The organism is Streptomyces sp. NBC_01006, assembly GCF_045162725.1.
Classification (GTDB): domain Bacteria; phylum Actinomycetota; class Actinomycetes; order Streptomycetales; family Streptomycetaceae; genus Streptomyces.
Map to the genome: position 1 here is coordinate 400,148 of NZ_CP108701.1, position 115,343 is coordinate 515,490.

Genomic DNA, 115,343 nt, shown 5'->3' on the forward strand with positions numbered 1-115,343 from the left:
GACGCCCCTCGGCGTCGGAGAGCGCGTCATCCTCGCCAGCTTCGGCTTCCGCGCACGCGATCAGGCTCCGCGTACCGTCAACCAACTTCCACCGGTCCCCCGCTGAGGACCTCAACACTCCCGCCGGCCGCATCGGCGAACTGGCCGCGCTCGCGAAAATGCTCCAAGCCGTGGCACACGGCTCCTACCCGAAGCTCGCACCACTCCTCCTGGACCGCGCCGAAGAGCTGACCGGTATCCGCCCGCCGTTCACAGCCCCGTCGGAGGTCACTGCCTGACGCCCGCACCACCTCGCCCTCAAAGCGCTGGTTTAAACAGAACGGTCGACCAACCAGCGAGTTCACCGAGGCTCGGGACCAACTCAACGACTGGTGCTCTTGGTTCGCGCGTGAAGGGAACCAAGCACTATTTCGCGAGAAGTTCCTTTTCCTCGGGGATCGCTACCTCGACCGACCGCTGGAGCCACAGTACGTGTTGATCTACGGGCGCGAGTCAGAGTTCAAGGTGGGCGGAGGTCATGGGAACCCAAACGCCTTGAGATACAAACGGGATCAACAGCGAGGCGGCAACGAAACGTTCATGACGTTCGACGCCCTGCGCCCCCGCTACGACCATTCCAGGTCGATGACCTTGACCATGACGTCGCAGGGGCCTGAACTTTTTGCCTTCTCACCTGTCTACGGGACGAGCGCTTTCGTCGGCGCGGGGGCCTTGCTACTAGGAGACCCTGACGGCGCTCTGGCACGGTCCGCCATGATGAGCGAAGCGCGGCGCACATACCTTTCAAAGCGCTGGCGCTACTGGCAGGATCACACGAGAAAATCGACCGATCCAAACGAGCGCTATGTACGCAGCATAGGTGTCGAATAAAGGAACGCAGAATCGCCGCCCTCTTTAAACAAAGAGACGTTCTACACTGAAAGTCGCCTACCATCCCTCACGGACGGTAGGCGACTTTCGTTTCCCAAAAGGTGTCAATCACCCTCAGACAAGGACGCCAGCCGGATATTTATCCATCGATCGCGCTTCACGATTCCAAACCCACACGTCACTCTCGCGCCACATCTCCGGAAGTTCCGTCACGGGGATAGCAGCGGGATCGTTGGGGTACGCCTGTTCACCGGTGTACCCGTTTCGGTATCCCGTCGCGATGGGCCCAAGACCAGCATCAACGAACCGCTTGTACACGTCATCCGTTACATAGGCGACGGCTCCACCGTCGTGGCTGAGTACACCAACCCGGGTGACAACTACGCCCCAGGGGCCGAACCCTCGATCGGCGATTAGATGGGCAAGATGATCTTGCGGGCTCTCAGAGAAACAGACGCACGTCTGCTGCGCGCCAAACGAGGGATACCCATAGAGCCGGCCTGAGCCGAGGATGGAGTCCAGCCGCTCCTGGGCCGTCATCTGACGGAACTTCTCAGGCACCTTAGGCGTGAAGCTTGCGTTCTCACCGCGGCTGGTGAAGTGGACCAGCGTGTCGCTCTGCGCCGGGCCAGCGCCCTGAAGCACAAACCGCTTGTCATCCTTCTTGGCTCCGCCCACTCCACGCTCCCCCGCTGATGCTTGCTCGTTGAGCCTTCATACCGGGTCGGCGCGTAAATCACGAGGTCTTTCTGCTGCCTGACCGCTTTGTCGCAGGCTGCTTGATTGGTCCACGCCTGGTCCACACACCATGATCCAAAGCGGTACACGGGCGGGCTAGGGTGAGACAGGACCACATGACGAAGGGGTGCCCCTGGTCGGGACACCCCTTCTGATCAGCGCGTTGTCTGACCTGGTGCGGTGGGTGTGGGATTTGAACCCACGGTGACATCGCTGCCACGACGGTTTTCAAGACCGTTCTCCCAGGCCGCTCAACCTCGCACCCTCATGTGAGGACCGTGGTCCACACACGTCCGCTGGCCCCGCTTCCCTCGTTCGCCACCCGCTGGAACCACTCGGGCGTCACGACCCCATGCAGGACGGCGGGGCCTCGGTGAACGCCCTCCGCCGGCGGCGGCAGCCGTGGGGTCAGGCCAGGGGGTTTTCGCCGGTGTTTTTGCGGATCAGGACCTCGATGCCGTCCAGCACTCGTTCCAGGCCGAAGGTGAAGTCGTCGTCCGTCTCCTGGAAGGTGCCGGCCTCGATCAGTTCGCGGACCGCGGGGAAGGTCTCCGCGTCGACGAACTTGTCCATGGCCCGGCCGTAGTTGGCCATGAGCTCCTCCTCGCTCTGGTCCTGGCTGGTCAGCGGCATGGACACCTGAGCGTTGTTGCGTACGTAGCCGACCATCAGCAGCATCACCGAGAGCTTCTCGTTCGGCGAGAGCCCGGTGCGGCCGAGGGTGCGCAGCCCGCATTCGAGCCAGCTCATCTGGCCCGGCTCCAGCGGCGGCCCGCTGACCGGGACCTGCAGCATCCACGGGTGGCGCCGGAAGATCTCCAGGAACGCGCGGGCCCACAGCTCCAGGCCGCCGCGCCAGTCCTTGTCGCTGCCTTCGAGCAGCGGCGGCTTGCCGTACGCCATGTCGACCATGAGCGAGTGGAGTTCGTCCTTGCTCGACACGTGCCGGTACAGGGACATCGTCGCGAAGTCGAGCCGCTCGGCCACCCGAGCCATCGACAGGGAACCCAGCCCGAACTGGTCCGCGTACTCGATCGCCGCCGTGACGATGCGTGCCGCGCTCAGGCCAGCGCGTGCTCCGCGCTGTTCCCGGCTGCGCAGCTCCCACAGCACGTCGATGCTGCCCGGCAGGCCGCTGCCCTCGTTACTGGTCATGGAGCGTCCCGCCTTCATTCGTCCTCTTCGAGAGATCCGGAGATGCAATGCGTATCACGCACGCATCCCTGACATGGTATGCGTCACCAGGCCGTTTTCCCGCACCCCCGCCGGAATGCGGGAAAGGCTCCCGCCGGTTCGGCGGGAGCCCTTCCCGGCCCGGGGCCGGTCAGCCCAGGTGCGCGGAGATCTCCCCCAGGACGGCGCCCGCCTGGGAGTTGAGGTAGAAGTGGCCGCCGGGGTACGTGCGCAGCGCGTACGGGCCGGTGGTGTGCCCCTCCCAGGCGCGTGCCTCCTCGGGCGTCACGTGCGGGTCGCTGTCGCCGGTCAGGACGAAGAGCGGGCAGGTCAGCGGCGTCCCGGGCTGGTACCGGTAGGTCTCGGCGGCCCGGTAGTCGGCGCGGATCGCCGGCAGGATCATGCGGACGATCTCCGGGTCGCCGAGTACCGCGGTGTCGGTGCCGGCGAGCCGGGTGATGTCCGCGAGCAGGCCCTCGTCGTCGCGCAGGTGTACGCGCTCGTCGCGCACGGTGGACGGGGCGCGGCGGCCGGAGGCGAACAGTCCGTGCAGCACGGTGCCCTCGGCCTCCAGGCGCCGGGCGACCTCGAAGGCGAGGGTCGCGCCCATGCTGTGCCCGAAGAAGGTGACGGGCCGGTCGCACCACGGGCGCACCTGCTCGGCGAGGGCGTCCGCGAGCTCCCCGATCGAGTCGAGGCAGGGCTCGTGGCGGCGGTCCTGGCGGCCCGGGTACTGGATCGCCAGCACGTCCGCACCCGGCGTCAGCGCCCGGGAGACCGGGAAGAAGAAGGACGCCGAGCCGCCCGCGTGGGGGAAGCAGATCAGCCGGTGCGCGGCGTCCTGGCCGCCGGGGTGGAAGCGGCGCACCCAGGCGCCGGTCTCCACGGGGGCGGAGGTGGTCTGTGTGGTCATGCGGTGTACTCCTTCGTCCGTGACCCGACCGCCGCCTGGCCGCGGATCAGCTCCGCGGTGACGGGGTCGAGCTCGCGGGGGCCTGCGTCGAACTTGCACCGGACATGGAAGAGGTCGTTCATCAGGTCGGCCGAGCCGATCTTCCGCGAGGGCCCGCGCTCCGCGATCCCGGCGATCGGGAGCTTGCCGGTGTCGGCCCAGCACAGCCGGCCGCCGGAGTCGATGTAGCTGCGCGCGCGGCCCGCGTTGTCGGGGTGCACGCAGTACGGGACGTCGAGGTAGCCGTGGCGGAACGCCTTGAGCAGGGCCCGCCCCAGGTCGTCGTCGAGGTTCAGGACGGCGTCGACCAGGGCCCGCGCCTCCTGGTAGGTCGGGGAGTCGGTGAAGGTGTCGTCGGGTCCGCGGCCGGTGCGCAGCGCGGTGTTGCTGGCGTATTCGAGGGCCTGGACGTTCTCCGCGATGGTCGGGATGCGGCGGGCCTCGGCGGCCGTCTTGACGATGAGCCGTTCCGCGCCGGTGGTGACGGCGAGTCGGGCGGCGCTGGCGAGGAGCCCGTACGCGCCGTGATCCGTCTCCGGATAGACGCCCATGTAGGCGTAGATGACGACGTGCCAGTTGTCGACGGGCAGCAGCTCGGCGCTGAGCCGGCGCAGCGCGGTGACGGCCTCCCGGTCCTGGACGGGGTCGGTCTGCTGGGCGTAGCTCATGGAGATGGAGCGCAGGCCGCGCTGGGCGAAGAACATCGCTTCGAGGAAGCTGATGGCGACGAGCTGGCTGGGCGGGCAGAGCTGGCCCATCATGCAGCCGCCGAAGGTCTCCAGGTGGGGTTCGATGCCGACGTCCTGCATGCGCACATACAGGTCGCAGCAGTCCTCCCAGTTGCGGATGGCGTCGGCGAGCGGGGTGCGCCCGTAGGGCAGGCAGTACGAGACCGGCCCGCCCTCGGTGGCGTTGAGGTTCAGCCGCATCATCGCCCGGAAGATGTCGATGGGTGTGGCGGAGCCGTGCCGGACCTGGACGGGGAATCCCGTGTCGCGTACGCCGTCCAGCACGGCGGCGGTGGTTTCGGGCGGGTGGCTGACGACCGGGTACCCGTTGAGGTCGATGCCGTCGCGCAGGGCGGTCTCGACGGCCTCCAGGTTGCCGACGCGGGTGTAGCTGTCGAGGGTGAGGGTGCCTACGGTGGCGGCGCCGGCGGCCTTGGTGGCGACGAGCCCGGTGCGCATCCGGCCGGGGTCCCCGAATCCCATGCGGGGCTGGACGACCAGGCGGCCGTTGCCGCCCTCCCTGCGGACGAACTCCCCGAAGTCGACGGGGGCCGGGCCGGCGGGCCGCCCTTCGCGGACGGCGGTGAGTTCGCTCATGCGGAGACCCGGGCGTGGTCCGCGGCATCCACGGCCCGCCGGGGCTCCGACGGCAGGGTGGCGAGGAAGGCGTGGAACGCGGCGATCGGGTCCTGGCCGTCCTCGAACACGGCGTCGAAGCCGGCGGCCATCAGCTCGTGGGTGCGGCTGGCGCCCTCGCCTCCGTCGGTGCCGAGCTTGCCGCCGATGACGATGGGCGTCGCGGCCAGCGGGGCGGCGTCCCGGAGCCGGCCGATGACCCGCATCCCGTCCTGGTAGCCGTGGCCGTTGACGCTGCTGATCACGATCATCTCGGGATTGCGGTCGCGGCATTCGGAGACGAGCAGCTCGTCGGGGACGCACGGGCCGAGGTTGACCACGTCGTACCCGCACTCCTCGATGAGCAGCTGGAGGAAAACGAGGTTCCAGGTGTGGGAGTCGGAGGCCAGGGTGGTGACGATCACGGTTCCCTTCGACCGCTCGACGAACGACTCCGTGCCTCTGGCGGACAGGTCATGCATCATCGCCCTCCACACTCCGGTAGGTGCGTACGTGTTCGATGCGGGAGACGGAGACGACCTTGCCGCCGGAGACGGCGACCTCGGTCGGGGCCGGGCGCCCGAGGAACATCAGGAGGCTCGACGTGGGCCCGTACGCACCGGCGTTGGGGATGCGTACGAGGTCGCCCTCGTCCAGCGGGGGCAGGTCGATGCCGCGGCCCAGGACGTCGCCGGGGGTGCACAGCGGGCCGACCAGGCTCGCCTTCTCGGTCTCCTCGCCCGCCTCGACCTGCACGGACACCGGCAGCAGCCGGCCGAGGCCGGACATCCCGCCGAAGGTGTTGATGCCGGCGTCGAGGATGACGAACTTCTTGCCCCGGCTGATCTTGACGTTGCTGACGCGGGCCACCAGGGTGCCGCTGTCGCCGGAGAGGTAGCGGCCGGACTCGACGGCGAGCCGCGGCGCGCCTTCGCGCCACTGCGGGAAGTGCAGGTCGAGCGAGGCCTCCAGCTCGGTGCGGAGCTTGGGGTAGCGGGCCCGCTCGCCGTGCTGCGCGTACGGGACGGAGAAGCCGCCGCCGATGTCGAGCAGGCGCAGCGGGACGCCCAGGTCGTCCTGGATCGCGGCGGCCACGCGGATGGTGTGGGTGAGTTCGCCGATGAGGGATTCCTCGTCGGCGGCGTTGCTCTGGGAGAAGAGGTGGAGTCCGGCGATCCGGGTACCGGGCACCGAGCGCAACTGTTCGGCGAGGTCCGCGACGGTCTCGCTGTCGATGCCGAACTGGGTGGGGGCGCCGGTCATCCGGATGCTGGTGGTGGCGCTGGCGGAGGCGCTGTTGATGCGCAGCAGGCAGTCGGCGACGGTGTCGTGTTCGAGGGCGGCGCCGCCGATGTGCTCCAGGTCGCTCAGGGACTCGGCGGAGAAGGTGCACACGCCGGCCGCGATGGCCTCGTACAGCTCCTCGGGGGTCTTGCCGGGCCCGGTGTAGAGGATGTCGGAGCCCGGGTAGCCGGCTTCGAGGGCGGCGGCGAGCTCACCGGTGGAGCTGATCTCGGCCTTGCAGGCGGGGCCCTCGCCGTCGCGCAGGGCCCGTACGAGGTCGACGTGCGGGTTGGCCTTGAAGGCGTAGAACACCTCGAAGCTCTCGGGCAGCCAGCCGAACAGGTCCCGGCGGGCGGCGCGGGCGCGGTCGAGGTCGTAGACGTACAGGGGTGTGCCGTACTGGCGGGCGAGCTCGGTCGGCTCCATGGACGGGAAACTCACTTTCCACTTCCTTCGAGCAGCAGGGCCAGCTCTTTGCGGGCGTTCTTGCCGTGCTGGGTGAGCGGGAACTCGCTCAGCACGCGGACGATCGCCGGGACCTTGGCGGGCTCCAGGCGCTGGGCCACGCCCCTCCGCACCTCGGCGGGGGTCAGGTCGCCCTCGACGAAGAGGGCGAGGTCGTGCTTTTCGCCGGGCGCCAGGGCCGCGGCGGCGCGCACTCCGGGGATGTCCATGGCGGCGCCCTCGATTTCGAGGGTGCTCATGCGCAGGCCCTTGCGCTTGAACATGTCGTCGCGGCGGCCCTCGAAGTAGAGGTAGCCGTCGGCGTCGAGGTGGCCGTAGTCCCCGGTGTGCAGGCTGCGCTGCCCGCTGGCGGGGTCGGTGCGGAAGGTGTCGGCGGTGATCTCGGGGCTGTTCCAGTAGCCGGGCATGACGTGCGGGCCGACGGCGACGATCTCGCCGACCTCGCCGGCGGGCAGCTCGTTGCCGTCCGCGTCGACGATCAGCACGCGGGTGCCGGGCAGCGGGAGGCCGACGGCGCCGGGGCGCATCCGGTCCTCCTCGGGCGGCATGACGGTGATGCGCTTGGCTTCGGTCTGGCCGTACTGGCGCACCACGCGGGCTCCGGGGAAGTGCTCGCGCAGTGCGTCGATGGTGGCGGGCGGCAGGGCGGCGCCGGTGTTGGTGAACATCCGGACCGGGGCCTGCGGCTCGGTGTCCCGCTTCGCCAGGCTGACGATCATGGTGGCGAAGGAGGGGACGATCGGGACCACGGTCGCGCCGGTCTCGCGCATGCGGCGCACCAGCGTGAGGTCGGAGTCCTGGTCGGCGAGGACGATCTCGCAGCGGGCGATGCAGGTCATGACGACCTTGTAGAGGCCGTAGTCCCAGGACATCGGGAATCGGCAGAAGACGATGTCGTCCGACCGGTACCCCAGTGCCTCGACCAGGCCCCGGGAGGCGAACGCCACCTGGGCGTGCGGGCAGACGACGCCCTTGGGGGCGGCGGTGCTGCCGGAGGTGTAGATGAGGGTCGCCACGTCGTCGGGGCGTACCTCGGAGGTGGTGCGGGCGCCTTGCGTGCGCAGTTCCTCGACCTCGGCCCACACGTCGGCGAGCCGGTGCACCGCGCCGACGGCCTCCTGGAGGCCCGCGCCGGTCGCGGCGTCGCCGATGGCCAGCTTGGGCCCGGCGTTCTCACTGACCTGGCGCAGGTGGTACGGCTTCATGGTGGGGTTGAGCGGTACGAACACCGCTCCGGCCCGGGAGGCTCCGTAGAACATGGCGGCCAGCTCGCGGCTGGTCGGCAGCTGGAGCACGACCGGGTCGCCGACGCCGATGCCGCGGCTGCCCAGCCAGGCCGCGAAGGCCTGGCTGTACTCGTCGAGCTCGCGGTAGGTCCAGGCACCCGCGGCGTCGCGGATGGCGGGGGCGTCCGGCGCCGCCGCGGCGGCGGCGTCCAGCAGCCCGTGGACGGTTTCCTTCTGGGACGGTCCGTGTCCGGGAGCAATTCCGGCTGTTCCGGCTGTTCCGGATTCTTCGCGTATCGAATACGAGAGGCTGGCCAACGCCCCACTCCTGCCTTGAGTTGTGGCTCGGGTCGTCCCCCCGTGAACCGGCTGGAAAATACCCGAGGGAGACAGGACATCCTTCTTTTCAGATGTCGCTTGAATTCAGACTGAGTTCGCTTGGAACGACCGGGCAATGTGGTCGGTAACGACCTTCCGGACGTCGTCGGCGTGTTCGTTCAGGAAGAAGTGGCCCCCGGTGAAGACGGTGAGGCTGAACGGCCCGGCGGTGTGTTCGCGCCAGGCCGCCGCCTCGTCCGTGCTCACGTGCGGGTCCTCGGTCCCGGTCAGTACGGCGATCGGCGTACCGAGCGGCGGGCCGGGGCGCCAGCGGTAGCTCTCGGCGGCCTTGTAGTCGCTGCGGATGGTGGGAAGGATCATGCGGACGAGCTCCGGATCGTCCAGGACGGCCGCGTCGGTGCCCTGCAGGCGCAGGATGCCGGCGACGAGTTCCTCGGCGGTCTCGGCCTGACTCGACCCCCCGCGGGCCCGGGACGGGGCCCGCATGCCGGAGACGACGAGGCCGGCCGGCGGCCGGCCCCGCTCCTCCAGACGGCGGGCGGTCTCGAAGGCGACCATGGCCCCCATGCTGTGCCCGAACAGGGTCACGGGCCGGTCCGACCAGGCCAGGACCTCCTCGGCGGCGTGTGCGGCGAGCGTCTCGATGTCCTCGATGCAGGGCTCGCTGCGGCGGTCCTGGCGCCCGGGGTACTGCACCGCGAGCACGTCCACCTCGGGGGCGAGCGCCCGGGCCATCGGGAACCAGAACGTGGCGGCGCCGCCCGCGTGCGGGAAGCAGACGAGGCGGTGTGGGGCGTCCGGCGAGGGCTCGAACCGCCGGATCCATGCACTGGTGCCCTGCAGCGTTTCCGTCATGACTCCTCGACTTCCCTTCCCGGCGACCGGGCGGTATCCCGAGACCGGGCGGTATCCCGAGGCCTCACCCCATCGAAACGGCGGGCGGGCACCGGCCGCCATTGCCGCCGCCCCCTGTGACCACCCTTCACCACCCCTAATTTCGCCGGGCCCCCGCCATTCCGACCAGGGGCGCGGCGGCTTAGGGGTTTTCAGCAGGGATGAAGAACAGCAGCCTGAATGGGGTGAACTCCGGTTGGGGGTCCCCCCGGACGGAGTGTGGGGAGGAATGCGCAGGTGTTTTCCGTCGTGCGGTGACGCAGCTGTGCGTGCGCCCTCCCACTGCCACCCGCTGAGCCCGAGCCCCGACCACGACCCACGCGATCGATCCAGGCCGTGACCGCACACCAGGTGCGGGGCGGATGAGAGAGGGACCCATGACGGAACTCACCACTGCGCCTTCGGAGACGACGGTCCGCGCGTTTCCGCTGCCGCGCACCGGCTGTCCGATGCAGCCGGCTCCGGATTACGCCGTGCTGCGCGAGACGGAGCCCGTCTCCCGCGTGAAGCTGACGTTCAACGGCCGCGAGGCCTGGCTGCTGACCCGGTACGAGGACATGCAGCAGATGCTGCGCGACCCGCGTTTCGAGTCGGACATCGCCGACCCCGGCTACCCGCTCCAGTTCGGCTTCCCCCTGGAGCTGCTGGAGCAGGGCATCGTGCAGCGCACCCTCTTCCACATGGACCCGCCGGTCCACACGCAGCACCGCATGATGCTGATGCCGGAGATGACCGCCAAGAAGGTCGAGGCCATGCGGCCCCGCACCCAGGAGATCGTCGACGAGCTCATCGACGCGATGCTCGCCCAGGGCGGCCCGGTGGACATCATCTCCGCGCTGACGATGCCGCTGCCGTCCGTCGCGATGACGGAACTGCTGGACGTGCCGCGCGACCAGACGGACCTCTTCTACCGCTGGATCACCTCGCTGGTGACCCAGGGCACCCCGGAGGAGCACGCCGCCGCCAACACCGAGGTCGAGATCCTGCTGCACCGGCTGATCGCCGAGCGCACGGAGAAGCCCGCGGACGACCTGATCAGCAGCCTGATCCTGCGCAACCAGGAGCGCGGCGGCGACCTCGGCCCCACCGACATCAGCGCCCTCGTCCGCACGATGATCGCGGGCGGCCACGAGAGCACCATGAACGGCATGACGATGGCCGTCCTGGTGCTGCTCAGCCACCCCGAGCAGGCGGCGGTCCTGCGCGAGAACCCGCAGCTCGCCGGCCAGGCGGTCGACGAGCTGATGCGCTTCTCCAGCGTCGCCGACCACGGCACCGTCCGCGTCGCGAAGGAGGACGCGGAGATCGGCGGCCGGCTGATCCGCAAGGGCGAGGGCGTCATCTGCTCGCTGACCGCGGCCAACCACGACCCGAGCGTGTTCGCGGACCCGAACACCCTCGACTTCCACCGCAAGGAGGCCGCGCAGAACATCGCGTTCGGCTACGGCCACCACCGCTGCGCGGGCCAGGTCCTGGTCCGCATGCAGATGGAGGTCGTCTTCACCACGCTGCTGCGCCGCATCCCGGGGCTCCGTCTGGCCAAGCCGGTCGAAGAGCTCCCCTTCAAGGAAAAGGCCCTCATCGACGGCCTGCACGAGCTGCCGGTCACCTGGTAACGGAGAGGACGAAGATGCTGCAGGTCATTATCGACAAGGACGTCTGCGTCGCCTGTGGGGCCTGTGTGCTCTCGGGTCCGGACGTCTTCGACCAGAACGAGGACGGCCAGGCCGTCCTCGTCGTCGACGAGCCCGGCGAGTCGCTGCGCGACCAGATCCTGGATTCCATCGAGGCCTGCCCGGTGCAGGCCCTGACCCTCGTCGAGCACGCGGTGGCCACGGCCGAGTGACCCCGCCCGTCCGCCCGGAGACACCCGTCGTCTCCGGGCGGACGGCGACTTGTCGTCGCTCCGCCCCGCCGGAGCCCCAGGTCCGTCCTTACGAACGTCTTTACGTCACGTCTTTACGTCCTTCCGTCCGCTGCGGACAACGAGTGTGTGGAGTGCTAGATGACTGAGCCCGGAAACTTTGTCTCCGGCACCGACGGTGTGCCGACCGGTCACACCGCGGCGGACGCGGCGACGGAGTCCGCGCTCGTGCGTGACCTCGAGGCGCTTCCGACGACCGAACAGACCCACGTCCTGCTCGACCTCGTACGCGATCACGCGCTCGCCGTGCTGCGGGCGAAGTACGCCGACGCCCCGGAGGCGCTCGCGGGGGCCGGCCTGCCCGTGTCGGTCGACCCCGACCGCTCCTTCAAGGACCTTGGCCTGGACTCCGTCGCGCTGCTGGAGCTCCAGGTGCGGCTGAACGCGGCCACCGGCCTGGCGCTGCCGCCGACCGTCGCCTTCGACCACCCCTCGCCGGCCGAACTCGCCGCGCACCTGCGCACCGAGGTCCTGGGCCTGGCCGACCGCCCCGAGGCGCCGGTGCGCGCCGTGGCCGTGTCGGACGAACCCATCGCCATCGTCGGCATCGGCTGCCGCTACCCCGGCGGGGTCGCCTCCCCGGAGGACCTGTGGCGGCTGGTCAGCAACGGCGAGCACGTACGGGACGAGTTCCCCGCCGACCGCGGCTGGGACCTGGAGGCGCTGTTCTCCGACGACCCGTCGACGCCCGGCACCACGTACGTGCGCCACGGCGGGTTCCTGCCCGACGCGGCCGAGTTCGACGCGGACTTCTTCGGGATCAGCCCGCGCGAGGCCCTCGCGATGGACCCGCAGCAGCGGCTGGTGCTGGAGAGCGTGTGGGAGGCCGTCGAGCGGGCCGGCATCGACCCCGCGACGCTGCGCGGCACCGAGGCGGGCGTGTTCATCGCCGCCGAGCCGCAGGAGTACGCGATGCGGCTGCACGAGGCCCCGGACGGCCTCGACGGCTACCTGCTGAGCGGCAACGCCCCCAGCGTCATCTCCGGCCGCGTCTCGTACGTCCTCGGGCTCGCCGGTCCGGCCCTCACCGTCGACACCGCCTGCTCCGGCTCCCTCGTCGGCATGCACCTGGCGGTCCAGTCGCTCCAGCGCGGCGAGTGCACGCTCGCGCTGGCCGGCGGTGTGGCCGTCATGGGCAGCCCCGGCACCTTCACCGCCTTCAGCCGCCAGCGCGGCCTCTCGCCCGACGGTACGGTCAAGGCCTTCGCGGCCGCCGCCGACGGCACCGCCTTCGCCGAGGGCGTCGGCGTGTTCGTCCTGGAGCGGCTGTCCGACGCGCAGAAGAACGGCCACCCGGTCGTCGGCGTCATCCGCGGCTCCGCCCTCAACCAGGACGGCGCCTCCAACGGCCTGACCGCGCCCAGCGGCCGCGCCCAGCAGCAGGTCATCCGCCAGGCCCTCGCCAACGCCGGCCTGACCGGCGGGCAGGTAGACGCGGTCGAGGCGCACGGTACGGGCACCACCCTCGGCGACCCGATCGAGGCGCAGGCCCTGATCGCCACGTACGGCAAGGGCCGCCCCGAGGACCGGCCGGTGTGGCTCGGCTCCGCCAAGTCGAACATCGGGCACACCCAGGCGGCGGCCGGTTCGGCCGGCGTCATCAAGATGCTGATGGCGATGCGGCACGACGAGCTGCCCCGCACCCTGCACGTGGACGAGCCCACCCCCAACGTCGACTGGTCGGCGGGCGAGGTCCGCCTGCTGACCGAGTCCCGCGCCTGGCCCAAGGGCGAGGAGCCCCGCCGCGCCGGCGTCTCCTCGTTCGGCGTCAGCGGCACCAACGCGCACGTCATCATCGAGGAGCCGCCCGCAGCCGAGGCCCCCGCCCCCGCCCCCGAGGTCGCGCCGAAGGCCGGCCCCGTGCTGCTGCCGGTCTCCGCCGCGAGCGGGACCGCGCTGCGCGCCCAGGCGGCCCGCCTGCTGGCCCACGCCGAGCAGGAGGACGCCCCGGCCGCGGCCGACCTCGGCTACTCCCTCGCCACGACCCGCGCCCGCCTCGCCCACCGCGCCGTGGTGGCCGCCGACGACCGGGACGCCGTACTGGCGGGCCTGCGGGCCCTGGCCGAGGGCCAGGAGTCCCCGTACGTCTTCCCGGGCACCGCCGACGCCGGCCGCCTCGCCTTCCTCTTCACCGGTCAGGGCAGCCAGCGTGCCGCCATGGGCCGCGCCCTGTACGACACCCAGCCGGTGTTCGCCGCCGCCCTGGACGAGGCGATCGGCCACCTCGACCTCCAGCTGGACCGGCCGCTGCACGAGATCCTGTTCGCCGCCGAGGACAGCGCCGACAGCGCCCTGCTCGACGAGACGGTGTACGCGCAGGCGACCCTCTTCGCCGTCGAGGTGGCCCTGTTCCGGCTGCTGGAGTCCTGGGGCGTGCGCCCCGACTACGTAGCGGGCCACTCGATCGGCGAGCTGGCCGCAGCGCACGTCGCGGGCGTGCTGTCCCTGGACGACGCGGCGACTCTGGTGGCCGCGCGCGGCCGCCTGATGCAAGAACTGCCCAAGGGCGGCGCCATGGTGGCGGTGACGGCCTCCGAGGAGACCGTCGCCCCGCTGCTCGCGGCCCTCGCCGACCGGGTGGCGATCGCCGCCGTCAACGGCCCGGCGTCCGTGGTCATATCGGGCGAGGCCGAGGCCGTCGCCGAGGTCGCCGCCCGGCTGGAGGCCGACGGGCACCGCACCAAGCGGCTGCGGGTGAGCCACGCCTTCCACTCGCCGCTCATGGAGCCGATGCTGGCCGAGTTCCGCCGCATCGCCGAGATCCTGGACTACTGCGCCCCGCGCATCCCCCTGGTCTCGACGCTGACCGGGCGCGCCGCGACCGCCGCCGAGCTGTGCTCGCCGGAGTACTGGGTCCGGCACGTCCGCGAGGCAGTCCGCTTCGCCGACGGGGTACGGGCGCTCGCCGAACTCGGCGCCACCACGTATCTGGAGATCGGCCCCGACCCGGTCCTGTCGGGCCTGGGCCGCGACTGCCTCGAAGGCCTCGAAGGCCCTGGCGGCGCCCCGGTGTTCGTCTCCGCGCTGCGCCGCGGCCACGACGACCTGCGCCAGCTGTCGGCCGCACTGGCCACCGCACACGCCCGCGGTGCGCGGGTGGACTGGGAGGCGTACTACGCGGGCAGCGGCGCGCGCCGCGTCGAGCTGCCGACGTACGCCTTCCAGCGCGAGCGCTTCTGGCTGGCCGCGCCGCTCTCGCGCGGCGACGCCGCCGGGCTCGGCCAGGTGGCCGCCGACCACCCGCTGCTGGGCGCGGTCGTCTCCCTCGCCGACACCGGCGCCTCGGTGCTGACCGGGCGGGTCTCGCCGCGCTCGCAGGCGTGGCTGGCCGACCACGTCATCGCCGGCAGCACGCTGCTCCCGGGCACCGCCTTCGTCGAACTCGCGCTGCGCGCGGGCGAGGAGACGGGCTGCGAGCGGGTCGACGAGCTGATCATGGAGGCTCCGCTGCTGCTGCCCGCCACGGGCGCGGTGGCCCTGCAGATCGTGGTCGACGCCGCCGCCGAGGACGGCCGCCGCCCGATCGCCTTCTACTCCCGCGACGAGGACGCCCCCGCCGACGCGCCGTGGACCCGCAACGCCTCGGGTGTGCTGACCGCCGCCCCGGCCGCCGCCGCCGAGCCCTTCGACGCCTCCGTGTGGCCGCCGCGCGGCGCCCGCGCCGTCGACACCACGCGCCTGTACGAGGACATGGCCGCCCAGGGGTACGGCTACGGCCCCGCGTTCCACGGCCTGAAGGCCGTCTGGCAGGGCGCCGAGGGCGTGGCCTACGCCGAGGTCGCACTGCCGGCCCACGTCGTGGACCAGGCCTCCGCGTTCGGGCTGCACCCGGCGCTGCTCGACGCCGTCCTGCAGGCCACCGACTTCGCCTCCCCCGAGCCCGTCGCCGACGGCCCGCGGCTGCCGTTCGCCTGGTCGGGGGTCTCCCTGTCCGCGGCCGGCGCCGCCGCGCTGCGGGTACGGATCACCGCGACCGGCGCCGACTCCGTCGCGCTCGACCTGGCGGGAGCCGACGGCCTGCCCGTCGCCTCCGTCGAGTCGTTCACGGTCCGCCCCGTCACCGCCGAGCAGCTGCGCCCCCAGGCCCACGACGCGCTCTTCCACCTGCGCTGGACCTCCCGGCCGCTGCCCGCGGACACGCAGGACGCGCCGGCCGCCGTCGCCCACCACGCCCTCCAGGGCGCCGCGGGCGAGGTCCCCGCGCAGGTGCGCGCCGTCGCCGGGGACGTCCTGACCGCGCTCCAGCAGTGGTTGGACGACGAGGAGTCGGCCGCCGGCCGCCTCGTCGTCCTCACCCGCGGGGCGGTCGCCGTCACCCCGGGCGAGGACATCGACCTGGCCCAGGCGCCCGTGTGGGGCCTGGTGCGCTCCGCGCAGGCCGAGAACCCGGGCCGCTTCGTCCTGCTCGACTCCGACGGCTCCCTGGAGCCGGCCGAACTGCTGCGGATCGCCGGGGCCCTCGACGAGCCGGAGGCGGCCGTCCGGGGCGGCGAGCTGTACGTCTCCCGGCTGGCCACACTGCCCGCGGCCGAGCCGCAGCCCGCGCCGTGGGGCCCGCAGGGCACCGTACTGATCACCGGCGGCACCGGCGGGGTCGGCGCCGCCGTCGCCCGCCACCTGGTCACCGAGCACGGCGTACGCCACCTGCTGCTGACCGGCCGCCGGGGCGCGGACGCCCCCGGCGTACGCGAGACCGCCGACGAGCTGACCGGGCTCGGCGCCGAGGTGACCGTCGCCGCCTGCGACGCGTCCGACCGGGACGCGGTGGCCGCGCTGCTCGCCGCGATCCCCGCCGGCCGGCCGCTCACCGCCGTCGTCCACGCGGCCGGTGTGATCGACGACGGTCTCATCGGCTCGCTCGACGCCGGGCGCCTGGACACCGTCCTGCGGCCCAAGGCCGACGGCGCCTGGAACCTGCACGAGCTGACGCAGGATCTGGACCTGTCCGCCTTCGTCCTGTTCTCGTCCACCGCGACCCTGCTCGACGGGGCCGGCCAGGGCAACTACGCGGCCGCGAACGGCTTCCTGGACGCGCTGGCCGCCACCCGCCGCGCCGCCGGACTCCCCGCGACCTCCCTCGCCTGGGGCCTGTGGACCGGCGTCGGCGGCATGGGCGGGCAGCTCGACGAGGCCGCCCTGCGCCGCATCGAGCGCCTCGGCCTCCAGGTGCTGTCCCCCGCCGAAAACCTCGCGCTGCTCGACGGCGCGCTCACCGCCACCGGCGGCGAAGGCGCCGTCGTACCCGTCCGGTTCAACCTGCGCGCCCTCCAGGCGCGGGCCGCCGAGGTCCCGTCCGTCCTGCGCGGGCTGGTCCGCCCCGCCCGCCGCAGCGCGGGCACCGGCGCCGTCCCCGTCGAGCAGTCCCTGGCCCGCCGGCTGTCGGGCCTGTCCCGCGCCGAGCGCGGCGAGGCCCTGCTGGACCTGGTCCGTACGCAGGTCGCGGCCGTCCTCGGCCACGAGAGCGGCGACCGGATCAACCCGACGCGCGCCTTCAACGAGATGGGCTTCGACTCGCTCGCCGCCGTCGAACTGCGCAACCGGCTCAGCTCCGCCATCAGTCTGCCGCTGGCGGCCACGCTGATCTTCGACTACCCGTCGCCGAGCGCGCTCGCCGACCACCTGGCGGACAAGCTGGGCGACCCGGGCAAGGAGGCCCGCCGTACGGCGCCCGTCACCGCGCTCGCGGCGGCCGACGACGACCCGATCGTGGTCGTCGGCATGGCCTGCCGCTACCCGGGCGGCGTCTCGACGCCGGACGACCTGTGGCAGCTGGTCCAGGGCGGGGTCGACGCCGTCGGTGCGTTCCCGACCGACCGCGGCTGGGACTCCGACATCCACGACCCGGAGCCGGGCAAACCCGGCAAGAGCCTCAGCGACAAGGGCGGATTCCTCTACGACGCGGCCGAGTTCGACGCCGAGTTCTTCGGGATCAGCCCTCGCGAGGCGCAGGCCATGGACCCGCAGCAGCGGCTGCTCCTCGAAGTCTCCTGGGAGACGTTCGAGCGGGCCGGCATCGACCCGCACGCCCTGCGCGGCAGCGACACCGGCGTGTTCGCCGGCGTGATGTACCACGACTGGGGCCTGCGCCTGGGCCCGCTGCCCGAGCAGCTCGCCGGCTACCACGGCAACGGCAGCCTGGCGAGCGTGGTCTCGGGCCGGGTCGCGTACGCGCTCGGCCTCGAAGGCCCCGCGGTCACCGTGGACACGGCGTGCTCCTCGTCGCTGGTGGCCATGCACTGGGCGGCGCAGGCGCTGCGGCGCGGCGACTGCGGGCTGGCGCTCGCGGGCGGTGTGACCGTCATGTCCACGCCGGACACCTTCATCGACATGAGCCGGCAGGGCGGTCTGGCCGCCGACGGCCGGTGCAAGTCCTTCGGCAGCGGCGCCGACGGCACGGGCTGGGGCGAGGGCGTCGGCCTGGTGCTCCTGGAGCGCCTCTCCGACGCCGAGCGCAACGGCCACCGGATCCTCGGCGTCCTGCGCGGCTCCGCCGTGAACTCGGACGGCGCGTCCAACGGCCTGACCGCCCCCAACGGCCCTTCGCAGCAGCGCGTCATCCGCCGCGCCCTCCAGGACGGCGGCCTGACCGCCGCCGACGTCGACGTCGTCGAGGGCCACGGCACCGGCACCACGCTGGGCGACCCCATCGAGGCGCAGGCCCTGCTGGACACGTACGGCCAGGAGCGCCCGGAGGACGGCCGGCCGCTGCTGCTCGGCTCGATCAAGTCCAACATCGGGCACACGCAGGCCGCCGCCGGTGTCGCGGGCGTCATCAAGATGCTCCAGGCGATGGAGCACGGCGTCCTGCCGAGGACCCTGTTCGCCGACGAGCCCTCCCCCCAGGTCGCCTGGGACGCGGGCGCGGTGGAGCTGCTGACCGACGCGGTCGAGTGGCCGGCGGGCGAGCGCCCGCGCCGCGCGGGCATCTCCTCCTTCGGCATCAGCGGTACGAACGCCCACCTCATCCTTGAGGAGCCGCCGGTGGCGGCTCCGGCCGAGGCCGCCACGGAGTCCACCGAGTCCTTCGGCGGTCCGGTGCCGTGGGTGGTGTCGGGCCGTACGGCGCAGGCGCTGCGCGCGCAGGCGGCGCGGCTGGTCGCGCATCTGGAGACCCTGGACGACGACGCGGACCTCGCGGTCACCGGCCGCGCGCTGGCCACCCGGCGCGCCCGGCTGAACGAGCGGGCCGTCGTCCTCGGCGAGAACCGCGCAGAGCTGCTGGCCGGCCTGACGGCCCTGGCCGAGGGCGGTACGTCCGCCGGTGTGGTGCAGGGCGTCGTACGGGAGGGCAAGTCGGCCTTCCTGTTCACCGGCCAGGGCGCGCAGCGCCTGGGCATGGGCCGTGAACTGCACGCGGCGTTCCCGGTGTTCGCGCGGGCTCTGGATGCTGTGGTCGGGGCGCTGGACGAGCACTTGGACACCCCGCTGTACGAGGTGATGTGGGGCGAGGACGAGGCGCTGTTGAACAGCACCGCGTTCACGCAGCCCGCGCTGTTCGCGATCGAGACGGCTCTCTTCCGGCTGGTGGAGTCCTGGGGTGTGCGGCCCGACTTCCTGGCGGGGCACTCCATCGGCGAGATCTCGGCCGCGCACGCGGCCGGGGTGCTGTCGCTTGAGGACGCCGCCCGCCTGGTCACCGCGCGCGGCCGCCTGATGCAGGCACTGCCCTCCGGCGGAGCCATGGCCGCGATCGAAGCCACGGAGGAGGAGATCCTCCCGTACGTCTCCGACGTGGTCGGCATCGCGGCCATCAACAGCCCCCGCTCCATCGTGGTGTCGGGTGCCGAGGACGCCGTAGAGGCGATCCAGGCGCACTTCACCGAGCAGGGCCGCAAGACCACCCGGCTCCGCGTCTCGCACGCCTTCCACTCCCCGCTCATGGACCCGGCCCTCGCCGAGTTCCGGGCCGTCGCCGAGAGCATGACGTACGAGCCCGCCCGGATCCCGGTCGTCGCCGGGGTCCACGGCGAGCTCAACGAGAACTGGGGCACCCCCGACTACTGGACCCGCCACCTCCGCGAAGCCGTCCGCTTCTCCGACACCGTCCAGCGCCTGCACGCCAAGGGCGTCAGCCGGTTCCTCGAACTCGGCCCCGACGCCGTCCTGACGGCCCTCACCCGTACGACCCTGGACGCGGACGCCGACGCCGACTCCCCCGTCGTCGAGCCGGTGCTGCGCAAGAACCGCCCCGAGGCGCACTCCCTCCTCACCGCCCTCGCGCAGCTCCACACCACCGGGGCGCCCATCGACTGGACGGCCTTCTACCGGACCGCCGAGGACCGCTGGTCCGAGCTGCCGACGTACGCCTTCCAGCACCAGCGGTACTGGCTGGAGGGGGCGGCCGCCGGCGGCGGCGCCGGGCTCGGCTCCGCCGGCCTCGAACCGGTCGGGCACCCGCTGCTCAGCGCCGCGCTCCCCGCGGCCGACTCCGGCGAGGTCGTCCTGACCGGACGCCTGTCGGTGGACACCCAGCCGTGGCTGGCCGACCACGACGTCCTCGGCTCGATCCTGCTGCCGGGCACCGGCTTCGTCGAGCTGGCCGTCCGGGCCGGCGACCAGGTCGGCTGCGACCGGATCGAGGAGCTGCTCCTCGAAGCACCGCTGATCGTGCCCGCCCGCGGGGGCGTTGCCCTCCAGGTGCGGGTCGGCGCCCCGGACTCCTCGGGCGCCCGGTCGATCGGCATCCACTCCCGCGGCTCCGCCCCGGACGCCCCGTGGACCCGCCACGCCTACGGCACGGTGGTTCCGGGGGCCCCGGCTCCCTCGTTCGACCTGTCCCAGTGGCCGCCGGCCGGTGCGACCCCGCTCGACGTCAACGGCGCGTACGACCGGCTGCTGGAGCGCGGGTACGCGTACGGCCCGGTGTTCCAGGGCCTGAAGGCCGCCTGGGTCCAGGGCGACGACGTGTTCGCCGAGGTGGCGCTGCCCGAGACGGCGCACGGCGACGCGGCCCTCTTCGGGCTCCACCCGGCGCTCCTCGACGCCGCGATGCACGCGGACCTGCTCGGTGGCGACGGCGCTGCCGAAGGTGCGACGCTGCTGCCGTTCTCCTGGAACGGGGTCACCCTGCACGCGGCCGGTACGTCCGTGCTGCGGGTGCACATCCGCCGGGTGCGCGGGGACGAGGTCTCGGCGATCATGGTCGCCGACGAGACGGGTGCGCCCGTGGCGACCGTGGAGTCGCTGGTGTCGCGCCCGGTTTCCGAGGCCCAGCTGGCCGCCGCCTCCGGTGGTGCGTCCGCCGCCCTGCACCGCGTCGAGTGGCTGCGTACGGCGCCGGGCGGGGCCGAAGCGGCAGAGGCCGCCGTGTACTTCTCCCCCGTACCGGCCGGCGCGGACGCCGCGGCCCGGGTGCGTGCGGTGGTGCCTGAGGTGCTCGCGAAGGTCCAGGAATGGCTGGCCGATCCGGAGTCCGCGGCCACCCGCCTCGCCGTGGTCACCCGCGGCGGTGTCTCCGTACTGGCCGGCGAGGACGCCGATCCGGCGCAGGCCGCCGTCTGGGGTCTGGTCCGGGCGGCCGAGGCCGAGAACCCCGGCCGGTTCGTGCTGGTCGACGTGGCCGCCGGAACCCGCGATCCGGGCGCCGACGTGGCCACCGCGGTGGCCTCCGGCGAGTCCGAGACGGCGGTGCGCTCCGGCGAGGTGCGCCTGCCGCGCCTGGCCCGGATCCCCTCCCCCGCCCCCGTCTCCCCGTGGGGTACGACCGGCACCGTGCTGATCACCGGCGGTACCAGCGGCCTCGGCGCGCTGGTGGCCCGCCACCTGGTCACCGAGCACGGGGTGCGCCACCTGCTCCTGACCAGCCGCCGCGGCCTCGAAGCGCCGAACGCCTCGGCGATCGTCGCCGAGCTCGCGGAGCTGGGAGCCCACGCCTCGGTGGCGGCCTGCGACGTGACGGACCGGCAGTCGCTCGCCGGCGTGCTGGCCGGGATCGACGCGGCCCACCCGCTGAGCGGGGTGGTGCACGCCGCCGCCGTCGCGGGCGGCGGGCTCGTCGGCTCGCTGACCGCCGAGGGCTTCGAGTCCGTACTGCGGCCCAAGACCGACGGCGCGTGGAACCTGCACGAGCTGACCCGGGACGCCGACCTGAAGGCGTTCGTCCTCTTCTCCTCCGCCGGCGGCTCGGTCCTGGCCGCCGGCCAGGCCGACTACGCCGCGGCCAACTCCTTCCTGGACGCGCTCGCCGCCCACCGCCGGGCCGCGGGGCTGCCGGCCACGGCGCCCGCGTTCGGCATGTGGGAGATCAGCACCGGTCTCGGCGGCGACCTCACCGACGCCGACCTGGAGCGCATGAAGCGGCTGGGCCTGCCGGCGCTGACCGTCGCGGAGGGCCTCGCCCTCTTCGACGCCGCCGTCGCCGGGTTCGACGCCGTGGTCCTGCCGCTCAAGACCGACGCGGCGGCGCTCGCCGCCCGCGGCGAGGACCTGCCCGCGCTGCTGCGCGGCAAGGTGCGCGGCCCGGTCCGCCGGACCGTGCAGGCGCAGAGCCCGGAAACCTCCGAGCTGGAGCGCCGCCTCGCCGGGGCCTCCGCCCAGGAGCGCGACCGGATCGTCCTCGAACTCGTCCGTACGCAGGTGGCGGCGGTGCTCGGCCACCCGTCCCCGGACGCGATCGGCCCGGAGACGGCCTTCCGCGAGCAGGGCTTCGACTCGCTGGCCGCCGTCGAGCTGCGCAATCTGCTCCAGGCCGCCACCGGTCTGCGGCTGCCGGCCACGCTGGTCTTCGACTACCCCAACTCCCGGGCGGTCGCGGGCTTCGTGGTGGACAAGCTGTCGGCCACCACCACCAAGGCGGCCCCGGCCGCCGCCGCCGCGCCGCGCGCCACCACCCCCACCGACTCGGACCCGATCGCGATCGTCTCGATCAGCTGCCGCTTCCCCGGCGGCGTACGGTCCGCCGAGGACCTGTGGGACCTGGTCGCCGAAGGCCGGGACGCCGTCGGGGCGTTCCCGACCGACCGCGGCTGGGACGCAGACGCCATCTACGACCCCGAGCCCGGCACGCCCGGCAAGACGTACGCCAAGGACGGCGGATTCCTCTACGACGCCGCCGAGTTCGACGCGGAGTTCTTCGGCATCATGCCGCGCGAGGCCCTCGCGATGGACCCGCAGCAGCGCCTGCTGCTGGAAGCCGCGTGGGAGACCTTCGAGCGGGCCGGCATCGACCCGCAGACCCTGCGCGGCAGCCGGACCGGCGTGTATGCGGGCATCATGTACCACGAGTACGGCAGCCGTCTGACGGACGTCCCCGAAGACCTCGCGGGCTACCTCGGCAACGGCAGCGCGGGCTCCATCGCCTCGGGCCGCGTCGCGTACACCCTCGGCCTGGAGGGCCCGGCCGTCACCGTCGACACCGCGTGCTCCTCCTCGCTGGTCAGCCTGCACATGGCCTGCCAGGCGCTGCGCTCCGGCGAGATCACGATGGCGCTGGCCGGCGGTGTGACCGTCATGCCGACGCCTGACCTGTTCGTCGACTTCAGCCAGCAGCGCGGACTCGCCGCCGACGGCCGCTCCAAGGCCTTCGCCGGGGCCGCCGACGGCACCGGCTGGGCGGAGGGCATCGGCCTGCTCCTCGTCGAGCGCCTCTCCGACGCGGAGCGGCTCGGCCACCCGGTGCTCGCCGTGATCCGGGGCAGCGCCATCAACCAGGACGGCGCCTCCAACGGCCTCACCGCCCCCAACGGGCCGTCCCAGCAGCGGGTCATCCAGCAGGCGCTGGCCGCGGCCGGTCTCACCACGGCCGATGTGGACGCCGTCGAGGGCCACGGTACGGGCACCCGCCTCGGCGACCCGATCGAGGCGCAGGCGCTGCTCGCCACGTACGGGCAGGGCCGCGACGAGGACAAGCCGCTGTGGCTCGGCTCGATCAAGTCGAACATCGGCCACGCGCAGGCGGCGGCCGGTGTCAGCGGTGTGATCAAGATGGTGGAGGCGCTGCGCCACGGCGTGCTGCCGAAGACGCTGCACGTGGACGAGCCCTCGCCGCAGGTCGACTGGACCGAGGGCAACGTCAGGCTGCTGACCGAGCCGGTCGAGTGGCCGGCGGGCGGGCGCCCGCGCCGTGCGGGTGTCTCCTCCTTCGGCCTGAGCGGTACGAACGCCCACGTCATCCTCGAAGAGGCCCCGCAGGGTGCGGCGGATCAGGAGCAGGAGCCGGAGCCGGTGGCGGTCACACCCGCGGCCGGTGCACCGGCCACCCTGGCCGTGTCGGCGAAGAGCGCGAAGGCCCTGCCCCGGCAGGCCGAGGCGCTGCGCGCCCACCTGGAGGCCCACCCGGAGCAGTCCCTGGCCGACATCGGCTACTCGCTGGTGGCGTCCCGGGCGGCGCTGGACCACCGTGCGGTGGTCCTCGCCGAGGACCGCGAGGGCGCGCTGCGGGAGCTGGCGAAGCTGGCCGAGGGCGTGGAGTCCGCGGACACCGTCACCGGCAGCCGCGCGGACGGCGCGACCGCGTTCCTGTTCACGGGCCAGGGTGCGCAGCGCCTGGGCATGGGCCGTGAACTGCACGCCGCGTTCCCGGTGTTCGCACAGGCTCTGGACGCCGTGGTCGCGGCCGTGGACGAGCACCTCGACACCCCGCTGTACGAGGTGGTGTGGGGCTCGGACGAGACGCTGCTCAACAGCACCGCCTACACCCAGCCGGCCCTCTTCGCCATCGAGACCGCCCTGTTCCGGCTGGTCGAATCCTGGGGCGTGCGGCCGGACTTCCTGGCCGGGCACTCCATCGGCGAGATCACGGCCGCGCACGCGGCCGGGGTCCTCTCCCTGGAGGACGCGGCCCGCCTGGTCACCGCGCGCGGCCGCCTGATGCAGGCGCTGCCCGCCGGCGGAGCCATGGCCGCGATCGAAGCCACGGAGCCCGAGGTCCTCCCGTACCTGGGCGACGAGGTCGGCATCGCGGCGATCAACAGCCCGCGCTCGATCGTGGTCTCCGGTACGGAGGAGGCCGTCGAGGCGATCCGGGCCGCCTTCACCGAGCAGGGCCGCAAGAGCACCCGGCTCCGGGTCTCGCACGCCTTCCACTCCCCGCTGATGGACCCGGCGCTCGCCGAGTTCCACCTCGTGGCCGAGTCCGTGACCCGGCACGAGCCGCAGATCCCGGTCGTGGCCGGGGTCCACGGCGCGATCAGCGAGGACTGGGGCACCCCGGACTACTGGAGCCGCCACCTGCGCGAGGCGGTCCGCTTCTCCGACACCGTCCAGCACCTCGCCGCCAAGGGCGTCCAGACCTTCCTGGAGCTCGGCCCCGACGCGATCCTCACCGCCCTCGCCCAGAACACCCTCGACGGCGCGGACGCCGTCATCGAGCCGACCGTACGCAAGAACCGGCCCGAGGCGCGCACCCTGCTGACCGCCCTCGCCCGGCTCCACGCCACCGGTACGGCCGTCGACTGGACGGCCGTGCACGCCGGGTCCGGCGCGCGGCCGGTCGAGCTGCCGACGTACGCCTTCGAGCGCCGTCCGTACTGGCTCGACGCCCCCGCTTCGGCCCCGGCCGGCGATGTCACGAGCCTGGGCCAGCAGCCGGCTCAGCACCCGCTGCTGAGCGCGGTGGTGGTCTCTCCGGAGGCCGGAGGCGTGGTGCTGACCGGCCGCCTGTCGGTGAAGACCCACGCCTGGCTGGCCGACCACGACGTCCTCGGGACCGTGCTCCTGCCCGGCACCGGATACGTCGAACTCGCCATCCGCGCCGGTGAGGAGGTCGGCTGCGACGTCATCGACGAGCTCACCATCGAGGCGCTGATGCCGATGCGCGAGGACGGCGGCGGCCTGGCCGTCCAGGTCACCGTCGACGCGGCCGACGCCAGCGGCCGACGCTCGCTCGCGGTGTACTCGCGTCCCGACGACGGCCCGGCGGACACGCCGTGGACGCGGCACGCGAGCGGTGTCCTGGCTCCCGGGGCCCAGCACCCGCCGGCCCCCGAGTCGTTCGGGGTCGGGACCGGGGTCTGGCCGCCCGAGGGCGCCGAGGAGGTCGACATCTCCGGGGTGTACGACTACCTCACCGGCCAGGGCTACGGATACGGGCCCATGTTCCGCTGCCTGCGCGGGATCTGGACGCGCGGCAAGGAGACCTTCGTCGAGGTGTCGCTGCCCGAGGACAACCTGGCGGTGGGCCACGAGTACCGCATCCACCCGTCGATCCTCGACGGCTCGCTGAGCGCGACGGACTTCATGGACGGGCGCAGCCCGCAGGACGTCGGAGGCACCCAGCTCCCGTTCGCCTGGTCCGGAGTGACCCTGCACGCGGCCGGTTCCTCGCAGCTGCGGGGCCGGATCACGGCAGTGGAATCGCACAAGTCGCAGGGTTCGGACGCCGTCCGGATCGAACTGTCCGACCTGCGCGGCACACCGGTCGCGACCATCGACTCCCTGGTGGTCCGCCCGGTCACGGCGGCCCGGGTCAACGCCGCCGCGGCCGCCGGCCAGGGCGAGCGCTCGTCGATGTTCCACCTGGTGTGGAACCAGCTGCCGCTGGGCGCCAGCGCCTCGGCGGTCGCCGACCGCTGGGCGGTCCTCGGCGGCTCCGACCACGCCTTCGGCGAGGGCCTGGCCGCGTACCCCGATCTCGGGGCGCTCGCCGCGGCGCTCGACGGCGGCGCGGAGCTGCCCGAGGTGGTCCTGCTGCCCGTACCGGCCGGCGAGGGCGAGGTCCCGGACGCGGTCCGGTCCGTGACCGGCGCCGTCCTCGACGTCCTGCAGGCCTGGCTGGAGGAGCCCCACTTCGGCCGCTCCCGCCTCGCCGTGGTCACCCGCGGCGCGGTCCGGGCGAAGGACACCGACACCGTCGACCTGGCGCAGGCGCCCGTATGGGGCCTGCTGCGCTCGGCGGAGGAGGAGAACCCGGGACGCTTCCTGCTGGTGGACACCGACGGCTCGGCCGCCGCCCACCAGGTGCTGCCCGCGATCGTGGCGACCGGGGAACCGGAAGCGGCCGTACGCGGCAGCGAGGTCAAGGTCCCGCGCCTGGCCCGGATCGCCTCCAGCCAGGTCGCCTCCGATCTGCCCTGGTCGGCGGAGGGCACCGTACTGATCACCGGCGGTACGAGCGGCCTCGGCGCCATCACCGCCCGCCACCTGGTGGCGGAGCACGGCGTACGCCACCTGCTGCTGACCAGCCGCCGCGGCCCGGACGCACCGGGCGCCGAGGAACTGAGCGCCGAGCTGAGCGGGCTCGGGGCAACGGTCTCGGTCGTCGCCTGCGACGTGTCGGACCGCGGCGCCGTGGACGCGCTGCTGGCCGGCGTGGACGCCGAGCAGCCGCTGACCGCGGTCGTGCACGCGGCGGCGCTGATGGACAACGCGCTGACCGCGCAGCTGACGGCGCGGCAGGTCGACGCCGTACTGCGGCCGAAGGCGGACGCCGCCTGGCACCTGCACGAGGCGACGCTCGGCCTGGACCTGACGGCCTTCGTCCTCTTCTCCTCCTGCGCCGGACTCGTCGTCGGCGCCGGGCAGGGCAACTACGCGGCGGCCAACCGCTTCCTGGACGGACTCTCCGCCCACCGCCGCTCGCTCGGACTGCCCGCCACCTCGCTGGCGTTCGGCCTGTGGGAGACGAAGACCGGACTGGGCGGCGGGGTCACCGACTCCGACCTCGGCCGGATGAGGTCGCTGGGCCTGCCGGCGCTGCCGACCGCGGAGGGGCTGCAGCTCTTCGACGAGGCGATGACCCTCGACGAGGTGATGATCGCCCCGATCCGCGTCGACAACGCGGGCCGCGGCGCGAACCCCGGCGCGGCCCCGGTGCTCCTGCGGGACGTGCTGAAGGCCGAGCCGGCGCCGCAGCAGCGCCAGGACGTACGGGCCCCGGCCGTGGCGGCCGCGGCCGCCGCATCGGCCGGCTCGCTGTCCCTGGAGGAGCGGCTGGCCCGGATGCGGCCCGCCGACCGGGAGCCGGCGGTCCTGGACCTGATCCGGGCCCAGGTGGCGGCCGTCAGCCACAGCGACCCCGACACCATCGACGTCAACAAGGGCTTCACGGACCTGGGGCTCGACTCGCTGGCCGCGATCGACCTGCGCAACCGGCTCCAGACCGCGACCGGGATGCGCCTGCCGGCGACCATGATGTTCGACTACCCGAGCCCCGTCGTGATGGCCGAGTTCCTCCTGGAGGAGATCCTCCCGGCCATCGAGGACGTCGCGGAGCCCGAGCCTGCGGCGGCCGCCGCCCAGGACGACCACTCCATCCGAGAGGCGCTCGCCTCGATCCCCGTCACCGCACTGCGCGAGGCGGGCCTCCTGGACGCGCTGCTCAGGCTCGCCGGTCCGGTGGAGCAGCAGGGGGCCGCGGCCGCACCGGCCGCGCCCGGCACGCCCGGCGCCCCTGCCGCCCCGCAGACCGCCGACCGGAGCGAAGAGATCAAGAGCATGAACATCGACGACCTGGTGCGCGCCGCGCTTGCGTCCGCCGAACCGAATTCGAACGAGGGCTGAGGTCATCGTGGAAGCATCAGTGGAACAACTCGTCACCGCTCTCAGACAGTCCATGCTGGACAACGAGCGCCTGAAGCGGGAGAACAGCGAGCTCGCCGAGGAGGCCGACCGGGCCTGCGAGCCGATCGCGATCGTGGGCATGGCCTGCCGGTACCCCGGCGGCGTCAACTCCCCCGACGACCTGTGGCGGCTCGTGGCCGAGGGCCGCGACGGCGTCTCCGCGTTCCCCGAGGACCGCGGCTGGAACACCGACGCCCTGTACGACCCCGAGCCGGGCAAGCTCGGCAGGACGATCACCCGCGAGGGCGGCTTCCTCTACGACGCCGGCGACTTCGACGCGGGCCTCTTCGGGATCTCCCCGCGCGAGGCCCTGACCCTCGACCCGCAGCAGCGGCTGCTGCTGGAGTCCTCCTGGGAGGCCATCGAGAGCGCCGGCATCGCCCCGCACACGCTCCGCAAGAGCAAGACGGGCGTGTTCGGCGGCGTGATGTACCACGACTACGGTCCCGGTACGAGCGACGGCAGCCTGGTCACCGGCCGGGTGGCGTTCAGCCTGGGTCTGGAGGGCCCGGCCCTGACGATCGACACGGCCTGCTCCTCCTCGCTGGTCGCCATGCACCTGGCGGCCCAGTCGCTGCGCTCGGGCGAGTCGACGCTCGCCCTGGCCGGCGGGGTCACCGTGATGACCGAGCCGGACATGTTCCTCTACTTCAGCCACCAGCGCGGTATGGCCGCCGACGGCCGCTGCAAGTCCTTCTCGGCCGATGCCGACGGCACCGGCTGCTCCGAGGGCGTCGGCGTCATCGTCCTGGAACGGCTCTCCGACGCCCGCCGCAACGGGCACGAGGTCCTCGCCGTCATCCGCGGCAGCGCCGTCAACCAGGACGGCGCCTCCAGCAGCATGACCGCCCCCAACGGCCCCTCCCAGCAGCGCGTCATCCGCAGCGCCCTGGAAAACGCCGGCCTGACCATCGCCGACGTCGACGCCGTCGAAGCCCACGGCACCGGCACCACGCTGGGCGACCCGATCGAGGCACAGGCCGTACTGGCCACGTACGGCCGCCGGCCCGCCGGCGACAAGCCGCTCTACCTGGGCTCGCTCAAGTCCAACCTGGCCCACACACAGGCCGCGGCCGGCGTCGGCGGCGTCATCAAGATGGTCCAGGCGCTGCGCCACGGCCTGCTGCCCAAGGTCCTCCACCTGGACGAGCCGACCCCGCACGTGGACTGGGAGTCGGGCAACGTCCAGCTGCTGACCGAGGCCGTCGACTGGCCGGCGGGCGAGCGCCCGCGCCGCGCGGGCGTGTCCTCGTTCGGCCTGAGCGGTACGAACGTCCACGTCATCCTGGAGGAGGCCCCCGCCGCGCAGGCCCCCGAGACCGACGGCGGAGCCCGCGAACTGCCGCTGGTCCCGGTCGTCCTGTCGGGCCGCTCCGCGCAGGCCCTGACCGACCAGGCCGCGCAGCTCCACGCCCGCTTCGGCGCGGACGAGGAACTCCCGCTCACCGACCTCGGCTACTCCGCCGCGACCACCCGGACCCCGCACGAGCACCGCGCGGTCGTCGTCGGCGCCGACCGCGAGGAACTCCTCGCCGGCCTGTCGGCCCTCGCCGAGGGCACGATCGCCGACGCGGGCGTGGTGGAGGGCCAGGTCCGCGACGGCCGCACGGCCTTCCTGTTCACCGGCCAGGGCGCGCAGCGCCTGGGCATGGGCCGCGAACTGCACTCCGCCTTCCCGGTGTTCGCCCGCGCCTTCGACGAGGTCGTGGCCGCGGTGGACACGTACCTCGACACCCCGCTGTACGAGGTGATCTGGGGTGAGGACGAGGAGCTGCTGAACAGCACCGCTTACACCCAGCCCGCGCTCTTCGCCATCGAGACCGCGCTGTTCCGGCTTGTGGAGTCCTGGGGCGTGCGTCCGGACTTCCTGGCCGGGCACTCCATCGGTGAGATCACCGCGGCCCACGTGGCCGGGGTGCTCTCCCTGGAGGACGCCGCCCGCCTGGTCACCGCACGCGGCCGCCTGATGCAGGCGCTGCCCGCCGGCGGAGCCATGGCCGCGATCGAAGCCACGGAGGAGGAAGTCCTCCCGTACGTCTCGGACGTGGTCGGGATCGCGGCCATCAACAGCCCCCGCTCCATCGTGGTCTCCGGCGCCGAGGACGCCGTCGAGGCGATCACCGAGGAGTTCGGCGGGCGGGGCCGCAAGACGACCCGGCTGCGCGTCTCGCACGCCTTCCACTCCCCGCTGGTCGAGCCGGCCCTGGCCGAGTTCCACCTGGTATCGCAGAGCGTGGCGTACCAACCGGCGCTGATCCCCATCGTCTCGAACGTGACCGGCCGGCTCGCCACGGACGCCGATCTGGCCTCGCCCGCCTACTGGGTGCGCCACGTCCGCGAGGCGGTCCGCTTCACCGACGCCGTCCGGACCCTGGCGGCGAAGGGCGTCAACCGGTTCATCGAGCTGGGCCCCGACGCGATCCTGACCGCGCTCACCCGGACGACGCTCGACACGGACGACGCGATCATCGAGCCGACCGTACGCAAGAACCGTCCCGAGTCCCGCACCCTGCTGACCGCCCTGGCGCACCTGCACACCGCGGGCGCCCGGATCGACTGGGCCGCCTTCTACCAGGGCACCGCCGCCCGGCCCGTGGCCCTGCCCACGTACCCGTTCCAGCGGGAGCGGTACTGGATCATCGAGAACCCGCTCGGCGGCGACGCCTCCGCCTTCGGTCTGACCCCCGCCGGCCACCCGCTGCTCGGCGCGGTCATCGCCTCCCCGGACGCGGACGGGGTGACCTTCACGGGCCGCCTCTCCGTCGACACCCACGCCTGGCTGGCCGACCACGACGTGCTGGGCACCGTACTGCTGCCCGGCACCGGCTTCGTCGAACTCGCCTTGCACGCCGGTGAGCAGGTCGGCTACCCGGCGCTGGAGGAGCTCATCCTCCAGGCCCCGCTCGTGCTGCCGGAGCGCGGCGGGGTCGCCCTCCAGGTCTCCGTCGGCCCCGACGACCTGGGCCGCCGTACGATCCGCATCCACTCGCGGCACCAGGACGCCCTGCCCGACACCCCGTGGCTGCTGCACGCCGAGGGCCTGCTCGGTACCGCGCCCGCCGCCGCCTCCGTCGGCGCCGACCTCGGCACTTGGCCGCCGGCCGGTGCGGACGAGGTGCGCGTGAGCGATGCGTACGAGCTCCTCTTCCAGCAGGGCTACGACTACGGGCCGGTGTTCCAGGGGCTCAAGGCCGCCTGGCGCGAAGGCGACTCGGTGTACGCCGAGATCGAACTGCCCGAGGAGGCGCACGACGAAGCCGCGCTCTTCGGCATCCACCCGGCCCTCCTCGACGCCACGATGCACGCGCTCGGGGTCGGCGAGGGCGTCACCGGCGAGGAGCAGACGGAGCTGCCCTTCTCCTGGTCGGACGTGTCCCTGCACGCGGTCGGCGCCACTTCGCTGCGGGTGCGGATCACCAGGCACGGGGAGAACAACCTGTCGCTGGACCTCGCGGACCGCAGCGGCGCGCCGGTGGCCTCCATCGGCTCGCTGACGTTCCGTCCGGTCTCGCCGGAGCAGCTCGGCGGCGGACAGCCGGACACCCTGTTCGAGATCGGCTGGCGTCCGCTGGCGGCGCCGGCGGCCGGCGCGGAGTTCCAGGTGTGGGACGAGGTGCCCGCGGGCCCGGTATCGGGCGCGGTGCTCTTCCCGGTCCCGCAGTTCGATGGACCGGTTCCGGAGGCCGTGCGCTCGGCGGTGGGCCACACCCTCACCGCCGTCCAGGAGTGGCTGGCCGACCCGCGGTTCGAGCAGTCCACGCTGGTCGTGGCGACCCGCGGTGCGGTGGCCGCCGACACCGGGGAGAGCGTCGACGTGGTGCAGGCCCCGGTGTGGGGTCTCGTACGCGCCGCCCAGGCGGAGAACCCGGGCCGCATCCAGCTCACCGACCTCCCGGCGGGCGGCACCGGCTTCGACGGCCTGGCGGCCGTCATCGCCTCGGCCGAGCCGGAGAGCGCCGTACGCGGGGCAGACCTCCTGATCCCGCGCCTGACCCCGGTCACGGACGCGGCCACCGACACACCGGCCCTCGACCCGGAGGGCACGGTCCTGATCACGGGCGGCACCGGCGGCATCGGCGCCCACCTGGCCCGCCACCTGGTCACCGAGCACGGCGCGGGCCACCTCGTCCTGACCTCCCGGCGCGGCCCCGACGCGGAGGGCGCGGCCGAACTGGCCGAGGAACTCTCCGAGCTGGGGGCTCAGGTCACCGTCACCGCATGCGACGTCTCCGACCCGGAGGCGGTCGCGGCCCTGCTCGCCGGAATCCCCGCCGCGCACCCGCTGACCGGCGTGGTCCACGCGGCCGGCACGGGCGACAACGGCCTGATCGCCACGATGGACGCCGAGCGCCTCGACGCCGTCCTGGCGCCGAAGGCCGACGCGGCCTGGCACCTCCACGAGCAGACCGAGCACCTGGATCTGGCCCTGTTCACGCTGATCTCCTCGGCGGGCGGCCTCACCCTGGCCGCCGGCCAGGCCAACTACGCGGCGGCGAACACCTTCCTCGACGCCCTCGCCGCCCACCGCCACGCCCAGGGCCTCGCGGCCCAGTCGCTGGCGTACGGACTCTGGGCCGCCAGGACGGGCCTCACCGAGTCCATCGAGGAGGACATCCGCCTGATGGCGGCACGCGGCCTCCCGGCCCTGGAGGTCGAAGAGGCCCTGCAGCTCTTCACCTCGGCCCACACGAAGGGCCGCCCGGCCCTGGTCCCCCTCCGCGTGGACACGGCCACGCTCCGCTCCCGCGCGGACGACCTCCCGGCGCTCCTCAGAGGCCTGATCCCCCAGCCCACCCGCTCCACGACCCGGACCGCCGACCGCGGCACCGACCCCGCGGCCCTCGTCGAGCGCCTGTCCGCCCTCCCCGCCAAGGAGCGCGAACAGGAACTGCTGGACGTCGTACGGGCGCACGCCGCAGCCGTACTCGGCCACGCCGGCCAGGACGCGGTCCGCGCGGACCGCGGCTTCCTGGACCTCGGCTTCGACTCACTGACGGCCCTGGAACTCCGCAACCGCCTGGGCGCCCTCACCGGCTCCCGCCTGACACCCACACTGATCTTCGACTACCCGTCCCCCCTCAAGCTCGCCACCCACCTCCGCGAACTCCTCTTCGGCACCGAGTCCCCCGAAGAAGACCTGAGCGCCGCCACGGCGGAAGAACTGTTCGACATCCTCGACGGCGAGGAGATCTTCCAGTAACACGAGCACCGCAGACGGCCGCCTCACCCCATCGGGGTGCGGCGGCCGTCGTGTGCTTGCACTCAGACGGCGGGCGATGAGGCAAGACGGCGCCTTGGGCCGATGCCTGAACGGAATTTGCCACCTTCTGTGATCTCTCTGTGGCAAAACGTGGCCGAGCAATAGGTTCCTGGGGCACGACCGAACGCGCAAACCCCTACTTGAGGAGCATCGATGCGCCGCACCCTCGTGTCCATCCTGACCGCGGGATTCGCCGCCGCGCTGACCATCGCCGGCCCCGTCTCCAGCGCCTCCGCAGCGACTCCCGGCACCGCTGACTGTCCGAGCGGCTACCTGTGTGTGTGGGACCAGATCAACTACCAGGGCAACATGTACAAGTTTTCCGGCACGAACTCCTCGTGGGCGGCCTGGGCGATCAACAACCACGACTCGTCCTGGTACAACCACGGCACATCGGGCCTGAACGCCTGCGTCTGGCAGTACGAGGGCAACTTGGGCAGCGTCAAGGTCATCAGGGTCGGCACGTCCTCCCCCAGCGACTCGGCCCACGCCCACCTCGGGAGCTCCAACAGTTGGGGCAACTGCTAGACGCAGAGGCGGGAGCCCGGCGCCCCGCCGGGATACGGCGGGGATGCCGCTGCTCGGCGAATCGGAGGTCAGACCCAGGTGTAATTCGCGTCGGTGACAGCGCCCAGGGCCGCATCTGCGACTGTGGCGCGGGGGTCGGTGAGAGTTGCGAGTGCGGGGCCGATGGGCGGGAAGATCGGCAGCTCGGCCGTCTTGCGGTAGTCGATCCACTCGATCACGCCGACCTCGTGGCTGCCGTCGGGGAGCTCGTCCAGTTCCTGCTCGGCGAGGGTCGCCCGGACATCGGGGCTGATGTGGAAGCGGTAGATCAGGTGGAGCTTGCGCGGGGGCGGGGTGGGACCGGGCCGGGTGACGCGCTGGTCGCCTACCCACAGCAGTTCGCCACCGTCGGCCAGTGCGGTGTCCAGGCCCAGTTCCTCGGCGAGCTCGCGGCGCAGTGCGGCGACGAGGTCTTCACCGTCTTCGACGTTGCCGCCGGGCGGGGTGTAGTGGGTGGAGCCGGCGCGGTCTCGGCGGATGAGGGCGACGTCGTCGCCGCAGAAGACCAGCGCCCCGGTCCGGATCTTGATCCGTGAGAACGGGGCGGGTGTGGCAGGGGTGTTCGTCATGGCCTCCAGTATCTCGGCCGGCCTCGTGTGCAGGGCGACCCGTGGCGGGGGCCTGTGGGTTTCGTGGCGCGGGTGCGGGGCGGCTTTGGTCGTACTCCAGCGGCGCCTAAGGGTCCATCAAGTCCGCATGAACATGCTGTTAACAGACGCCACTGAGTCGCAGTGGCGCACCAAGGAGGTACTCCCATGGCCCTGCGTGACGTCCTCAACAACCTGAACGACACCGAGCTCGTCGCCAACCCGACCGAGGCCCGCCTCGCCGGTGAGGGTGTCATCGACCCGGCCAAGGCCGCGGTCCTCAGCAACGACGAGGCGTACGACGCCCCGATGATGGTCCTCAGCCAGATCAACGAGGCCTGATCGCTCGGCAGGTAGCAGGTAGCAGATAAGAAGGCCGCCCGGGAGCTTCCCGCTCCCGGGCGCCTCTGGTCCCGAAGGCTCCTCCCGACCGAAAGGCTGGCTCCCCGCATGACCGCAGCCGCTTCCCTGACTGCCACGCTCCGCGACAGGCTGCTGGAAGACGCCTGGGGCGTCTCGCACCGCATCCTCAAGAACGCCGTGGACGTGTCGGATCTCCTCGGCTCCGCCGACATCGAGCGCTGGCTCGACGCGAGCCTGCTGAAGTGGCCGTACTTCACGCTGCTGAAGCACGGCGAAGTTCCCCCCGTCACCTCGTACACGTCGGTGCGCGACGTCATCGGTCAGAAGCGGGACGGTTTCCCCGACCCGGTCGCCGTCCGCCGCCACATGGAGCGCGGCGCGACCCTCAAGCTCAACCAGCTCCAGGACTGGCACCGGCAGACCCGCGACATCGCCCGCGGGCTGGAGGAGTTCCTGCCCGTCGCGGCGAACTCGTACGTCTTCTGGACGCCCGACGAGTCGCGCGGCATGCTGCCGCACCGCGACGCCGCCCACGTGGTCGCCATCCAGCTGGAGGGCCGCAAGGAGTGGCACCTGTACGCCGAGCCCGACCAGGTCGGCGCCGGCGCGGGACTGGACGTCGACGCGTCCCGCCCCACCCACGTGTTCACGATGGAGCCCGGCGACGTGCTCTACCTCCCGCACGGCTGGCCGCACGACGCGGTCGCGGTGGACGGCCCGTCGCTGCACCTGACGTTCACGCTCACCGACCCGACCCCGGAGAACCTCGTCGAGGCGCTCCTGCAGCGCTTCCTGGAGGACGAGCCGGAGCTCGTGCACCACTTCCACCAGCGCCCGCTGGACGAGCGGACGAGCGCGGTGCGCACGGCTCTGTACGAGCAGGCCAAGACCCTGGACGGCGCGCGGTGGTCGCGCACGGCGGTGGACACGATGCGGGAGGCGATCGGCTGATGACTCTCACGACCGATACTCCGGCCCAGGCCCAGGCCCAGGCCCAGGCCCAGGCCCAGGCCCAGCCCCAGGCCCAGACCCGGATCGAGACCCACACCCCCACGCTCCTGGACCATCTGGTCGGCGACCCCGCCGTGTTCTTCCGGGACCACTGGGCGAACCAGCCCGTCGTACTGCGCGCACAGACGGACCTGTCCGGCCTGATCTCCGAGCAGGAGATGTGGGACGAGGTCGAGTGCGGCCTGCTGTCCCGCCCCTACTTCACCGTGTTCAACGAGGGCGTGCGCACCGCGATCAGCGACATGTCCACCAAGCGGCGCGTGGTCGGGCACGAGCTCACCGGCTTCATCCGGCCCGAGCAGATCCACAAGGACTGGGAGGCCGGCGCGACCTTCAAGTTCAACCAGGCCGAGCACTGGCACCCGCGGATCCGCACCCTCGTCCAGGGCATGCAGCCGCATTTCCGCGGCGGCCTGGAGTCCTTCGTCTTCCTGAGCCCGCCCGGCAAGACCGCCATGCAGGCCCACTACGACGGCGCGCACGTCTTCGTCCTCCAGGTCTCCGGCACCAAGGACTGGGTCTTCGGCCGCATCCACCCCGGTTCGACCGGCGACTCGACCATCCACGAGGGCCCGATCGCCGACGAGGAGCGGGTGGAGGTAACCCTGCGCCCCGGCGACGTGCTGTACATGCCGCACGGCACTCCGCACTACGCGACGGCCCGCGAGGGCAACTCCATCCACATCGCGATCACCGTGGAGGAGCCGACCGCCGAGAACCTGGCCAACGTCCTGCTGGCCTCCTTCATGGCGGACCCGCGCTTCACCGCGTTCGAGGAGAACCACCACCGCCACTCCCTGGCGGAGCGTACGGAGCTGCTGCGCGAGGCCCTCCTCGCCCACCTGGCCGACGCGAACGAGAAGGCCGTCACCCAGGCCGCAGTCACCCTGCGCAGGGAGCACCGGTGAGCCGGCTGCGGGCCTCCCGCCGTCCGCCCTGGCTGACCGGCGGAGGACCCGCAGCCGTCACCCGGGGCACCTTGCGCAGCAGTACCCCGCAGGAGACGTGGGCCCGGCTGGCGCCGCTGCTCGCCGACCGGGGCATCACGCGGGTGGCCGACCTGACCGGTCTGGACACCCTCGGCACTCCCGTGTGGACCGCGATCCGGCCCGCGGCCGCCACCCTGGTGGCGAGCGCCGGGAAGGGCATCGACCACGCGTCGGCCCGGATCTCCGCGGTGATGGAGTCGCTGGAGGTGGCCGCGTCGGAGCAGGCCCGCCCCGAGCGCGTCGCGTACGGCAGCGCCCGGGAGGTCGAGCCGGGCTACGGCGTCGCCGAACTGTCCCTGCATCCCGTCTCGCTGGTCGACGACCGTACGGAGCTCGACTGGGTCGCGGGCTGGGACCTGGCCGGCGGCGCCCCCGCGCTGCTGCCCGCGGCGGCCGTCGGCCTGCGCGGCTGGGCGGCCGGGCAGTGGCAGCCGAGCACCTTCGTGACGACGACCAACGGCCTGGCCGGCGGCAACGACCACGTGGAGGCGGCGCTGCACGGGCTGCTGGAGCTGTGCGAGCGCGACGCGCTGGCGCGCCTGGGCGAGGCGGACGCCGTACGAGTGGAGACGGACAGCCTGGGCGAGCGGCTCGGGCCGGTCGTGGACCGGATCCGCGAGGCGGGCGGCGAGGCCGTGCTGGAGCGGATCCCGTCGCTGCCCGGGACGTACACGTACACCTGCTGGCTGACGCAGCCGGAGATGTGGCAGGTCTTCGCCGGATCGGGCTGCCACACGGACGCGGCGATCGCGGCCGAACGCGCCCTGCTGGAGGCCGTGCAGAGCCGCGGCTCGACGATCAGCGGCGGCCGCGACGACATCCCGGAATGGACGTTCCGCCTCCAGGGCGCCCCCGCGGGCCGCCCCCGCCCGGTCCCGACCCGCACCGAGCCCCTCCCCGCGCCGGGAGCCGCATCCCCTTCCACACCCCCGTCCCCTGCCTCCCTCGACGAGGTGCTGGACGGACTGGTCGACGCCGTGCACGCCCGCACCGGCCGACCGGTCATCGCCGTGGACCTCACCCCGCCCGGCCGCCCGTGGCCGGCCGTGGTCCAGGTCTTCGCCCCCGGCCTCGGCCTCGTACTGGAACACCCGCGCCCACAGGAACTCACCAGCAGGAGCTTCGTGTGACAGCCCGTCCAGCCCGTCCACCGCGCCGCATCGCCTTCGTGGGGCCGACGCTGGCTGCGGCCGAGCGGCCCGAGGGCTCGTTCACGTACCTGCCGCCGGTCCGGCACGGCGACCTGTTCGCGCTGGATCTCCGGCCGGGCGACCAGGTGCTCGTCATCGACGGCGTCTACCAGCACTTCGCGCCGATCCGGCACAAGGAGATCCTCGCGGTGCTCGCCCTCGGGGTGCGCGTCGCGGGCACGGCCAGCCTGGGCGCGCTGCGCGCCGCGGAGCTGGCCGGCTTCGGCATGCGCGGCCTCGGCCACGTCCATACGGCGGCCCGCTGCGGCGAGCTGGTCGCGGATGCCGATGTGGGCGTTCTGCATGCCGCTGACGGCGACGGAGGGCGCCGCCTCACGGTGGCGACGGTCGCCGTCCGGCACGCGGTCGCGGAACTGACGGCCGCCGGGCGGCTCTCCGCCACCGAGGGGGCGCAGATCCGGCAGGTGGCGGACTCCCTGCACTTCACGGAACGCTCCGAGCAGGCACTCCTCCACCACGCGGGCCCCGCCCGCCCCGCGATGCGGCGCCTCCTCGACCACCTGGCCGCGCACGGTGACGTCAAGACCCAGGACGCCCTGTCGGCCCTCCGCCTCCTGGAAGCCGAGTTCGCGGCGGAATCCGCCAGCGAGCCCGCCAACGAGCCCGCCGGGGACTCGGGCTGGGGGGTCGCCGCCGACGCCTCGGCCGCGGCCGTCTGGGGGAGTTCGTACGGGGCCGAGTGGGCCTTCGAGCGACGGCCCGTGCGGAGTGGATCCGTGGTGGGGTCGCGGCACGCGCTCGCCTGCCTGCAGCTGTTCGAGCCCGATTTCCCCGAGCGGCACCGCGCCTACGCCCGCCGGATGGCCGCCGACTCCGTCGGCCTGCCCGGCGGCGTGGGCTCCGGGGCCCTGCTCGGCGCCGCCGGGTTCGCGCCCGCGACCCGGCCCGACGCCCGGCTGGCCCGGCCGACCGCCGCCACCGCGCACTGGTCCGCCGAGGACCGGCTGCTGGCCCGTACGTTCCGGCTGCGCCCGGGCCGGCTCGTCTACGCCGACCTGCCGCCGGAGGCCCTGGCCGGTACCGGCCTCGCCGAGCTGGAGCAGTGGTGCCTGCGGCTGGCGGCCCCGGCCGGACCGTCCCCCGTACAGCCCGTACCGCCCGTACCGCCCGTACCGCCCGTACCGCCCGTACCGCCCGTCCGCTGGCACGCACTGCTGCGCCGGCTGTGGGGCGTACAGCGCCCGCACGAGTACCGCCTGGCCGCCCTGGAGCGCGGCTTCCGCGACGAGGCGGAGGCCGCCCGGCTCGCCGCCGCGTTCAACCCGGCGCTCGTCGCCCTGCTCACCGAGAGGGCGGCCGCCTGATGACCCCCGTGATGCCGACCATGAAGACCACCGCCCAGGACCCCGCCACCGCCTTCGTCGAGGCGCTCGCCGCCGAGCCCCGGCCCAAGGCCGTCGCCGCCTACGACGGCGCGGGGCAGCTGCTGCTGCGCGCGGACGCCCCGGACGGCTTCGGTTCGCTCGTCCCGACCCTGGTCGGATACCGCCGCGGCCCCGCCGGGACCTGGGCGGCCGACTGGTCGGTCACCGAAGCCGGCGAGACGATCACCGTCCCGGGCGGCTTCCTCTACGTACGCCAACGGGCCGTCACCTTCCGGTCCTCCCACGACGGCACAGAGCGCGTCCTGCAGCACGTGGGCGGCGAGGTGGCCACCCTGGCACCGCGGCCCGGGACCACCACCATCGCCTGCGTGATCCGTACGGCCGGCCCGCTCGGCGCCCACCCCGAGGGGCTGCTCCAGGGGTCCGACGCCGTCTGGTCGGCCGGCGCCGACGCCAGCCTGGCCGCCGTACGCCGGCCCGAGGGCGCCTGGCAGATCCTGCTGCTGCCGATCGACGAAGACGCGGGCAGCCGCGACCTGTCCGTCACCGTCCCGGACGGCGCCTCGCTCACCGGCGAGGCCGCCTGGTCCGGCCCGGACACCCTGCTGCTGGGCCTCGCCCACCACCGCCCCGACGGAATCCGCCGGTTCGGCCTCCTCGCGGTCCGCCCCGAGGACGGTACGACCGAGCGCAGCCTGCTCTTCGACGGGATCGACCTCTGCTACCCGGTGGCCGATCCGGACGGCAGCGGGCAGGTCGCCTACCTCGGCACCTCGGTCCCTACGAACGACGCACCGCCCGTCCAGTCCGCCTGCCTGATCCGCCCCGGCTCCCCGGAGCTGACCGTCCTTGCGGCCCCGGCCGGCACCTGGCAGCGCCCGGTCGGCTGGGACGGCCCCGGCCGGCTCCTGTGCACGGCGGAGGACGGCCCGCGGCGCCGCCTGTACGCGTACGAGGTGGCCCGCGGCAGCTGGCGCGACGTCCCCCTCTCCGCATCGGTGGAGAGCGTGCAGGTCCGCGGCGGCCGCGCCGCCGTACTGGTCTCCGCGCTGGACACGCCCCCGGCCGTCGACGTCGTCCCGCTGTCGGGCGACGCGCCCGCCGAGCGGGTGGAGGCCAGCGAACGGCCCACGCTGCCCGGCGCGTTGTCCTACCACCGCCAGGCCGTGCCCGGCGCGACCGGGGCGCTGGCGAGCTGGCTGTGCCGGCCCGCCGGGGGCCCGGCGCGCGGGCTGGTCGTGTTCTTCCACGGCGGCCCCTTCAAGAGCTGGACCGAGTGGTCCTGGCGGTGGAACCCGTGGCCCTTCGTGGCCTCCGGGTACGCGGTGGCGCTGATCGAGCCCCCGATGTCGCTGGGGTACGTGTCGGCCGTCCCCGGCGGCTGGGCCAACTGGCGCTCCGGGATCGCCGCCGTGGCCGTACGCCAGGTGCAGCAGCTGCGGGCCGAGACGGGCCTCGCGGAACTGCCTCTGGCCCTGATGGGCGGCAGCTTCGGCGGCTACCTGTCGCTGAGTACGGCCGCGGCGCTGGAGCCCCGGCTGATCGCCTCGCACGCCGCGCCGCTGGACCTCGTACAGGTCGCGGAGAGCAGCGACGTCGGCTGGCAGTGGCTGCGCGAGTACGGCGACCCCGCCACGGCGGAGCAGGTGCGCTACCGGGACAACAGCCTGCCGATGCGGCCGGTGCCGGAGGGCACCCGCGTCCTGCTCTCGCACGGCATGCACGACGGGCTGGTGCCGCCGACCGAGACGCTGCGCGTGCACCGGCAGCTGTCCCGCCAGGGCGTCCGCTCCGAGGTGGCGTTCTTCCGCTCGGAGGCGCATCCGCTGAGCCGGCCGCGCAACATCCGGGCCTGGTACCGGTGGGTGCTGACGGCCTGCGCGAGCACCCTCGCGGGCGAGGCGGCCGCCGAGCCGGCCGACGAGCTGACGGGTGAACTGGCGGCGCGGTTCGCCGAACTGGCGATGGGAGGCCTTGATGACGCGGCATGAGCCCGGTTCCGACGTCCGGCGCGAGGTGGTCACCCGGCGGCAACTCGCCGACGCGCTCGGCGCGTTGGGCGTCCGCCCCGGCGGCACGGCCATCGTCCACTCCTCGCTGAGCGCCTTCGGGTTCGTCGTGGGCGGCGCGCAGGCCGTGTACGGGGCCCTGCGCGAGGCCGTCGGACCGGACGGCACGCTCGTCATGCCCGCCTTCACCCCGCAGCTGTGCCATCCGGGCACCTGGCGCGCCCCGGACCTGGTCCGGGCCGACCTGGCCGCCGCCGCGGCCGCGATGCCGGTCTTCGATCCGCTGCGCACGCCGGTCTCCCGGACCATGGGCGTACTGCCGGAGCTGCTGCGCGCGCTGCCGGGCAGCCTGCGCTCGCCGCATCCGCACGTGTCGTTCGTGGCCGAGGGGCCGCGCGCGCGGGAGGTCACCCGGTCCCATCCGGACGCGTACCGGCTGTCCGCGCAGAGCCCGCTGGGCGCACTGTGGCGGCTGGACGCCACGGTCCTGATGCTGGGCACCGGCTGGGACAAGTGCACCGCCCTGCACCTGGCCGAGTACGCCGCCGCCTATCCGGGGCGCCGAGCCGGCCTGTGGCCGCTGCCCGTCGCCGGCCCGGCGGGCACGCGCTGGCACGAGGTGCCCGAACTGCTCGTCTGGGAGGGCGACTTCGACCGGTTGGGCGCGGCGTACGAGGCCTGCGGCGCCCCGCTGGCCCGCACGCTCGTCGGCGCCGCCGTGTGCCGGGCCGTGCCGCTGCGGCCCCTGGTCGACTTCGCCGCCGGCTGGCTGCCCGGCCACCGCGATCTGCGGCGCGGGATCGCTCCGCCCGGCTGGCGCGAGGTCGTCGACGCCGAGGGCCCGCTGCCGCTGGACCGCGTACCGGAAGGGGTGGCCGCATGACGACGACCGGCGGAGTCTCGCTGCGCCCCGTCACGGCCGAGGACCTGGACCTGTTCGAGACGGCCTTCGCCGGGGAAGACGGGACGGGCCCCTTCCAGTGGTTCGGTTTCACGGCCTCGCGGCTGCGCCGGCGCCACGCGGAGGACGGGCTGCTCGGCCCGGACGGCGGGATGCTGAGCGTGCTCGCGGGCCGGGACACCGTCGGGCGCGTGGAGTGGTTCAAGTCCACCTGGGGCCGGATGGACACGTCGTTCTGCTGGACGCTCGGCATCGGCCTGGTGCCGGGCGCCCGCGGCCGGGGCTTCGGCACGCAGGCGCAGCGGCAGCTGGCCCGCTACCTGTTCGAGCACACGCGGGTGGAGCGGGTGCAGGCCTGGACCGACGTGCGCAACCTCGCCGAGCAGCGGGCGCTGGAGAAGGCCGGTTTCACCCGCGAGGGCGTGCTGCGCGGCGCCCAGTGGCGCGGCGGCCGCTGGCACGACCAGGTGCTGTTCTCGATCCTGCGCGGCGACGAGGAGAAATCATGACGGAGCCGACGGACGAGTCGGAGCTCAGGGACCTGACGGACCAGACGGACCTGACCGACCTGACGGACCTGACGGACCTGACCCTGCCCAACGGCATGCGGGTGCTGCTCCAGCCGCTGCCCGGCTGCCAGGTCGTGGCCACCTGCCTGCACGTCGGCACCGGCTTCCGCAACGAGCCGGTCGCCGGTGCGGCCCACCTCCTGGAGCACGTCCTGGTCCAGGGCTCCACCGCCGACGGCCCGCTGACCGCGGCGGTCACGGCCATGGGTGGCACCATGAACGCGCGGACCTCCGCCGACCACACCCAGTACACGCAGATCCTGCCCGCCGACGGCCTGGAGCTCGGGCTGCGCATCGAGCGGGACCGGCTGACCGAGCCCGACCTGAGCCCGGAGCACATCCGCGGCCAGATCGCCGTCGTACAGGCGGAGATCCGGCGCAACGTGCTCCAGCGGCCGCACGGCGGCCTGGTCCTGTTCGACCTCCCCGAGCTGCTGCACGACACCTGGGAGAACCGGCACAACGGCTACGGCGACATCGAGGCGCTCCAGTCGCTGGGCGCCGCCGAGCTGCGCACCTTCTTCGAGCGCTCCTACTCCCCCGGCAACATCCACCTCGCGGTCGTGGGCGACTTCGACCCGGAGCGGGCGCGGGAGCTGGTGGAGCGGCTGCTCGGGCCGGTGCCGGCCCGGCCCACCTGGCAGCGCGAGCCGGCCGTCGAGCCCCCGCTGACGGAGAGCCGGTACGGGCGGCGGGCCGAACGGGTCGCGCCCGCGGGCCGTACGGTGCTCGGCTGGCGGGTCCCGGACCCGGAGGCGGCGCCCGCGGACCACCTCGCGACGGTACTGCTGAGCGAGCTGCTGGAGACGGTCGGCGGCGACTGCGGCCGCCACGGCGCGGACGCGCACCCCTGGGGGGCGTTCCGGGCCCGGGTGAACCGTACGGGCAACCCCTTCGACGTGGCCCGTGCCTCGCTGTTCGCGGTGGAGTTCCCGCATCCGGTGGAGACCTCCCCCGATGCGGCCGAGGACTGCCTGCGGTCGGTGTTCGCGCGGATCGCCGACGGCTCCCTGCCGGTGGCCGAGCCGCTCGCGACGCTGCGCCGCCGGCTGGCCATGCACCTGCACGCCGAGCTGGACTCGGTGGCGGGCCAGGCGTCCTGGCTGGGCGTCGGCGCGGCCGTGCACGGGGACCCGGGCCATCTGGCGGGACTGCCCGCCGCGGTCGACGCGGTGTCGGCCGCCGATGTGGCCCGCCTCGCCGCGGTGTACGCGAAGGCCCCGGCGGCCCGGATCACCAGCCTCCCGGGGGCCGCGGCGCCCGTACCGGATCCGATGCCCACGACCGCGGGAGCCCCGGCATGACGACGGCCACCACCACCCCCATCACCCCCACCACCCCGGCACCGCACTTCACCGCGCCCGCCCACCGGCAGCTGGAGCTGGACCGCGGCACCCTCGTCGCCGTCGACCGGGCCGGCACCGGGGACCTCGCCGAGGCCCGGCTGCTGCTGCCCCTGGTCCCGGGGCCCGCGGCGGCGCACGCCACCGAGGTGGACGTGGCCGCGGAGGCGCTGCGCGAGGCGCTGGAGGAGGCGGCCGGCGCGCTGGCCGTCGTACGGGCGGAGGCGCGCCCGGACCGGATCGTGGTCTCGGCGCGCTCCTTCACCGGCGACCTCGCGGAGGTGTGCGCGCGGATCGGCGCCGCCCTCGGCCCCGAAGGCCCCGAGGGCTCCGAAGGCCCCGAGGGCTCCGAAGGCCCCGAGGGCTCCGAAGGCTCCGAAGAGTCCGAAGGCCCCGCCCCCGGCGGCCTGTTCGGCGCCGAGCGGGTCGACCGGGCCCGGTCCGCGGTCGCCGCCCGGCTCTCCGCGGCGGAGCGCCACCCCACGGTGGTCGCGCGCGCGGGCTTCCTCTCCGCGGTGTACGGCACCCACGCGTACGGGCACACCGCCACCGCCGCCCGCCTGCCCGGCGTGACGGGCGGGGCCCTCGCCGCCCTGCTGGCCGGGGCCCCGGTATCGGCCCGGCGGGCGGTCGTCGTCGGGCGCGGGCCGGCCGGCGAACTCCTCGACGCGGCCCGGCCCTTGCTGCCCGCCCCGCCGCGGCTCGCCCCGCGGGCGGCCGCCGCACCGCGAGGCCGCCCGGCGGGCGGCACGGCCACGCTGGTCTCCCCCGGCGTGCCGCAGACCCTGATCCGGCTGGGCGGCCACGTGCCGGGCCGGGTCCACCCGGACTATCCGGCGCTCCAGGTGGCCGTGCTCATGCTCGGCGGCTACTTCGGCAGCCGGCTCACGGCCGTACTGCGCGAGCGCGAGGGCCTGTCGTACGCGCCGCGCGCCGTCCTCGACCCGCTGGGCGGCTCGGCCGCGTTCACGCTGGAGGCCGACGTACGGTCCGACGGGGCCGCGCGGGCCCTCGTACTGATCGACGAGGAGCTGGAGCGGCTGGCGGCCGGGGCCTTCGCCCCCGCCGAACTGCTCGGCGCGCAGAACTTCACGGTGGGCTCGATGGCCATGGCCTGCTCCTCCCGTTCCGGACTGGCCTCGGTGTTCGCCGGAACGCTGGTCAGCGGCCTGTCCCCGCAATGGCTGGGCGGCTACGAGGAGCGGGTGCGCGCGCTGTCCGCCGCGGACGTGGCCCGAGCGGCCCGTACGTACCTGCTGGAGCCCGGGCTGACCGGCGTACTGGTGGCCCCCGCCCCGGCCGAGGGCCTGCCGCCCGTACGCCCGCTCCCCGGCCCCACCCCCGCTCCCACCCCCCTCCCCCTGTCCTGACGCGTTCGACGATCGGACCTGCCGTGCTGAAATCCTTCCTCCAGAGCAATTTCTCCTCCCTGCGCGGCCCGGCCCGGACGCTGGGCGCCCTGCATTTCGTGGACAGCCTGGGCAGCGGCCTGTTCATGGCGGGCTCGGCGGTGTACTTCGTCGTCGTGGCGGGCCTGCCGATCACCACGGTCGGCCTCGGCCTCTCCCTCGCCGGCTTCAGCGGGTTCGTCTCCAGCATCCTGCTGGGCCGGGTCGCCGACCGGTTCGGGGCCCGGCGGATGCTGGCCGTGCTGCTCACGCTGCTGGCCGGGCTGTACGTGCTGTACCCGCTGGTCGGGTCGGCCTGGAGCTTCTTCCCGGTGGTGATCGCCATCGGGGCCCTGGAGTTCGGCTGCGGGCCCGCCTTCGGCGCGCTGATCATGGACCTGGTGCCGGAGGCCGACCGGGTCACCGCCCGGGCGGCGCTGCGCTCCCTGTTCAACGTGGGCTTCTCCGGCGGCGCCCTGGCCGCGGCCGCCCTGATCGGGCTGGGCGGGGGCTGGCTGGAGCTGCTGCCGCTCGGCAACGGCCTGACCTTCCTGGCGGCCGCGGCTCTGGTGCTGCGGCTGCCGGCGTCCGGGGCCCGGCCGAACGCGGGCGGCGGCGGGCACTTCAAGGTGCTGCGGGACCGGCCGTTCCTGAGCGTCATCGGCGCGTCCAGCCTGCTGGCGCTGCACAGCGCGGTGCTGCTCGTGGGCATCCCGCTGTGGATCGTGCGCATGACCGATCTGCCGCGGTCCGTGGTGCCGTTGATCCTCGCGGTGAACACGGTGCTGGTGGTGCTGTGCCAGGTCGCCGCAGCCAAGGGCGCCGACACGCTGGACGGCGCCGTCGTCGCGGCCCGCAAGGCCGGCCTGGTCAGCGTGGCGGCCTGCGCGGCCCTCGCGGTGGCCGGCTGGACCGGGGCCCGGCTCACGGGTGTGGTGGCGATCGCGGCCGTCCTGATGTTCACGGCGGCCGAACTGTGGCAGTCCGCGAGCGGTTTCGGACTGGGCTTCGGCCTGGCCCCCGACGCGAACCGGGGCGAGTACCTGGGCGCCTTCCACCTGCACGTGGTCGTCCAGGCCACGCTGGGACCGGCCGTGGTGTCGTTCCTGGTGTCCGTCGACGACTCGCTGGGCTGGCTGGCGATGGGCGCCGTCTTCCTGGCCGGTACGGCGGCCATCGGCCCGTCGGTGGCCTGGGCGCGCCGTACGGCCGACCGCCGCGAGGGGACCCCGGCACAGGCACCCGCCTCCGTCTGAAGTGCAGCGCTCCTCCAGCGCTCCTTGGGACCGTGAGGACTTCACCTCGACAAATCGTCAAGTGGTCAAGTCGTCATGTGGGAGGCAGTGCATGTCCGCGTCCGTCACCGAGCGCCCCGCCGCGGCCGAGGTCGGTACGCCGGCCCCGGTCGGCGCGCGCCCCGAGCGCCTCGCACGCCCCGGGCTCGCGCTCGCGGTCATCGCGGGCTGCAACGCGATGATCCAGCTCGACGACCCCATCATGAACATCGCGCTGCCCGGCATCCGTGCCGATCTGGGGCTGTCGGCGCTCGCCGCGTCCTGGGTGATCGGCGCCTACCTGCTGGCCTTCGGCGGCCTGCTGCTGCTCGGCGGCCGGGCCGGCGACATCCTGGGGCGGCGCAAGGTCTTCGTCGCGGGCGTGGCGCTGTTCACGGCCGCCGCCGCGGTCCGGGCCGTGGTCCCGAGCGGTGAACTGTTGATCGCCGTACGCGCCGTGGAGGGCGCCGGAGCCGCGTGCGCCGCGGCCAACGGGTTCGTGCTGATGCTGAGCACGTTCGCCGAGGGGGCCACCCGCAAGCGGGCCATCGCCGTCTGCACCGCGGTGGGCGCGGCCTCCACCGCCGGCGGCCTGCTGCTGGCGGGCGCGCTGACCTCGGCGGGCTCCTGGCGCTGGGTGCTGCTGCTCAACGTCCCGATGGGCCTGGCCATCGTCCTGCTCGCCCCGCGGGTGATCGCGGAGACCGAGCGGATCCGCGGCCGCTTCGACCTGCGCGGCGCGCTGCTCTCCGCGCTCGGCGCCGCCGCACTCGTGTACGGGCTGTCGCAGGCGGCCGAACACCCCTGGAGCGACGTCCTCGTCGCCGGTCCGCTGCTCGCCGGCCTCGTCCTGCTGTCCGTGTTCGTCGGTACGCAGCGCCGCGCCGCCGAGCCGATCGTCCGGCTCGGGCTCTTCCGGGACCGGAACCGGGCGCTGGCCTTCTCCAGCATGCTGGTCCTGCCGGGCGGCCTGATCGGGGCCTACTTCTTCCTGAGCCAGTTCTTCCAGCAGCACCACGGCTGGTCCCCGCTGGAGGCGGCGTTCGGCCTGCTCCCGGTGCCGGTGACGATGGCCGCCATGGCCGGTGTGGGCGTACGGGTGGAACGGGCGATCGGCCCGAAGCCGATGATGGCGATCGGCACGACCGCCCTGATCGCCGAGAACCTGTGGCTCTCGCACCTCGGTCCGGGCGACGCGTACCTGACGGGCGTACTCCCCGGCCTCCTCCTGCTGGGCGCGGGCATGGCGTTCTGCGTGATCCCGCCGACCGTGATCGCCACGTCGGGGCTGCGCCCCGAGGAACTGGGCTCCGCGGCCTCCGTGCTCAACGCCCTCCAGTCGGTGGGAGGTTCGCTGTGCATCGCCCTGATGGTGACGGCGTCCGCAGGTCGCGCCGACTTCGCGGACACGATGTCGGCGGGCTTCACCGCAGGCGCCGCCTTCGCCACGGCGGCCCTCCTGACAGCCCTCTCCCTCCGCCCCCGCCGCCCGTAACCGCCCGCGCCGCGCCGGACATACGTCAGCCCCCGTACGGACCCTTTCCGGGACCGACGGGGGCCGTCTGGGGATGCCGCTACTTCAGCAGGGTGCGGAACTCTTCGAAGTCGAGGACACCGTCGTGGTTCGCGTCGGCCGCCATGGCCTTCTTGACCTCTTCCGCGAGGTGCCCCTGGGCGCCCTCGGCCTTGAAACCCTCGGCCAGTTCGACGATGTTGATCCGCCCGTCGCCGTCCGTGTCGATCTCGTCGAACAGCGCCCTGAGCTCGGCCTCGGTCATGACGTTCCCCTCTCGCATCACAGGACCCCGAAGGTCCACATGGCCCACCACCCTGGCAGATCCGCTCCGGGATGCATGCACCGGCCACCCGTACGGGTGCATCACCCACGGGGACCGGGGGTTAGCCCCACGTGGAGCGGGTGGCTGGCGGGATCGTCCCGGCCGGCCGCATTCGGACATCCTGGGACCGGCACATACCGCTGGTTTCCCCAGGATTTCCGTAGGAGTTGGCCCGTGCGTGAGCAGGAACCCCAGATGTTTCGTCCGTCCGGTCGGCGGCAGCAGCAGCGGCAGCGGGGTGGCCCGCGCAGAGCCGCGAGGGCCGCGGCGGCCCTGGCCGTCGGCGTCCTGGCGATCGGCGCCCTGACTCCGCCGGCGGCATTCGCCGCCGCCCGGCCGGACACCGTCCAGCGGGGGCTGAACGCGCTGGTGCGGGACGACGGCCTGCCCGCCGCGCTGGCGAGCGTCACCGGCCCCGACGGCCGCACCCGTACGTACACCGCGGGCGTCGGCGACCTGGCGACCGGCTCGAAGGTGCCCCGGGACGGGCAGGTGCGGGTCGGCAGCAACACCAAGACGTTCACCGCGGTGGTCGTACTGCAACTGGTCGGCGAGGGAAGGATCCGCCTCGACGACCCGGTCGACACCTATCTGCCGGGCCTCGTACGCGGGGAGGGGATCGACGGCAGCCACATCACCGTCCGCGAGCTCCTCCAGCAGACCAGCGGAGTTCCCGACTACACCCAGGCGGACCTCCAACCCCGGTACTACGAGCCCCGCGAGCTCGTCGACTTCGCCCTCCGGTACAAGGCCGTCTTCGCCCCGGGCGAGCGATGGGCGTACAGCAATACGAACTACGTCCTGGCCGGCCTGATCGTGGAGAAGGTCACCGAGCGCCCCCTCGCCGAGGAGATCGACCGGCGCATCATCCAGCGCATCGGCCTGCGCCACACCTATTTCCCCGCCCCCGGTGACGCGACCATCCGGGAACCCCACCCCCGGGGCTACTACCGGGAAGAGGCGGGCGCGCCGCTGCGTGACATCACGGAGACGGACCCCTCCTGGGGCTGGGCGGCCGGCCAGCTGATCTCCACCAACTCCGACCTCAACCGGTTCTTCACCGCGCTCCTGGGTGGCGGCCTCCTGCCGCAGGCCCAGCTCGCCCAGATGCGCACCACCGTCCCCGCCGGGTACCCCTTCGACTCCCGCGCGCGCTACGGACTGGGGCTCGTGAGCACGCCGCTGTCCTGCGGCGGCGTCTTCTGGGGCCACGGCGGCAGTTTCCCCGGCTACGAGACCCGGGGCGGAGTCAGCGACACCGGCCGCGCCGTCGACGTCGCGGTGACCGCCAAGCCCTCGGACCAGGCGGCCATGGGGCGCTTCGAGCACCTCGTGGACACGGCCCTCTGCCGCTGACCCGCGCCTCCCGAAAGGCCGGTCAGGACTCGTGACCGGCGGCCGCCCACAGGGCCCGGGAGAGGTCCTGGGCGGAGGCCGTGCCGCCGTCGGCGGTGCCGCCGATCGACACCAGCGGGGCCCGCCAGCCGTGGGCGCCGATGCGCTCGGCCACCTCGTACGCGACGGCTCCGCCGCCGGAGAAGCAGCCCAGCAGCAGCGGCTGCGCCGCGGCGAGGACCGGCCGCAGCGCCGTGAGGCAGGCCGTGGCGTCGGCCGGGGCATCGAGGGTGACCAGTGCCTGCAGCCCCCGGTGCGCCCGCGCCACCGCCGCATAGCAGTCCGGCGGCGCGTCCGGGGGCGGTACGAGCAGCACCGTCCCGGCGCCGGGGTACGCGGCGGGGCGCAGCGTGACCAGCCGGGGCGCGGCCGTCTGCGGCCCGGCGACCGCGACCGGCACGGGCAGGCCGTCGAGCAGCGTCAGCGCGTCGGCGACGGTGGCGCGGTGGAGGTCCGCCTCCGGGAGCTCGCGCAGCAGCAGCGCGGTCTGGGCGAGGATCCGGGCCGCTTCGGCGTCGGCGAGCCGGGCCCGGTCGCTGTCGGCGGTCAGGACGAGACCGCCCGCGCGGTCGTGGCGGGCGGTGAGGGCGAACGGCAGCCCGGTGTACGCCTCGACGGCCTCCGGCGGGCCCACGCGTACGTCGGCCGCGGCCAGCTCCTCGTCCACCGGATCGCCGCTCGCGCCCACCCCGAGGCGGGCGGGCACCCGGTCGAAGGTGATCAGCGATGCGGCCGGCGGCTGCTCCCCGAAGCGGCCGATGTGCTCCCCGGACGGGTCGCTCCGCTCCCGGGTCTGCCCGGCGGAGACCCACTCGTACGCGGCCAGGCCCAGCGCCCGGTCCCGCAGGTCGGTCAGCAGCCGGGCCAGCGGGACCGCCGGGTCCACGTCCACCGAGAGCGGGAGCGGATTGCCGAGCGGGCCGGGCAGCCGGTCGGCGCCTTCGAGGGCGATGCCGCGCCCGGAGACGGTCACCCCGAACGCGACGGGGACGGGCTCTGAGCCGGGACCGGGCGAAGCCGCCCGGTGCAGTTGGAGGGCCCAGGCGGCGTGCAGGGCGGTGCTCTCCGCGACCCCGCACGAGGCCGCCCACCCCCGCAGCCGCAGCGCCTCGGTGGGGTTGAGCCGTTCCACGGCGCGGCCGTACCCGACGGCGCCCCCGCCGGAGAGCGGCGGCCGGTCCGCCGCCCCGCCCGCCGGGACCGCGGGCAGCGTACGGGCCCCGGCGGGCGGGGCGGCCCGGGCCCAGAACTCCCGGGCCGGGCCCGGGTCCCGGGCGGCCAGCCAGCGCAGGTGGTCGGGGAGTGACGGGCGGCGCTCGCCGCCCGCCGGGCGGCCGTCGATCGCGTACGCCCGCAGGAAGGAGCGCAGCAGCTGCTGCACGCTCGGGGCGTCGAGCAGGGCCTGGTGGTACGTCAGGACGATCCGGGCGTCGGGGCCGTGGGCGCCGGGCTCCCCGTCGACGCGGCGGATGCGCAGCGGGCCGGGCCGGCCGAGGTCGAAGGCCTGCTCGCGCTCGCCGCGGAGCACGGCGGCCCAGGCGGCCGCCCCGCCGGTCGAACCGCCCGCCGAACCGCCCGCCGTACCTCCGGCCGCGCCGTCGGGCTCGTACGGATCGTGCCGTACCGGGATCTCGACCCGCTCGTGCACGGTGACGACGGGCCCGCTGCCGCCCCGGCCGGGGCCGGGTGCGAACGCGGCGCGCAGCACGGCCTCGCGGTCGGCGACCGCCTGCCAGGCCGCGTCGAACCGGTGCCGGTCCAGCGGCCCGTACCAGCGCAGGTGCAGCTGTCCGAGGTGGAGCTGCGGTCCGGGCGGGGCGGTCATGGCGTCGAGCAGCACCTCGCGCTGGCGGGCGGAGGCGGGCAGTCCGGCCGGCGCTCCGGCGGGGTGCGCCTCCCGGCCGGGGGCCGGCTGCTGCGGCAGGGCGGCCAGTACGCCCGACCACCAGCCCGGGCGGCCGTCGGCCGCGGCCGGGTCGGTCAGCAGGTCCGCGAGCCGGCCGGCCAGGCCGGGCCGGTCGGCGGGCCGTTCACCGGGCCGGCAGGTCAGCTGGAGCGTGTGGTGGGTCGCGGTGTGCCGGCGCAGCGTCGGCCCGCAGGGTGCGGCCATGGCGAGGGCGCTGGCCAGGAGCGGGGCGTCGAGGGGCCCGAGCAGGTCGAGCGCGAGCGGTGTGCCGGGCGCGATCACCACCGTCATGGCGCCGTCCATACACCCTCCCCCGTCCCCCAACGCATGCCGCAGAAACGCCTCCGAAAAGGACGAGTCAAGTCGGGGTCAATTCTAAGGTAAAAACTGGTCAAACGACATGACCCCAGCCACGGAGTGTCTTATTCCACATGGAAGTTGGCAAGTTCCGTGTGGAACTGCCCGGCTTTCAGGGCGATTCAGGCCAACCGTCCGGATCAGGCCGGATCGAGCAGCGCCGACACCATGCCGACGAAGCCCTCGTCCAGCATGGTGGCCACGGAGCTGTCGCGCGACGTGTCCAGCCCGGCGTCGTGGCAGGCGACGCTGAGCAGGTAGCGCCCGGCCACCGGGTAGGTCCCGAAGGCCCATTCGCCGTGCGTGGCGGGTGAGCCGTCGGGGGTGAGCAGCCCGGTCTCACCGCTGGTCGCCGTGGCGAAGCCGAACTCGGAGAAGCCCATCCGCAGGCCCTGGCCGAGCGCCTTCGTGTACGCCTCCTTCAGCGTCCACAGCCGCAGGATCCCGGCCGCCCGCCCGCGCTCCCCCAGCGCCGCGAGCTCGGCGCGCTCGGCCGGGGTGCAGACCTGGTCCTGCAGCAGGTCGAAGGACAGCCTGCGGTCGGCGGGTTCGGTGTCGACGCCGATGCGCCCGTTGCGGCTGATGCCGACCGCGATCAGGTCGTCGGTGTGCGTCAGGCTCAGGTCGATCTGGTCGAACCCGCGCAGGTACGGGCGGCCCCCCGGCTTGTACGAGAGGTCCAGCTCGGCGGGCCCGCAGCCGAGCGCGGCGGCGGCCGTGTACCGGATCGCCAGCCGGGAGGCCACGAAGCGGTGCCGGGCGGTGGCGTCGGCCGTGTCCCGGTAGCGCGCCCAGTCACGGCCCAGCAGGATCCGCAGCGCGGCCCGGGAGCCCGGCTCGGCCGGCCACTCCTCCCAGGTGGTGTGGACGCAGGCGTTGCCGTTGCGGGTCATGCCCGCGGCCACCTGCGCCCAGGGCCCGTCGGGCCCCGCCGCGTGCACGGGCACGCTCAGCAGCGGTGAGTTGTTCCGGTTCATCGCGTGTCCCCTCCGGTCACTGGGCCAGCTCGGTGGCGTCGAGGTCGCAGCTGCGGCCCGCCCGGTAGCGGCGTACGAGCTCCTCCAGCACCTGCCCGAGGCAGTCGTCGGGCAGCTCCGGCACCGGAATGCCGAGCCGGCCGCCGATCCGGGTCAGCGCGAGCACAGCCCAGGCGGGCGAGGCGAGGAAGGGCTCGCTGCCGTCCTGGCCCTCCCAGGTGCCCAGGATCGCGGCCGCCGCGAGCACCAGGGCGTAGCGGTCGCTGAGCACGCACCAGGCGGGGTCGGCGAGGGCGGCGGCCCCCTGCGGGATGGCCCGGCACTGCTCGCGCAGCGCCCGCAGTTCGGTGACGAACGCCTCGGCCAGGTCGGCGAGGACGGCGAGCTGCCCGCCGACCCCGCGGACCTCCGCCAGCCGGGCGGCCGACCCGATGAGGGACGCCGCGAGGAAGTCCCCGCCGTCGGCGATGCCCAGCAGCCGGTAGTCGAGGTGCGGCAGGCTCGCGCCGGAGCGCAGCAGCTCGGACGGCGGCTCCTCCTCCTTGAACCAGGCCCGCTCGGCCAGCGCCCGCAGCTGGGGCACGATCACGGCCTGGCAGGCGGCGGTCCCGGCGTGCCCGAGCCCTGCGACCGGCAGGTCGCGCGAGAGTTTGTCCAGCGCCCCGTACTCGGGCGTGCCGTGCTGGTAGCCGCGCGAGCCGAGTACGGCCGCCAGCTCCTCCAGGCTCTCGCGGAGCAGGTCGGGGACGACGTACTTGACGGCCGCCGCGAGCACGTGGGTGCGGTCGGGCAGCAGGCTCAGGGCGCGCAGCGCGACGGTGGCCATGCTGTCGCAGGCCAGCAGGTCGGCGAAGACCCCGGCGAGGGGTTTGTGGAAGCGGCGGGCGACGGGGCGGCTGCGGCCGGTGGTGGCGGCCCGTACGGCGGAGTGCAGGACGGTGCCGGCGGCGGCGACGGCGGTCGCGGCGATGACGCAGCGGTTGACCTGGTAGGTGCGCAGCGCCAGGGCGACGCCTTCGCCGACGCGGCCGACGAGGGCGCTCTCGGGGACCTCGCAGTCGCTGAACTGCAGTCCGGAGAAGAGGGATCCGCGCATGCCGGCGGTGGGGACGCGCGGCAGCCGGGCCAGCCCGCCGGCGGCGGTGAGCTCGTCCGGGTCGAGCAGGAGGACGGAGTGGCTGAGCGGGCTGCGGGCGCGGTCGGTCCGGGCGTAGACCACGTACGCCTGCGCCCGGGCGGCGTTGATGATGACGTCCTTGCGGCCGCTGAGCGAGAAGCCCCCGCCGGCCAGCGGGGCGGCGGTGAACTCGTCGCGCAGGATGGCGTTCGCGTGGGCGAGCTCGTGGTGGACGATCGAGGCGCGCCCGCCGGCGAGCAGGACGTCGGCGGTGGCCCGGCGCTGCGCCGTGCTGCCGGCCGCCCAGACGGCGGAGGTCGCGAACAGCGAGGTGATGCCGGAGCCGAAGCCGAGGGCGAGATCGCGGCGGAAGACCGGGCGCAGCACCTTGACGAGCAGGTCTGCGCGGGTGAGCCGGCCGCCGAACTCGGCGGGGACGAACTCCGCGCCCAGGCCCGCCCCGACGAGCAGCCGCTCGGTGGCCGCGGGCGGCTCGCGCCGCTCGTCGGCGGCGAACAGGGCGCCGAGGCCGTGCGGGTTGGCGGGGTCGTACGGGTCGCCGAGCAGGGCTTCGAGGCGCGCGGCCCGGCGCAGCGCCTCGGTCTCCTCGGCGGCGCGACCTGCGGCGCGGCCGGCGGCGGTACGGCCGGCGGCCCCGCTCTCGGGACGCGTGGGGGTCTCGGTGGTGGTGGCCATGGCGGCGGAGATCAGCTCCTTCGTCCGGGACTCTCGGCCTGCTGCGCGCAGTCCGCGGGGCTGGTCCGTCCTCTGTTACGGGTACTACGGGGGTACTACGGGCACTACGGATGCTTCGGGCACTACGGGTATGACGGGTCTTCAGCGTGCGGGCATCCGCTCGACACCCGCTTGAGGCGTCGTGCAGCGGCGCCCCAAGGGAGCCGGAGACCGGCCACCGGGATCACCGGTGGCGGCCTGCGGCCTGTCCTTCGGTTCGTTCGGGTCCTTCGATGTGCAGCAGCACGGCCCGGGCGGCGCGCAGTTCGCAGCCGGGCAGGGCGTCCTCGGGGTCGGGCCCGCAGGGGTGGGGGCGGGTGAACCCGGCCGCCTCCAGGGTGCGTACGGCGTCTGCGGTACGGATGACCTGGTGGGTCTGGAGCAGCAGCCGTTCGGGCCGCAGTGGGCGTTCGTCCGGCCCGGGGCCGATGGCCCGGCCGGTCGCGGTGCAGACGAGGTGGACGGACCGCGGCGCGGTGGCGCTCTCGCGGGCCGCCTTCAGGAACTCGGCCTCGGCGGCCCGCGCGGCGCCGGGTGCAGGCCTGGGCGGGACGAGGCGGCCGAGCGCGGCGACGAGCCGGGCCGCGTCGGCCAGCGTGAGCACGCCGGCCACGTGGGCGGCGGAGAGTTCCCCGGCGCCCTGGCCGGCGACGGCGTCGGCGCGCAGCCCCCAGCTCTGCCAGAGCCGGTACACGGCGACCTGGAAGGCGAACAGCGCCGGCTGGGCGAACTCGGCGCGGCGGATCAGGCCCGAGTCCACCCCGCCCTCGGGGGCGAAGACGACTGCGGCCAGCGGCAGGCGCAGCCAGGGGTCCAGTGCGTCGCGCACGCCGTCGTACGCGGTCCGGAAGGCGGGGACGGCGCAGTACAGCTCGCGGCCGAGGGCGAGGCGGCGGCCCGCGTGACCGGTGAACAGGACGGTCAGCGGCGGGGCGGCGGACCTCCGGGGCGGGCGCGGCCGGCGGGGCCGGCGGGCGAGGAGGGCGGCCGCGTCATCGGACACCGGGCGCCGCCTCCACGGTCTCGTACAGACCGGGCTCGGGGGTGGCCAGCGGGCCGAGGTCCTTGACGAGGGCCTGGAACTCCTCGCTGCGGACGGCGCTGGCGTGGGCCTGGGCGTCCGCCCACACGGCCAGTTCGAGGAAGACCCGCTGGTCGCCGAGGTGGCGCAGGGCCTCGTGGCCGATGTAGCCGGGCTGGCTGCTCATATAGGCGGTCAGGCGGTCCTTGACCTCCAGGAACCGGTCGATGTCACCGTGGACGGTCAGCTTGTTGACGAAGGTCACCATGGGGGCTCCTCGGGTGTGCCGGTCTTCGGGGGTCCGGGTGCCACGCTCGGCGGCGCCGCTCGAAGAGCCCTGGAAGACGGCTCGACCACCCCTCCAGCCCGCTCGGAGGATCCTTCCCCGGGCGCGGGCGCCCACCCCCCTAAATCCGGGAATCAGCCGTACAGGGGGTGTGCGAGGGGGAACCCCAGAAAGCTGGAGGGTCCATGGATCCTGCCGGATTTCCGTAATAGCTTGAGGGTTCCTCGACCGCTGGCCCTGGAGGTGCCCGTGCGCATCCGACCGATGCCGGGGGTGCGTGTCGCCTCCGTGGACGCCGACGGCCGCCTGGAACTGCTGGCCGCGTCGACGGCGGGCCCGGAGAGCTACCGCTGCGGCCCGGTGGGCACGGCGATGTGGATCGCCCTGCGCCAGCACGACGGCGACACGGCGGCCGCGGCCGATCTCCTCGCCCGCCTCTGGGACACGCTCCCCGAGAACGCCCGCGCCGACCTGGACATATGGGTGGAGGAAATGCGCGACGCGGGCCTCCTCCACGCGGTCGCGTAGCCTCCTAGGCTCCTCGGGCGGGCTTCCAGTCCTGGACGAGGAGCCCGAGCAGAACCTCGTCCATGAACTCGCCGAGCACCCAGGCCGAGGAACGCAGCACGCCCTCGCGGACGAAGCCGTTGCGCTCGGCGGAGCGCAGCATCGCGTCGTTGTCCGACAGCGTCTCGATCTGCAGCCGCTGCAGGCCGCGCACGACGAAGCCGTAGTGGCAGAGCACGCCGACCACGTCGGTGCCGTAGCCCTTGCCGCGAGCGGCCGGCAGCAGGCCCAACCCGATGTGCGCGGACCGGTTGTGGTTGTCGATGCCCCACAGGTTCGCCGTGCCGACCAGGGTGCCGCCGTCCAGCTCGACCACGGAGAACGGGACGTGCCCGTGCTCGTTGTCGTCCACGACGAGCCGCGAGTCCTTCGAGCCGGGCGTGATCGGCCGCCACGGCCGTCCCTCGGCCCGCGAGCCGTTGACCACGTCGTCGTAGAGCTCGGTCCGCAGGACCGGGATGTCTTCCTCGTGCCGGGCCCTGAGCCCGACCCTACTGCCTCTGAGCATGCGATCTTCCTATCCGACAGCTCCGACCGGCGGCAAGCCGATAAGCGCCGGTGCGGGCCAGCCGAAGGCCGCCATGCGGCGGGCGATCTCGTGGGCCAGCGGGGCCCCGGCCGGATGGCAGCCCAGCACCAGCGGCTCACCCGCCGCCAGGACCGGCCGCAGCGCCGCCACGCAGCCCGCGGCGTCCACCGGGGCGTCGAGCGCGGCCAGTTGCCCGGTCCCCGGATGCGTCCGGGCCAGCGCGGCGAAGCGGCCGGCGGGCGCACCCGGGGGCGGGACGAACACGACGGTCCCGGCCCCGGGCCGGACGCCCTGCCGCAGGACGACGAGCCCTGCGGGCTCCGCGGGCGCCGCGCCCCCGGGCGGTGGTGGCTGCCGTCGTGGGGGCCACGGCCCCAGGAGGCGCAGGGTCTGCGCCACCGTCGTGGACCGGCGGTCGGTGGTGGGGAACCCGCGGAGGAGGCGTGCGGTGTGGTGGACGGCTTCGTGGGCGTCCGCGAGCCGGGTCCGGTCCTGCACACCGGTCAGCACCAGACCGCCCTCGCGGTCGTGGTGCGCGGTGAGCGACAGTGCGTGGCCGCCGGGTGTGCCGACCGTCTCCGGTCCCGTGAGGCGTACGCCCTGGGCCGCCAGGTCCTCGTCGAGGGGGTCCGCGTCCGTCGGCGGCGGGGGGGCGAAGGACAGGACCGTCCGCGCGAGCGGCTCGGCCGGGGACCGGCCGCTCCACGCCCGCACCTGGCCCATCGAGACCCATTCGTACGCCGAGAGGTCCAGCGCCCGGTCGGCGAGATCGGACAGCAGCCTCCCGAACAGCCCCTCGGGGTCGACCTCCACGGACATCGGCAGCGGGGTGCGCAGCGGGCCGGGCAGGCGGGACGCCCCGTCGAGGGGGATGCCGCGGCCGGACACGGCCGTCGCGAACGCCACCGGGACCGGGCCGCCGTCGGGCACGGACCGGCGCAACTGGATGGCCCAGGCCGCCCGGAGGGCCGTGCTCTCGGTGACGCCCTGCCCGGCCGCCCAGTCCCGCAGGAGCGAGGCCTCGTACGGGGCCAGCCGTACCGTGGCGCGGACCGGGCCGGCCGCGCCGCCGCCCCCCGGCGGCAGCGTGGCCGAGCCCGCCGGCGGCGCGGCCGCCGACCAGAACGCGCGGGCCGGGCCGCGGTCCTGGCCCGCCAGCCAGCGCAGGTGGTCGCGGACGTCGGGGCGCCGCTCGCCGCCCGTCCCGCTCCCGTCCGCGAGGTACGCGCGGGCGAACGCGCGCATCAGCAGCCGTACGCTGCGCCCGTCGAGCACGGCGTGGTGGTACGTCAGGATCACGCGCGTCGGCCCGGGCCCCGACCCGGCCCCCGGCCCGCCCCGCTCGTCGAGCAGCGCGATCCGCAGCAGTCCGGGCCGGGTGGGGTCGAAGCCGCGCCGCCGCTCCCCCGCGAGCAGGGTCTGCCAGTCGGCGGATCCGTACGGATGGCGCACCAACTGCGGGACGACCCGCCGGTGCACGACGACCCGGGGCCCGCCCCGGGCCCCGTACGGCGCGAAGGCGGCCCGCAGCACGGCCTCCCGGTCGTACACGGACTGCCAGGCGGCCAGGAACCGCCGGGTGTCCAGCGGCCCGTACCAGCGCCAGTGCAGCTGCTCGACGTGTGATCCGGATCCCGGCCGGGCGGCCATCGCGTCGAGCAGCACCTCGCGCTGCCGGGCGGACGCGGGCAGTCCGGGCCCGGAACGTACGGGTCCGGGGTGTGCGGGCGGCCCGGCCTGCTCGGAACCGACGCTCATCCTCTCCCCCTCGTCTCGGCCTCGCACTTCAAAGGGGTCGAGTATGCGCGGGGTTCCCACGTTTCGCTGACGCGCTCCTGACACGCCGATGGAGTGCCGATGGAGCCGGCCTCACGGCGCCGGCGCCTCAGAGCATGCGGATCGCCGTCTCCGCATGCTGCTTCGCCAGCCCCAGCGTCGCGAGGCTGTTGCGCCCCAGCGCCTCGCGCACGTACGTCCTGGCCGCGGCCAGGTCCGCGCCCGGGCCCAGGACCCGCTCGACCGCCTCCTCGCGCAGCAGCACGCTGTGCTGCGCGACGGCGGTGACCCCGCTCTCGTCCGGGATCAGCGACCACTCGCCGGTGTGCGCCGTCATCAGGGCCGGGGTCGCGGTCTGCTTGTAGACGATGCGGCCGGCCGCCGGGAAGCACACCCGCACCGACTCCGTCGTGTGCGCGGACCCGTCCGCGGTCACCGTGTCCATGCTCAGCAGCTGCACGCCGGGCGCCTCCTCCGTCACGGCGACGCGCGACACGTGCGGGACGCGGTCCGGCCAGTCGGCGGCCTCGTACAGGAACTGGTAGGCCAGATCGGCCGATCCCTTGATCCGTACGGAGTCCTCGAAGGACAGCAGCAGGCCGTCGAGCCGGGTCCAGCCCTCCGCGGCCTCCTTCAGCGTGGCCAGCTGGGCCCGGCTGTTGGTGTCGGTGGCCTCCTTGGTCCAGTCGACGTCGGCGGGCCGGTCGCCGGCGACCGCGAAGTCGTGCAGCAGGACCAGCCGCGAGCGCCCGGTGCCCCGAGGCTCCACGATCCAGCTGCCGCCCATGGAGACGACGGGGGCGGCGGGGACCTCCTGGCGGAAGTCGATGCGCAGCCGGGTCCCGTCCAGCGTCCGGCGCGAGAGCCAGGACCTGACGGTCCCGTTCGCGGTCACCCACATGTGGAACCGGTCCCGGGAGCCGTCGAAGTCGAGCCGCTCGACGTGGATGCTCGACGGGAAGTACAGCGGCCACTGGGTCGTGTCCGCGATCAGCCCGTAGACCACGCCCGCGGGCGCGTTGACGTCCACCGAATAGGACGTGCGGTGCACCTGCTGGACCGACATCGCCACACCTTTCCGTCACAAGTGATCCAGAGTCTGTCCGTACCGGCCGGAGCTCCGGTCGAGACGACCTGGAGCCCGGGCCGGAAGCACGCTCGGCCTCAGCGCGCGAGCGCCGACTCCGCGTACTGCTTCGCGTACGTCATCGTCGCCGTGCTGTTGCGGCCGAGCGCCTCGCGCACGTACCGGCGGGCCGCCGCGAGATCGGCCGACGCGCCCAGCACCCCGGCGATCGCCTCCTCCCGGAGCACCACCCCGTGCCGCGAGGTGACCGTGGAGCCGTACGCGCCGCCCGTGACCGTCCACACGCCGGTGTGTGCGGACATCAGGGCGGGGGTGCGGGTCTGCTTGTAGACGATGCGGCCGGCCGCCGGGAAGCACACCCGCACCGACTCCGTCGTGTGCGCGGACCCGTCGGCGGTCAGCGTGTCCATGGCCATGACCTGCACGCCGGGCAGTTCCGCGGGCTCGGTGAGCTCCAGCCGAGATACGTGCGGCAGCAGCTGCGGCCACTGCTCGGCCCGCTCCAGGAACGCGTAGACCAGCTCCGGCGGGGCGTCCACGCGGACGGTGTCCTCGAAGGACATCACGAGGTCGTCGAGACCGCCCCAGCGCTCGCCCAGCCGCGCCAGGTTCCCCAGCTCCGCCCGGCTGTTGGTGTCGGTGGCGCGCTCGACCCACTCGACCTCCTCGGCCCGGTCGCCCGGAACCGAGAAGTCGTGCAGCAGGACCAGCCGCGAGCGCTCGGCGCCCAGCGGCTCCACGATCCAGGTGCCGGTCATCGCCGACAGCGGGGCCGCGGGGACCTCCTGGCGGAACTCGATGCGCCGCGCGGCCGCGTCGAGCACCCGGCGCGAGGTCCAGGACTTGACCCGGCCGTTCGCCGTCGCCCACATCCGCAGCCGCTCGTGGACCCCGTCGAACTCCAGCCGCTCCACGTACACGTTGGGCGGGAAGTACAGCGGCCACTGCACGGGGTCCGCGATCAGTCCGTAGACCACGCCCGCGGGGGCGGCCACCTCGGTCTCGTGCACGGTACGGTGCACCCGCTCGGCCGCCATCAGAAGTTGCCCAGCCCGCCGCAGACGTTCAGCGCCTGCGCGGTGACGGACGCGGCGAGGTCCGTGGTCAGGTAGCCGACCATGGCCGCCACCTCCTGCGGGGTCGCGTAGCGCCCCAGCGGGATCTTCGCCTCGAACTGCTCCTGCACGTCCTCGGTCGTGGTGTCCCAGGCCGCCGCGTAGCCGGCCCGGACGCGCTGCGCCATCGGCGTCTCTACGTAGCCGGGGCAGACCGCGTTGACCGTGATCCCGGCCGGGGCCAGCTCCTTGCCGAGGGCCTTGGTGAAGCCGACGACGGCGTGCTTGGACGCCGAGTAGGGGGCGCCCAGCAGCACGCCCTGCTTGCCCGCCGTGGAGGCGATGTTGATGATCCGGCCCCACGGGGCCCCGCCGAGGCCGCCTCGCTTGAGGACCTCCCGGGTCAGCAGGAAGACGCTGTTCAGGTTGGTGTCGATGACGTCGTACCAGAGCTCGTCGGTGATGTCGGCGGTCGGACCGCCGCCGCTGCGCCCGGCGTTGTTGACCAGGACGGAGACCGGGCTCCCCCACTCCGCGACGGCGGCGGCGACCAGCTCCGCGACCGCCTCGCGGGAGCGGACGTCGGCGGCGGCGCCGGCGACGTCCAGGCCCTCGGCGCGCAGCTCCTCGACGGTCCGCTTGACGTTCTCCGGGGTCCGGGCGCACAGGAACACCCGGTGCCCGCGCCCGGCCAGGTCCCGTACGACCGCCAGGCCGATGCCGCTCGTACCGCCGGTGACGAGGGCGACCGGCTTCTCCGGCGCCGCCGACGGCGCTGACCGTGTTGTCGTCGTGGACGTCGTGGTCGTCGTGGTCATCTATGAGCCTCCAGTACCCGTGGTGGAACTCCGACCGTGTCGCGGAGCTCTGGAGACGCGGTGGAAGCGGGATCGAGGCCCGGTTCGGGCTCGGCGGACGGCAGGGCGGCCGGCGGCCCCAGCGGTGCCAGCGCCCGGGCGAGGGCGCGCCGGGTCAGGGCGGCGCCGCCGGCGGCCACGTAGCCGTCGGGCCGGATCAGCAGCCAGCCGCCGGGCCGCAGCCCCAGCGCGCGCCGCAGCACCCCGTCGGGATCGGCCAGCGGCCCGGGACCGTCGGCCCCATCAGCCCCGTCGGGCACACCGGCCACACCGGCCACGCCGGACGCCCCCTCCCCCACCGTCCGTACCGACAGCCAGTCGCCGTACGCGCGGGCGGCCGCGGCCGCCGCGCCCCGCCCGACCTCGCCCGGACCGCCCGCCTCCCACACCAGGGACCAGCGGACGTCCCGCAGTTCGGCCCGCAGCGCCTCCGAGCCCGGGTCCCCGCGCCGCTCGGCCGCCGCGGCGGCCCGGGAGCCTACGGGCAGCCCCATCAGCGGGTCGGCGGTGCTCAGCGGGCTGTCCTCGTACGACAGCCGCAGCCCGGACATGCCGCCGAGGACCTTGCGCTGGATGGCCCGGCGCAGCGGCCCGATGTTGCGTACGAAGGTGAAGACGACGGGCAGCGCCACCCCGGCCAGGGCGTTCTTGAACTGGACCAGGAAGGTGGCCTTCCGGGTCGATCCGATCAGCGCCTTGCCGATCGGCACCCGCTCCTGCCCGTACGTGGCCAGCAGCTCCCGCCCCGCCTGCCCGCGGGCGGCCATCGCCAGCTTCCAGGCCAGGTTGTACGCCTCCTGGATGCCGGTGTTCATGCCCTGCCCGGAGGCGGGGCTGTGCACGTGGGCGGCGTCGCCCGCCACGAAGCAGCGGCCGTCGTGCATGCGCGGCACCATGCGCTGCTGGAACGTGAAGACGGAGGTCCACTCGGGCTCGCCGACCCGCACCGGGCGGCCGAGCCCGGCGCTGAGCTTCTCCGAGAAGCGCCGCGCCGCGTCCCCCGGCCGTGCTCCGGGGGCGGTGTCGAGCAGCCGCCAGTGCCCCTCCCTCTGGTACGGGACCATCATCAGGGCCTGGCTGCCGGTGTGGACCCAGTAGATGGTGTCGGGCGGCAGGTCGGTGGAGACGGGCGCGTCGGCCAGCGCCCAGGTCTCGCTGGACTCGCCGAGCAGCGGCAGCCCGAGCTGCTTGCGCACGGTGCTGTGGCCGCCGTCGCAGCCCACCAGCCAGGGCACCTCGTACTCCTCGGTGCTGCCGTCGGGGTGCTCCAGCCGAGCCCGTACGCCCTCCCCGTCTTGCTCGAACGAGGTGAGCCGCACCCCCCATTCGACGCCGACGCCGAGCCGGGCGAGGGCCTCGCGCAGCACGGCCTCCGTCTCGGCCTGCCCGATGATGAGGCTGTACGGGAAGCGGGTGGGCATCGTCCCGTAGTCCGCGTCGAGGCGGACCAGCCGGCTGCCGCGCGCGTACATCGTGAAGGCCCGGTTCTTGCGGCCCCGGGCGAGGACCCCGTCCACGACCCCCATCTGGTCGAAGGTCTCCAGGGTGCGGGGGTGGACGGCCACGGCGCGGCTCTCGCGGGCCGGTCCGGGGGCTCCGTCGACCAGGCGTACGCGCAGCCCCCGCCGGGCCAGTTCATGGGCGGCGGTCAGGCCCACGGGGCCCGCCCCCACCACGAGGACCCGGGCTGACCCGGCTCCGGACGGTGTGCCGGTACTGCTCGCCACGTGGTTGCTCCTCTGCTGTTCGTACGTACGGAAAGGACGGGCGCGGGCCGGGGCGCGGGGGCCGGGCGCGGGCCGGGAGGTCACACGGCCGCGGCCTCCGCGGCGGCCCGGCCGCGCAGGCTCAGCCGCAGCGCGCGCCGCTCGGGCTTGCCCACGTGATTACGCGGCACGGCGTCGAGCACCTCGACGCGGCGGATCTGTTCGAAGTCGTTCAAGCGGGCGTTGGCGCGCTCCACGATGGAGTCGAGGACGTCGAGCAGGCCGGGGGCGGTGGGGTCGCGCAGCACGATGCCCGTCCACACGAGCGCGCCGTGCACCGGGTCGGGCCAGCCCGCCACGATGCACTCGGCGACGCGCGGATCGGCGCCGATGACGTCTTCGACGCCGCTGGGCGAGACGAGTTCGTTGTCGTACTTGAAGACGTCGTCGAGCCGGTCCACCAGGAACAGCACGCCGTCCTCGCCCAGGTACCCGACGTCCCCGGTGGAGAACCAGCCGTCCGCGTCGATCGGCGAGGGCGCGCCGTCGTCGAGGTAGCCGGCCATCACCTGCGGCCCGCGGACCTGGACCTCGCCGGTGGCGTAGACGTCGAGCGGGGTACTCGTGTCCACGGCGACGATGCGGCATTCGGTGCCCGGTACGGCGGGTCCCACCGAGCCGCTCTTGGGGCGGCGCGGGTCCTGGCAGTGGGAGAGCGGGGAGAGTTCCGCCAGCCCGTAGCCCTGGATGACGGGGACGCCGAGGCGGGCGCGCAGGGTCCGGGCGGCGGTCGGGGACAGGGCGGTGCCGCCGGAGAGCACGGCGGTCAGGCGGCGTCCGGCCGGGAAGTCGTGGGTGAGCCGCTCGTCCTGGGCCAGCCGGTGCAGGCGCGCGGGCAGCCCGTAGTAGTGGGTGGCCTCGGCGCGGGCGCAGGCGGCGAGCGAGGCGACCGGGTCGGGGTCGGTGCACAGCACCTGGCAGGCGCCCGCGTAGACGCCCGAGTTGAGGTGCATGGTGTGGTAGAGCGGCAGGTGGTTGAGGGTGACCGAGTCGCTGCCGAGGTCGTGCGCGGTGGCGGTCTGGGCCGCGTTCGCCACCAGGTTGCGGTGGGTGAGCCGGACGCCCTTGGGGCGGCCCGTGGTGCCGGTGGTGAACTGGATGCAGACGTCGGCGTCCAGGTCGACGGCCCCGGGCAGCACCGCCCGCTCCGGTACGGCGGCCAGCGCGGCGGCCAGGGGCACGGCGTCGCCGGGGACCACGCCGTCGGGCGCGTCGGTCACGACGACGGACCGCAGGTGCGGAAGCCGGTCGCCCACCTTGACCAGCAGTTCGGCGGTGGCGGTCGGTACGAACGCCACCTCGACCTCGGCCGTCCGCAGGACGTGGACCAGGCCCGCCTCCTTGATCAGCGGGTTGACCAGCACGACGGTGTTCCCGCTGCGCACGGTCCCGTAGTAGGCGGCGGCGAAGACCGGGTCGAGGACGTTGGCGACGCCGACCCGCGCCCCGCGGCGGCCGAGGGTGTGCTCCAGGTAGGAGGCGAAGCGGTCGGCCCGGCCGTCCAGTTCGGCGAAGGTCACCGTCGTCGTGAAACCGGCGCCGGTCGCGGTCCGGATCGCCCGGCCGGCGGGGTCGCGGACCGCCGCCCGGCGCAGCAGGCCGTCCAGCGGGAGTTCCGGGTACACGAATCTCGGCATGGTGCTCTCCTCCTGGCTCCCGAAGGGGCGCCCGCGACTGCGGCGGCACCCCCAAGACCTGTCCGGCCTCAGCCGTGTCGGCCCAGCCTGGGCAGCGGCGCTTGAGGAGTCTTCGAAGAGCGCTCGATCTGCGGTGCGGATGCTGTCGGGAACCGATGGAACGGAGTCCCCCGATGACAGCGACGACGACGGCGGCGGCAGTGAGGGAGTTCGGCCTGCTGTACGCGGAGGTCCAGCAGTTCTACTCCCGCCAGATGCAGCTCTTCGACTCCTTCGAGGCCGAGCCGTGGGCGCGGACCTTCACCGAGGACGCCGTCTTCGACGTGCCGACGCTGCCCGCGCCGGTGGTCGGGCGCGCGGCCCTCGCCGCGAACGTCCGGCGCAACGCGGAGGTCCAGGCCGGCAGCGGCGAACAGCTGCGGCACTGGCTGGGCATGCTGGACGCGCGGCCGCAGCCCGACGGCACGGTGCACACCCGCAGCTACGCGCTGGTGTACCTGACCCCGCGGGACGGCGAGTCGAAGGTGCACCGGGTGTGCGTGATGGAGGACGTACTGGTCCCCGCGCCGGACGGCTGGCAGGTCGCCCACCGCCTGGTGACGCGCGACGACCTGCCTTGACCGATGGCCGGTGACCGGCGTCCGGCGACCGGCGACCGGCGACCGGCGACCGGCAGCGGGAACGGCCTGCTACAGCGACCGGTTGACGTGCAGCACCGGGAAGAGGTCGGTGCGGACCCCCGCCGGGTCGTGGCCGTGCGCGACCTTCCGGGTGATCTTCGCGCCGATCGGGGTGCGGGTGACGACCGCCGCCGCCCGCGCCCGCAGGAACGCGGCGGCCTGCCCGCCCCCGCCGAACAGCGAGCGGGCCTGCATGACCTGCATGCGGTGCACGGCGGCCGCCGCCGGGGCGCGCCGGTCCCGGTAGGGCGCGAGGCGCTGCGCCGTCGGCTCCCCGTCGCAGAGCGCGGAGACGAGTACGGGGTGCAGCGCGGCGGCGTCCTGGAGGGCCAGGTTGATGCCCTGGGCGCCGATCGGCCCGTGGGTGTGGGCGCTGTCGCCGAGCAGGACGAGCCCGTCGCGCACCCATTCCTCGGCGTGCGAGGCGAACACGTCGAGCAGGGTCAGATCGGCCATGGACGTGATCTGCTCGTGCACGAGGTCGGCGTACTGCGGCAGTGCCTCGGCCAGTTCCCACCGGATGTCCTCGATGCCGCGCCGGACGGCGCCGCGCCAGCCGCCGTGCGGCAGGGTCCAGCCGATCCGGAGCCGGTCGGGGTGGGTGTCGTGGACGAGTACGGCGCTGCCCGCCGCGCGGTGCACCCGTACCTGCCCGGTCGCCCGGCCGGGCGCGTGCAGCGAGAACCACACCACGTCGTGGGCGAAGGACTCCCGGCGCCCGGCGTCGATGCCGGCGAGCGCGCGGGTCTTGGAGAACCGGCCGTCGGCGCCGACCACCACCTGCGCGCGGACGGTGACGGGCACCCGGTCGGGTCCGTTGACCACGGCGCCCGTGCAGGGGCTGTCCGGACGCTTCTGGCGGAGCGCGGCGATCCGGTGCCCTTCGAGCAGGGTGAAGCCGGGCAGCCGCTCGCAGGCGGCGAGGAGTTCCTCCAGCAGGTGCGGCTGGGGGAGGGCCAGCAGGTGGTCGTACGGGGCGGGCAGCCGCCCGTAGTCGATGTCGAGCAGCACCCGCTCCCGCTCCAGCACCTGGAACCCGCGCAGGCGGGCCGCGCCGCGGGCCGCCGCCCCGGCCAGGACGCCGAGCTCGTCGAGGATCCGCTGGCCGCCCGGCTGGAGGATCTCGCCGTGGAACTCGCGGCGGAACGCGGTGGAGCGTTCGACCAGGGTCACGCGGACACCGGAGCGCAGCAGCATGAGCGTCAGCGCCAGCCCGGCGGGTCCGGCGCCGATGACGCAGACGTCGGTCTCGACGGTGGCGGCGGCGGTGTCAGTGGTGATGAGGGTCTCTTGGATCACGGAATCAGACCGCAGCCCGTGCGGACAGCACCTCGTTGACCATGGCGAGGTAGCGGCGCGGGGTGTCCGCGTCGTCGAGGGCCTCCTCGTCGAGGAGTACGTCGTACTCGCGCTCGATGTAGCCGGTGGTCTGGAGGACGGCGAGCGAGTCGTAGCCCAGCTCGAACCAGTTCAGGTCCAGGACGTCGCCGTCGAGGTCGACGCCCTCCTCCTCGCCCGCGCACTCGCGCAGGATGCGCTTCAGGTCGTCGAGTTCCAGCCGGTCCATGGTCTCCCTCTGTTCTGGTGGGGGCTTCTTTTTCGGGGGCTTCGTTTTAAGGGGCTGCTTTTTCAGGGGCTGCGGGTCAGGCGTCCGGGGCGCGTACGACGACGGCGGAGTTGAAGCCGCCGCGCCCGCGGGCCAGTACGAGCGCGGTCCGCAGCGGCAGCCCGAGGGCCGGGCTGGGCGCGCCGGTGACCAGGTCCAGGAGGTACTCGTCGGCCGGGAGTTCGGTCCCGGTGGTCGGCGGGATCAGCTGGTCGCGCAGGGTGAGCAGGGCGGCGGCCACGTCGAGGGCCGCGCCTCCGGCGGCGAGCCGCCCGGTCATCGACTTGGGCGCGGTGACGGGCACCCCGTACGGGCCGAACAGTGCCGTGATCGCCTCCGCTTCGGCGCGGTCGGCGCCGCGTTCGCCCGCCGCGTCGGCGAAGACGACGTCGACCTCGTCGGGGTGGACGCCCGCGTCGGCGAGGGCGAGTTCCGCGGCCGCGCCCAGCCGGGAGGTCCCGTCGGCGTCGAAGGTGGCGGCGTGCCCGGCGATGGCCCCGTACGCGCGGGCGCCGCGCCGGCGCGCCTCCTCGGCGCCCTCCAGGACGAGGAGCGCTCCGCCCTCGCCCGCCACGTGGCCGCTCGCGTCCTCGGCGAACGGCAGGTAGGCGCGGGCCGGGTCCTCGCGGTGGGTGAGCCCGCCGCCGGCCAGGTAGGCGGCCCAGCCCCAGGAGCACAGGGCGGAGTCGATGCCGCCGGTGACGACGAGCTCGGCGCCCTTGCGGATCTGGCGGCGGGCGTGGGCCATCGCGTCGAGGCCGCCGGCCTGCTCGGAGACGATCACTCCGGAGGCGCCGCGCAGGCCGTGCCGGATGGAGATCTGGCCGCTGTTGACGGCGTAGAACCAGGCGAAGGACTGGTACGCGGAGACGTGCTGGCCGCCCTTGCTCCACAGCGCCTGGAGCTCCTGCTGGCCGAACTCGAAGCCGCCGAAGGAGTTGGCGGTGACCACGCCCGCGGCGTGGTCGGGCAGCTGCGCGGGGTCGGCGCCGGCGTCGTCGAGGGCCTCCTTCGCGGCGGCGAGCGAGAGCCGGGTGACGCGGTCGGTCTGCGGCATCAGCCGGCTGGAGACGTGCTCGGCGTCGACGAATCCGGGCACCTCGCCGGCCAGCTTGGCCGGGTAGCCGCTCGCGTCGAACCGGCTGACCGGCCGGATGCCGGAGCGGCCGCGCAGGACGGCGGACCACCAGGCCTCGGTGCCGAGCCCGTTGGGCGCGGCGACCCCGATGCCGGTGACGACGGGGGCGGCGCTGCGGGAGGCAGGTGTGGCGGCGGGGGCGATCGGGGCGGCGAGAACGGTGGTCATCGGTCCGCCTTCAGGCTCGGGCTGGTCAGGATCATCGCGCTCTGGAACCCGCCGAAGCCGCTGCCGACGGTCAGGACGGCGTCGGTGCGCTGGCGGCGGGCGGTCAGCGGGGTGTAGTCGAGGTCGCAGGCCGGGTCGGGCTCGTGCAGGTTCGCCGTCGGCGGGACGGTGTCGTGCTCGATGGCGAGGGCGCAGGCGGCCACTTCGAGGGCCCCGATCGCGCCGAGGGAGTGCCCGATCATCGACTTGATGGAGCTGACGGGGACCTCGTACGCCCGCTGTCCCAGGCTCCGCTTGAACGCCTCGGTCTCGTGCTTGTCGTTCTGCTTCGTGCCGGAGCCGTGCGCGTTGATGTAGTCGATGTCCCCGGGCACCAGCTCTGCCTCGGCGAGCGCGGCCGTGATGGCGGCGGCCATCTCGATCCCGTCGGGGCGCAGTCCGGTCATGTGGTACGCGTTGCTGCGCGAGGCGAAACCCGAGATCTCGGCGTACATGTGGGCGCCGCGGGCGCGGGCGTGCTCGTACTCCTCGATGACGAGGACGGCCGAGCCCTCCCCCAGGACGAACCCGTTGCGGGTGCGGTCGAAGGGCCGTGAGGCGGTCTCCGGCTCGTCGTTGCGGGTGGAGGTGGCGCGGATCGCGTCGAAGCAGGCGGCGGTGATCGGCGTGATGGGCGCCTCGGCCGCGCCGGTGACCATCACGTCGGCGCTTCCCTCGCGGACGAGGTCGACGGCGTGCCCGATCGCGTCGAGGCCGGAGGTGCAGCCGGTGGAGACCAGGGCCACGGGGCCCTGGGCGCCGACGGTACGGGCCACCTCGGCCGCCATCGAGCTGGGGACGAAGTAGTCGTACAGGTGGGGCACGGCCTTGGTGTGGTCGACGAGCGTACGGGTGCCCCGCTCGCTGACGACCCCGTACTCGGCATCGAGGCCGGTGGTGCAGCCGAGCGCGCTGCCGAGGGTGACCCCGGTGCGCGCGGCGTCGTACGAGCCGGCCAGGCCGCTGTCCGCGAGGGCCTCGCGGGCGCTGACGACGGCGAACTGGGCGGCGCGGTCCAGGCGGCCCGCCTGCTCGGCACCGAGCCCGGACTCCTGCGGGTCGAAATCGGCCTCGGCGGCGATCCGGGAGCGGAATCCGGAGGCGTCGAAGAGGGTGATGGCGCGGGTGGCCGTACGGCCGTCGGTCAGCAGCGACCAGAATTCCTTGGTGCCCGGGCGGCCCGGGGCCACGACCCCGATGCCCGTGATGACGACTCGTCTCATCGCCCTTCCCCCTGTCCTGTCGGTTCGCGGTGGCCCGTCCGGTGTCCGCGCAGCACGATGCGGGCGGCCCGGCCGAGCATCCGGGGCAGCTCGCCGCCCCGGACGAAGAAGTGGCCGCCGGGCACGGTCCGCCGCACCAGCCGGCCGGTGGTCCAGCGCTGCCAGCCCGCGGCGGCCCCGGCGCCGACGAGGGGGTCCTCGGTGCCGGTGACCGCGAGCAGCGGTACGGGCACGGGGCCGGGCGCGGTCGGCGCGACGGCGGCGGCCCGCAGGTTGCGGGCGAGCCGGAGGTCGGCGCGGAGCACGGGGAAGACGGACCGGAACCACACGTCTCCGGGCCGCACGCCGGGCGGCAGCGCGTCGAACCGGTCCAGGACGCGCAGCAGCTCCTCGTCCGGCAGCTCGGCGGAGTTCGCGAGGGCGGCCGGCAGGTCCGGCGGCGGGCTGGCCCCGACGGCGAGCAGCGCGGGCGTCGGCAGCCCGTACTCCATCGCGGCGTGGGCGACCGTGAGGGCGACCGACGCGCCGAGGCTGTGCCCGTAGAGGATGTAGGGGGCGCCGGCCCCGTCGGCGATCTGCTCGAACAGGGGCTTGAGATCGGCCAGGAGCTCGTCGCGGCCGGTCAGCCGGATCTCGCGGCGCCGCTCGTCGCGCCCGGGCAGCAGCCAGGGCGTGGTCGACACCCCGCTCCCGGCGAGCTTGTCCCACCGGTAGAACGAGGACACTCCGGCACCCGCATGTGCGAAGCAGTGCAGCCGTACGGCCTGTCTGTCGCCCATCGCCACCTCCCAGGAACCGCACCACGTAGGTCTCGACACTCACCGACCGCGCTTGAGACCGGCTCGAATCGGTGTGCAGACCGCCGTGGAAGGTACTGGGAGGGACTGAGAGGGACTGGAGGGACTGGAGAGGGACTGTGAGCGACCGGACGGACCGGAGGGACCGCTCTAGGCGGCGTAGAGGTCGAACGTGGATCCGCGGCGCGGCCCCGCCACCACGTCCAGCGCCGGATCCACCGTCAGCATCGCCTGGTGCAGGCGCTGGAGCTGTGGGGACGGTTCCACTCCGAGGTCGTCTATCAGGCGGTTGCGCAGCCTGCGGTAAACGTCCAGGGCCGTGGCCTGGCGGCCGGACCGGTACAGCGCGACCATGGCCTGCGAGTGCAGGCCCTCGTGCTGCGGGTGCCGGGCGATCAGCTCGGTCAGCTCGGCGATGACCTCGACGTGCCGGCCGAGCCGCAGGTCCGCGTCGATGCGCCGCTCGACCGTCACGAGCCGGCTCTCCTCCAGCCGCATGACCTCGATCTCCAGGATCGGTCCCACGCGTACGTCGACCAGCGCCGGGCCGTTCCACAGTCCGAGCGCCTTGCGCAGCAGGTCGGCCGCGCGCTCGTCGTCCCCGTCCTCGTACGCGTGCTGTCCGCCCACCACGAGGCTCTCGTACGCGTGGACGTCCACCGCGTCCGGCGGTATCTGCAGCAGGTAGCCGCCGTGCCGGGTCGCGAGCACGTCCTTGGCGCTGCCCGGGACCCCCGGCCCCATGGCCGTGCCGAGTCTCCTGCGCAGCTGCAGGATGTACGTCTGCAGCGTCGTGAGCGCGCTCTGCGGGAGGTCGGTGCCCCAGATCTCCTCCATGAGGGTCTGCACGGGCATCACCCGCCCCGGATAGAGCGCGAGCAGCGCCAGGATCTGGCGCGGCTTGCCAGCCGTCGGAACAATCGAGCCCCCGTTGACCTCGGCACTCAACGGACCCAGAACCTGAATCTTCACGGTGTCCTCCGTATTTCGTCGAGTTCCCATCGATTTTCAGCCTTCGACTCCGGCACGGTAGCGGTGTCCAGCACACCGTCCCGGAATTCTTGAGCAGGTGTCGAGCAGCCCTCCGCTTCGGACGGTTGCAGGCGAAATACAAGCTGGTAGATTCCGCTCAGGGGATAAAAACCGGCACATATTCCATTTCCGCCGGGAGGGGGCGCGGGAACCATGGGCGAAGACACCGAAATGGACTTCCGCGTCCTGGGGCCGGTGGAGGTGCTCGACCGCCGCACGGGGACGTATGTCGCGCCCTCCGGCGCCAAACAGCGGGCGCTGCTCGGTGCACTGGTGGTCCGGGCGGGCCAGGTGCTGCCTGCCGAACGGCTCATCCACGAACTGTGGGGCGAGCGCCCGCCGGCGGGCGCGGCCAACGCCCTGCACGCCCATGTGGCCCGCCTGCGCCGGCTGCTCCACGACGCCGCGGGCCATGACCCGATCTCCACCCACGCGACGGGCTACGCACTGGGACGGCCCGCGACGCGGACGGACGCCCACCACTTCCACGACCTCTCCTCGAAGGGCCGGGGAACGCTCGCCGCCGATCCCGTACGGGCGGCGGAACTGCTGAGCGGCGCGCTCGCCCTGTGGCGCGGCCCGGCGCTGGAGGGCAGCGGGCAGGGGCCGCTGTGCACGAGGGAGGCGGAGCGGCTGGAGGAACTGCGGCTGACCACGCTGGAGACGCTGTACGACGCCCACCTGCGCAGCGGCCGGCCCGCCGAGGCCGCCCGGGAGCTGGAGCGGCTGACGGCCCGCCACCCGGTGCGCGAGCGGCTCTACGACCTCCAGATGCTGGCCCTGTACCGCTGCGGCCGCCAGGCCGAGGCCCTGGGCGTGTACGAGCGGGCCCGCCGCCGCCTGGCGGAGGAACTCGGCGTGGAACCGGGTCCGGCCCTGCGCGAGCGCATGGAGGCGATCCTGCACCACGCCCCGTCCCTGTCGACTCCGGACCCGGACGCCTCGCTCCACGAACTCGGCGGCGCGATAGCCCGCCTGGGCACGCGGATCGAGGCGCTGGCGCGCGAGCAGAAGCGGCTGATCCAGCGCTTGAACGGGCTGACCTCAGGCGTGGCACTCCAGGGGCCGCCCGTGGTAGGCGGTCATCTCCGCGAACAGGGCGCCGACATCGAGGGGTGAGCCCTCGGGCAGCCGGCCCTGCGCCTCCGCGTAGCCGCGGTGGAGGTTGGGCAGCAGCCGCTCGGCGTCCAGCAGTTCGGCGTACGGCCCGAGATCGGTGGCACGGGCCAGCTCCAGCGGACTCACCCCGGCCGCGACGCCCTCCCGGGCCAGGCCCTGCACCCAACGCAGGTACCCCTCGTTGGCGTCGAACACCTCGGGCCCCCCGACGGGCCCGTGACCGGGAACGACGGTGGTGGCCCCCAGCCCCCGCAACCGCTCCAGGGCCCTCAGGCTCCCCGCGACGGACCCCATGACGCAGAACGGCGTGACCCCGTTCATGACGAGGTCGCCGGTGAACAGCACGCCCTGATCGGGCAGCCAGACGACGGTGTCGTCGGTGGTGTGGGCGGCCGGGCCGATGTGGATGAGCTCGGCCCTGACGTCCCCCACGTGGAGCGTGGTCCGGTCCCGGAAGGTCAGTTCGGGCGGCCTGACCTCGATGTCCCCCCAGCACACGTCGGGCCACAGCCCGGCCATGTGCAGCCCGGCCGCCTGGACCATGACCCGGGTCCGCTCGTGCCCGATGGTGAGCGCCTCGGGGAAGAGGAAGTTCCCGTACGTGTGGTCGCCGTGGAAATGCGTGTTGACGAGGGCCCGCGGCGCCCGCCCCGCGACCCGCAGCGCGGCCCTGCGCAGCTCCCGGGCCCGCTCCTCGGTGGCGACGGTGTCGACGAGCGCACTGGACCCGCGATGGCTGATGATCCCCGCATTGTTCAGACACCACCCGCCCTCGGGCTGCACATAGGCGTGCACCCCGTCCCCCACCTCAAGAACGCCCCGCTCCACGCCCACGCCCACGCCCACTTAAGCTCCCATTCCACCGAATCCCCGGACCCCAAACCCTCTCCCGCCCCACTCAATTCCCGCTGGATTTCCGATAGCCCCGCCACCCGAGCCGCCCGAAAACCCCCGCCCCTCAATCCCCCGTCAAGCAGATTTCCAACAAACCTATTTTCCGTACCGGTGCGGGCCGCGGCACGGGATAGTGGGCGCATGGATCAGCCGTCGTCCCCCGTCTCACCGGTGCCCGCGGGCGAGGTCCTGCGCGAGCGGTACACCGGCCGCCTGCCCGCCTCCCTCGACGAGCTGGCCGGCCCGTCCCGCGGGGTGGTGGAGCTGCCCCTGCACGTGGCGTGGTCCGGGTTGCGCGTCTACGACCTGGACCGGCCCCGGCAGCGGATGAGCATGTACCGCACCGTCCTGGCCGAGGGGCAGCGCGACGACCTGACCGCGCTCCTGGACCGCGACCTGCTGCCCGAGCAGTGGCCCGTCCTGCGCACCCTGGTCAGCCGCCACGTCCGCCAGGTCTGGGAAGAGCGCTTCCCCCGGCTCACGACCCGGACGCGCACGACGCCCGCCGCGTGAACCTCGGCGCACTGCACCCTTGAACCCGGGGTGCGCCGCCGGGACCTGCGGGACGGGTCAGATGCCCGTGGGGGCCGGTAGGACCAGGCGGCGGGGGGCTGCGCGGCCCCAGGGGAAGCCGTGGTGGAGGTGGACCGCCGGGGGGCGCTCGGCGTCGACCTCGACCGCCACCGCCGCCAGCACCTCCGGCACCGGCTCCACCTCCAGGAACCGCCACCGCTGCGCCGAGTCATCGGCCGGCGGCCGGAAGGACAGCACCCCCCGGTCCTCGGCCAGCACGAACGCGAAGGAGTCGAACGGCAGCCCCAGCCCCAGTCCCCGCGCCTTCGAGTACGCCTCCTTCAGCGTCCACAGCCGCAGCGCCCGCCGGTCCCGCGGCCGCCCCGGAGCGGCACTGGCGATCCAGTCCTGCTCCTCCCCGGAGAACGTCGCGATGATGTTGTCCAGCCCCCGCTCACCCCGGTCCAGCCGCTCCACGTCCACACCGATCCGCAGACCCCGCGCAACCCCCAGCAAGTTGTACGCGTTGGCGTGCGAAAGGTTGAAGTCCAGCGCATCGGCCCCCCGCGGCAGCCCCCCGGCCGGCGTCTGCAGGAACGGCCGGCCACGCGAGGACCGCCAGATGATCGCCTCGGCCTCCGGAATGCCGGTCTCCAGCGCGAGCACCCGCCGCACCAGCGCGTGCGCGACGAGGTACTGCCGGCGGTCGCGTTCGAACAGGAACCGGCCCGCCACCTCCTGCTCGTTCTCGTCCAGCCAGTACGAGGCCAACGTCGCGGCGATACCCGGCGCGAGGTCCTCGTTGGGGCAGAACCACAGGTTGACCGGGGCCGGCTCGTGCTCCCCCGGCCCCGCCGGGTCGAGCGGCAGCGCCGTCATACCGGCCCCTCCTCGCCGCCCAGCCACAGGGGTACCCGCAGGAACGCGGACGCGGGCAGCGGCGCCGCCCCCGCGGCGGACGACCCGCGAGCCGGCTCCAGCACCGCCCAGTCCACGTCCAGCCCCGACAGCCACAGGCCGCGCAGCTGGTGCAGGTGCCCGGCCTGCCAGAGCGCGGCGAGGTAGCCGTCGGTCTCCGGTACGGCTCCCAGCCCCAGCGGGTCGGCGCCGCCGCCGCGCAGATCGGCGCAGGGCGCCCCGTCCCGTACGAACTGCTCCAGGACCCGCAGCAGTTCGCCGGTGTCACCGACGACGGCCGCGAACCGGCAGTCCATGGCGGCCCGGCCCGTCCGCAGGGCGCGCGCGAGCGCGCCGAGCGGCGGCACCGGCCCGGTCCCGCCCAGCATCCGGGCGAACCGCCGCGCGGTGGCCGCCAGATGGGACGGGGTCGGGGCGGACAGCAAGAACAGCTCGGGACCCGCGGAATCCCGGTCCGGGGCCACACGCGGCTCGGCGGCGTCCGGCAGGTACTCCTCCAACACCACCTCCGCGTCCGCGCCCCCCGCACCCCGCACCCCGACGCAGATCCGCCGCGGCCCGCGCCCCTCGCTCTCCCAAGGCCGCGCCTCGACGCGCCCCGGCCCGGGGACCAGAACCCGGTGCCCCAGCTGCAGCACGGCCCGCGTCAGCACGGCGACCCCGGTGGCGGCGCCCGCGTCCCCCACGAGCACACGTACGGCCCCGGCATCCTCACGGACACCGACAGCCGCCCCATCCACCCCGGCAACCCGCAACGCCTCCCGCAACACCCGCCCCGCGGGCGCCCCGGCCCCGCCCGCACTCCCCGTACGGGTGCCCGCGGCCCGGGATCCGCGGCCCGGGCCGGAAGCGGTGGGGTCGGGTGCGGTGTGGCCGACCGCGCTGCCGCGGACCAGGCAGTGGACGCCGTCCCCGTCCGCCAAGGCCCGCGCCAGCGGCTTGAGCAGCAGCGCGCCCACGCCCTCGCCCGCGCCGGGGTGCCGGCTGGAGGGGTGCAGCAGCAGCCGTACGCCGCCGACGAGCGCGGCGGCGCACTCGCCGCGCTGAAGGGCGGCCACCGCGAGGTGCAGGGCGACGAGCACCGAGGACTCCGCGGTGTCCACCGACTGGCTGGGGCCGGTCAGACCGAGCAGGGCCGAGAGCCGGTTGGGCAGGCTCCACTGGCCGCCCCGCGGCATCGGACGGGACCCCTCGCGCCGCCAGGTCCGGGCGGCGAGCAGCGCGTAGTCCCCGGGCCCGGCGCCGGTGAACACCCCGACGCTGCGCGGCGTCCCGTCGGCGGCGGTCAGCGCGTCGAGGCGGGACCCGGTGCAGCCGGCGTCCTCCAGGGCCTCCCAGGCGGTTTCGAGGAACAGCCGCTCCTGGGGGTCCATCAGGGCGGCTTCGTGCACGTCGATCCCGAAGAACTCCGGGTCGAAGTCCTGTACGCGCTCCAGGTAGTGGCCGGGCTCGTCCCCGGGCCGGCCGGGCGGCGGAGTCGAGGCGCTGTCGTACCCGGCGCGCGCCTGCCGCCAGAACGCGGCCAGGTCGGGCGCCCCCGGATAACGGCCGGCCATCCCGACGACGGCGACCGGCTGCGCGACCGGCTCGCCGACCGGCTGCACGTCCCGCGCGGGAGCCTCCGGCCCGGTCACGGAGGACGGCTCCGGCCGAGGGTCCGGCAGTGTGAGGACGACGGGTCCCGCCCCGGTGGCGGCGGCGACGGTCCCGGCGGCACCTGCGGCGCCGGTCAGCAGCGCGGCCACCTGGGCCCGGTCCAGATGGCCGCTCTTGAACCGGGTCAGGACTTCCTTCTCGTCCATCTGGACGTGCTCCTTTTTGAAAATGTCTGGTGGATCAGGCCGGACGCCACATGGCTTCAGCCGCGACGGCCGAGCAGTACGAGAGCCTCGTCCACGGTGAGCCGGTCGTCGCGGATCGCGTCCAGCAGGACGTCGAGGTCGCCGCCCGGAAGCGGCCGTACGACGGGTGCCGGGGCCGGGGCAGCCGGGGCGTGTGCGGCCTGCGCGGCCTGTGCGGCCTGGACCGCCTGCGCCGCCGCCCCCGTCCGCGTCGCGATGTACGCGGCCATGGCGGCCAGGTTCGGGTGCTCGTACAGCAGGACGGACCGCTCCTGCAGGCCGAAGCTGCGGTTGACGACCGCGATGAACTCCGCGCCCACCATCGAGTCGACACCGAGCACGTTGAACGCGGCCGTGGTGTTGATGTCCCATGGGTCGCAGCACAGGATCCCCGCGAGCTGCTCGCGCAGCACCTCCGCGATCCGGGTCGCCGCGGCGGCCGCGGGCGACTGCCGGGCGGCGGCGGAAGCGGAACTGGAGGAACCGGAGGAAGCAGAAGCGGACGAGACGGCGACCGGCGCCTCGTACCCCGCCGCCGCAACGGGAGCGGCAACCGGCGCAGGCGCGGCAGCGGCGCTGCCGGCCGCACTGCTCGCCGCCCGCGCGACCTCGCGCGCGAAGGACACCGGGGTCGGGAAGTCGTAGAGGTCGGTCGCGCGCACGCGCAGTCCGTACCGGGTGTTGACGACGGCGACGAACTCCACGACCAGCAGGGAGTCGAGCCCCATGGACTGGAAGGTCTGCTCGGGGTCGATCTTCTCCGGCTTGACCCGCAGGACGTCGCCGAGCACTCCGATGAGGTCGGTCAGTACGTCCGCAGGATGGTCCATCGTCATCGCAGGCTCCTCCAAGCCGTCGGGTGGCACACGGTCACGATCACAGTCGCGGTCACGATCACAGTCACGGCCGCGGTCACGCGCTGCTGCCGGAGAACGCCGGACGGGGCGGGCAGTGCGCGCTCTCGCCCCGTACGTCCGCCACCCGCCGCGGCGCCGTGTCGGGATCCGGCATCCCGAGCCGGAACTGCCGTTCCGCACCCTCCGGCACCAGGCTCGGCAGCAGCAGCGACCACAGCCCCGACACCCGGCGCTGCAGCTCGGCGTACGGCATTCCTGTGGCCGCCAGCGCCTCGATGCCGCAGGCCGCCGCGGCGACCAGGGATTCGATGCTCTCCCAGCGGCCCTCGGCGCGCAGTTCGCCCGCGTCCCGGGCCTCGCACAGCAGCCCGCAGACCTCCGCGAGCCAGATGCGGTGGAAGTCGGTGGCGAGCGCGGGCAGTCCCGCGCACTCCTTGGTGATGCGGAAGCTGGCCGGAATCGCCGGTTCCTCACGCAGATTGAGCGCGAGCCAGTGCGTCGTGTCGACCAGGATCTGGAGCGGGGAGCTGCCGGATGCGCGCAGTTCGCGCACCGCCTCGCGCAGCAGCTCGCAGCCGCGCAGCTGGACCGCCTCCGCCAGTTCGTCCTTGGAGGCGAAGTGGAAGTACAGCGCCCCCTTGGTCACTCCGGCGAACGAGGCGATCTCCAGGAGCGTCGCGTTCGCGTAGCCGTTGCGGTGGAACATCTCGGCGCCCGCGTGCACGAGCTTCCTGCGGGTCCGCTCCGACCTCTCCTGCACGGCGCTGCCTCCTCGGCCCGTGGTCCGGGCGCGCTTGCGGCCCCGGGTCCCGGTCCCGGCCGCGTTCCCGGTGTCGGTGTCGCGTGCGGCGGCCATCTCAGCCCACGCGTACGAGTCGCTCGCTGTTGGTCTCCGCCGCCACCGGAGTCTCGGGGCTGGCCATGAGGATCGAGCGCTGCAGCCGGCGCAGGGCGGCCGACGGCTCCAGCCCGAGCTCGCGTACGAGCGTGGCGCGCAGCCGCTGGTAGACGTCGAGGGCCTCGCCGCGCCGGCCGGAGCGGTGCAGGGCCAGCATGAACTGGCCGTGCAGGTTCTCGTGGGTGCGGTAGCGGCTGGCCAGCACGGTGAGTTCGGCCAGCAGTTCGCGGTGCCGCCCGATCCTCAGATCGGCCTCGATGCGCTGGTCGAGCGCACAGAGCCGGGTCTCCTCCAGCCGCCGCGTCTCCATGTCCAGCTGGATTCCGCCGTGTACGTCGGCGAATGCCGGTCCGGACCACAGCGACAGCGCCTCGCGCAGCAGCCGGGCCGCGCCCGGGAAGTCGCCCGCGTCCATCGCCCGGTAGCCCATGCCGGCGAGCCGGTCGAACTCGCGGACGTCGCTGGTGCCGCCGCCGCTGTTGAGCAGGTAGCCGCCGGGCAGCGTGACGAGCACGTCCTTGGCGGTACGCCGCCCCGCGGGGGCCGCTTCGCCCTCGCCGCCGCCCTCGCCCTGCTCCAGGGCGGTCGCGATGAGGGCCCGCAGCTGCAGGACGTACGTCTGCAGTGTGGTCCGCGCGCTGCGCGGCGGTGCCCCCTGCCACAGTTCCTCTATCAGAGCCGACACCGGAACGACCTGGTCGGCATGGAGCGCCAGCAGCGCCAGCACCTGTCGCGGCTTCGGGGCGGTCGGCGTAACGGAGATTCCGCGTTCCCGCACCGCCAGTGTGCCCAGTACTTCGATGTCCACGCCGTACTCCCCTGTCCGTGGATGAGCCTCCGCCAGTAAAAAACAGGACCGGCGGTTTGTCAATACGAAACCGACCGCGCTGTTTTGTTTCTTAGTCCAGCTAACGAACCCTCAAAACACGGTTCTGACCTGCATTTTTGTCGGACCGTCAGACTCCGGCGGCCGCTGCAGCCCCACTCCGCACTCTCTCCAGAACAGCCCTAGATTTGGCAAAACAAACCGCGAAGTCCGCGTACGAACAGGGTGAACACCCGGGTGCGCCCCACCCGTTCACCACGAACGGAAGCGCCCCGGCCCCCGCGCTCGTACGCGAAGGACCGGGGCACCACCCCGCCACCACGCGAGGGACCAGAGGGACCAGAGGGACCAGGAAGGACTGGAGGGACCAGAGGGACCGGGCGCGATGACTACAGCGACCGCCGGGCCGTCCCGGCGGCCTCGAAACCGGCGAGCCGGTCCGCCGGTACGAGCGTCGGCAGCAGCAGCCGCCAGAACCGGGTCACCGTCGCCGCCGACAGCCACACCCCGTCCCGTACGGCGAGCACCTCGAAGCCCACGGTCGCCGCCACCACGGCGGTCACCACGTCCCCGGCCGCCGCCTCGGGACGCAACTCGCCCTCCGCCTCCGCCTGCCGCAGCGTCTCCTCGACCCAGCGGCGCCAGCGTTCGCGCAGGTCACCCGGGCGCGGCCGGGACAGCTCGCCGCTCAGTGCGAACCCGGCCCGCAGCACCGGGTCGGCGCGCAGCGCCCCCGCGAGCCCGTGGGTGACGTCGACGAGGAGCTGCACCCGGCTCGCCCCGGCCGGGAGCTCACCCCCCTCCGCATCCGCACGCGCATCCCCCGTGAGCTCCAGCAGCCGGGTCAGCGCCGCCTCCTCCACGGCGTTCGCCAGTGCGGCCTTGCTGGGGAAGTGGAAGTGCAGCGCCCCGTTGCTCACCCCGGCCAGCGAACTGATCGCGGTGAGCGAGGCCACCGAGAAGCCGTCCCGATCGAAGGTCTCGGCTGCGGACCGGATCAGGGTTTCGCGCGTACGCGCCGCGCGTTCCTGTTTGACCATCGACTGCTCCGTCACTGCGAGGGGTGCCACGCCCGCGAAGGCGGGCCGGCGGGTGCTTGCTCCGGAGCTTCGCGAGGCGGCCGCTCACTCCGGACCTCACTATAACAAACCGTCTGTGCGGTTTTCGCGAGGAAGGCCCTTACGCCTTACCTTCGGCTCAAGCCGGACCAAAGACGACCGAAGATCGGACCGAGCCGACCGAAGACATTCGGACACCATTGATCGGCAGACTTGAGAATCGCTCTGATGGCACTCGACTCACCCGGGACCGCGAAAGGTGACCCAGGGCGCGACTAGAGTGGGACGAGGCCGAGAGGACCCGCTCCGACCAGCGGAAACGCGATATTCGGAAGGAAATCATCCGCCGTTCGCACGAACGGACGGTCGGATACCGCTAGAAATTAAACCGGTTGGTATGTATCTTTCCCGCCAGAGGCAACAAGCCCTTCTCGCCAGCGGAGCCCCAGGGGGAGCAATGTCTGCGAGCACGTTTCAAGTTGAACTAACTGGGTTCGACAGAGAAATGACGCGACGGGCCACTTGGGCTTCGGCCAGTCGCCCCGCAATCCTCTCCACATGGACCACGACGGTCCCCAAGGAATTAGTGCACCGAGCCGCCGTGGCCGAGGTCATGCTCACCGACTGGGAGCGCCAGGACGACACCCACTTCACCGTCACCGCCCAATGGCCCCGCAGCCACAGCTTCTTCATACCCGTGCACGGCACCCACCATGACCCCCTCATGGCCGTGGAGACCTTCCGCCAGGTCGGCGCCCTCCTCGGCCACGCCGAGTTCGGCGTCCCGTTCGGGCACCAGTTCCTGATGCGCGACCTCAGCATCGCGGTGCGGCCCGAGCAGCTCGTCGTGGGCAGCGCCCCCGCCTCCATCGACATCGAGGTCACCTGCACCGACGTACGGCGCCGCGGCAGCCGGCTGGCCGGACTGCGCTACGAGGCCGCCCTGCGCCGCGACGGCGAACTGGCGGCGACCGCGGCCGCCTCGTACACGTGCATCGCGCCCACCGTCTACGAGCGGCTGCGCGGCGACCGCACCCTGAGCGGCGAGGAGCGCCGCCTGCCGCTCACCGCCCCGGCGGCCCCGCAGAGCGTGGGACGCGTCTCGCCCATGGACGTCGTCCTCTCCCCCACCGATCAGCCGAACCGCTGGTTCCTGCGGGCGGACACCCGCCATCCGGTGCTGTTCGACCACCCCGTCGACCACGTACCGGGCATGGCACTGCTCGAAGCCGCCCGGCAGGCCGCATCCGCCGTGCTGGGACATTCCGCTTTCCTTCCGCTCGGCATGGACAGCACCTTCGAGCGGTATGCGGAACTGGACGCTCCGTGCGTCATCGAGGCGCGCACGCTGCCCCGTGAAGCCGTACCCGAGGGCCGGGAGGCCGTCGTGGTCACCGGTCATCAGAACGGCAGCCCCGTCTTCAGCTCCACCGTGTCCGCGGCGTCGTACGACGTCTGACAGCCCGGGAGGCGTCCGACAGCCCGAGAGCCGTCCGACAATCCGGGAGCCGGCGCCGGCGGGACGGCGCGGCACCGTCACGCGAAAGCACCCAGGTGATCCCTCGCCCACGCGTGGAAGGAGCCGGCAGGACGGCCGAGCAACACGGGCACCGTCCCGTCCACCTGGGCCTTCACCCCCGCGCGCTGCCGCTGCGCGCTCTCCAGCAGCGCCTCGACGAGGTCGTGCGGGTACCTCCCCCGCAGCGCCGCCCGCGCCTGCTCCGGGCCCAGTTCCTCGAAGCGCAGCGGACGGCCCAGCAACTGCGCGAGCTGCGCGGTCTGCTGGGCCGCGGTGATCGCCTCCGGCCCGGTCAGCGTGTACGAACGCCCCGCGTGCCCGTCCCCGGTGAGAGCCCGTACCGCCACGTCCGCGATGTCGCGCGGATCCACGCACGCGTTGCCCAGCGGCCCGCACAGCGCCCGTACCACCCGCTCCGCGCGCACCGTCGCCGCCCAGGACAGGGTGTTGGACATGAACGAGCGCGGGCGCAGCAGCGTCCATTCCATCCCCGAGCCGCGCAGCAGCTCCTCGTTCCCGCGCTGCCACCGGGTGATCAGGTCATCGGCCCCGGGATCCGCCACGGCCGCGGCGGACAGTTTCACGATGTGCCGTACGTCGGCCGACCGCGCGGCCCGGATGAACCGCGCATCCCCGTCGCCGCCGATGTCCGCGGTCACCAGGAAGGCCGCGCTCACGCCGCGCAGGGCCCGTACGAGCGACCGCCGGTCCCGGTAGTCGCCGTGGACGGCCTCCGCAGGCGCACGGAGGCCCACAATCCGTTCCGGATTTCTCGACATGACGCGAAACCGCAGGTCGGCAGGGAGTCTTCGGACCACTTCGCGTCCGACCGTCCCCGTGGCCCCCGTGACCAGAATCATGACCTTCCCTCCCTGACCTGACATTTTTCCGCGACCGGCCACCAGCCGACGGCCATCACCCGCTGTAAGATACGAACTGGGCGGTTTTTTTACATGCCCCATGAACAGAGGAGGGAGGAGGCAACGTGGCTGAGCAAGTCCGGGCCATCCGCACTCGACAGGCGATCCTTACCGCGGCGGCCAAGGTCTTCGAGGAGTACGGCTACCAAGCCGCCACGATCTCCCAGATCCTCACCGAGGCCGGGGTGACCAAGGGCGCGCTGTACTTCCACTTCCAGTCCAAGGACGACCTGGCCCAGGGGGTCCTCGCCGAGCAGGACCAGCGGATCATGGTCCCCGAGCGGGCCTCCAAGGTGCAGGAGATCGTGGACATGGTGATGCTCCACGCCTACCGCCTGCAGACCGATCCCATGGTCCGCGCCGGCGTACGGCTCACCATGGACCAGCTTGCCCAGGGGCTCGACCGCAGCGGCCCGTTCGTACGCTGGGCCGAGGTCGTCACCGTCACGCTCCAGAAGGCCCAGCAGCAGGGCGAGCTGCTGCCCCACGTCGTACCCGAAGAGACCGCCGACGTCATCGTGGGAACGTTCGCGGGCGTCCAGTCCATGTCCCAGGCCATCTGCGACTACCGCGACCTGGCGGCCCGGACCTCCGCGCTGGTGCGCCACCTGCTCCCCAGCGTCGCCGTCTCCTCCGTCCTCGCCTCGCTCGCCCTCGACGAGAGCCGCGGAGGCGCGGTCTACGCCGAAGCCCTCAAGGCGGCGGACGCCCTGGAACTCGCGACCACCCCCGGCTGACCCCGGGCGGGAGCCGGAGCCGCCGCCCGGCCCGCCGGACCCACGCACCGGGCGGCGGTACGCCGTCACCGGCACCCCGTACGGGCGCCCCTGGCGAAGTACACCGACAGCGCGTCGGCCAGGTCCGCGCCGCCCGGCGCCCACGCGATGTAGCCGTCGGGCCGCACCAGCAGGGCCTCGTACGGCACGTCGGGCGTGGGCCGGGCGCGCACCACGCGCAGGATCCCGTCCCAGTCCCGCGCCTCCTCGCGGTGGCCCGCGCCCTTCTCGCCGAGGAGCAGCAGCAGCGGCCGGCCGCCCTGGAGCAGCCGGATGACGTCCGTCTCGCCGGTCGAGGTGGTCAGTACGGCGTTGTGCAGAAACGTTCCTGCACTCGGGCAGGAACGTCCGGCACGCGCCGGGAGCACCGCCGGGAGCACCGTGTCCTGCGCGCTGATGAGGCCGCCGAGGTGCCCCTGGGCCCCCTCCTGCGCCAGCAGCCCCGAGAACACCCCGCGCAGGGCATCGAGCTCGGGCCCCGGCCGCATCAGCGCGAGCTGGGCCCGGGTGTTCTCGATGACCCGCCGGGCGACCGGCCTGCGCTCCGCGTCGTACGTGCCGAGCAGGTCCGGGCCCGCCTCCCCGCGCACCGCGAGCGCCAGCTTCCAGGCCAGGTTGAGGGCGTCGAGCACCCCGGTGCTCAGGCCCTGCCCGCCGATCGGGAAGTGCACGTGCGCCGCGTCCCCCACCAGGAAGACCCGCCCCTCGCGGAAGGTCCGCGCCAGCCGGGAGAAATCGCTGAACCGGCCGAGCCAGCGCGCCTCCCCCATCGCGATCTCGCGTCCGGCGATCCAGGACACCTCGCGGCGCAGCTCCTCCGACGTGGGCGGCAGGTGCCGGTCGGCGTGCGCCCCGGCGCAGTTGAGCGTCCGGATGTGCGTCCTGCCCTCGGCGTCGCCCTTGGCCACGATCCAGCCGCGCGGGGTCCGGTGCCAGCCCGGGGCCAGCGCGTCCGGTTCGGCGAGCCTGACGGCGCCCATCAGCGCGGAGATCGTGGCCGGATGGGTGTCGGAGGCGATGCCCGCCCGTTCGCGGACCGTACTGCGCGCACCGTCCGCCCCCACCACGTACCGCACCTCGTACGCGACCGGCCCCTGCGGCCCCTCGGCCGTGATCCGGACCCCGTCCGCCTCCTCGTCCTGGACCACCCCGGTCACCCGGTGCTCCCGCAGGATCCGCGCACCCGCCTCCCGGGCCCGCTCCTCGAACTGCCGCTCCAGCTGCGCCTGAGGGCACTTGAGGATCGGCTCCGGCTCGGTCTCGGGCGCGGTGATGAACAGGCCGGGCAGCCCGGCGAAGTGGAAGGGGCTCCCGGTCCGGGCGCCCCGGGCACCGGCGTACGGGGCGGCCGGCGCCGGCAGATGGCCGCGCCGGGCCAGGCACTGCACGGCCCGGGCGTGCAGCGTGGTCGCCTTGGGCCGCTCGGACACGTCGGCCCGGGATTCGAGGAGCACCGTGTCGACTCCGTACGCGGCCAACTCGGCCGCCACGAGCATCCCGACGGGCCCCCCGCCCACCACCGCCACCTGCGCCCGCATACGACGTTCCCCCTGCACAGCGGTGCCCTCCCCCGTTGACGACCCCTCAGGCCGAAAATATACCGGGTGGCCCGTTTCTTTTCCAAGGAAGAGACGCAAAGGAGGGAGCAAGGCGCTCGGGGACGCGAGCCGTACGAGGGATCAAGGCCCGCGCGAGGAGCCACGGCAGGGAACCACGGCAAGGAACCACCACAAGCGACCACGGCAAGGAACCGAGGAGCCAAGGAGCTACGGAGCTACGGAAGGAGCCCGCGCACCGCCGAGGACATCGGCCCGCCCTCCGAACGCTCCGTCTTGCGCCCCTTGTTGCCCGGTGCCAGCGTCCGGGCGTCCACCGCCTCGGCCGGCGCCCCCGTCGCGTACAGCCCCTCCGGGGCGGTGTCCCGGTCGTGCGGCAGCAGCCAGAACACCCGCCGCCGGAAGGTGCCGGAGGAACGCGACGGCTTCGCCTTCGGCCCCAGCAGCGCGTACCCGACCATCCGCCCGTCGCGGTGGTACGCGGGCCGCCCGCGCCGCGTCGGCAGCCGGTCCAGGCTCTGGCGGACGTAGTCGAGCCTGCTGATGTCCTCGAGCCAGACGAGGTCCACTTCGTGGACGATCTCGTCTTCTGCGATGAGGGCGCTCACACTGTCTCCTCGTCCGCGAGCAGGCCGATGCCCGGGTAGTACTTGCGCTGGTTGGACAGGATCATTTCCTTCGGCGAGGCCAGTCCCACCGACTCGCGTACGCGCGCCGCGAAGGCCCGGGAAGAGATCGCCGGGGCGCCCTCATTCTGGCACCAGCCCCTGTAGGCCGCGTAGAGCTGTGCTTGTTCCGCCCTCAGATCGGCCTCCAGCCGGCAGGTCTCGCCGATGAAGCGCCCGGTGTGGTCCTCGGTCTCCGCGTACGCCGTCGTCGCGATGCGGACCCGCTCCGGCCCCGTGAGGTCCCGGTCGCCGCCGAGGTAGCGACGGGCGCCGTCGATGAGCCAGTTGAGGATGCCCGGACCCTCCTGGGTGACGAGGACGTCCGCCAGGTTGTCGATCTTGCGGTCGTCGGAGACGACCCGCTCGAACGGGATCAGCCGCATGCGCCGCCAGAACGCGAATCCGCCGGTGCCGACCTCGGGCCGGTGGTTGCCCAGCAGCCACATCTTGTGCGTCGGCTCGAAGCTGAAGAAGTCCTGGCGCATCCGGCGCGCCTTGATGCGGTCGCCGCCCGTCAGCAGTTTGACGCGGGCCTCGTCGAAGCGGTCGCCCGGCTTGACCTCGCTGCACACGATCACGCGGCGGCCGTGCAGTTCGGCGAGGTCGGTCGGGTGCCCCTCGTACGGGCGCGACATCAGGAACCCGGGGGGCGCCGCGTCCGCGTAGTCCCCGAGCAGCTTCATCAGGACGTCCAGCAGTACGGACTTGCCGTTCTTGCCGGAGCCGAACAGGAACGGCATCACCTGGGCGCCGACGTCCCCGGTGACCGAGTAGCCGAGCAGCAGCTGGAGGAAGTCGATCATCTCCGCGCCCTCCGGCCCCTCACCGAAGGTGTCGGTCAGGAAGCGGTTCCAGCGGGGCGTGGGCATCTGCTGCGGCGCCGCCGAGGTGGAGCGGGAGTGGAAGTCCTTCGTGGGCTCGGCGGGGCGGATGTGCCCGCTGCGCAGGTCCACGACACCGGCGGGCGTGCACAGCGCGTACGGATCGGCGTCCAGGCGCGCGGCGTTGAGCACCATGCCCGGGGCGGACTTCGCCTGGGTGAGCATGGCGTTCATCCCGCTGGTGCTGAGCGTGCGGCGGCGGTGCTGCTGGAGCGCGGCCGCGGGGTGGACGCCCCGGGGGTCGGTGGTGGCTATGGACTCCGCGAGGTCGCCCGCGGACCACATGACGGTGTCGTCCTCGTCGATCTGCCAGCGCGTGCCGTCCCAGCGGAACCAGCCGATCCCGGGAACGTGCCGGTAGTCGTTGCGGTAGAGCTTGACGAACAGTTTGGCGTTGCCCCGGTCGGTGAGCGTGTCGGGCAGCAGCCCGTCGGCCGTCGCCTCGCCGCCCGCCACCGCCAGGGCCTCCAAGGTGCCCAGCGCCGCCTCTCCCGGGCCGCTGTCGGCCGTCTCCCGGCCTGTCGGGTATCCGGCGGGCTCCAGGGACTCCTGGGAGCCTCGGGGCGCCGGTACGGGCTGCGCGAGGATCTGCGCCGCGACGGCCTGTACGTCGAAATCGGGCTCCACGTCGAAACCGGCCAGCAATCCGTCGTTCTCCGGCCTCACATGCGGCCTCACACGCGGCCTCGGAGGGCCAGCGGGCGCGCCAGGCCCGCACTCAGCCCGCCGCGGATGATGGCGCGGCAGCGGCGCTCCTGCCCGGGGCGGGCCGCTCCGGCCGCGTCCTCCAGGGCCCGCAGGGCCTCCGCCTCGGTGACGTGCCCGGCGGCGACGAGTCCCCCGGCGGTGTAGGCGGCGCGGTTCAACTTCTCGGAGAACGCGGCCCCTTCGGCCGTCGCGGCGCAGCCGGCGACCTCGGCCAGCACTCCCGCCAGGACCCGGTCCGACGCCGCCCGTCCCCCGCCCGCCGCGATGACGGCCTGCCGGGCCCGGGGCGGCACGGGCCGGGGCCCGGGAACGGCCTCGGCGGGCAGGTGCCCGGTGCGCTCCAGTTCCCCGGCGAGCCAGAGCGGCAGCGGCGCGGGCATCCGTACGGACCCGAGCGGCCGGTAGACCCCGGCGGGGGTCACGGTCCCCGGGGCCACGATGTACCCGCCGTGCGCCCGTACGTCGACCTGCCAGGCCAGCGCCCGGCCGCTGCCCGACCCGGCGGAGCACTGCCACCGCCGGCCGCCCTCGCCCCGGTACCAGACGTGCAGGCCCCCGGACGGGGTCCGTACGCGCAGGGTCGTCTCGTCGTCCGCCGGGCTCGTGGCACCGCGTAACGCGGCCAGCACGCCCAGGGTGTGGAACCCGTTGGCCAGACCGGTCAGGTCGACGGTGTCGGCGATGGGGATGCCCGGCAGCAGCCGTTCGCGGCCGGGGAGTTCCGTCGCGTGCGCGTCGATGTCGATGACCACGAGGCCCGCCGGACCGGTGGCGACGCCGACCCCGAGATCGGGCCGCGCACCCCACCACTGGCGGATCCGCTCGCAGTCGAGCGTGGCGGCATGGAACCCGTGGCACCAGCGGCCCGCCCGCAGGCAGTCGCAGGCGCCCCGGTCGTGGCCCGCCGCGCGGCAGGCGTCGCAGTTGCCCACGGGCGTCTTGCGGCCCGGCGCAAGAGGGTGAACCGGCCACCCCTGGCGCGCGCACCACGTGGCAGTCGTCAGAGGCTGCGACACGACCGCTGCAGCTCTCGTGAACTGCCTTGGGTCGCTGCGCGAAACCCGCAGCTCAGCTGCCATTCACTTCCCCCATCAGCGACTGAAGCGACTCAACGCCCAACAACAGATTAGCGAAACCACTGGGTGCCGAGAGGCATATGGGCCAGAACAGATGTACGTGTCCACGATCAGCCCCAGCGACTGAGCGACTGAACGGACAGCGACTCAGTCTCGTTCGGTCGCTCGTTGAGTAGCTCACAGAACACCAGGTCACAGCCCTGTGCAAGGCAAAACAGCGACTGAAGCGACTGAAGACCCCTATATATGACGCGCACACGCGCATGCGCACGCGCACGCCAATGTCTCCATATACCCGGACCTTGAGTCGCTTCAGTCGCTGTTTCCTTCAACCAGCGCCTCTGACCTGCACTTTCTCTCCCGCTCTCCGAGCGACCGAAGAGTCGCTCAGTCGCTTTCCTTCAGTCGCTGCCCCCGGCTCCGCGTCTTCCGGGCCCTCTTGAGCCCCCCTGAACCCCGGCTCCAGCGGGAAGCGAGCAGCGACTGAACGCCGAGCCCCCGGAACGCGCCCGAGGGCGGCGTACGCCGACGTGGTGTCGGGGTACGCCGCCCTCGGGGCGGGAGGAGCTGTGGCGGCTACTTCGGGTCGCGGTTGAAGACCGCCTTCGACCAGAAGTAGCCGAGCACGGAGAGGGCCAGGCACCAGCCGAGCGCGAGCCACCCGTTGTTGCCGATCTCGGTACCGAGCAGCAGCCCGCGAAGGGTCTCGATGGCCGGCGTGAACGGCTGATACTGGGCGATCGGCTGGAACCAGCCCGGCATCGCGTCGACCGGGACGAAGGCGCTGGAGATGAGCGGGAGGAAGATCAGCGGCAGCGCGTTGTTGCTGGCCGCCTCGGCGTTCGGGCTGACCATCCCCATCCCGACCGCGATCCAGGTGAGCGCCAGGGCGAACATCGTGAGCAGCCCGAACGCCGCGAGCCACTCCAGGGCCGTGGCGTCCACGGAGCGGAAGCCGATGGCCACGCCCACGGCCCCCACGAGGACCACGCTGGCGACCGACTGCAGCACGCTGCCGATGACGTGCCCGACGAGCACCGAGCCGCGGTGGATCGCCATCGTGCGGAAGCGGGCGATGATGCCCTCGGTCATGTCGTTGGAGACGGACACCGCGGTGCCGATGGTGGTGGAGCCGACGGTCATCAGCAGGAGGCCCGGTACGAGGTAGGCGATGTACGCGGAGCGGTCGGCGCCGCCGCCCATGCCCGCGCTCATCACGTCGCCGAAGATGTAGACGAAGAGCAGCAGCATCATGATCGGCGTCAGCAGCAGGTTCAGCGTGAGGGACGGGTAGCGCCGCGCGTGCAGGAGGTTGCGGCGCAGCATCGTGGACGAGTCGCGGACGGCGAGGGTGAGCGAGCTCATCGGGCAGTCTCCTTCGGCTGGTTCGGCTGGTTCGGCTGGGTGGTCTGGTTGGTCTGGTTGGTCTGGTTCGGCCGGGCGGTCCGGTCGGTGCCGCCGGTCAGGGCGAAGAACACGTCGTCGAGGTCGGGGGTGTGCACGGTCAGCTCGTCCGCCTCGATGCCGGTGGAGTCCAGCCAGTCGAGGAGGGAGCGCAGCTCGCGCTGGCTGCCGTCACTGGGGATCTGCAGCGACAGCGCCTCGTCGTCCCGGGTGACCTCGCGCAGTGCGAGGGCGGCGTTGCGGTACGCGGCCGGGTCGGAGAAGCGGAGCCGGACGTGTCCGCCGGGGATCAGGCGCTTGAGCTCCTCGGCGGTGCCCTCGGCCGCGATCCTGCCGTTGTTGAGCACGGCGATGCGGTCGGCGAGCTCGTCCGCCTCGTCCAGGTACTGCGTGGTGAGGAAGACGGTGACGCCGCCCGTGACCAGCTCGCGGATGATCTGCCACATGTTGTGGCGGCTGCGCGGGTCGAGACCGGTGGTCGGCTCGTCGAGGAAGATGATCCGCGGATTGCCGACCAGCGTCATGGCGATGTCGAGGCGGCGCTTCATGCCGCCGGAGTACGTGGAGGCGGGCTTCTTCGCGGCCTCCACCAGGTCGAAGCGCTCCAGCAGCTCGGCGGCGACGCGCCGCCCCTCGCTGCGGGAGAGGTGGTGCAGGTCCGCCATGAGGAGCATGTTCTCCTCACCGGTGATCAGACCGTCGACGGCGGAGAACTGCCCGGTGACGCCGATCGCGGCGCGCACCCCGTCCGGTGACGTGGCGATGTCGTGGCCCGCGACCCGGGCCTGCCCGCCGTCGGCGGTGATGAGCGTGGACAGGATCTTCACGACGGTGGTCTTGCCGGCACCGTTGGGCCCGAGCAGCGCGAACACGGACCCGGCCGGGATGTGCAGGTCGACGCCGTCGAGGACGGTCTTGTCACCGTACGACTTGCGCAGACCGGTGGTGGAGACGGCGGCGGGCGAGGCGTGACCGCCGCCCTGCCTGGGCATGGACATGTCAGAAGAAGGCATGAGGCCCTCCATTCGAAGGCTGAAGTGAGCGGGAGACGGCGCCGGTCGAGAGGGGGAAGGGGCTCAGGCCTTGGCGCGGCGGACGTCGATGTTGCCGTGCCGGGTGCGGGCGCGGACCTGGACGGTCTCCTCGGTCCCCTCCGGGGTCTCGGAGGGGGTGAGCGCGTTGCGCACCTGGCCGGAGGTCGAGCTGACGTCGAGCCAGGCGGCCGTGCCCTCGCGGACGCCGACCTCGATGGCGCCGTACGAGGTCTCCAGCTGGACGGTGCCGCGGACCACTTCGCCGACGCGCAGGGTGCCGTGGGCGGTGGTGGCGGTGACCGAGTCCTCCGCGCGCCGGATCTCGATGTCGCCGTTGGCTCCGCTCACCCGCAGCTCGCCGGTCGCGGCGCCGACGGTCGTGGTGCCGTGCGAGTTCTTCAGGACGGCGGGCCCGTCGACGAGGCCGACGCGCAGGCTGCCGGAGCTGGTGGTGATCTCGGCCGTGCCCTCGACCCGGTCGACGGTGATGGATCCGTGCGAGGCCTTCAGGTACAGCGGCCCGGTGGTGTCGAGGCGGACGTCGCCGGACGAGGTCTTCACGCGGACCTCGCCGAGCCGGCCCTCACCGAGCACCTGGGTCCAGGAGCCGGTCATGTCGATGCGCGAGCCCGTGGGCAGGTCGACCGTCACGTCGACGACGCCGGTGCGGCCGAACATGTTGGACTTGGGCGTCCTGACGGTCAGTACGCCGCCCGAGTACGCGACCTCGGTCTGCTCGGCCGTCCGCACGTCCAGGTCCTTCTTCGGGTCGCGGGGGCGCACCTCGACGACGGTGTCGGTGCGGTCGCCCGCGGCGAACTGGATGGAACCGGCCTCCACGCGCGCCGTGGCCGAGATCGGTTCGGGAGTATCGAAAGAAGGCATGGCTGTCCCGTCCTCTTGGGTCTGTGGGTGAAGTGGTGCGGGTGAAGTGGTGCCAGTGACGTGGTGCGGTGCGGGCAGGGGCGCGGCTAGCGCACCCAGCCCGTGATGCTCTGCCCGACGGTCCGGGTCTTCTCCGCCGGCCGGGGCCGGGTGCCGCCGTCGACCGCGGCCGACACGGCCCGTACCAGCCAGGCGTTGACCGACAGGCCCTCGCGGTTGGCGGCCTCCTCGGCGCGCGCCTTGAGGTGGGCCGGCAGGCGCAGGTTGACGCGGGCGGTGCCGCCCTCGTCGCCGTCGGCCGCGATCGGGCTCGGAAGCGGCTCGAAGGGCGCGTCCGGCTCGGCGGGGGCGCCGCCCTCGGTGGGCGGCAGCGTCACCACGAAGTCGGGGTCCAGTCCGCGCAGCCGTACGTCGACCGAGCCGGGGGCGAGCTCGCGGGTGATCTCGTCCATGGCGGCGGAGAGCACGTTGAGCATGGTCAGGCGGGTCGCCGACTCCAGAGGAGCAGTGAGCCGCTCGGCCAGCCGGCGGGCATCTTCCCCGCCGGCTTCGGCGGCCACCGCGAGTTCGCGGCGGAGGTTGTCGACATAGGGCGTGAGGTCCATGGCTCAATGATGGCACCACTGTGGCGCCACAAGCAAGCCCCGATGGCACCGGACATGGCGCCGGGCCCGAGAAACCCGGCCCCACCTGCGAAAACGTAGAGGAAAATCCCTGCGCCACGCTGGCGCCACGCACGCTCAGGCACCCTCGGAGACGTGAAATGGCACCACCCGACACCATCTGGTGCCAGGTGATGCCAGGTGGTGCCACGACGACGCCACACCGCGCCGCCGTCAGTGGGCCTGCGGGTCGAACTCCCCCGTCAGCAGCAGCTTCTTCTGCGGCTTGCCCATCGCGTTGCGCGGGATCGCCGCCACGAACCGCACCTCCCGCGGCCGCTTGTGCGCGGACAGGTACGCGGCGACGAAGTCCGTGAGCTCCGCCCCCGTCACCCCCTGCGCCACCACGAACGCCACGACCCGCTGCCCCAGGTCCGCGTCCGGCACCCCCACCACCGCCGCCTCGCTCACCGCGGGGTGGTCCAGCAACGCGTTCTCGATCTCCCCGGCGCCGATCCGGTACCCGCCCGACTTGATCATGTCGATGGAGGCCCGCCCCACGATCCGGTGCACGCCGTCCACCTCGTCCACGGCCGCGATGTCGCCCGTACGGAACCACCCGTCCTCGGTGTACGCGGCCGCCGTGGCCTCCGGCCGGCCCAGGTACCCGGCGAACAACGTCGGCCCGGTCAGCTGGAGTTCCCCGATCTCGGCGCCCGGCTCGGCCGCGATCCGGGTACGGATCCCCGGCAGCGGGGTGCCGACCGTACCGGGCCGGACCTCGCCGCCCGCCCGCCCGCTGACCGTGATCAGCGTCTCCGTCATCCCGTACCGCTCCACCGGCCGCAGCCCGGTCAGCCGCTCCAGGTCCCGGAACACGGGCGCGGGCAGCGCCGCGCTGCCCGAGACCAGCAGGCGGGCCCCGGACAGCGCGCCCGCGGCCTCCTGGTCCGCGGCGATACGGGACCACACGGTCGGCACCCCGAAGTACAGGCTCCCGCCCGCCGCCGCATACGCCTCCGGCGTCGGGCGCCCGGTGTGCACGAGCCGGCTGCCCGTGCGCAGGGCCCCGAGGACGCCGAGCACGAGCCCGTGCACGTGGAACAGCGGCAGGCCGTGCACGAGGGTGTCCTCGGCGCTCCACTGCCAGGCTCCGGCGAGCGCGTCCAGGTCGGCGGCGAGCGCGGCGCCGGTCAGCACCACGCCCTTGGGCGCGCCCGTGGTCCCGGAGGTGTACAGCACCAGCGCCGGGTCCTCGGGCGCGGCCGCGGACCCGGTCCAGTCGGAGCGCCGGGCGAAGTCCACCTCCACGAGCTCGGCCCCGGAGTCCCGCAGGATGTGCTCGCGCTCGCTGGGTCCCGCGTCGGGCGGCAGCGGTACGAACGGCACCCCGGCCAGCAGCCCCCCGACCGCGGCGGCGACGGTCTCCAGGGAGGCCGTCGCGGTCATCGCGAAGGACTTCGCCCCGGCCACATCGGCGGCCACCGCCCGCGCCGCGCCCAGCAGTTCCTCGTACGAGGCGCCGCGCCCCGCGACGGAGATCGCGTCCTTCCGATCCCCGTACACCCCGTCCAACGCCGTCAGCACGGTCACGTCCCCCTCGGTGTTCACTCCGGCAGCTCGGCCCCAGGCTACGGCCCGGCGGTCAGATGACGCCCTGGGCGAGCATCGCGTCGGCGACCCGCTCGAAGCCGGCGATGTTGGCGCCCGCCACGTAGTCGCCCGGGGTCCCGTACCGCTCGGCGGTCTCGTACGCGACCGCGTGGATCGAGCGCATGATGCCCGCGAGTTCGTCCTCGACGCGCTGCGCGCTCCAGGCGATGCGGGCGGCGTTCTGGCTCATCTCCAGGGCGCTGACGGCGACCCCGCCCGCGTTGGCGGCCTTGCCGGGCCCGAACGCGACCCCGGCCTCCTGCAGGATCCGTACCGCCTGCGGGGTGGTCGGCATGTTGGCGCCCTCGGAGACCGCCTTGGCCCCGTTCGCGATGAGCGTCCGGGCGTCCTGGCCGTCCAGTTCGTTCTGCGTGGCGGACGGGAACGCCACGTCCGCCGGGACCTCCCAGACCCGCCCGCCCTGCACGTACCGCGCCGAGGAGCCGCGCCGCTGCGCGTACTCGCTCACCCGCCCGCGCTCGACCTCCTTGATCTGCTTCAGCAGCGCGAGGTCGATGCCCTTGTCGTCGACGACGTAGCCGTGGGAGTCCGAGCAGGTCAGCGGGTTCGCGCCGAGCTGCTGGAGCTTCTCGATCGTGTACAGCGCGACGTTGCCCGAGCCGGAGACCACCGCCGACAGCCCGTCCAGCGACTCGCCCCGCACCTTGAGCATCTCGGCGGCGAACAGGACGCTGCCGTAGCCGGTGGCCTGCGGCCGGATCGCGGAGCCGCCCCAGCCCGCTCCCTTGCCGGTCAGGACGCCGGCCTCCCAGCGGTTGGTGATGCGCCGGTACTGGCCGAACAGGTAGCCGATCTCGCGGCCGCCGACGCCGATGTCCCCCGCGGGCACGTCGGTGTGCTCGCCGATGTGCCGGTGCAGCTCGGTCATGAACGACTGGCAGAACCGCATGACCTCGGCGTCCGAGCGGCCGCGCGGGTCGAAGTCGCTGCCGCCCTTGCCGCCGCCGATCCCCAGCCCCGTCAGCGCGTTCTTGAAGATCTGCTCGAAGCCCAGGAACTTCACCACACCGATGTCCACGGAGGGGTGGAAGCGGAGACCGCCCTTGTACGGGCCCAGCGCACTGTTGAACTCGACGCGGTAGCCGCGGTTGACGTGGACCCGGCCCCGGTCGTCCTGCCACGGCACCCGGAACACGATCTGCCGCTCCGGCTCCGTCAGCCGCTCCACCAACGCCACCGCCGGATCCGCGTACTCGGGCCGGGCGGCGAAGACGGGTGCCAGCGTCTCCAGGACCTCCCGCACCGCCTGGTGGAACTCCGGCTGCGCGGGGTTGCGGCGCTCGATCTCGGCCCGCAGTGCTTCCAGCCTGTCCTTCGAGTCCTTCACGTGTGTCCTCCAGGGAGTGCGCGGTGCGCAGACGACGGCAGGTGGATGCATGGTGCCAGCAGGTCCGCGAGAACCGGTCGTTTCCCGGCAGAGTTGTGGCGTGGACACACACTTTCCGAGGACTCCTCCACCGTACGATCAGCGCCTTGACCATTCGATGACCCGTAAACGACCGCAAGCAGACCTCAGCAGGGGGAACCGGACGTGGACGTCGCACGACTCGCCGCACTCATCGCCGCGACCATCACCACGGGCCTGATGGCGGGCCTGTTCTTCGCCTTCGACGTGTCCGTGATGCCTGCGCTGCGGCGCTCGGACGACCGGACGGCCATCGAGGTGATGCAGCGCGTCAACGTCGCCATCATCAACGGCCTGTTCATGACCGCCTTCCTCGGCTCCCTGCTGCTGACGGCCCTCGCCCTGGTCCTGCACCTCGCCTCCGGCGCGGGCTCCGTCGCGCCGCCGCTGATCGCCGCGCTCGTCGCGTACGCCCTCCAGCTCGGTGTCACGGGCAGGATCAACATCCCGCTCAACAACGCCCTGGAGCAGGCCGGCCCCGTCGAGCGCATCGCCGACCCGGCCGCCGTCCGGCAGGCCTTCGCATCACGCTGGGTGCCGGCCAACCACTGGCGGACGCTGCTGTGCACGGTCGCCCTCGGCTGCCTGGCCTGGGCCCTGGTCCTGAGCGGCCGCCTCTGACGGGGGCCGGCGGCCCTTCACCGCGCGGTGGCCCGCCCGTACAGCACCAGCGCCCGCGCGAGGGCGACCAGCGCCGCCGTACAGCACACCGTGCGCACGATGTTGGTGGCGACCCAGGTCCCCTTGAACCGGTCCACGATCGAGAAGTCGGTCAGCCGGGCCGCGTCGCCCGCGTCCGCGAGCTCGTTGTTCAGCGGGATGTTCACGGTGAACGTGATCACCAGGACGACGAGGTACAGCACGGCCGCCGCCCCCACCCACAGCGCGACCCCGCGCCGGCCCTTGCGCAGTTCCACGGCCGTCGAGGCGACGGCGGCGAGCAGCGCCACCACGAAGACGGTGCCGAACAGCCCGTTCCCGTCGATGACGGCGTTGATGTTCTGCATCGCGGTGACGTACGTCCGCTCGTCGCCCCGTGCCAGCCCCGGCATCACCGAGACGTCGAAGGCGAAGAACAGGCCCGCCATCAGGCCCACGAGCACGGTCGAGACCATGAGCAGGACGGTCGCGATCCGGCTGCCGCCACCTGCGGTGTTCGTCTGCATGAGAAGCTCCTTCCACTGGTACCGATCCCACCTCGGAACATCCGCTGACGGCGCGGGACACGCCCTCGGTTAGGGTGCGGCCATGAGCACCTCCGCACTCCGCCTGGAGCCGGTCACCGCAGCCAACTTCGATGCTGTGTGCGCGGTCCAGGTACGGCCCGACCAGACCCGTCTCGTCTCCCCCGTCGTCAAGTCCCTCGCCGAGGCCTACGTCCACGGGGACACCGCCTGGCCGCGCGCGGTCGTCGACGGCGACGAGGTGGTCGGGTTCGTCATGGCCTTCGTCGACATCGCCTGGGACCCGGAGCGCGACCCCGCCGACATCCGCTCGGGTATCTGGCGCCTGAACGTCTCCGCCGCCCACCAGGCCAAGGGCTACGGCCGCTTCGCGGTCCAGGCCGTCACCGCCGAGCTCCGCCGCCGCGGCTCCGACCGCGCGTACGTGACCTGGGAGCCCGGCCCCGGCACGCCCGAGCCGTTCTACCTGGGCCTGGGCTTCCAGCTCACCGGCGAGCTGAGCGGCGGCCAGACCGTGGCCGTACTGGACCTCCCGCCGGCCTAAGTCGTCGGCAGGACCACCGTGCGCGAGGGCGGCGGCGCGGCGGCAGCCTCCACCAGGGGCACCGACGCGGCCGCCGCCCCCGTACGGAACTCCTGCGGGCTCACGCCCCGTACCCGCTTGAAGGCCGTCGACAGCGCGAACGCCGACCCGTACCCCACCCGCCGGGCCACCGTCGCCACCGTGGCGTCCGGCTCCCGCAGCAGATCGGCCGCCAGCGCCAGCCGCCATCCCGTCAGGTACGCCATCGGCGGCTCCCCCACCAGCTCCGTGAACCGCCGCGCCAGCGAGGCTCGCGAGACCCCGGCCTTGTGCGCGAGCTCCTCCACCGTCCAGCCGTGGGCCGGGTTCTCGTGCAGCAGCCGCAGCGCCCGGCCGACCACCGGATCGCCCTGCGCCCGGTACCAGCCCGGGGCCCCCGAGTCGGGATCCGCGAGCCACGTGCGCAGCACCCCGATCAGCAGCAGGTCCAACAGCCGGTCCAGGACGAGCTCCTGGCCCGGCTCGTCCCGGGAGATCTCCGAGGCGAGCAGCCCGATCAGCGTGGCGTCCGCGGCCGCCGCCGGCCGGACCACGACCGTCGGCAGCGCGCCCAGCAGCCGGCGGCCGATCTCGCTCGGCGCCTGGTACGTGCCGCTCAGCATCACCGCCGACCCGGGCTGCTGGAACTCCGCGCCCCACGTGCGCACGCCCAGCGCCATGCTCTCGGTGACGTCCTCGCCGCCCTCGGTGCTGCACCGCTGGTCCGGGTCCACCCTGATCTGCACCGGCGTGTCCGGGGAGTCGGCGATCGTGTACGGCTCGGGTCCCCGTACGACGGCCACGTCCCCGGGGCCGATCCGTACGGGCTCGCCGCCGTCGGGGAGCAGCCAGCTCGATCCGTGCACCATCGTGGCCACCGACAGCGGGGCCCGGTCCTCGATCCGTACCGCCCAGGGCGGGTTGAAGACGGTCTTGAGGAGGAAGGCACCCCGGGCCTTGGGGCCTTCGAGGAGACCGGTCAGCGTGTCCATGGGACCATCCTCCCCCGCGAGCCCGGCCCGTGCCGGAAACTCAAACCTCCCAGACACCGCTCGCCGCCGCCTCGCGCGCGTAGTCGGCGAAGTCCTTCGGCTTCCGGCCGAGCACCTCCTCCACCCCGTGCACCAGATGCGCGTTGCGCCCGTCCAGGATCTGCCCGAACAGGTCGGCGAACTCCTGCGGCAGGCCGTTCTCGCGGAGCACCGCCCGGTACTCCGCGTCCGAGACGGGCACGTACGCGATCTCGCGCCCCGTCGCCTTCGACAGCTCGGCGGCGACGTCGGCGAAGCTGATCAGCCGCGGTCCGGACAGCTCGTACGTCCGGCCGATGTGCCGGTCGTCGGTGAGCGCGGCCACCACCACGTCGGCGATGTCGTCGGTGTCGACGAAGGCCTCGACGGCGTCCGCGGTGGGCAGGGCGATCTCCCCGGCCCGTACGGGCTCCAGGAAGAAGTCCTCGTCGAAGTTCTGGTTGAACCAGCTGGCCCGGACGACCGTCCAGTCCGCCCCGGAGACCTCCAGTCGCTCCTCCGCACGCCGAGCGGCCTCCTCGCCCCGGCCGGACAGCAGGACCAGCCGGACCGCCCCGGCGGCCACGGCCGCCTCCGAGAACGCCCCGACCTGCTCGGCGGCCCCGGGAAAGCCGAGGTCCGGGTGGTAGGTCACGTACACCCGGTCGATGCCCTCCAGCGCCGGGCCCCAGGTCCCGGGTACGTTCCAGTCGAAGGCGGGAGCCCCGGTCCGCGACCCGATCCGTACGGGACGCCCCTGGACGCGGAGCTTCTGCGCGACGCGCCGCCCGGTCTTGCCGTTCCCTCCGATGACGAGGGTGGCGGCCGAATCATCCGTAGATGCGTGTGTCTGTGTCATGACTCAAGTCAAGCCCGCCGCGACGAGACGCGACATCGCCGAAAAGCTCAACTTCATACGCGAGCGTCCACGGGCGGCGGCTCAGGCCCGTCCCGCGTCCTCGCCGAGGGTGTGCGCGACGAGGGCGTTGGCGTGGCCGTGGCCCACTGCGTGCTCGGCCTTGAGCCAGGAGACGAGCTCCATGTGCTTGGTCAGCGGCGAGGACCGGATCAGGTCCTTCCACTCCGCGACGGGGCGCCCGTACTTCTTCTCGATCGAAGGGAAGTAACTGGCGGGGCCCTTAGCCGGCTTGTCCATCTCCACATGCTCCTGTCGCACTTGGTGCCATCCTCTGTCCAGGGGTAGACCCCGCCCCGGCCCAAAACTCATCGCCGCTCCGCGAAAAAGACTCGTGCTTCGCTCAAAGTGGCCGATCGCAGTCCCTCAACTAGGGTCGAGATCAAGCAATGTGATCACATGTCGGTATGACCCCCACGAGGACTCTCTACCTGCTCTGCTCCGCCGCCCCGCCCGTCTTCGACGTGGCCCACGTGATCGAGGACGCCCAGTCCCGCGGCTGGGACGTCTGCCTCGGCCTCACGCCCACCGCCGCGCACTGGCTCTCCGGAAGCCTCGACGGCCTGGCCGCCCTGACCGGCCACCCCGTGCGATGGCAGTACAAACTCCCGGGCGAGCCAGACGTATGGCCGGCCGCCGACGCCCTGCTCTTCGCCCCGGCCACCTTCAACTCCCTCAACGCCTGGGCCCTCGGCCTCACGGACCGCTTCGCCGTCGGCGTCGCCGCCGAGGCGATCGGCAAGGGCACCCCCGTGGTCACCATGCCCTGCATGAACGCCGCCCTCGCCGCCCACCCGCAGTTCGACCAGTCCCTGGCCACCCTGCGCGGCGCCGGCGTCACCGTCCTCTACGGCGAGGGCGGCTTCGTCCCCGGCCCGGCCGGCCCCGACGCCCCGCCCCACTTCCCCTGGCCGACGGCACTCACAGCCCTGGACTCCGCGACCACCCCGCACACCGCGGACCGTTAACGGCGTTAACGGCGTTAACGCCGGGGCTCCACCCGGCCGGACTCTGGGGCCAGGCCGGACCGTTAACGCCGTTAACGCCGTTAACGCCGAAGGCTGCCCGCCCCACACATCCAGGGGGCCGGGGTCCGACCGTTAACGGCGTTAACGCCGTTAACGCCGTCGAAGGCTTCAGCTCCTACAAACCGTCAGTCGCCCGCCACTAAAAAGTACTTGTCGACTGGTTTTCTTTGGCGTCACCCGACTAGATTGAACCTTGTACCAGCCCTGGCCGCGGCAGCGGGCCCAGGGCCCGCACACCAGCAACGACGAGCGGCAAGCGCCACTGCACCAGGAGACCCCCACATGGCAAGGGCCCGCCAGGAACGTGCCGAGATCACCCGGCAGGCGATCCTCGACGGCGCAGCCGTCGCCTTCGACCGCTTCGGCTTCGGCGCCGCCAGCCTCAGCGACGTGGTCAAGCACGCCGGAGTCACCAAGGGCGCCCTGTACTTCCACTTCCAGTCCAAGGAAGCCCTCGCCCGCACCCTGATGGACGAGCAGTTCCAAGTCTCCGACGGTGTCCCCGCCATCGAGGAACCCGGCCTCCAGACGGTCATCGACCTGACCCACCAGATGGCGTACGGACTGCGCTCCAACGTCCGCATCCGCGCCGCCATCCGCCTCGTCATCGAGTTCGGTTCCTTCACCGACCCCGACCCCACCCCGTACAACATCTGGATCGACACCGCCTTCGGCTGCCTGAAGCCGGCCCAGGACCGCGGCGACGTCCTCCCGTCGCTCGACCTGTACGACCTCTCGACGCTCCTCGTCGGCTCGTTCACCGGGATCCAGGTCACCTCACACGTCCGCACCGGCCGCGGCGACCTGCACGCCCGGATCATCGACCTGTGGAACTTCCTCCTCCCGGGCATCGTCCCCGCAGACCGCCTCCCCCACTTCGACCCGGCCGGCTCGCCCGAGTGCCGGGCCGAGCTCGGGCTGGCCACCGCCCCGGACTCCCCGGCGGTACCGGTCGGCTGACGACGTATCCAGGGCGGCCTCGCGCACGCCGTGGTGAACCACGGGGGTGCTCGCTACGGCGTGTGCGAGGCCGCCCTGTCGCGTACCCGGATCCCGTCAGACCGAGTCCCACACCCGATCCGACACGCAATGGCGGACCATTTCGTTAGCAAAACCCAAGCGTGGCGCGCACATCGGCCCACGAACGTTAGTAAAGTCCCTCTCATGACTTCACCCTCGCCTCAGAGCGACCGAGAAAAGGTCGTCTCCAAGCTCCCTCCGTGGCTCCGCCAGGAGTTGAAAATCCGCACCGCGCAACTGCGGGTGGACATCCAGGACGCCGTCCACCAGGGAATCGCCCACTGGAGCGCCCTCGCCTCCGCCCCCTCCCCCGTCGACACCTCGGGCGCCGAATCGTTCTCCACCTGGCTGCCCTCCGGCCAGTGGGAGTCCTTCCGCGCCGGATCCAAGGACCGCGGCGTCTCCCTCATCCAGGGTCTCGCCCAAGCGGTCCGCCTCTGGCTGGAGATGAACCCGGCGCCCACGGTCAAGCGGCCCTCCGTCGTACGCCGCATCGTCGTGTGCAACCAGAAGGGCGGCGTCGGCAAGACCGCCATCACCGCCGGCACCGCCGAGGCCCTCGCCGAGGACCCGGACAGCCTCCACCCCGTCCGCATCGCCCGCCAGCTGGCCCGCCTCTCGGCGACCGAAGACGGCGAGGACGGCAGGGACGGCAGGGACGGCAGGGAGAGCGGGCACCAGCCCACCGAAACGACGCCCCTCGACCTCGAAGACCTGCCCGGCCTCGGCATGCGCGTCCTGCTGGTCGACTTCGACCCCCAGGGCCACCTCACCAAGCAGCTCGGCCAGCAGCCGCTGCCCATCGGCGGCGACAGCCTCACCTGCCACATGGCCGGCGAGGCCAAGGGCCCCCTCGCCGACCTGATCGTCCCCGTCCCGGACCAGCGCTTCGGCAACCGCCTCCACCTCCTGCCCGCCTGCACGGACGCCTTCCTCCTCGACGTCCGCCTCTCCACCGTCCGCGCCCGCGAGGCCGCCCTCGAACGCGCACTGGCCCCCGTCGAGTCCGAGTACGACGTCATCCTCATCGACTGCCCGCCGAGCCTCGGCCTCAGCATGGACGCCGCCATCTACTACGGGCGTCGCCGCGACGCCGAGCAGCCGGGCGCCTCGGGCGCGCTGATCGTCGTACAGGCGGAGGACTCGTCGGCCGACGCGTACGACCTCCTCACCTCCCAGATCAACGACCTGCGCGACGACCTCAGCCTGGACATCGACTACCTCGGGCTCGTCGTCAACCTCTACGACGGCCGCCGCGGCTACATCGCGACCTCCTCGCTCCAGGCCTGGATGGACATAAAGGATCCGCGTGTCGTCGCGATCGTTCCCGACCTCAAGGAACAGCGCGAAGCCGTCCGCGTGAAGCAGCCGCTGTTCGTCTACTCACCCAAGGGCGACCAGGCCATCGCGCTGCGCGCCCTCGCCAGGGAGATCTCATGAGCAAGGCCGACAAACTCGGAGTCTCGGCATCCTTCGCACGGGCCCAGCCGGTCGGCGTCAGCCCCCGCCGCGCGGCGATCGCGGAGGCCACCGGAGCCCCCACGTCCGGCATGGTCGCGCCGTCCGAGGTCCCCATCGAGGCCCTCGCACACAACCCGTTCAACCTCCGCGAGGACCTCACCGAACTCGACGAGCTGGCCCAGTCCCTCATCTCCCGCGGCCAGCTCCAGCCCCTCGCGGTCGCCACCCGCATGGCCTTCATGGAAGCCCACCCGGGCCAGACCGACGGCCTGGGCCGCGCCCCGTACGTGGTCATCGACGGCAACCGCCGTCTCGCGGCGGCACAGCTGGCCGGGCTGAAGACCATGCACATCCATGTCAACGACGCCCTCTCCGCCTCCGCGGCGGACATCCTGGAATCGGCCCTGATCGCCAACGTCCACCGCGTGGACGTCGCCCCCATGGACCAGGCCCGTGCACTCCAGGAGCTCGTCGACGTCCACGGCTCCCAGGCCCAGGTCGCGAAGCGGCTGGGCAAGACGGCGGCCTGGGTCTCCCAGCGCCTGACCCTCCTGAACCTCACCCCGGCCCTCCAGGAGAAGGTCGACACGGGGGAGCTCAAGGTCGAGCCGGCCCGCCGGATCGGGCGGCTCCCCCAGGAGCGGCAGGAGGCGGCGGCCGACGAGACCCTGAACGCCCCCAACCCGCCGCGCCAGCGCATGCACACTCCCCCGCCGACCGTTAACGGCGTTAACGCCGTTAACGCCCCGGCCCCGGCCCCGGCTGCGGCTGCGGCTCCGAATCCGGCTCCGGCCCCTCCGACCGTTAACGCCGTTAACGCTCCGGCTGCGGCACAGGCGCCCGAACCCACCCGGTCCCCCGCCGCCCCCCGGATCACGATCGCGACGGACTCCCCGGAGACGATCGCGGACGGCCTGACGGCGCACCTCACCCCCGACGACCTCAAGGCCGTTACCGAGCTCCTGATGCAGCGACTCTGAGCAGGGCATCGGCGGCAACACCCACGCCGGGGGCGTTAACGGCGTTAACGCCGTTAACGCCGTCAATGGCCCCCACGTGCGCTTCATGTGCGTTCAGCCGTGCGGTTCACCTAGGCTGCACACGGAGGTAAGTACCGATGCCCGACGAACAAGAGAGCCTCTTCGCAGCGGTCGACGCGCTGCTGGAGGAAGCCGCCCAGGACCCGCTCCCCCACCCGGACGAGCGCAAGCGCCTGCGCGAAGCCGCAGGCCTCAGCCAGGACCAGATCGCCAAGGCCCTCTCCGTCCGCCGCGAAACGGTCACGTCCTGGGAGACCGGCCGTACGGCCCCCCGCGCCCCCAAGCGCGCCGCCTACGCCCGCCTCCTGGAAGGCCTCTCCACCCTCCGCCCCACCCCGACCGTTAACGCCGTTAATGCCCCGCCCCCTCCCCCGGCGTCCTCGCCGACCGTTAACGGCGTTAACGCCGTTAACGCCCAGGCACCGACTCCGGCCCCGCCGAGCATTAACGCCGTTAACGCCCCGGCCCCGGCTACGGCTCCGGCTACGGCTCCGGCACCGGTGCCGGCACCGGCACCGGCAGCCGCCTCGGCAGCCCCGCCGACCGTTAACGCCGTTAACGCTCCCCCCACCCCGCAGCAGCGGCCCGCCAAGGCCAAGGCCCCCCTCCCCACCCCCCTCGAAGGCAACGGCCCCCTCGTCGTCCTCGACGGCACCGACAAGGCCCACGCCGCCTCCGGCCTGCTCCTCCCCCTCCCCCCCAAGGCCCGCACCGACCTCCCCACCCTCATCGCCTGGGCCCTCTCCCCCGACGCCGACCTCCGCTCCCCCCGCCTCCACCGCAACGGCAAGGACGGCGACCCCCTCCTCGTCCTCACCCCCGCCGCCGCCGAGGCGCTCGGCCTTCCCCCCACCCTCGAAGACCGCCGCACCCTCCGCCTCCCGGACAACCACCCCACCCTCAAGCTCCTGGCCAAGGCCAAGTGGCAGCTCACCCGCCGCGGCTTCGGCCCCTGGCCCCGCATCTACCGCCCGGCCACCCCCACCACCGGCCGCCAGTGCGTCCAGCTCGCGGTCCTCCCCTGGGGCGCGCTCGACGCCCGTGCCTGGGGCGAGCACACCGCCGAGCTCCCCGCCCCGGAACTCGCCGCGCTGCTCACCACGTACGCCACCCGCGTCCTCACCCCCCGCGGCTCCACCGCCGTGTCCGGCCTCGAACTCATGACGGCCCTGCGCCCGCCCACCCGCGCCGCGCGCAACCCCGACACCAACACCTGGGAGTCCGCACCCGTCGCCGGCTCCCTCACCCGCCCCGTCGACCCGGCCCCCCCGGAGGCCCCCGACGAGCACCCGGTCGTCGCGGCCCTGTACCCCCGCGCCCACCAGCGCACCCCGGACCAGGTCCTCGACGAGGAGGCGTACGACTGGATCCGCGACCCCCAGCTCCTCACCGACGCCGAGTGCACCCGCACCCACGCCGTCGGCGTCGACGTGAACATGGCCTTCGCCGCGGCGGCCAACCGCCTCCCCGTCGGCCTCGGCCCCGCCGTCCACACCCGGGCCCCGCGCTTCGACCCGAAGATCCCCGGCTGCTGGCTCGCGGACCTCTCCTCCCTCGAACTCGACCCGCGCCTCCCCAGCCCCTTCACCCCGGGCGGCCACCCGCCCACCGGCCCCGCCTGGTACGCGACCCCGACCCTCGCCTACGCCCAGGAGCTCGGCCACCCCGTCCACCCCACCGAGGCCTGGCTCCGCCCGGACCACGGCCCGTACCTCGACGCCTGGTACACCCGCCTGCGCGACGCGTACGTGGCCACCATGGCGGACCTCGGCGTCACCTCCGCGCTCCCCGAGCCCGAGTTCCTCGCGGCGATGGCCGAGCTCCAGGAGCACCCCGACCCCGTGCTGAAGCCGGTCCTCTCGGCCATCAAGTCCACCGTCAAGGGCGGCATCGGCAAGCTCCGCGAACGCCCCCAGGGCGCCGCGTACCGCCCGGGCGAGCCCTGGCCCGCCCTCGAACGCCCCACCTGGCGCCCCGACATCCGCGCCGCCGTCATCTCCACGGCCCGTGTCAACATGCACCGCAAGATGGTCAAGCTCGCAGCCGCCGGCCTCCACCCCATCGCCGTCCTCTCGGACTGCGCGGTGTACCTCTCCGACGGCCCCAGCCCCCTCGACTTCCTCCCCCGCACCCCCGAGGGCAAGCCGCTCCCCGGCGGCTTCCGCCTCGGCGTCAGCCCCGGCATGGTCAAGCACGAGGGCACCCAGCCCCTCCTGTGGGCCGTCGAGATGCTCGACCAGGGACTCAACCCCGCCCGCCACATCAAGGGCCACGACGCCGCGGCCGACGGAGAGTAGCCGGACATGCCCGAGATCGACGACAGCCTCACCCGCGCCGACGAACAGCACTTCACCCGCCCCGTCCCCAAGTCGGCGGGCGCCCAGATGCGTTTCCTCGTCAAGCAGCTCAAGTCCACCCGCGAAGCGGCCCGCCTGCTCGGCACCTCCCAGCGCACGGTCGAGCGCTACGTCAGGGACCAGCTCAGGCAGCCCAAGCCGGCCCTCGCCGCCCGCCTGGAGTCCGAGGTACGCCGCCGCTGGCAGCCCCTGGTGCGCAGGCGCGCCCGTACGAAGGCCGCCCGGACGACCGGTCTGGTCATCGAGACCCGCGCCCGCTTCGGCTTCACCGCCGCCCCCGGCACCACCGACGACGGCCGTATGCGCCGGATCACCCAGCACCTGCCCCCGGAGTACGCGGGCCGCCTCTTCGCCGCCCAGGAGGCCGGCGCCGGCGAGGCACAGCTCCGCGCCATCGCCGCGGAAGGCCTCCAGGAGATCTACTTCAAGGACAACGGCGCCCGCGCCGGCGGCCTGCTGGTGGAGTTCACCGACATCGATTACGTCGACTTCGCGTTCTGAGGACCGCCCACAGGGTCTGAAGTGACCGAGATCCGACGTGTCAGCGCGAGTGCATAGGATCCCCAGCATGGCTCTGCGACCCGTCCAGGTGAACATCAAGGCTCTCGATCACGCGGCGGTCGGCCGGTTCTGGGCGGCGGCGCTCGGCTGGAGTGCTTCGGCCGGGACACCCGGCGTGACCACGTACGTCGGACCCACCGGCCCCTTCGTCTGGCCGGACCCGGTCGCCGTCGGCATCGACGTCGTCACCGTCCCGGAACCCAGGACGACGACGAAGAACCGTGTGCACCTCGATCTCGCCACCACCTCCGTGGCCCATCAGGCGGCGTTGGTCGCACGCCTCCGGTCCCTCGGCGCGACACCCGTCGACGTGGGCCAGCGCGCCGTCCCGTGGACGGTCCTGGCCGACCCCGAGGGCAACGAGTTCTGCGTGCTGGAGCCCCGGGAGGTCTACCGGGACACCGGGCCGATCGCCGCGGTGGTGGTCGACTGCGCGGATCCGCGGGCCATGGCCCGGTTCTGGGACGGGGCGTTGGACTGGACCCTGCACGAGGTGACCGACGATCAAGCGGTGTTGCGCTCCGCCAAGAGGGTCGGCCCGTACCTCGAGTTCATCCGTACGCCCGACGTGAAGACCGTGCCGGACCGCGTGCACCTCGACCTGCTCCCGTACCCCGGTGACGACAAAGACGCGGAGGTGGCCCGGCTGCGGGCCCTGGGCGCCACCGATCTCGGCCTCGGCCAGGGTGACGTCCCGTGGACGTGCCTGGCCGATCCGGAGGGCCACGAGTTCTGCGTCCTCGCCCCGTCCTGACACCGCAGCGGGGGACAGGAGAGGGACCGAACAGGGACCGGAGGGACTCAAGGGACCGAAAAACGGAATCAGGAATCAGAAACGGAGACCAGGAATCCGGAAGTCAGGAGCCCAAGCAGGCGCCCCAAATCAGGCGCCACACCACGCGTCCGACGTCACGCGACCGTGGGCGCCGACAGACCCCTCTGCGAGCGCTCCGTCTTCCTGCCCACCTGCCGCGGCCCGATCGTCCGCGGGTCGACCGCCTCGCCCGGCGCGCCCTCCCGGTACAGGCCGTGCGGCTCGGCATCCCGGTCGTGCGGCAGCAGGTAGAAGACGCGCCGCTTCTGCAGGCCGCTGTCCGGATCCGCCTCGGCGGTGTCGCCGAGCTCGGTGAAGCCGATCATGCGCCCGTCGCGGTGATAACGCGGCTTGCCCCGGCGGCGGGGCGTTTTGTCCAGGGCCTGGCGCACGTAGTCGAGCTCTTCGGGGTCCTCCAGCCACACCACTTTGTCCTCGTGGGCGAGATCGCTTGATGTCAGTAGCGAGCTCATGGCCTGGGTCCCTCCTCGATCACGTGGGCCCGGTGGGGCCCCTGGTCCCTCCACGCCGCGGGCGGCGGCGCCGATGTCGGTATGCAGCAGGGCCCTGCGGGCCGCAGCCGGGTGGTGGGTCTGTTCATCGTCCTTGTCCATCGTAGGCGTGCCCACCCCGGGGCGGCATCACCCATCGTCCGATCACGTCGTGGTTGCCCTGTTCGCCTCGCGCGGAGTCTGCTCCTCATCGGCCAGGAGGGCCAGCCCGGGGTAGAACTTCTGCCCGTTCGAGCGGAGCATCTCGTTCGGCGAGGCGACACCGACCTCGGCGCGGATGCGTGTCGCGAACGCGCGCGTGGTCGCGGGCCGCAGCCCCTCGCCGTCGAGGCACCAGGCACTGTACGCGCGGTACAGGGCGCCCTGCTCGACCTTGAGGTCGCGGGGATCGGGCAGGTCGGCGCCGCCCGTGGTGCAGCACTCCGCGAGGAACCGCCCGATGTGGTCCTCGGTCGTCGCGTACGCCTGCGTGGCGCTGCGCACCACGCTCGGCCCCGTCAGGGCCGGCTTGGCGGCGAGGTAGGCCTTGGCCCCCTGGATCATCCAGTGGAGGATGCCGGGACCCTCCTCCTGTACGAGTGTCTCCGCCAGGTTGTCGATCTTGCGGTGGTCGGGGACGACCTTCTCGAACGGGATGAGCCGGATGCGTCGCCAGAACGCATGTCCGCCGGTGCCGACTTCGGGACGGTGGTTGCCGAGCAGCCAGAGCTTGTGGGTGGGCTCGAAGCTGAAGAAGTCCTGCCGCATCCGCCGGGCCTTGAGCCGGTCACCACCGGTCAGCAGCTTGACCCGGGCCTCGTCGAACTTGTCGTGCGGCTTGAGCTCGCTGCAGACGAACAGGCGCCGGCCGTGCAGTTCGGTCAGCTCGGTGGAGTGCTCGTTGAACTTGCCGCGCTCCATCAGGAAGCCGGGCGGCGCCACGTCCGCGTAGTCCCCGAGGATCTTGATGACGACGTCGAGGAGGGCGGACTTGCCGTTCGCGCCGACGCCGTAGAGGAAGGGCAGGACCTGCCCGCCGACGTCGCCGGTGATGGAGTAGCCGAGCAGGAGATGAAGAAAGTGGATCATCTCCTGGCCCTTCTCGTCGTCCCCGAACGTCTCGTCGAGGAAGCGGTGGAACCGGGGCGTCGGCATCGCCTCGGGCGCCAGGTGGGTGGCCCGCGAGTGCAGGTCGCGCGTGGGGTCGGGCTTGTGCAGGTCACCCGTACGGAGGTCCACGACGCCCGCCGGGGTGCACAGGGCGTACTTGTCGCCGTCCAGGGTGTCGGGGTCCAGGGCCAGTTCGGGGGAGGCCTTCGCCTGGGTGAGCATCGCCTTGACGCCCGAGGTGGACATCGCGCGCTTGCGGTGCTGGGCCAGCTCCCGGTCGGTGAAGGCGCCGCGCGGGTCGTGCAGGGGCAGTTCCTCCGCCATGTCGCCCGCGGCCCAGATGGCGGCCTTCTCGCCGCCGGTGCGCTTCCAGCGGTACTCGTCCCAGACGTACCAGCCGAGCCCCTCGACGTGCCGGAACCGGTCGTGGTGGAGGTGGGCGAACAGCTTGGCGTTGCCACGGTCGCTGAGGTTGTGCAGGAGGCCGGTCTGGATGAAGTCGGCGGCGCCCCCGCCCCCGGGAACCGGGGCCGCGCTCTGCTGGGCGGGCAGGCGCCGTCTGCCGCGCGCCGCCGTGGCGGCGAACACGGCGGACGCCGTGGGCGCCGGCGACCCGGCGGGCGGGGCGGCGGACTCACCGGACATTCCGGACACACCCGGCTCCACGGTCGCCTCGGCCGTGAACGCGGCGAGCTGTTCCGCCGCCGCCTGGGCGTTGAACCCCGTGCTCTTGGCGCTGCTCATGTGCGTTCCTTGGGGTGGATCGGCCGATCGCTTCCGGCGCGCAGCCCTGAGTCGACGATGAGGACGTTGCGGCGCGACTGGCGGGGCCGCGCCCGGTCCGCCGCTTCGAGCAGGAGCAGGCGGCCCTCCGCCGCGTCGAGGTGGCCGCCGGCGACGAGCCCGCCCGCGGTGAAGGCCGCCCGGTTGAGCTTCTCGCTGAAGGCCGTTCCGGACGGGCTCGCCCCGCAGGAGCCGACTTCCTCCAGAAGGCCCCTCAGCAGCCGCCTCCCGGCCTCCTGTCGACCGCCGCGCAGGGGACGACCCGACGCGGGTCCGGCGGCCGGAGAAGGGCCGGGGGAGGGCGCGGGAGGTGCGGTGGGCACGGGGGAGTCCACGTGCCCCGTGCGGACGAGCTCGGCGGCCAGCCACAGCGGCAGGGGCGCGGGCAGCCGGGCCCCGGGCAACGCCCGGTACACACCGGCGGCCGTACGCGTCGTCGGCGCCACGATGTAGCCCCCCTCGGCCCTCACGTCGACCTGCCAGGCCAGCGCGACCCTGGAGCTCGACCCGCTGGAACACCGCAGCCTCAAACCTCCCTTGGGCGCCCGGTACCAGATGTGCATCCCCCCGGAGGGCGTACGGACCCGCAGGGTCGAGGCGTCCTCGCAGGGGTCGGGCCGGGACCGGTAGGCCGCCAGGAGCGCCAAGGTGTCGAATCCGCTCTGCAGTCCGGTCAGGTCGACGCGGTCGTCGATGGGGATGCCGGGCAGCAGCCGCTGCCGGTCGGGCAGCTCGGTCGCGTGGGCGTCCACGTCGATGATGACGAGCCCTGCGGCGCCGCAGGCCACGCCGATGCCGAACTCGGGCTCCCTGCGCCACCATTCGCGCAGGGTGTCCGGGTCGGTCGTGGCCGCGTGGAACCCGTGGCACCAACGGCCTTGCGCATGGCAGGGGCACGCCTCGGGGGAGTGGTTACGGCCCGTGCACTCCCGGCAGTTCGCGGCGGGGGTCTTGGTCCCGGGGGCCAGGGGGTGCACCGGATAGCCGCGCGAGGCCAGCCAGGCCGCCACGTCCAGCGCCGTCCCGCCGGTCGCGCCGGGGCGCGGGTTCTCGGGATGGACCAGCACTGGCTCTTCCTTGACGCGGTGTCGGGGGCGGCTATTCGTGTCCCCGGCCCGGTCCCTGACGTACAGGCTGGCTGACCTGCGCCTCAGGGACCAGAGGGACTGAAGATTCACTATCGCGGAGATTACCGCAGGGACTGCGGGGGCTCGGGCGGCAGGCACCGCCATATTGAGAATTCAGTCCCTTCAGTCCCTCAGTCCCTGAAGTTCTACCCTGGTTCGTCCGGAAAAGTTCCGTCTTCGATTCGGCTGTCACCCCGGGCGTGTCGCGGTCGGGCCCCCGGGCCCCGACCGGTGGCTCCAGCGGCCCTTGAGTACGGCGCAAGGAGCCCATGCCCACCGGAGCCCCCGAAGGCATGCCAGGAGAAGGGCTCGGAGACAGGTACTGAACCACTCGGACCCTCGTTCAGTCCCTCTCTTTTCAGTCCCTGGACAAACATGCAGGTCAGAGCGTTGGACCTGCCAGCTCAGGGACTGAAGGGACTGAGAATCACTACTTCCACTCTTTATGTGCGTGCGTGTATGCGCGCATGCATATAAGAAGCCTGGTAGTTCATATCCGGCTCATAACTGGAAAGTTGGGTCCCTTCAGTCCCTGGACCACTGGCCCTAGCCGCCTGACCTGCAGGTTTAGGCAGTGACTGAAGGGACAGGGACCGAAGCCGACCCACCGGCGTTCAGTACCTGTCGGGGGAGGGGGTACCGAGGGAGGGGCGACGCGTCACAACCGGATCAGTAGGTTCCGCTACGAGAAGTCATCATGACGAACCGCGGGGCCGGCCGAGCGGCCCCGCGCCGAGGGACCGCGCACCAGGTTCTCCGGAGCGGCCCGCCGCAGAGACGGGACCGGCCGGGCCGGGCAGATGCCGGGGCGACTACGCAGGGGCCGGGGCGAGCGCCGGGGCCTGCCGTGCGCCGAACTCGCGGCGCAGCGCCGACCGCGCCGCCAGGTACCCGCACATCCCGTGCACGCCCGGCCCCGGCGGCGTCGACGCCGAGCAGAGGTAGACCCCGGGCAGCGGGGTCCGGTACGGGTCCGTCCGGGCCGTAGGCCGGGCCAGGCTCTGCACCAGCGTCATCGCGCCCGCCCCGATGTCCCCGCCCACGTAGTTCGGGTTGTACTCCTCGTACGCGGCGCCCGTCACCGACCGGTGCGCGAGCACCGTGTCCGTGAAGCCGGGCGCGTACCGCTCGATCCGCCGCCGGATCAGCTCGTACGGGTCGACCGTGCTGCCGTGCGGTACGTGCGCGTACGCCCACAGCGGGCGCCTGCCCGGCCGGGCACGCCCGGGCTCGGCGACCGCCGGGTCGACGAGCAGGACGAACGGCTCCCCGGTGGCGACCCCGCGCGCGGTCAGGGTCTCCTGCCGGTACACCTCGGCCTGCGTGCCCCCCAGGTGCACCGTCAGCGCCCGGCCCGTCTCCGGGTCGGCCCACGGGACCGGCCGGGACACCAGGAAGTCGACCTTGGCCGCCGCCGGGCCGTACCGGAACCGGCCCAGCCGGCGCCGGTAGCGGTACGGCAGCCGCCCGCCCGCGATCCGCAGCAGCCCTTTCGGCGCGACATCGAGCAGTACGGCCCGGGCGGGCGGCAGCTCGCGCAGGTCCTCGATGCGCCGCCCGGTGTGGAACACCCCGCCGTGGGCGGTGAAATACGCAGATCAGCCTGGCGGAGGCCCCGTTGACCGGCCCCCGTCGGCAGCTAGATCAAATACCGATCGCCCGTGGATGCGGCATGACGCAGGTCACACCCCACTGCGCAGCGCACGCCCGCCGTCACTGACGGACATCACGCCGGGCCATGACATCTGTCATGCGAACCCATGAGGCCACTCACTGCACAAGCCGGTGTACGGAGTGCAAAGATCGAGTCGTGAACGTCATCACCGAGCAAAATGTGATCGAGGTCACAGGTCTGTGGCGGCGCTACGGGCCACCCGGGGACGCCGGGTTCGACGCGGTCCGCGGAGTCGACCTGGCCGTGGCCCGCGGCCAACTCTTCGCCCTGTTCGGCACGAACGGCGCCGGCAAGACCTCCCTGGTCGAGCTGCTCGAAGGGCTCGCGAAGCCCGCCAAGGGGAGCGTCCGCCTCTTCGGCGGCCTCGACCCGGTCCGCGACCGCGCCCGCATACGCCCCCGTACGGGCGTGGTGCTCCAGGAGGGCGGCTTCCCCGGCGACCTGACGGTGCTGGAGACGGTCAGGATGTGGGCCTCCTGCACCACCCGCCCGCGCCCGTACGACGAGGCCCTGGCCCTGGTCGGGCTGACCGGGCGCCGGGACGTGACGGTCAAACACCTCTCCGGGGGCGAGAGGCGCCGGCTCGACCTGGCCCTGGCCACCCTCGGCCGCCCCGAACTGCTCTTCCTGGACGAGCCCACGACCGGCCGGGGCACGGGCCCCGCCGACACCCTGCTCTCCGTCGCCACCCTGCTGGCCTGGACCGTGCTCTGCGCCGAGGCCGCCCGCCGCCGCTTCCGCTGGGAGCCGCGCACGTGACGTCCCCCGCAGAGGTGACGCCGAGCCCCGGCGCGGCCACGGCCGAGCCCGCCGAAGCACCGGAAGCGCTGGTCTCGGCGCGCTACCAGACCGACGTCCGCCGGGCGACGACGCACACCCGCTGGATGCTCTGCCTGATGCCGTGGCTGCTGCTGGCCTCGCTGCTCTGGCCGCTGCTCGCCCACCTGGACGCGGCGGACGCGATGGACACGGCGAACGCGATGGACGCTGCGGACGCGACCCGCCTGCCCGCCGGGATCGGCTGGATGGTCGCCGGGGTCACCGCCCTCCAAGGCCTCGGCGCGACCACGGCGATCGCGTACCGCCTCGGCCGGGCGAAGCGCTCGGCCGGCCTCATCGCGGCCATGGCCGCGGTGACCGTACTCGAACTGTCCCTGCTGCCCTGGGCCTACGACACCGGCCTGATCGACCACTCCCGCGGCCTGATCCTGGCCGCCATCACCGTGGCCATCCCGCCGGCCTTCGCGCTCGCCCTGGTGCTCGCGCAGGTCCCGTACCTGGCGGTGGCCCTCGCGCAGTCCCTCGCCGCGGGCGCGCTCGCGCTGGCCGCCGACCGCGCCGCCGCCCCGGCCGTGCTCGCCTTCACGGTCACCACCTGGGTGGTCATCGGCACGCTGATGCGCTCCTCCGTCTGGTTCCTCGCCGTCCTGTGGCAGCTCAACGCGGCCCGCGAGGCCCAGACCCGGCTCGTCGTCGCGGAAGAGCGGCTGCGCTTCGCCCGCGACCTGCACGACGTCATCGGCCGCAACCTCTCGGTGATCGCCCTGAAGGCCGAACTCGCCGAGCGGCTCGCCGAGAACCCCCGGGCGCAGTCCGAGATGGCCCAGGTGCAGAGCCTCACCCGCGGCCTCCACCACGAGATCCGGGAGGTGGTCAACGGCTACCGCTCCACCGACCTGGCCACCGAACTCCAGGGCGCCCAGGCCATCCTGGAAGCGGCGGGCATCGCCTGCCGCATCCGCCGCACCACCGGATCCGACCTGTCCCACGAAGCGCAGACGGCCCTCGGCTGGGTCGTCCGCGAAGGCGTGACCAACGTACTGCGCCACTCCCACGCCGGTACGTGCACCATCTCGCTCTCCGACACCGGCGACGGCCGCACCCGCCTGGACCTCGTCAACGACGGCGCCGGCCAGGCCGCCGCCCCGGCCGCCCAGGCCGTCCCGCCCCCCGGCAACGGCCTGGCCGGCCTCGTCGAGCGCCTCGCCCCCCTCGGCGGAACCCTGCGCCACGGCCCTTCGGCCGCGCACACCTACCGACTGACCGTGCACCTACCGACAGGGAGCAGCCGATGATCCGCG

90 protein-coding genes and 2 pseudogenes (2 of these 92 running past the window's edge) are annotated in these 115,343 nt (G+C 73.3%); 38 read left to right on the forward strand and 54 right to left on the reverse strand.

The features are described 5' to 3' along the window. Both OG509_RS41440 and OG509_RS41445 read left to right on the forward strand, forming a co-directional pair. On the forward strand, positions 1-106 hold the end of the coding sequence (locus tag OG509_RS41440; RefSeq protein ID WP_331742372.1) for a tetratricopeptide repeat protein. 1,151 nt of this gene lie to the left of the window's left edge; the window shows 106 of its 1,257 coding nt (coding positions 1,152-1,257); its start codon lies beyond the left edge, outside the window; it ends in the stop codon at positions 104-106. Positions 107-270: 164 nt separating this feature from the next. Then, positions 271-870 carry a Shedu anti-phage system protein SduA domain-containing protein gene (locus OG509_RS41445; RefSeq protein WP_331742768.1) on the forward strand — a complete coding sequence of 200 codons (600 nt, stop codon included), beginning with the start codon at positions 271-273 and terminating at the stop codon, positions 868-870. 114 nt (positions 871-984) lie between these two features. Here the strand turns inward: OG509_RS41445 and OG509_RS41450 are convergent, their stop codons facing one another. The 8 genes from OG509_RS41450 to OG509_RS41485 all read right to left on the reverse strand — a co-directional run bounded on the left by OG509_RS41450 (position 985) and on the right by OG509_RS41485 (position 9,245). Beyond that, complete coding sequence (locus OG509_RS41450) at positions 985-1,548, reverse strand: hypothetical protein (protein WP_331742375.1); 564 nt, start codon at positions 1,546-1,548, stop codon at positions 985-987. A gap of 468 nt (positions 1,549-2,016) precedes the next feature. Continuing rightward, the gene (locus tag OG509_RS41455) at positions 2,017-2,763 is read right to left on the reverse strand and encodes a TetR/AcrR family transcriptional regulator (protein WP_331742378.1); all 747 of its coding nucleotides are present in this window, start codon (positions 2,761-2,763) and stop codon (positions 2,017-2,019) included. 169 nt (positions 2,764-2,932) lie between these two features. Next, complete coding sequence (locus OG509_RS41460) at positions 2,933-3,694, reverse strand: alpha/beta fold hydrolase (protein WP_331742381.1); 762 nt, start codon at positions 3,692-3,694, stop codon at positions 2,933-2,935. Further along, a complete protein-coding gene (locus tag OG509_RS41465) occupies positions 3,691-5,058 on the reverse strand; it encodes a methylaspartate mutase (RefSeq protein WP_331742386.1) in 1,368 nt (455 codons plus the stop codon). Before OG509_RS41465 ends, OG509_RS41460 begins: the two co-directional genes overlap by 4 nt. Further along, the gene (locus OG509_RS41470) at positions 5,055-5,561 is read right to left on the reverse strand and encodes a cobalamin-dependent protein (RefSeq protein WP_331742390.1); all 507 of its coding nucleotides are present in this window, start codon (positions 5,559-5,561) and stop codon (positions 5,055-5,057) included. The genes OG509_RS41465 and OG509_RS41470 overlap by 4 nt, the downstream gene beginning before the upstream one ends. Further along, positions 5,551-6,786: a type III PLP-dependent enzyme gene (locus tag OG509_RS41475; RefSeq protein WP_331742770.1), complete on the reverse strand. Its 1,236-nt coding sequence runs from the start codon at positions 6,784-6,786 to the stop codon at positions 5,551-5,553. The genes OG509_RS41470 and OG509_RS41475 overlap by 11 nt, the downstream gene beginning before the upstream one ends. 11 nt (positions 6,787-6,797) lie before the next feature. Beyond that, positions 6,798-8,312, reverse strand: coding sequence for an AMP-binding protein (locus OG509_RS41480; RefSeq protein WP_406187936.1), 1,515 nt, complete (start codon positions 8,310-8,312; stop codon positions 6,798-6,800). Between the two features lie 162 nt (positions 8,313-8,474). Further along, on the reverse strand, positions 8,475-9,245 hold the full coding sequence (locus OG509_RS41485; protein WP_331742392.1) for an alpha/beta fold hydrolase: 771 nt from the start codon (positions 9,243-9,245) through the stop codon (positions 8,475-8,477). 416 nt (positions 9,246-9,661) lie between these two features. Between OG509_RS41485 and OG509_RS41490 the strand changes: the two genes are divergently transcribed. The 5 genes from OG509_RS41490 (at position 9,662) to OG509_RS41510 (ending at position 33,493) form a co-directional block, all read left to right on the forward strand. After that, positions 9,662-10,900: a cytochrome P450 gene (locus tag OG509_RS41490; RefSeq protein ID WP_331742396.1), complete on the forward strand. Its 1,239-nt coding sequence runs from the start codon at positions 9,662-9,664 to the stop codon at positions 10,898-10,900. Positions 10,901-10,914: 14 nt separating this feature from the next. After that, entirely contained in the window at positions 10,915-11,130 is a 216-nt protein-coding gene (locus tag OG509_RS41495) for a ferredoxin (RefSeq protein ID WP_331742399.1), read from the forward strand. 159 nt (positions 11,131-11,289) lie between these two features. After that, on the forward strand, positions 11,290-27,645 hold the full coding sequence (locus OG509_RS41500) for a type I polyketide synthase (protein WP_331742402.1): 16,356 nt from the start codon (positions 11,290-11,292) through the stop codon (positions 27,643-27,645). Between the two features lie 19 nt (positions 27,646-27,664). Continuing rightward, a complete protein-coding gene (locus OG509_RS41505; RefSeq protein WP_406187917.1) occupies positions 27,665-32,905 on the forward strand; it encodes an SDR family NAD(P)-dependent oxidoreductase in 5,241 nt (1,746 codons plus the stop codon). Between the two features lie 213 nt (positions 32,906-33,118). Then, positions 33,119-33,493 (forward strand): peptidase inhibitor family I36 protein, encoded by a 375-nt coding sequence (locus OG509_RS41510; protein ID WP_331742408.1) that lies wholly within the window; start codon positions 33,119-33,121, stop codon positions 33,491-33,493. 68 nt (positions 33,494-33,561) lie between these two features. On the opposite strand, the gene OG509_RS41515 is transcribed toward OG509_RS41510, so the two are convergent. After that, positions 33,562-34,101: an NUDIX domain-containing protein gene (locus OG509_RS41515; protein ID WP_331742411.1), complete on the reverse strand. Its 540-nt coding sequence runs from the start codon at positions 34,099-34,101 to the stop codon at positions 33,562-33,564. Between the two features lie 186 nt (positions 34,102-34,287). Between OG509_RS41515 and OG509_RS41520 the strand changes: the two genes are divergently transcribed. The 12 genes from OG509_RS41520 (at position 34,288) to OG509_RS41575 (ending at position 47,997) form a co-directional block, all read left to right on the forward strand. Next, positions 34,288-34,461 (forward strand): hypothetical protein, encoded by a 174-nt coding sequence (locus OG509_RS41520; protein ID WP_159044106.1) that lies wholly within the window; start codon positions 34,288-34,290, stop codon positions 34,459-34,461. A gap of 108 nt (positions 34,462-34,569) precedes the next feature. Continuing rightward, positions 34,570-35,433: a JmjC domain-containing protein gene (locus OG509_RS41525; protein ID WP_331742414.1), complete on the forward strand. Its 864-nt coding sequence runs from the start codon at positions 34,570-34,572 to the stop codon at positions 35,431-35,433. Next, positions 35,433-36,401 carry a JmjC domain-containing protein gene (locus OG509_RS41530; RefSeq protein ID WP_331742417.1) on the forward strand — a complete coding sequence of 323 codons (969 nt, stop codon included), beginning with the start codon at positions 35,433-35,435 and terminating at the stop codon, positions 36,399-36,401. Before OG509_RS41525 ends, OG509_RS41530 begins: the two co-directional genes overlap by 1 nt. Beyond that, positions 36,398-37,612, forward strand: coding sequence for a YcaO-like family protein (locus tag OG509_RS41535; RefSeq protein ID WP_331742420.1), 1,215 nt, complete (start codon positions 36,398-36,400; stop codon positions 37,610-37,612). Before OG509_RS41530 ends, OG509_RS41535 begins: the two co-directional genes overlap by 4 nt. After that, positions 37,609-38,997, forward strand: coding sequence for a TfuA-like protein (locus OG509_RS41540; protein ID WP_331742423.1), 1,389 nt, complete (start codon positions 37,609-37,611; stop codon positions 38,995-38,997). Before OG509_RS41535 ends, OG509_RS41540 begins: the two co-directional genes overlap by 4 nt. Before the next feature lie 20 nt (positions 38,998-39,017). Further along, positions 39,018-41,009: an alpha/beta hydrolase family protein gene (locus tag OG509_RS41545; RefSeq protein WP_406187918.1), complete on the forward strand. Its 1,992-nt coding sequence runs from the start codon at positions 39,018-39,020 to the stop codon at positions 41,007-41,009. Continuing rightward, entirely contained in the window at positions 40,996-41,910 is a 915-nt protein-coding gene (locus OG509_RS41550; protein ID WP_331742430.1) for an AAC(3) family N-acetyltransferase, read from the forward strand. The genes OG509_RS41545 and OG509_RS41550 overlap by 14 nt, the downstream gene beginning before the upstream one ends. Continuing rightward, complete coding sequence (locus tag OG509_RS41555) at positions 41,907-42,437, forward strand: GNAT family protein (protein ID WP_331742434.1); 531 nt, start codon at positions 41,907-41,909, stop codon at positions 42,435-42,437. Before OG509_RS41550 ends, OG509_RS41555 begins: the two co-directional genes overlap by 4 nt. Next, positions 42,434-43,801, forward strand: a complete 1,368-nt coding sequence (locus OG509_RS41560; protein WP_331742437.1) for a pitrilysin family protein — start codon at positions 42,434-42,436, stop codon at positions 43,799-43,801. The genes OG509_RS41555 and OG509_RS41560 overlap by 4 nt, the downstream gene beginning before the upstream one ends. After that, positions 43,798-45,210 carry an insulinase family protein gene (locus OG509_RS41565; RefSeq protein ID WP_331742440.1) on the forward strand — a complete coding sequence of 471 codons (1,413 nt, stop codon included), beginning with the start codon at positions 43,798-43,800 and terminating at the stop codon, positions 45,208-45,210. Before OG509_RS41560 ends, OG509_RS41565 begins: the two co-directional genes overlap by 4 nt. 23 nt (positions 45,211-45,233) lie before the next feature. Next, on the forward strand, positions 45,234-46,484 hold the full coding sequence (locus OG509_RS41570; RefSeq protein ID WP_331742443.1) for an MFS transporter: 1,251 nt from the start codon (positions 45,234-45,236) through the stop codon (positions 46,482-46,484). A 91-nt stretch (positions 46,485-46,575) separates the two neighbouring features. Then, entirely contained in the window at positions 46,576-47,997 is a 1,422-nt protein-coding gene (locus OG509_RS41575; RefSeq protein WP_331742445.1) for an MFS transporter, read from the forward strand. A gap of 79 nt (positions 47,998-48,076) precedes the next feature. Here the strand turns inward: OG509_RS41575 and OG509_RS41580 are convergent, their stop codons facing one another. Continuing rightward, positions 48,077-48,460 (reverse strand): EF-hand domain-containing protein, encoded by a 384-nt coding sequence (locus OG509_RS41580; protein WP_331742449.1) that lies wholly within the window; start codon positions 48,458-48,460, stop codon positions 48,077-48,079. 54 nt (positions 48,461-48,514) lie between these two features. Here OG509_RS41580 and OG509_RS41585 point away from each other — a divergent pair, with 54 nt between their 5' ends. After that, entirely contained in the window at positions 48,515-49,696 is a 1,182-nt protein-coding gene (locus OG509_RS41585; RefSeq protein WP_406187919.1) for a serine hydrolase domain-containing protein, read from the forward strand. 22 nt (positions 49,697-49,718) lie between these two features. On the opposite strand, the gene OG509_RS41590 is transcribed toward OG509_RS41585, so the two are convergent. The 5 genes from OG509_RS41590 to OG509_RS41610 all read right to left on the reverse strand — a co-directional run bounded on the left by OG509_RS41590 (position 49,719) and on the right by OG509_RS41610 (position 56,116). After that, complete coding sequence (locus tag OG509_RS41590; protein WP_331742455.1) at positions 49,719-51,944, reverse strand: condensation domain-containing protein; 2,226 nt, start codon at positions 51,942-51,944, stop codon at positions 49,719-49,721. 194 nt (positions 51,945-52,138) lie between these two features. Further along, positions 52,139-52,975: a 4'-phosphopantetheinyl transferase superfamily protein gene (locus tag OG509_RS41595; RefSeq protein ID WP_331742458.1), complete on the reverse strand. Its 837-nt coding sequence runs from the start codon at positions 52,973-52,975 to the stop codon at positions 52,139-52,141. 16 nt (positions 52,976-52,991) lie between these two features. Then, positions 52,992-54,788 carry an acyl-CoA dehydrogenase gene (locus OG509_RS41600; RefSeq protein WP_331742461.1) on the reverse strand — a complete coding sequence of 599 codons (1,797 nt, stop codon included), beginning with the start codon at positions 54,786-54,788 and terminating at the stop codon, positions 52,992-52,994. Positions 54,789-55,011: 223 nt separating this feature from the next. Beyond that, on the reverse strand, positions 55,012-55,830 hold the full coding sequence (locus tag OG509_RS41605; RefSeq protein ID WP_331742464.1) for an acyltransferase domain-containing protein: 819 nt from the start codon (positions 55,828-55,830) through the stop codon (positions 55,012-55,014). Continuing rightward, positions 55,820-56,116: an antibiotic biosynthesis monooxygenase family protein gene (locus OG509_RS41610; protein ID WP_331742466.1), complete on the reverse strand. Its 297-nt coding sequence runs from the start codon at positions 56,114-56,116 to the stop codon at positions 55,820-55,822. Before OG509_RS41610 ends, OG509_RS41605 begins: the two co-directional genes overlap by 11 nt. A 267-nt stretch (positions 56,117-56,383) precedes the next feature. On the opposite strand from OG509_RS41610, the gene OG509_RS41615 reads away from it, so the two are divergent. Next, complete coding sequence (locus OG509_RS41615) at positions 56,384-56,662, forward strand: PqqD family peptide modification chaperone (RefSeq protein WP_331742469.1); 279 nt, start codon at positions 56,384-56,386, stop codon at positions 56,660-56,662. A 4-nt stretch (positions 56,663-56,666) separates the two neighbouring features. Here OG509_RS41615 and OG509_RS41620 read toward each other — a convergent pair whose 3' ends face one another. The 7 genes from OG509_RS41620 to OG509_RS41650 all read right to left on the reverse strand — a co-directional run bounded on the left by OG509_RS41620 (position 56,667) and on the right by OG509_RS41650 (position 65,408). Then, the gene (locus OG509_RS41620) at positions 56,667-57,209 is read right to left on the reverse strand and encodes a GNAT family protein (protein WP_331742471.1); all 543 of its coding nucleotides are present in this window, start codon (positions 57,207-57,209) and stop codon (positions 56,667-56,669) included. 9 nt (positions 57,210-57,218) lie between these two features. Next, complete coding sequence (locus OG509_RS41625) at positions 57,219-58,988, reverse strand: condensation domain-containing protein (RefSeq protein WP_331742473.1); 1,770 nt, start codon at positions 58,986-58,988, stop codon at positions 57,219-57,221. Between the two features lie 127 nt (positions 58,989-59,115). Then, on the reverse strand, positions 59,116-60,072 hold the full coding sequence (locus OG509_RS41630) for an aromatase/cyclase (RefSeq protein WP_331742476.1): 957 nt from the start codon (positions 60,070-60,072) through the stop codon (positions 59,116-59,118). A gap of 98 nt (positions 60,073-60,170) precedes the next feature. Then, entirely contained in the window at positions 60,171-61,103 is a 933-nt protein-coding gene (locus tag OG509_RS41635) for an aromatase/cyclase (RefSeq protein WP_331742478.1), read from the reverse strand. Positions 61,104-61,129: 26 nt separating this feature from the next. Continuing rightward, on the reverse strand, positions 61,130-61,966 hold the full coding sequence (locus OG509_RS41640) for an SDR family NAD(P)-dependent oxidoreductase (RefSeq protein WP_331742480.1): 837 nt from the start codon (positions 61,964-61,966) through the stop codon (positions 61,130-61,132). Next, positions 61,963-63,732, reverse strand: coding sequence for an FAD-dependent oxidoreductase (locus tag OG509_RS41645; protein ID WP_331742482.1), 1,770 nt, complete (start codon positions 63,730-63,732; stop codon positions 61,963-61,965). The genes OG509_RS41640 and OG509_RS41645 overlap by 4 nt, the downstream gene beginning before the upstream one ends. Positions 63,733-63,812: 80 nt before the next feature. Further along, the gene (locus OG509_RS41650) at positions 63,813-65,408 is read right to left on the reverse strand and encodes a class I adenylate-forming enzyme family protein (RefSeq protein ID WP_331742484.1); all 1,596 of its coding nucleotides are present in this window, start codon (positions 65,406-65,408) and stop codon (positions 63,813-63,815) included. 173 nt (positions 65,409-65,581) lie between these two features. Between OG509_RS41650 and OG509_RS41655 the strand changes: the two genes are divergently transcribed. Next, the gene (locus OG509_RS41655; RefSeq protein WP_331742486.1) at positions 65,582-66,028 is read left to right on the forward strand and encodes a nuclear transport factor 2 family protein; all 447 of its coding nucleotides are present in this window, start codon (positions 65,582-65,584) and stop codon (positions 66,026-66,028) included. 69 nt (positions 66,029-66,097) lie between these two features. Here the strand turns inward: OG509_RS41655 and OG509_RS41660 are convergent, their stop codons facing one another. The 6 genes from OG509_RS41660 to OG509_RS41685 all read right to left on the reverse strand — a co-directional run bounded on the left by OG509_RS41660 (position 66,098) and on the right by OG509_RS41685 (position 72,031). Continuing rightward, a complete protein-coding gene (locus OG509_RS41660) occupies positions 66,098-67,387 on the reverse strand; it encodes an FAD-dependent monooxygenase (protein WP_331742488.1) in 1,290 nt (429 codons plus the stop codon). A gap of 4 nt (positions 67,388-67,391) precedes the next feature. Next, positions 67,392-67,655: an acyl carrier protein gene (locus OG509_RS41665; RefSeq protein WP_053692531.1), complete on the reverse strand. Its 264-nt coding sequence runs from the start codon at positions 67,653-67,655 to the stop codon at positions 67,392-67,394. A gap of 76 nt (positions 67,656-67,731) precedes the next feature. Next, the gene (locus OG509_RS41670; protein ID WP_331742492.1) at positions 67,732-69,000 is read right to left on the reverse strand and encodes a ketosynthase chain-length factor; all 1,269 of its coding nucleotides are present in this window, start codon (positions 68,998-69,000) and stop codon (positions 67,732-67,734) included. Next, positions 68,997-70,262 (reverse strand): beta-ketoacyl-[acyl-carrier-protein] synthase family protein, encoded by a 1,266-nt coding sequence (locus tag OG509_RS41675; protein ID WP_331742494.1) that lies wholly within the window; start codon positions 70,260-70,262, stop codon positions 68,997-68,999. The genes OG509_RS41670 and OG509_RS41675 overlap by 4 nt, the downstream gene beginning before the upstream one ends. After that, positions 70,259-71,041: an alpha/beta fold hydrolase gene (locus OG509_RS41680; protein ID WP_331742496.1), complete on the reverse strand. Its 783-nt coding sequence runs from the start codon at positions 71,039-71,041 to the stop codon at positions 70,259-70,261. The genes OG509_RS41675 and OG509_RS41680 overlap by 4 nt, the downstream gene beginning before the upstream one ends. 168 nt (positions 71,042-71,209) lie before the next feature. After that, a complete protein-coding gene (locus OG509_RS41685; RefSeq protein ID WP_053692528.1) occupies positions 71,210-72,031 on the reverse strand; it encodes an AfsR/SARP family transcriptional regulator in 822 nt (273 codons plus the stop codon). 213 nt (positions 72,032-72,244) lie between these two features. Between OG509_RS41685 and OG509_RS41690 the strand changes: the two genes are divergently transcribed. Beyond that, positions 72,245-73,210 carry an AfsR/SARP family transcriptional regulator gene (locus OG509_RS41690; RefSeq protein WP_331742499.1) on the forward strand — a complete coding sequence of 322 codons (966 nt, stop codon included), beginning with the start codon at positions 72,245-72,247 and terminating at the stop codon, positions 73,208-73,210. Here OG509_RS41690 and OG509_RS41695 read toward each other — a convergent pair. Then, positions 73,136-74,056, reverse strand: a complete 921-nt coding sequence (locus OG509_RS41695; protein WP_331742501.1) for an MBL fold metallo-hydrolase — start codon at positions 74,054-74,056, stop codon at positions 73,136-73,138. The genes OG509_RS41690 and OG509_RS41695 overlap by 75 nt on opposite strands. Before the next feature lie 189 nt (positions 74,057-74,245). Here OG509_RS41695 and OG509_RS41700 point away from each other — a divergent pair, with 189 nt between their 5' ends. Continuing rightward, positions 74,246-74,617 (forward strand): hypothetical protein, encoded by a 372-nt coding sequence (locus tag OG509_RS41700; RefSeq protein WP_331742503.1) that lies wholly within the window; start codon positions 74,246-74,248, stop codon positions 74,615-74,617. Between the two features lie 57 nt (positions 74,618-74,674). Here OG509_RS41700 and OG509_RS41705 read toward each other — a convergent pair whose 3' ends face one another. The 6 genes from OG509_RS41705 to OG509_RS41730 form a co-directional block, all read right to left on the reverse strand. Continuing rightward, the gene (locus OG509_RS41705; protein ID WP_331742505.1) at positions 74,675-75,496 is read right to left on the reverse strand and encodes a 4'-phosphopantetheinyl transferase superfamily protein; all 822 of its coding nucleotides are present in this window, start codon (positions 75,494-75,496) and stop codon (positions 74,675-74,677) included. Further along, on the reverse strand, positions 75,493-77,337 hold the full coding sequence (locus OG509_RS41710; RefSeq protein ID WP_331742507.1) for a polyketide synthase: 1,845 nt from the start codon (positions 77,335-77,337) through the stop codon (positions 75,493-75,495). Before OG509_RS41710 ends, OG509_RS41705 begins: the two co-directional genes overlap by 4 nt. A 56-nt stretch (positions 77,338-77,393) precedes the next feature. Next, on the reverse strand, positions 77,394-78,212 hold the full coding sequence (locus tag OG509_RS41715; protein WP_331742509.1) for an acyl carrier protein: 819 nt from the start codon (positions 78,210-78,212) through the stop codon (positions 77,394-77,396). A gap of 76 nt (positions 78,213-78,288) precedes the next feature. Next, entirely contained in the window at positions 78,289-79,089 is an 801-nt protein-coding gene (locus OG509_RS41720) for a ScbR family autoregulator-binding transcription factor (RefSeq protein ID WP_331742512.1), read from the reverse strand. A 1-nt stretch (position 79,090) separates the two neighbouring features. Continuing rightward, positions 79,091-79,939 carry an AfsR/SARP family transcriptional regulator gene (locus tag OG509_RS41725; protein ID WP_331742514.1) on the reverse strand — a complete coding sequence of 283 codons (849 nt, stop codon included), beginning with the start codon at positions 79,937-79,939 and terminating at the stop codon, positions 79,091-79,093. A 407-nt stretch (positions 79,940-80,346) separates the two neighbouring features. Further along, positions 80,347-81,027, reverse strand: a complete 681-nt coding sequence (locus OG509_RS41730) for a ScbR family autoregulator-binding transcription factor (protein ID WP_406187920.1) — start codon at positions 81,025-81,027, stop codon at positions 80,347-80,349. Between the two features lie 493 nt (positions 81,028-81,520). On the opposite strand from OG509_RS41730, the gene OG509_RS41735 reads away from it, so the two are divergent. Next, positions 81,521-82,474 (forward strand): ScbA/BarX family gamma-butyrolactone biosynthesis protein, encoded by a 954-nt coding sequence (locus OG509_RS41735; protein ID WP_331742520.1) that lies wholly within the window; start codon positions 81,521-81,523, stop codon positions 82,472-82,474. A 77-nt stretch (positions 82,475-82,551) separates the two neighbouring features. Here OG509_RS41735 and OG509_RS41740 read toward each other — a convergent pair whose 3' ends face one another. After that, entirely contained in the window at positions 82,552-83,394 is an 843-nt protein-coding gene (locus OG509_RS41740) for an NAD(P)H-binding protein (protein ID WP_331742523.1), read from the reverse strand. A gap of 125 nt (positions 83,395-83,519) precedes the next feature. Between OG509_RS41740 and OG509_RS41745 the strand changes: the two genes are divergently transcribed. Continuing rightward, positions 83,520-84,191 (forward strand): ScbR family autoregulator-binding transcription factor, encoded by a 672-nt coding sequence (locus OG509_RS41745; RefSeq protein ID WP_331742526.1) that lies wholly within the window; start codon positions 83,520-83,522, stop codon positions 84,189-84,191. 65 nt (positions 84,192-84,256) lie between these two features. Here OG509_RS41745 and OG509_RS41750 read toward each other — a convergent pair whose 3' ends face one another. The 10 genes from OG509_RS41750 to gdhA form a co-directional block, all read right to left on the reverse strand. Beyond that, on the reverse strand, positions 84,257-85,768 hold the full coding sequence (locus OG509_RS41750) for an FAD-dependent monooxygenase (protein ID WP_406187921.1): 1,512 nt from the start codon (positions 85,766-85,768) through the stop codon (positions 84,257-84,259). A gap of 236 nt (positions 85,769-86,004) precedes the next feature. Continuing rightward, positions 86,005-86,394, reverse strand: a complete 390-nt coding sequence (locus tag OG509_RS41755; protein ID WP_053692515.1) for a DUF6009 family protein — start codon at positions 86,392-86,394, stop codon at positions 86,005-86,007. Next, complete coding sequence (locus OG509_RS41760; RefSeq protein ID WP_406187922.1) at positions 86,391-88,001, reverse strand: phage/plasmid primase, P4 family; 1,611 nt, start codon at positions 87,999-88,001, stop codon at positions 86,391-86,393. The genes OG509_RS41755 and OG509_RS41760 overlap by 4 nt, the downstream gene beginning before the upstream one ends. Positions 88,002-88,009: 8 nt before the next feature. Beyond that, a complete protein-coding gene (locus OG509_RS41765; RefSeq protein ID WP_331742536.1) occupies positions 88,010-89,122 on the reverse strand; it encodes a bifunctional DNA primase/polymerase in 1,113 nt (370 codons plus the stop codon). A gap of 573 nt (positions 89,123-89,695) precedes the next feature. Further along, the gene (locus OG509_RS41770; RefSeq protein ID WP_331742539.1) at positions 89,696-90,484 is read right to left on the reverse strand and encodes an ABC transporter permease; all 789 of its coding nucleotides are present in this window, start codon (positions 90,482-90,484) and stop codon (positions 89,696-89,698) included. Continuing rightward, positions 90,481-91,536: an ATP-binding cassette domain-containing protein gene (locus tag OG509_RS41775; RefSeq protein ID WP_331742542.1), complete on the reverse strand. Its 1,056-nt coding sequence runs from the start codon at positions 91,534-91,536 to the stop codon at positions 90,481-90,483. The genes OG509_RS41770 and OG509_RS41775 overlap by 4 nt, the downstream gene beginning before the upstream one ends. A 63-nt stretch (positions 91,537-91,599) precedes the next feature. Then, positions 91,600-92,442, reverse strand: a complete 843-nt coding sequence (locus tag OG509_RS41780; protein ID WP_331742545.1) for a DUF4097 family beta strand repeat-containing protein — start codon at positions 92,440-92,442, stop codon at positions 91,600-91,602. Positions 92,443-92,528: 86 nt separating this feature from the next. Then, complete coding sequence (locus OG509_RS41785; protein WP_331742549.1) at positions 92,529-93,047, reverse strand: hypothetical protein; 519 nt, start codon at positions 93,045-93,047, stop codon at positions 92,529-92,531. Positions 93,048-93,278: 231 nt separating this feature from the next. Continuing rightward, a complete protein-coding gene (locus OG509_RS41790; RefSeq protein WP_331742777.1) occupies positions 93,279-94,631 on the reverse strand; it encodes an AMP-binding protein in 1,353 nt (450 codons plus the stop codon). A gap of 58 nt (positions 94,632-94,689) precedes the next feature. Continuing rightward, positions 94,690-96,045 carry an NADP-specific glutamate dehydrogenase gene (gdhA, locus tag OG509_RS41795; RefSeq protein WP_331742552.1) on the reverse strand — a complete coding sequence of 452 codons (1,356 nt, stop codon included), beginning with the start codon at positions 96,043-96,045 and terminating at the stop codon, positions 94,690-94,692. 204 nt (positions 96,046-96,249) lie between these two features. On the opposite strand from gdhA, the gene OG509_RS41800 reads away from it, so the two are divergent. Then, on the forward strand, positions 96,250-96,744 hold the full coding sequence (locus tag OG509_RS41800; protein ID WP_331742556.1) for an anthrone oxygenase family protein: 495 nt from the start codon (positions 96,250-96,252) through the stop codon (positions 96,742-96,744). Positions 96,745-96,761: 17 nt separating this feature from the next. On the opposite strand, the gene OG509_RS41805 is transcribed toward OG509_RS41800, so the two are convergent. Continuing rightward, positions 96,762-97,289: a DUF1772 domain-containing protein gene (locus tag OG509_RS41805; protein WP_331742559.1), complete on the reverse strand. Its 528-nt coding sequence runs from the start codon at positions 97,287-97,289 to the stop codon at positions 96,762-96,764. A gap of 82 nt (positions 97,290-97,371) precedes the next feature. On the opposite strand from OG509_RS41805, the gene OG509_RS41810 reads away from it, so the two are divergent. Next, the gene (locus tag OG509_RS41810) at positions 97,372-97,851 is read left to right on the forward strand and encodes a GNAT family N-acetyltransferase (protein ID WP_331742562.1); all 480 of its coding nucleotides are present in this window, start codon (positions 97,372-97,374) and stop codon (positions 97,849-97,851) included. Here OG509_RS41810 and OG509_RS41815 read toward each other — a convergent pair. The 3 genes from OG509_RS41815 to OG509_RS41825 all read right to left on the reverse strand — a co-directional run bounded on the left by OG509_RS41815 (position 97,848) and on the right by OG509_RS41825 (position 100,035). Further along, complete coding sequence (locus tag OG509_RS41815) at positions 97,848-98,861, reverse strand: AraC family transcriptional regulator (protein WP_331742565.1); 1,014 nt, start codon at positions 98,859-98,861, stop codon at positions 97,848-97,850. The two genes, OG509_RS41810 and OG509_RS41815, sit on opposite strands and share 4 nt — an antisense overlap. Positions 98,862-98,901: 40 nt before the next feature. Then, positions 98,902-99,738 (reverse strand): NAD(P)H-binding protein, encoded by an 837-nt coding sequence (locus OG509_RS41820; RefSeq protein WP_331742567.1) that lies wholly within the window; start codon positions 99,736-99,738, stop codon positions 98,902-98,904. An 81-nt stretch (positions 99,739-99,819) separates the two neighbouring features. Next, on the reverse strand, positions 99,820-100,035 hold the full coding sequence (locus OG509_RS41825; protein ID WP_331742571.1) for a DUF4287 domain-containing protein: 216 nt from the start codon (positions 100,033-100,035) through the stop codon (positions 99,820-99,822). A gap of 167 nt (positions 100,036-100,202) precedes the next feature. Here OG509_RS41825 and OG509_RS41830 point away from each other — a divergent pair, with 167 nt between their 5' ends. From OG509_RS41830 to OG509_RS41860, 7 genes are all read left to right on the forward strand, one after another. Further along, complete coding sequence (locus tag OG509_RS41830; protein ID WP_331742574.1) at positions 100,203-100,763, forward strand: flavoprotein; 561 nt, start codon at positions 100,203-100,205, stop codon at positions 100,761-100,763. A 342-nt stretch (positions 100,764-101,105) separates the two neighbouring features. After that, entirely contained in the window at positions 101,106-101,783 is a 678-nt protein-coding gene (locus OG509_RS41835) for a ScbR family autoregulator-binding transcription factor (RefSeq protein WP_331742577.1), read from the forward strand. Positions 101,784-101,987: 204 nt separating this feature from the next. Beyond that, the gene (locus tag OG509_RS41840; protein ID WP_331742580.1) at positions 101,988-103,283 is read left to right on the forward strand and encodes a ParA family protein; all 1,296 of its coding nucleotides are present in this window, start codon (positions 101,988-101,990) and stop codon (positions 103,281-103,283) included. Then, the gene (locus OG509_RS41845; protein ID WP_331742584.1) at positions 103,280-104,284 is read left to right on the forward strand and encodes a ParB/RepB/Spo0J family partition protein; all 1,005 of its coding nucleotides are present in this window, start codon (positions 103,280-103,282) and stop codon (positions 104,282-104,284) included. Before OG509_RS41840 ends, OG509_RS41845 begins: the two co-directional genes overlap by 4 nt. A 137-nt stretch (positions 104,285-104,421) precedes the next feature. Beyond that, on the forward strand, positions 104,422-106,641 hold the full coding sequence (gene tap / locus OG509_RS41850; protein ID WP_331742587.1) for a telomere-associated protein Tap: 2,220 nt from the start codon (positions 104,422-104,424) through the stop codon (positions 106,639-106,641). A gap of 6 nt (positions 106,642-106,647) precedes the next feature. After that, positions 106,648-107,202, forward strand: coding sequence for a telomere-protecting terminal protein Tpg (tpg, locus tag OG509_RS41855; RefSeq protein WP_331742590.1), 555 nt, complete (start codon positions 106,648-106,650; stop codon positions 107,200-107,202). Between the two features lie 67 nt (positions 107,203-107,269). Continuing rightward, positions 107,270-108,016, forward strand: a complete 747-nt coding sequence (locus tag OG509_RS41860) for a VOC family protein (RefSeq protein WP_331742593.1) — start codon at positions 107,270-107,272, stop codon at positions 108,014-108,016. 155 nt (positions 108,017-108,171) lie between these two features. Here the strand turns inward: OG509_RS41860 and OG509_RS41865 are convergent, their stop codons facing one another. The 4 genes and pseudogenes from OG509_RS41865 to OG509_RS41880 form a co-directional block, all read right to left on the reverse strand. Next, on the reverse strand, positions 108,172-108,549 hold the full coding sequence (locus tag OG509_RS41865) for a DUF6009 family protein (protein WP_030872546.1): 378 nt from the start codon (positions 108,547-108,549) through the stop codon (positions 108,172-108,174). Positions 108,550-108,732: 183 nt separating this feature from the next. Beyond that, positions 108,733-110,421, reverse strand: coding sequence for a phage/plasmid primase, P4 family (locus OG509_RS41870; protein WP_331742607.1), 1,689 nt, complete (start codon positions 110,419-110,421; stop codon positions 108,733-108,735). Beyond that, entirely contained in the window at positions 110,418-111,527 is a 1,110-nt protein-coding gene (locus OG509_RS41875; RefSeq protein ID WP_331742610.1) for a bifunctional DNA primase/polymerase, read from the reverse strand. The genes OG509_RS41870 and OG509_RS41875 overlap by 4 nt, the downstream gene beginning before the upstream one ends. A gap of 872 nt (positions 111,528-112,399) precedes the next feature. Further along, positions 112,400-113,170 (reverse strand): annotated as a pseudogene (locus tag OG509_RS41880) (phytoene desaturase family protein); the annotation flags it as partial. A 251-nt stretch (positions 113,171-113,421) separates the two neighbouring features. On the opposite strand from OG509_RS41880, the pseudogene OG509_RS41885 reads away from it, so the two are divergent. The 3 genes and pseudogenes from OG509_RS41885 to OG509_RS41895 all read left to right on the forward strand — a co-directional run. Further along, positions 113,422-113,910: pseudogene (locus OG509_RS41885) on the forward strand (ATP-binding cassette domain-containing protein); the annotation flags it as partial. Positions 113,911-114,017: 107 nt separating this feature from the next. Then, positions 114,018-115,337: a histidine kinase gene (locus OG509_RS41890; protein WP_331742613.1), complete on the forward strand. Its 1,320-nt coding sequence runs from the start codon at positions 114,018-114,020 to the stop codon at positions 115,335-115,337. Beyond that, on the forward strand, positions 115,334-115,343 hold the beginning of the coding sequence (locus tag OG509_RS41895) for a response regulator transcription factor (protein WP_331742616.1). Its footprint extends 599 nt past the window's final position; the window shows 10 of its 609 coding nt (coding positions 1-10); the start codon lies at positions 115,334-115,336; its stop codon lies off the right edge, out of view. The genes OG509_RS41890 and OG509_RS41895 overlap by 4 nt, the downstream gene beginning before the upstream one ends.

Bases quoted from the DNA above. Each gene is read 5' to 3' on its own strand.
- OG509_RS41820 (WP_331742567.1), bottom strand. From the start codon at position 99,738: ATGACACAGACACACGCATCTACGGATGATTCGGCCGCCACCCTCGTC.
- OG509_RS41705 (WP_331742505.1), bottom strand. From the start codon at position 75,496: ATGACGGCGCTGCCGCTCGACCCGGCGGGGCCGGGGGAGCACGAGCCG.
- OG509_RS41520 (WP_159044106.1), top strand. From the start codon at position 34,288: ATGGCCCTGCGTGACGTCCTCAACAACCTGAACGACACCGAGCTCGTC.
- OG509_RS41810 (WP_331742562.1), top strand. From the start codon at position 97,372: ATGAGCACCTCCGCACTCCGCCTGGAGCCGGTCACCGCAGCCAACTTC.
- OG509_RS41475 (WP_331742770.1), bottom strand. From the start codon at position 6,786: ATGGAGCCGACCGAGCTCGCCCGCCAGTACGGCACACCCCTGTACGTC.
- OG509_RS41690 (WP_331742499.1), top strand. From the start codon at position 72,245: ATGGGCGAAGACACCGAAATGGACTTCCGCGTCCTGGGGCCGGTGGAG.
- OG509_RS41490 (WP_331742396.1), top strand. From the start codon at position 9,662: ATGACGGAACTCACCACTGCGCCTTCGGAGACGACGGTCCGCGCGTTT.
- OG509_RS41710 (WP_331742507.1), bottom strand. From the start codon at position 77,337: ATGGACGAGAAGGAAGTCCTGACCCGGTTCAAGAGCGGCCATCTGGAC.
- OG509_RS41590 (WP_331742455.1), bottom strand. From the start codon at position 51,944: ATGGACGGCGCCATGACGGTGGTGATCGCGCCCGGCACACCGCTCGCG.
- OG509_RS41580 (WP_331742449.1), bottom strand. From the start codon at position 48,460: ATGTCCGAATGCGGCCGGCCGGGACGATCCCGCCAGCCACCCGCTCCA.
- OG509_RS41565 (WP_331742440.1), top strand. From the start codon at position 43,798: ATGACGACGGCCACCACCACCCCCATCACCCCCACCACCCCGGCACCG.
- OG509_RS41865 (WP_030872546.1), bottom strand. From the start codon at position 108,549: ATGAGCTCGCTACTGACATCAAGCGATCTCGCCCACGAGGACAAAGTG.
- OG509_RS41510 (WP_331742408.1), top strand. From the start codon at position 33,119: ATGCGCCGCACCCTCGTGTCCATCCTGACCGCGGGATTCGCCGCCGCG.
- OG509_RS41500 (WP_331742402.1), top strand. From the start codon at position 11,290: ATGACTGAGCCCGGAAACTTTGTCTCCGGCACCGACGGTGTGCCGACC.
- OG509_RS41845 (WP_331742584.1), top strand. From the start codon at position 103,280: ATGAGCAAGGCCGACAAACTCGGAGTCTCGGCATCCTTCGCACGGGCC.
- OG509_RS41670 (WP_331742492.1), bottom strand. From the start codon at position 69,000: ATGACCACCGTTCTCGCCGCCCCGATCGCCCCCGCCGCCACACCTGCC.
- OG509_RS41665 (WP_053692531.1), bottom strand. From the start codon at position 67,655: ATGGACCGGCTGGAACTCGACGACCTGAAGCGCATCCTGCGCGAGTGC.
- OG509_RS41840 (WP_331742580.1), top strand. From the start codon at position 101,988: ATGACTTCACCCTCGCCTCAGAGCGACCGAGAAAAGGTCGTCTCCAAG.
- tpg (WP_331742590.1), top strand. From the start codon at position 106,648: ATGCCCGAGATCGACGACAGCCTCACCCGCGCCGACGAACAGCACTTC.
- OG509_RS41545 (WP_406187918.1), top strand. From the start codon at position 39,018: ATGAAGACCACCGCCCAGGACCCCGCCACCGCCTTCGTCGAGGCGCTC.
- OG509_RS41780 (WP_331742545.1), bottom strand. From the start codon at position 92,442: ATGCCTTCTTTCGATACTCCCGAACCGATCTCGGCCACGGCGCGCGTG.
- OG509_RS41700 (WP_331742503.1), top strand. From the start codon at position 74,246: ATGGATCAGCCGTCGTCCCCCGTCTCACCGGTGCCCGCGGGCGAGGTC.
- OG509_RS41485 (WP_331742392.1), bottom strand. From the start codon at position 9,245: ATGACGGAAACGCTGCAGGGCACCAGTGCATGGATCCGGCGGTTCGAG.
- OG509_RS41600 (WP_331742461.1), bottom strand. From the start codon at position 54,788: ATGGCCACCACCACCGAGACCCCCACGCGTCCCGAGAGCGGGGCCGCC.
- OG509_RS41680 (WP_331742496.1), bottom strand. From the start codon at position 71,041: ATGGGCGACAGACAGGCCGTACGGCTGCACTGCTTCGCACATGCGGGT.
- OG509_RS41455 (WP_331742378.1), bottom strand. From the start codon at position 2,763: ATGACCAGTAACGAGGGCAGCGGCCTGCCGGGCAGCATCGACGTGCTG.
- OG509_RS41625 (WP_331742473.1), bottom strand. From the start codon at position 58,988: ATGAGCGTCGGTTCCGAGCAGGCCGGGCCGCCCGCACACCCCGGACCC.
- OG509_RS41460 (WP_331742381.1), bottom strand. From the start codon at position 3,694: ATGACCACACAGACCACCTCCGCCCCCGTGGAGACCGGCGCCTGGGTG.
- OG509_RS41495 (WP_331742399.1), top strand. From the start codon at position 10,915: ATGCTGCAGGTCATTATCGACAAGGACGTCTGCGTCGCCTGTGGGGCC.
- tap (WP_331742587.1), top strand. From the start codon at position 104,422: ATGCCCGACGAACAAGAGAGCCTCTTCGCAGCGGTCGACGCGCTGCTG.
- OG509_RS41830 (WP_331742574.1), top strand. From the start codon at position 100,203: ATGACCCCCACGAGGACTCTCTACCTGCTCTGCTCCGCCGCCCCGCCC.
- OG509_RS41860 (WP_331742593.1), top strand. From the start codon at position 107,270: ATGGCTCTGCGACCCGTCCAGGTGAACATCAAGGCTCTCGATCACGCG.
- OG509_RS41555 (WP_331742434.1), top strand. From the start codon at position 41,907: ATGACGACGACCGGCGGAGTCTCGCTGCGCCCCGTCACGGCCGAGGAC.
- OG509_RS41765 (WP_331742536.1), bottom strand. From the start codon at position 89,122: ATGGCAGCTGAGCTGCGGGTTTCGCGCAGCGACCCAAGGCAGTTCACG.
- OG509_RS41805 (WP_331742559.1), bottom strand. From the start codon at position 97,289: ATGCAGACGAACACCGCAGGTGGCGGCAGCCGGATCGCGACCGTCCTG.
- OG509_RS41515 (WP_331742411.1), bottom strand. From the start codon at position 34,101: ATGACGAACACCCCTGCCACACCCGCCCCGTTCTCACGGATCAAGATC.
- OG509_RS41735 (WP_331742520.1), top strand. From the start codon at position 81,521: ATGACGCGACGGGCCACTTGGGCTTCGGCCAGTCGCCCCGCAATCCTC.
- OG509_RS41620 (WP_331742471.1), bottom strand. From the start codon at position 57,209: ATGCTCAGAGGCAGTAGGGTCGGGCTCAGGGCCCGGCACGAGGAAGAC.
- OG509_RS41720 (WP_331742512.1), bottom strand. From the start codon at position 79,089: ATGGCCGCCGCACGCGACACCGACACCGGGAACGCGGCCGGGACCGGG.
- OG509_RS41715 (WP_331742509.1), bottom strand. From the start codon at position 78,212: ATGACGATGGACCATCCTGCGGACGTACTGACCGACCTCATCGGAGTG.
- OG509_RS41785 (WP_331742549.1), bottom strand. From the start codon at position 93,047: ATGGACCTCACGCCCTATGTCGACAACCTCCGCCGCGAACTCGCGGTG.
- OG509_RS41525 (WP_331742414.1), top strand. From the start codon at position 34,570: ATGACCGCAGCCGCTTCCCTGACTGCCACGCTCCGCGACAGGCTGCTG.
- OG509_RS41465 (WP_331742386.1), bottom strand. From the start codon at position 5,058: ATGAGCGAACTCACCGCCGTCCGCGAAGGGCGGCCCGCCGGCCCGGCC.
- OG509_RS41740 (WP_331742523.1), bottom strand. From the start codon at position 83,394: ATGATTCTGGTCACGGGGGCCACGGGGACGGTCGGACGCGAAGTGGTC.
- OG509_RS41775 (WP_331742542.1), bottom strand. From the start codon at position 91,536: ATGCCTTCTTCTGACATGTCCATGCCCAGGCAGGGCGGCGGTCACGCC.
- OG509_RS41640 (WP_331742480.1), bottom strand. From the start codon at position 61,966: ATGACCACGACGACCACGACGTCCACGACGACAACACGGTCAGCGCCG.
- OG509_RS41835 (WP_331742577.1), top strand. From the start codon at position 101,106: ATGGCAAGGGCCCGCCAGGAACGTGCCGAGATCACCCGGCAGGCGATC.
- OG509_RS41825 (WP_331742571.1), bottom strand. From the start codon at position 100,035: ATGGACAAGCCGGCTAAGGGCCCCGCCAGTTACTTCCCTTCGATCGAG.
- OG509_RS41550 (WP_331742430.1), top strand. From the start codon at position 40,996: ATGACGCGGCATGAGCCCGGTTCCGACGTCCGGCGCGAGGTGGTCACC.
- OG509_RS41595 (WP_331742458.1), bottom strand. From the start codon at position 52,975: ATGAACCGGAACAACTCACCGCTGCTGAGCGTGCCCGTGCACGCGGCG.
- OG509_RS41750 (WP_406187921.1), bottom strand. From the start codon at position 85,768: ATGCGGGCGCAGGTGGCGGTGGTGGGCGGGGGGCCCGTCGGGATGCTC.
- OG509_RS41575 (WP_331742445.1), top strand. From the start codon at position 46,576: ATGTCCGCGTCCGTCACCGAGCGCCCCGCCGCGGCCGAGGTCGGTACG.
- OG509_RS41815 (WP_331742565.1), bottom strand. From the start codon at position 98,861: ATGGACACGCTGACCGGTCTCCTCGAAGGCCCCAAGGCCCGGGGTGCC.
- OG509_RS41630 (WP_331742476.1), bottom strand. From the start codon at position 60,072: ATGTCGGTCCAGCAGGTGCACCGCACGTCCTATTCGGTGGACGTCAAC.
- OG509_RS41470 (WP_331742390.1), bottom strand. From the start codon at position 5,561: ATGATGCATGACCTGTCCGCCAGAGGCACGGAGTCGTTCGTCGAGCGG.
- OG509_RS41650 (WP_331742484.1), bottom strand. From the start codon at position 65,408: ATGCCGAGATTCGTGTACCCGGAACTCCCGCTGGACGGCCTGCTGCGC.
- OG509_RS41655 (WP_331742486.1), top strand. From the start codon at position 65,582: ATGACAGCGACGACGACGGCGGCGGCAGTGAGGGAGTTCGGCCTGCTG.
- OG509_RS41610 (WP_331742466.1), bottom strand. From the start codon at position 56,116: ATGGTGACCTTCGTCAACAAGCTGACCGTCCACGGTGACATCGACCGG.
- OG509_RS41530 (WP_331742417.1), top strand. From the start codon at position 35,433: ATGACTCTCACGACCGATACTCCGGCCCAGGCCCAGGCCCAGGCCCAG.
- OG509_RS41675 (WP_331742494.1), bottom strand. From the start codon at position 70,262: ATGAGACGAGTCGTCATCACGGGCATCGGGGTCGTGGCCCCGGGCCGC.
- OG509_RS41870 (WP_331742607.1), bottom strand. From the start codon at position 110,421: ATGAGCAGCGCCAAGAGCACGGGGTTCAACGCCCAGGCGGCGGCGGAA.
- OG509_RS41770 (WP_331742539.1), bottom strand. From the start codon at position 90,484: ATGAGCTCGCTCACCCTCGCCGTCCGCGACTCGTCCACGATGCTGCGC.
- OG509_RS41560 (WP_331742437.1), top strand. From the start codon at position 42,434: ATGACGGAGCCGACGGACGAGTCGGAGCTCAGGGACCTGACGGACCAG.